Source organism: Camelimonas abortus, assembly GCF_042432745.1.
Taxonomy (GTDB): Bacteria; Pseudomonadota; Alphaproteobacteria; order Rhizobiales; family Beijerinckiaceae; genus Camelimonas; species Camelimonas abortus.
The window spans coordinates 1,737,470-1,852,481 of sequence record NZ_JBHLWR010000006.1 but is presented as its reverse complement, the minus strand read 5'-3'; the positions used below and the strand labels follow the sequence as shown (position 1 = coordinate 1,852,481).

Here is a 115,012-nt window from a genome sequence, read left to right as displayed (position 1 = left end):
AGCGCCAGTCGTGGCCGGGCGTGCGGCTGAAGGCCACGGTGGCGGCGGAGGAGGAGCCTTCCTCCTGCAGCTGCATCACGTCCTCGTCCCGGGCGCGCATGCGCTCCAGTAGGCCGGGCGGCCCCATGGCGTTGGCGAACAGTGCCCCCTCCTGGGTGCGCGCCAGCACCATGCCGTCGGGAGCGACCACCGCGCCGATCCAGTCGCGGTCGCCGGGAGCGCCGTCGGCCGCGAGGCGCCGGGCGAGCAGCGGGGTCACGTCCACGGTCAGCAGCAGCTGCCGGCCGTCATGCTCCGGGAACGGGGAGTCGATCAGGATGAGCGGCTCGCCGACGTCGCCGGCGAGAAAGGCGGAGATCTCCGGCGCGCCGCTGTGCAGCGCCCGGCGCAGCGGCGCGCGCCGGCGCGGATGGGCGTTGAGCGTGGCCGGCAGGTCGCCGCTGGTCGCCGCCACGGCGCCGGTCGGCAGGCTGATGATGAAGGAGGCTCCCTCCAGAACCCCGCGCCGGTGCAGCCGCTCGCGCACCACGGCGACGATGTCCTCGTCCTCGGGCGTCGTGGCGGTGGCCGCTCCCGCCGCCTCCAGCAGCTTGGCGAACTCCAGGTCGAGATGGCCGGCCAGGGTGCGGGTGGCGCGCAGCAGCAGCTCCTCGGTGGCGCTTTTCTCTGCGTCATAGGCCGAATAGAGGCCGCCGGCGGCGATCAGCGTGGCGGGTATGATGATTGACAGCACCAGCCACAGCAGCCGGGTGGCGAACGGAAGGCTCCGGCGGTCGGCGGCCTGTCCCGGCGAAAGGATGCGGGGCTGGTCGTCCGTCACGCCACGGGTCCTCCTGTTGCGGTTGCGCCCTGCGCGGCGGTCCGCCGGACGGGAGGCGAAAGCGCCGCGGGTCAGCCGATTGGTAACAGGCGGCCAGGCGCGCCGGCAAGCGGCAGGGCGGCGCGGCTGCGGGAATTCCGGGCCGTGGGGCCGGCGGGTGCCGGTCAGGCGCCGGCGACCGGGGGCGCTCCGGCGGGCGCCGGCGGCCGTCCGGCCAGGAGCAGCATCACGAAGCCGAGCGCCCCCAGCAGCGCGGCGCAGAAATAGGAGGCGCCGTAGCCGTGCAGCCAGTCATGCAGCAGGCCCAGCGCGATGGGGCCCCCGGCCACGCCCACCATGGTGACCAGGCTGTGCGCCGCGTAGATGCGGGCGTATTCGCGCGTGCCGAAGGCGTCCGCCATCAGCAGCGGCTGCATCATCAGCAGGTTGCCCACCGGCAGGCCGAACAGGGCCACAGCCGCCAGCAGCAGCAGCCGGTCGGCGGCGAGCGAGATGAGCAGCAGCGCCGCTCCCTGCACCGCCATGGCGACGAGCGTGAAGGGAATGGCCGGGGCGCGCAGCAGCACGACGCCCCCGGCGAGACGCCCGGTGATGCTGGACGCCGCCAGCACCGACACCGCCAGCGCCGCCGTCTCCACGTCCACCCGCGACGACACCATGTTGTACAGGTGCGAGATGCCGCCCACCTGCGCCGCCATGGTGAACACATAGGCGACGGACACCAGCCAGAAGAAGCGCGTGACGCGGGCCTCCGCCCAGGTGCGGCCGCTGCGCGCGGGACCGGCCTTCTGGCCCGGCGTCGCCGGGGCGCCGTCCGGGTTGAGGCCCATGCTTTCCGGCGAGGGGCGGATGACCAGCACCGTCAGCGGCGCCACGCCGAGGAAAAACGCCGCGCCCAGCCATGGCCCGGCGCCGGCGAGGCCGACGGCGTTGACCAGCTGCGCCGTGAGCGGGGTGATCACCGCCCCGCCCACTGACAGGCCGGTCATGGCGATGGACAGGGCGGTGGCGCGCCTGGCGTCGAACCAGCGGGTCAGCACCGTCATGGCCGGCACCAGGCCGCAGCCGCCATAGGCGACGCCGAACAGGGCGTAGAACAGGTACAGCCGCCAGGCGGTGCGCACCAGGTCCAGCGAGGCGAGGCAGCAGGCGCTGAGAATGGCCGAGCCGACGATGAAGTAGCGCACGTCGTGCCGGTCGATGAACCGGCCGGCGAACATGCCGGCGAAGCCGGAGGTGACGAAAAACAGCGCCGTGGCGCTGCTGGCCATGGACACCGGGAAATTGCGCTCCGACACGAAGGCCTTCAGCAAGACCGAGAGGTTGTAGAAGGCGAGGCCGCCGGTGGTGAACAGGATGACGGTCATCGCCGCCACGATCCACCAGCCGTAGAAGATGCGCGATTGACGGACGGAGGCGTCGGCCGGCGACATGGGTTCTCCCGCGACAGTTTCACCTGGACCTGCTCAGGCCCTCCTGCATACACGGGCGGCGGCCGCCGCCGCCAGTGACGCAGACGCAACGCCGGCGGGCGCGGCGCGCATTGCGGACATGGCCGGCCTGGCCGCGTCTGGCGCGCCATGCGCCCGCTGCGGCGGCCGCGACGGGGCTTTCCCCGGAAAGCGCGCGACGGGCTTCCGGAACAGGCGCGCATGAACATGAAAAGGGGAGCCGTGCGGGCTCCCCTTCCGCTGTCTGGCGACGGCCTGCGGGCCGGCCATGCCCGGCCGGCCAGGCCGCGCCCGGTCAGAAGTCGCGCTGGATGCGCAGGCGCCCCTGCCAGGCGTAGTCCGTGCTGGCGGTCCTGGCGTAGGTCACGCCGTTGACGCGGTAGGAGATGTTCTTGTTGGCGTCTTTCACCCGGCCGTCGACGCGCACCTGGGCGAACGCCACCTCGGCGCCGATGTCGAGGCCCTTCACCGGCGACCACACCAGGTTGGTCCCGGCGATGAGCAGGCCGGAATCGCGCAGCACCGCCGATTCGGCATAGGTCACCGCCTGCTGGGGGCTGAACTGCAGGCCGGCCGGGATCAGCGAGCCGCCGACGCCGGCGTAAAGCGGGCCGAGCGCGCCGCGGGCGCCGGAGCCGTATTCGATCTTCGAATAGCTGGCGAACACCGCCTGGCGCACGGTGGGCGTCCAGTAGTGCAGGAAGGCGCCGAGCACCGACCAGCTCTGGCCAAGCTTCAGGTCGCCGTAGGCGTTCACATAGGCGTCGACGGTGTTGACGGTGAAGCGGCCGAAGCTCTGGCCGGTGAGGCTGTCGCCGCCGAACATGGCGGTGGCGCCGGTGTAGGCCATGGCGCCGCGGCCCCAGGCGCCCTGCAGCCACAGCTGGTCGCCCTTCGCCAGGAACGGCAGGTTGACCTTCACGCCGCCCTGCACGGCGTAGCCCCAGGCGGCGTCCGGCCGCTTCGGCGCGATATAGGTTCCGGCGTCGCCGGTGGAGACGTAATTGCCGACGGAAATCTGGTGCAGCGCGGCCGACAGCTGCGCCGAACCCCAGTCGCCGTCCTGGCGCAGGGCGAGGATGAAGTCCGGCGTGTTCAGGCGCTGGGCCACGTCCACCGAGGCGTAACTGAGCGGCAGGCCTGTGGCCGGGTCGAAGGTCACGCCGACGTTGCCGTAATACTTGCCGCCCACGACCACCGGGCCGGTGTTGCCGGAGTAGTACACCGGCGTGCGGCGGAAGGTGGGATCCTCCATCGACACCGTGGCGGTGAAGCCATTGCCGAGCTTCGCCGTATAGGCGAGGCCATTGGTGCTCAGCACGTCGGAGGAGGAGGTGGCCCCGATCAGCTCCAGGGTGTGGCCGTAGAAGTCGAAGAACGAGCCGAAGCGGCCGGCGGTGAGTCCGGCGAACTGGATGAAGGCCTTGTCCGCCTCCACCGACTTCTGGGCGCGGTTGAAGGTGTCGACGCCGGTGGCGCCGAAGGCCTGGGCCATGCGCTCCGCGGTGCCGGAGCGCAGCGACCAGCCGCCGGTGCGGCTGGCGATCTCGAAGCTCACGAAGGTGCGCAGCACGCCCCATTCGGTGTTGGTGCGGGCGTCGACCTGCAGGCGGCCGAGGCCGCGGAACGACGAGCGGTCGGGATTGCCCACCTTCAGCGGGCCGGAGAGGTTGTACTCGAAGCGGGCGCGGCCGCCGATGCGGATGCAGGTGTCCGTGCCCGGGATGTAGAAGAAGCCGGCGCCCTGCGCGCTGCACACCTTTACGTGTTCGACCGGCGCGGCCTTGCTCGCCGGAAGGTCGGCGGCGAGAGCGCCGGACGCAGCGCCGAACGTCGCGGCGGAACCCAGCAGGAAAGCCCTGATTTTGCTCACGTCAGTTCTCCAGAAATGGGAAGGCCCGCAGGCCCGCGCCGGCGGCGGCGCGTGACGGCGCGCCGGCTGTTCGCGCAGTAACCGCGCCATATGACAGTAATGCTACAGACCGGACCGGAGTTCAAAGGCTGGAGTCTGTTCATGTTCGCCCGGAAAAACTGGTTCATTCCTGAAAAACTGTTCTGTTCTGTGTGCATCCTGTAAAAAACTATTCTGTTCTGACTGTGAATTCCCGGAGATTCCAGTTCATGTTGCGGGAATTTTCTGCATGTTTCCGGTCATTGACTGCGCAGGGCGGGCGTTGCGCCGCCGTTCGCCGCGCCGCTGGCGGGGAAATGCTTGCGCAGGCGCGGGCGCAGCAGCGGGCGCGGGCGGCGTATGCTTGCGCGCGCCGGTCCGTGACCAGGCCTGAATGCGGCGCTCCGGCGGCGGATTTGCGGGCGAATGTGGCGGGCGGGCCACAGTGGGCCGTGTCGGCGCCGCGTCGCCGGCATGGCAGGGCGGCGGCGCGGCCGCCTTGCCGCGGCGCGCCGGTTGCGGGCAACATCTCTCGCAGAAAAACCACGACGACGAGGAAACGCCATGGCAGCAGACACCACCGCAACGCCTGAAGGCTTCGCCATGTCCGCTGCGGAGGCCGAGCGCCTGCTGACGGCGCCGGACGCGCAGTTCGCATGGGAGACCATCGACATCCGCGGCGTGCCCACGCGGGTGTGGAAGAACGCCCCGCCCAACCTGCGCGTGGTCCTTGAGGCAACGGAGGCGTTCGGCGACCTGCCCTGCATCGTCTTCGAGGACGAGCGCCTGACCTATGCCGGGCATCTCAACGCCGTGCGCTCGCTGGCCACGGCGCTGGTCCAGCGCTTCGGCGTGAAGAAGGGCGACCGCGTCGCCATCGCCATGCGCAACTATCCGGAATGGGTCATCACGTTCTGGGCGGCGGTGGCCATCGGCGCCATCGCCACGCCGCTCAACGCCTGGATGACCGCCGACGAGCTGGTTTACTGCCTGAAGGATTCCGGCGCGGCGGTGCTGGCAGCGGACGGCGAGCGCATCGACCGCATCCGCGACCGGCTGGGCGAGATCCCGGCGCGGGCGGTCATCGGCACGCGGCCGGAGCAGCCGTTCCCGCCGGGCGTCATTCCCTGGGACGCGGTGGTGACGGCGACGCCGGGCGCGACGCTGCCGCCGGCCGACATCGCCCCGGATGACGACGCCACCATTTTCTACACCTCCGGCACCACCGGCATGCCCAAGGGCGTGCTCGGCACGCACCGCAACATCTGCTCCAATCTGGTGACGCTGGCCTATGGCCGCACCAGGGCGCTGATGATGGCGGGCCAGCCGGTTCCCGATCCGGCCACGGCGCCGAAGAAGTCGTTCCTGCTGCCGGTGCCGCTGTTCCACGTCACCGGCTGCCATTCCGCGCTGGTCCCCACCTTCCTCGCAGGCAACAAGCTGGTGCTGATGTACAAGTGGGACGCCCGGCGCGGCCTGGAGCTGATCGAGCGGGAGAAGGTCAACGGCTTCACCGGCGTGCCGGCCATCGCCTGGCAGGTCATCGAACATCCGGACTTCGGCAAGTTTGACCTCTCCAGCCTCGAGGCGGTGTCCTATGGCGGCGCGCCGGCTCCGGCGGAGTTGCCGAAGCTGGTCAAGGCGACCTTCCCGCTGGCCTCGGCCGGCAACGGCTACGGCCTCACCGAAACCTCCTCGGTCACGGCCCAGAACCAGGGGCTGGAGTATCTGCGCAAGCCGGACAGCGTCGGCCGCCCGGTGCCGGTGTGCGAGATCCGCGTGGTCGACCACGACGGCCGGGACGTGCCCGCCGGCGAGATCGGCGAACTGTGGATCAGGGGGCCGAACGTGGTGAAGGGATACTGGAACAGGCCGGAGGAGACGGCGAAGACCTTCACCGGCGGCTGGCTGCACTCCGGCGACCTGGTGCGGGTGGACGAGGAGGGGTTCATCTACATCCTCGACCGCGCCAAGGACATGGTGATCCGCGGCGGCGAGAACATTTACTGCACCGAGGTGGAGAACGCGCTCTATTCCCATCCGGCGGTGATGGACGCGGCGGTGTTCGGCCTGCCGCACCGGGTGCTGGGCGAGGAGGTGGCGGCGGTGGTGCAGCTGAAGCCGGGCCACTCGGCCACCGAACAGGAGCTGATCGCCCACGCGGCGCAGCGCCTCGCCGCCTACAAGACCCCGGTGCGGATCGACGTGCGCACGGAGCCCCTGCCGCGCAACGCCAACGGCAAGGTGCTGAAACGGGAGCTGAAGGCGCAGCTCGCCGGCTGACCCCCGCGCGCTTCCGGGGCGCGCTGGGCAGGGGCGGACGGCGGCCTGTCCGGTCGCCGCCCCTTGGTCCGTGGCGCGGCGGAGCGGCCGACGCCGGCGGCGCAGGCCCCCGCCCCCGCAGCGCCATCTCCGGTCTGCCTGACGGTGCGTCCGCCGGGCATGGCGGGGCGCGCCGGATCACCCAGGGCCCTGTCCGGACATGTTGTTCTGCTGGCGCTCCTGCCCGCGCAGGGCGCGGGCGTTCGCATGCGCGCCCGCGCCGGACATGACGACGTTTCTTCCCGGGGCAGAGGGCGACGTCCCGGGCGTGCGCGCGCCGGGGGGCGTCCGTCGCCCCACGCTTCGCCGGCCACGCGCTGTGTGCGCCGTCCCTGATTTTCGATGTCTCCCGCCGTCGTGCGGCCGTCCTGCGACGTCAGGCGCGGCCGGTTCCGCCGCGTGTTATGCTTGGGAGGCGGCGCGCGCCGGCGACGTTTCGCGCGCGGTCCGCAATGTTGGAGAACAGTATTTTGCGGAGAAAGTCATGGATCCAGTCAAGGTCACAATCGGCACAGTTGAGAACGGCGTGATTTATTATCTGCAGAATGGCGCCGGGCAGCTTAATTTCGTGGCGGCTGAGGAGACGACGCCGCAACGCATGACCTGGTTTCTGGACAAGGTCCCGTCGTTCGACGATCTGGAGAACAGCCCGCCGATGGTCGTGCGCAGCGCCCTGGACAACCGGTATCTGGACCTCGCCGGGAGCTTCATGTCCGCCGGGGGCGGCCTTTACATTCCCGGGATTCTCTCAGTCCAGCCGCGGGGCCTGCGGTTCGCGGCGGCAGGGCAGGTGGTGAACGGGGCTGCGATCGCGGGCGGCATCATCACGGATGACGTCAACCCCACCATGACGGTGGGCGTCCGGGCGCTGGCGCTGCCGCCTGACAACCAGCGCCAGCTTGCGTGGCGCGGGTTCGACAACGGCATGCCCGACGACGCCCTGCGTGCGTTCATCGTCAGCGCGCTGCCGTAAGTCGCGTCCCCTGCGGCTGGCGGAGCGCGCCAGCCGTCTCCTGCGCCGCGCCATGAATTGCGGACCGGCCGCGCGCCGCGCAGGGCGGCGGACAGGCGGGCTGCCGCGGGGCGGCGGCCGGACGTCCCGCCGTTCATGTCCCTGTCTGCGGGCGGCCTTCCTTCCCCTGGGGAAGCAGGGGCCGCCGCAGGAGCCGGCGACGTGGCGCGCGATCAGCGCCGGCCGGGCCCCGCAGGACGCGGCGCAGGCGCGTCCGGACGCGAGCGGCGCGGCGCCGGGCAAAACGTCGTGCGGGCGCCTTACGGATCCCCGGGGCTGGCTGCGTCGCGCATGCTATGTGTTGTGTATTGCGTGGCGGTCCGGGCGCAGATGCTCGCAGGTCGCATGCTGTGCGTCCCACGAATTATTATAACATTGTTTCAGGGGACACTATTATGGATTCATTTTATGCAGTCATTATGTGTAATGACAAGGACGAAACATATTATTTACAGTGTAATGATACTGGTTCTGAGATTTATTTCGGGCCGAAACGGTCAGGCGGCTGGAGCGTCTACTGGGAGATTGGCGGCGTATCGTCGCTTGCTCTCCTGGGGCTTTCGCCGCAGGTGTCCCTGCGCCCTGTCCTCTTCGGGGGGTATCTTTCGATCAGGGCGGGAGGCGTCGACATTGACGGCTACCGTTACGGCTATGCCGGGCTGACGTATGTGAGGAGCACCTTCCGGTTTACGGCGCTGGGGCCCGTGGTCGGCGGTTACGCGGTCGGCGATCTCGAGGAGCCGCAGATGTCCGGCGACGTCGTGGTGCGGAGCGTAATGGGTCCGGAAACCTTTAACCGGCGGCTGCTCTGGTCGGCCGTTCCCTGGGACCAGGCGCCGGCCATCCTGAACAGCCATCTCGTTATGGCGGCTGCCTGACGGCCGCGGCGCGGCCAGCCGCCCGTCTGGCCTCCGGGCCGGCGCGCGGGCGCCGGCCGCCGCGGCGCCAAAGACCGGCCTCCGCTCCGGGGGGCCATGGACGCGGGGCGCGGAACTGGCGTGCGTCATGCGCCCTGGACGTCGCCTGTTCAATCCATCGGGGGGGCGGACATGAAGGTCGCCATACTGTCCAGCATAGGTTCCACAAGGTATGCGCTGACAAACTTTAACATGGGGGTGCGTTTCGCGCCTGATCCGGGTCCAGAAAGACCGGATACGGCCGTATGGCTCATTGAAGAGGCGCAGCAGATTTCAGGAATCGGCGACGGCCGGGTCATTACGGTGCGGAGTCTCAGTGACGGCCGCTATCTCGGGATGACGGACAGCACGACGACGTATGGCGGCGCGGCGTGTTGCGAGAGCGTGCTCGCCGAAACAGCGGCGCAGTTCGTCGGCAGGACGCGCAGTCTCGGCTCCGGCGAGACGGCCTTCCAGCTGCTTGGCTGGCGGAGCAAGGCGCAGTCCTTCGCGTTCGGGGCCCTGTGGCAAACCAGCCCCCTGCCGCTGGTCTGGGTGGTGCCGGCCAGCTATCCGCAGAGACTGGTTCCGCCATCCGGCTTCGGAGCCCTGCTGCTTGAGGCCGCGTAAGGGCGATTGGGGCGGCGCGTCTCCGGCCGGTTCGCCCCTCGGCGTCATCGCCGCGGCGGGCTGGCTTTCCGCGGGGACGCGCCGGCCAGGGCAGGGCGGACCGCCTGCGCCGCCCGGGGCGCAGGCGCGGCGGGCGGTTTTCGTGCGTTTGCCGGGGGCTGACCCGCGCGCCGCCCCGCCGCGCGTCGCGTTCCTGATGCGTTTCGCCTGCGCCGGCCGCCGGCGGGCGTGCATGCCGCTGGCCGTTATCCGGAAATATATTTGAATGGATGGGACCGGATCATGACGACATATTATGCTTTCACGGCGTATAATACCAAGGGAACAAGATACGCGCTTTATTACAATTACGCCGCGGCGTCGCTGGTCGCCCAGCGTTTCGACCAGGTGCTGCGGCAGATCGAATGGACCGTCGGAGATGTTCAGGGTTTTGGAGACGGCGTGCTGACCGAAATCGAACAGAACGTTCTCGAATACCTGAAAGTGGCCGGCCGCTCCAGCGCATATCAGGGATGGGAGGTTTACGACGGCGCGATCGCCTCCGCCAAAGTGCCGTTCGTCATCTGGTACAACAGCCAGGACAAGCCGCAGACCTCCATAAACGCTGCGGACAAAAGCGTCACGGTGATCGGCGCCGTCAACGGCGTTTTCGTGCAGCTGGTGATGTGGGACAAGGGCGACGGCTCCGCCACCCAGCCCGTATTCTGGGCGGCCATGCCGACCAGGGAGGGGCAGGCCCTGCCTCCTGCGTTCAGGCCGCTTTACTTCACGCAGGTCGAATAGCCGGCGCGCGCCGGCCGGCCCGCGCGGGGGAACGGGAGGTCAGCCGTTCAGCCGCGGCTCCGGCATGCGGTACACCAGCCAGGCCGCGATGAACGCCATCGCCGCCGCCATGGCGATGGGCAGGGCGTAGCTGCCGGTGACGTCGAAGGCGTAGCCCGCCAGCGGCGGCCCCAGCAGCGAGCCCACCGCCCCGGCCGTGTAGCTCACGCCAATGACGCCGCTGGCGTTGCGCGGGCCGAACACGTCCACCAGCAGCGCCGGCGCCAGCGCCACATAGCCGCCGTAACACAGCCCGAACGCCAGCGCGAAAATGGCGAGGCCCACCGCGTCCCGCGCCACGATCCACCACGCCATCATCACCCCAAGCCCCAGGAACATCAGCGTCAGCGACAGACGCCGCCCCAGCCGGTCGGCCACGCCGCCGATGAGAAACCGTCCGGCGGTGGAGCCGATGCCGATCAGCGCGAACAGCGTAACCGCCGTGGAGGGATCGACGCCCCGGTCCTGGGCTGAAGGCGCCAGATGCACGAAGGGGATGAACAGCCCCACCGCCGCCAGCACCGAGGCGACGTAAAAGGCGCGGAACTGCGGCGAACGAACCGTTTCGCCAAGGCTCATGCCGGGCAGTTCGCCGCGCGCCGGCGGCGGGCCCGCCAGCAGCTTGCCGTCCGGGGCCATGCCGCGCTTCTCCGGCTCGCTGTCCAGGAACAGCGCCGCCAGCCCGCCGGCGACCACCACGAACAGCCCCAGCGCCACATAGGCGCCGCGCCAGCCGAGGCCGTTCACCAGATGCTCCGCCACCTTGGGCATCACCAGCGTGCCGAGGCCGATGCCCGAAACCGCGATGCCCGAGGCGAAGCCGCGCCGCAGCAGGAACCAGCGCTGCACCGCGCTCACCGACGGCACGTAGGAAAAGCCGATGCCGAAGCCCATGCCGATCCCGACCGCGACCGCCACGGACTGCACCGAGCCGGCGTAGCTGGCGCCGATCAGGCTCAGGCCGGTGAGCGTCACCCCGCCCAGCGTCACCGGGCGCGAGCCGAACCGGTCTGCGAGGGGGCCGCCCACCACGCCCATGACGAAATAGATCGCCACCGCCGCCGCGAACACCCAGGAGAGCGCGGCGCGGCTGGCGGAAAACTCCTGCTGCAGCGCGTTGAAAAAGGCCGGGAACGCGTAAAGCGATCCCAGGGTGCAGAACATCACCGCAAAGGCGGCGGCGACGACGGTCCAGCCCCGCCGCGCCGATTCCTTCAGCAGCGCGTGCTCCATTACGGCGTTCATCAGGCGTTTCTCCCCTTGCGCGCCCGTTTTCCGGCGCCTGTGGCGGCGGCGTCCGGCGGGTCGCCGCCGCAAGAAAGCCCGTCGGCGGCCTGCGGATGCGGCGGGCGCGCCCGACTATTGGCCTGGTCGACAGGCGCGCCGCCGTGCTGCTACATAACGGTAACCGAATAACAAATAACAAATATATCGAGGAGGAGACGATGCGCCAGGGGTTGCTGCCTTCCTCACGACGTTCGCGCGGCGGACGCGTGCTTTCCGTCGCCGCCGGCGCGCTGGCCGTCCTGCTCGGCGCCGGCGTCGCCGCCGGCCCGGCGCGCGCGGAGGGGGCCGGCCAGAAGCCGGCGTCCGACATCCGGCTGCCGCCCGCCCTGACCTTCACCGCCTATGACACCGGATCCTCCGGCTTCAACATCGCCGTGGCGGTGGGCCAGATGCTCAAGAAAAATTACGGCGTCGACCTGCGCGTGCTGCCGGCGGGCAACGACGTGGCCCGCTTCGCTCCCATGAAGGCGGGCCGCGCCCAGATGGCGGCCGGCGGCATCGGCTCGTATTTCGCCCAGGAGGGCGTGCTGGAGTTCGCGGTGAAGGAGTGGGGGCCGCAGCCGCTGCGCGTGGCGCTGGCGGTGATCGACTGCAACGCGCTCTCCATTGGCGTGGCCGCCGACGCCGGCGTGAAGCAGCTGGCGGACCTGCGCGGCAAGCGCGTGGGCGTGGTGGTGGGCGCGCCGGCGCTCAACCAGGGCACCTTCTCCATCATGGCGTTCGCCGGGCTCACCCCGCAGGACGTGAAGCTGGTGGAGTTCTCCGGCTATGGCGCCATGTGGAAGGGCGTGGTCAACAACGAGATCGACGCGGCCTTCGCCTCCACCATCTCCGGCCAGGCGCGCGAGGCGGAGAGCTCGCCGCGCGGGCTGGTGTGGCCGCCGGCGCCGGCGTCCGACGCCGCCGGCTGGGAGCGCCTGCGCAGGATCGCCCCCTATTTCTACCCGCACAAGACCACATGCGGCGCCGGCATCGCCAGGGGCGAGACCATCGAGCTGCCGGCCTATCCCTATCCGATCTTCCTCGCCTACGCCTCGCAGCCGAAAGAGCTGGTGGAGGGCGTGACCGCCGCCATGATCCGCCACTTCGACGAGTACAGGGACGCCGCGCCCGGCGCGGCCGGCCTCGACCTGAAGCGGCAGAAGCTCACCTGGGTGCTGCCCTACCACGACGGGGCGGTGGCCGCCTTCCGCGCCGCCGGCGTGTGGACCGACGAACATGAGCGTCACAACCAGCGGCTGGTCGCCCGCCAGGAGACGCTGGCCAGGGCGTGGAAGGCTTTCCTGGACAGTTCGCCGCCGGACGACCGCGAGGTCTTCCGCAAGGCGTGGATGCAGGCGCGGGCGAAAGCGCTGGCCGAGGCCGGCATGGACGTGGTGTTCACTGACTGACGCCGGCGGGCAAGCCGGGCGGCGCCGGCGGCCGCGCCGCGCTCCCGGCTTCGCCGCGCGCCCGCAAGGCCGCGCCCCCAGGGCCGCGCCGCCGGCGCGGGGCCAGGGGATCCCGCCGGGCCGCGCGACCGACACGCCGCGCCATGCGATCCGCAGCAGGGAGACGTCATGGATACGCCAGCCAGGACCGACCGGGCGACGTCTGACCGGATGACCGCGCGCCGCAGCGTCCGCTACGCCGCTCCCCACGTCCCGGCGGCCCGCGGCGTCGCCGGCGACGAAACGGAGGGCATGGCGGGCCTCGCCGGCGCAGGCGCGCCGCTGGAGGCGGAGACGTTGCGGCTGCGCCGCCCTGGCGGCCTGTGGCGGGGGCTGCTCGTCGCCGTGGCGGCGCTGGCCATCCTGCTGTGCGTCAACCAGCAGTTCGCGCTGCGCTTCTTCGTCGGCTTCACGCCGCTCAACACCGAATATTACTACCTGCTCGTCACCCTGCTGCTGCCGTTCACCTTCGTGATCTTTCCCGGGTCGCGCGCGGCGCCGCTGGACCGCGTGCCCTGGTACGACGTCGCGCTGTTCCTCGCCGCCGTGGGCGCCGGCGTGTGGCTGATGCTGCACATGCGGCGCGCGGCGGAGCTGGGCTGGGAGTTCGCCGGCGCGCCGGACCACGTGCTGGCCGCCGGCGCGGTGATGTGGGCGCTGCTGATGGAGGCGCTGCGCCGCGCCGGCGGGCTCAGCCTGATGCTGTGCGTCGCCCCCTTCACCTTCTATCCGCTGTTCGCCGGCGCCGGCTGGCTGGGGCCGCTGCGCGGCTCGCAGTCCACCGCCGGCCAGGCCATCGCCTATCACATGCTGTCGGCGGAGAGCGTGCTGGGCATTCCCATGCAGGCCTTCGCCGAAACGGTGATCGGCTTCCTGGTGTTCGGCGCGGCGCTGATGACCACCGGCGCCGGCCGGTTCTTCATCAACCTGGCCTTCGCCCTGTGCGGCGCCTTCCGCGGCGGCGCGGCCAAGGTGTGCATTTTCGCCAGCGCGCTGCTGGGCATGATGTCCGGCTCGGTGATCTCCAACGTGCTCACCGCCGGGGCGATGACCATTCCGGTGATGAAGCGCAGCGGCTTCCGCGCCCATTATGCGGGGGCGATCGAGGCCTGCGCCTCCACCGGCGCGGTGCTGGCCCCGCCGGTGATGGGCGCCACCGCCTTCGTCATGGCCCAGTTCCTCAATGTCTCCTACGCCGAGGTGGCGCTGGCGGCGGTGATCCCCTCGCTGCTCTATTACGCCGGCCTGTTCCTGCAGGTGGACGCCTACGCCGCCCGCCACGGGCTGGTGGGCATCCGCCGCGAGGAGCTGCCGTCGCTGCGCGAGACCTTTCGCGAGGGCTGGTATTACGCCTTCGTCATCGCCCTGCTGGTGGTGATGCTGCTGTATTTCAAGCGCGAGAGCCACGCGCCGTTCTGGGCCACGGCGCTGCTGCTGGTTCTCAACCAGATCTTCAACCGTGAGGGCCGATGGACGCTGGCGTCAGTGACCGGCTTCCTCGAGACCAACGGCCGCACCTTCGTGGAGCTGACGGCGATCCTGGCCGGCTGCGGCCTGCTGATCGGCGCCTTCTCCATGACCGGCGTCATCTCCAGCCTCGCCGGCGACCTGGTGGCGCTGGCCGGGCAGAACGTTTTCCTGCTGCTGGCGATGGCCGCCGTCACCAGCATGATCCTCGGGCTGGGGCTCACCACCACCGCCTGTTACATCTTCCTCGCCATTCTGGTGGGGCCGGCGCTGGAGCGCATGGGCCTCAACGCCATGGCGACGCACATGTTCATCTTCTACTGGGGCATGCTGTCGGCGATCACGCCGCCGGTGGCCATCGCCTCCTTCGCCGCGGCGGGCATCGCCGGCTCGCCGCCGATGAAGACCGGCTGGGAGTCCATGCGCGTCGGCTCCATCATCTATTTCCTGCCGTTCTTCTTCGTGCTCAATCCGGCTTTCGTCTTCCAGGGGCCGGGCCTCGAGACGGCGGTTCTCACCGCGCGGGCGCTGGCGGGGGCGCTGTTCATCTGCGGCGGCATGCAGGGCTATCAGGCGGGGCTGGGCGACCTGCGCGCCGCCGGGGCGCTGGAGTGGCCGGCGCGGGCGCTGCTGATGCTGGGCGGAATCGCGCTCGCCACGCCCGGCGACGCGCTGATGCCGCTCGGCACCATGACCATGACGCTGGCGGCGTTGGCCATCCTGGCGCTGGCTGCGGCGCTTTATCTCGCCGGCCGCGGGGTCCGGGCCAGCGGGCGCGCCGGAGCGTGAGGTCCGCCGCCCCGCGCGGGAGCGGTCGCGCGCCCCCCTGCGGCGAAAAAGGCCGGGGCGGGCCGCCGTTTCTGCACGGAAAACGCCCCCGTGCCTTGCAGGCGGAGGGCGCGGGGGATAGATAGGCCCCAGATCCCTTAATCCCATTCAGCGTCATTTGGCGCGACAGACGCCCGTTACGGGTGGAGCAGTTGATGTCACGTCAGTTCATCTATCACATGCGGGGCCTGACCAAGGCTTACTCGAACGGCAAGAAGGTGTTGGACAACATCAACCTGTCGTTCTACCCCGACGCCAAGATCGGCGTGCTCGGCGTCAACGGCGCCGGCAAGTCGACCCTGCTGCGGATCATGGCCGGGCTCGACAAGGACTGGACTGGCGAGGCGTGGGTGGCCGAAGGCGCCCGCGTCGGCTACCTGCCGCAGGAGCCGCAGCTGGATCCCGACAAGACCGTGCGCGAGAACGTGCTCGACGGCGTCGCCGAAAAGAAGGCGATCCTGGACCGCTACAACGAGCTGGCGATGAACTATTCTGAAGACACGGTCGATGAAATGACCGAGCTTCAGGACCGCATCGAGGCGCTCGGCCTGTGGGACCTGGACAGCCAGGTGGACCAGGCCATGGAGGCGCTCGGCTGCCCGCCGGACGACTGGAGCGTGGAGCGGCTCTCGGGCGGCGAGCGTCGCCGCGTCGCCCTGTGCCGCCTGCTGCTGGAGCAGCCCGACCTGCTGCTGCTGGACGAGCCCACCAACCACCTTGACGCCGAGACGGTGAACTGGCTGGAAGGCCACCTGCGCAACTATCCGGGCGCCATCCTGATCGTCACCCACGACCGCTACTTCCTCGACAACGTCACCGGCTGGATTCTCGAGCTGGATCGCGGTCGCGGCATCCCCTACGAGGGCAACTACTCCTCCTGGCTGGAGCAGAAGCACAAGCGCCTGCAGCAGGAGAACCGCGAGGAGGAGTCGCGCCGGCGCGCCCTCGAGCGCGAGCGCGAATGGATCAGCGCCTCGCCGAAGGCCCGCCAGAGCAAGAGCAAGGCGCGCATCCAGCGTTATGAGGAGCTGCTGGCGAAGCAGGACGAGAAGGCGCCCTCCACGGCCCAGATCATCATTCCGGTGGCCGAGCGCCTCGGCAACAAGGTCATCGAGTTCGAAGGCGTCACCAAGGGCTTCGGCGACAAGCTGCTGATCGACAACCTGTCGTTCAGGCTGCCGCCGGGCGGCATCGTCGGCGTCATTGGCCCCAACGGCGCCGGCAAGACCACGCTGTTCCGCATGATCGCCGGGCAGGAGCAGCCTGACGCCGGCGTCATCACCATCGCCGATTCGGTGAAGCTCGGTTACGTCGACCAGTCGCGCGACGCCCTCGATCCCAACAAGACCGTGTGGGAGGAGATCTCCGAGGGCAATGAGGTGATCTACCTCGGCAAGAAGGAGATCAACTCGCGCGCCTACTGCGGCGCCTTCAACTTCAAGGGCGGCGACCAGCAGAAGAAGGTGGGCGTGCTCTCCGGCGGCGAGCGCAACCGCGTGCACCTGGCCCGCATCCTGAAGTCCGGCGCCAACGTGCTGCTGCTCGACGAGCCGACCAACGACCTCGACATCGACACGCTGCGCGCGCTCGAGGAGGCGCTGGAGGATTACGCCGGCTGCGCCGTGGTGATCAGCCACGACCGCATGTTCCTGGACCGCATCGCCACCCACATTCTCGCCTTCGAGGGCGACAGCCATGTGGAGTGGTTTGAGGGCAACTTCCAGGAATATGAGGCCGACAAGAAGCGCCGCCTCGGCATCGACTCGCTGATCCCGAAGCGCATCCAGTACAAGAAGTTCTCCCGCTGACCTGCGGCGGGAGCACGGCGGGGTTCCGGCGGGGCGCGAAAGCGCCCCGCCTTTTTTGCGCCCGCCTCCGGCGCGGGCGGGGGAGGGGGAGACGGCCGCGCCGCGGCGCGTCCTTCCGTCGCCGGTCCCTGTCTGGTGATTGCCTGACGGCGCCGCCGCGCGGGTAGGCTCTTGTCCGGGATTTCCGGGCCGGGGGCGACAGCGGCGAACCGGGCGGCGCGCGCCGGCGCGCCGTCCCGCCGCAGGGAGACGTGATGTCGCGACAACAGACCACCGCGCCGGCGCCGGCCGGCGACACGGCGTTTTTTGGCCACCCGCGCGGACTTTCCACCCTGTTCTTCACCGAGATCTGGGAGCGGGCCTCCTACTACGGCATCCGGCCGCTGCTGCTGCTGTTCATGACTGACGCGGTCACGCGCGGCGGCTATGGCTTCAGCGCCGCGGAGGCCTCGGCCATCGTGGGCATCTACGCCGGCTCGGTGTTTCTGCTGGCGCTGCCGGGGGGCTGGCTCGCCGACCGCTGGCTGGGCGCGCGCCGCGCCGTGCTCGCCGGCGCGGTGCTGATCATGTCCGGCCACCTGGCCATCGGCCTGTCGGCGCTGCTGTCGCGGCCGGCCTTTTTCGCCGGTCTTGTGCTCATCCCCCTGGGCAGCGGCCTGATGAAGCCCTCGATCAGCTCCATGGTCGGCGCGCTCTACGCGCGCGACGACATCCGGCGCGACAGCGGCTTCTCCATTTTTTACATGTCGGTGAACATCGGCGCCTTCTTCGGCTATGTCGTCACCGGCCTGCTGGGCGAGCGCGTCGGCTGGCACTGGGGCTTCGGGGCGGCCGGCGCCGGCATGTTCATCGGCCTCGTCACCTACTGGCTGCGCGCGCCGCGCACCCTGGCCCATGTGGAGCCGCCGCCGCCCATATCGCCGGCGCTGCGCCGGCGCATCATCGCCGCCCTCGCCGTGATCGCGGCGCTGGTCGCCGGCGTGTTCGCGGCCGCCGCCGCCGGGCTGCTGGTCATTGACGCGCAGAAAACCGCCGGGGCGATGGGCGTGGCGCTCGCCGCCATCGGCGCGCTCTATCTGCTGCAGCTGTTCGTGGCCGGCGGCCTCACCGCCGCCGAGCGGCGGCGCGTGGCGGTCATCACGGCGCTGTTCCTGTTCGCCGCCCTGTTCTGGGCGGGGCTGGAGCAGGCGCCGACCTCGATGAACCTGTTCGCCCGCGACCTCACCGACCGCGTCATCTTCGGCTTCGAGATTCCCGCCAGCTGGCTGCAGACGCTGAATCCGCTGTTCATCGTGCTGCTGACCCCGGCCATGGCGGCGCTGTGGACGGGCCTGCGCCGGCGCGGGGTCGGCGTCAGCAGTCCGGCGCAGTTCGCGGCGGCGCTGGCGCTGGCGGGCGGCTCCTTCATGGTGCTGTATCTGGGCGTCCAGGCGGCGCGCTCGGGGCTGGTCTCGCCGCTGTGGCTGGCCGGCTGCGTGCTGCTGCAGGTGGTGGCGGAGCTGAGTCTCAGCCCGGTGGGCCTCTCCGCCATCAGCGGCCTCGCGCCGGAGGGCAGGACCTCGCAGATGCTGGGGCTGTGGTTTCTGGCCAGCGCCATCGGCAATCTGATGGCGGGGCTGCTGGGCGGCGCCGTCGACGCCAGCGATCTCGACCGCGCCGGCGCCATGTTCATGGGCATGGCGGCGGCGCTGTTCGGCGCCGCCGTCGTGCTGGCGCTGCTGGCGCGTCCGCTGCGGCTGCTGCTGCTGCGCACGGACTGAGCGCGCGCCGCTAGCGCCTCTCGAGCGCAATGTCGACGACCTTTTCCGCGGCGCCGATCTGGCAGCGCAGGGTGATGTTCTCCCATGCGCCGTCCTTGCGCCGCCTTGCGGCTCCCGCGACGCTGACGCCGGTCAGCGGCCCTGTCGCGCCGGCCTCCGACTGCGGCGCCGGCGCGCGTTTCGCGGCGACGATTTCACTGGCGGTGAATCCGAGCCGGTCATAGTCGCCGTGGAGCGTGAGGTCATGGCCGGTGGCGATGCAGGCGGCCACGTCCGGGGCGGCGTGGGAGTCGCGCACCAGCGTCATGTAATTGCGGGCCCGGTTTTTCGAGGGGGGCGGCGGCTGCATGGCGACGGCCGGAGCCGCGGCGGCGAGCGCCAGCGCGACGCCGGCGGCGGAGGCGCGTGAAAACCGTGAAAACATGGCCATGGCTTTCCTGTCCTGTGGGTTGCTGGGGCCGGCGGCGCGTCGTTCGCGCCGGCGTCGCAATATTTCCCGGGAAAGGAAGCAAAGGCGCGACGGCCATGCGTTATAAATTTGCAAAAATGGCGTCGCCGTCAGTAATTTCCTGACGCACCGTCACGGAGACGTCCGCGCGCCGCGCCCCCGTCAGGGGCCGGCGCCGGTCCCGTCGGTCGCCCGCCAGTATTCGGCCACGAAACCGCGGCGGTCGACGCTGCGCGCCTGGCCGGCGATCGCCGGTTTTCCGTTCCGGCAGCGCCATGCGAAAATGTTGTCGCGGCCGGTGGCCCAGCGCGGAATCACGTCGGCGTCCGGATGCTGGCGGCAGAACTCCTGCGCCTCCGGCGAGGGGGTGACATGGGTGTCGGCGCGGCCGCAGTGGCGCTCGCCGCCGGGGATGCACACCATCACCCGGCCGTCCATGCAGCGCCACACGCCGCGCAGCCTGCCGTCTGGCGGCGGCGTCACCCCCAGCAGCGCCGCCGCTTTGGGCAGCAGGGCGTCCGGTATGGCGTGGATGCGGTTGTCGTCGCCGGCCCGGCGGCAGTACGCCGCCGCCTCCGCGGCTTCATCCGCGCGGGCGGCGCTGGCGGCGGCGAGCGCCGCGAGCGCGATCAGGCCAGAAGTGACGGTACGGGTCATGATGTGCGCCATGTCCATGTTCCGCCCGCTTATAGTCGCATGCGCCGGCGCGGTCACCGCCGGCGACGGGAAAGCCTCCGGCAGGGTGAACGGATGATGCGCATGAAGACATGTCGCGGGCGCGCGGCGCCGCTGGCGGCGGGGCTGGCGCTGGCGTGGCTGGCCGCCCTTGCGCCGGCCGCGCCGGCCCCGGCCGCTCCGGCCGCTTCCGCGGCGCAGGCGCCGCCGGCGGAGGCGGCCGCTTTCGCCGCCTTTCTCGCCGGCCTGCGCGGGGAGGCGCTGGCCATGGGCGTCTCCGCGGCGACCTGGCGACGCGAAACCGCGGGGCTCACGCCGGATTTGTCCCTGCCGGGCCTTGCCCGCGGCGGGGAGACGCCGTCCCATGCCGGCCAGCGCGAGTTCAGCGCCACGCCGGCCCGGTATCTGGCGGAGCAGGCCATCGCCGCCGCGGCGGCCCGCGGGCGGCGGCTGAAGGCGCGTTACGCCGCCGAACTCGCCGCCATTGAACGGCGCTTCGGCGTTCCGGGGGAGGTGGCGCTGGCGGTCTTCGGCCGCGAGAGCGGCTATGGCGCCGACACCGGCCGCCATGACGCCCTGCGGGCGCTGGCCACCCAGGCCTGGGCCGGGCGCCGGCGGGAGGCATACCGCCGGGAATTTCTCCATGCCCTGAAGATGCTGGATGACGGCGTGGTCTCCCGCAGCGCCATGAAGTCGTCCTGGGCCGGGGCCATGGGCCTGCCGCAGATCCTGCCGTCGCAGTTCTACCGCTACGGCCAGGACCTCGACGGCGACGGGCGGGCGGACATTTTCGGCTCGGTTCCGGACGCGCTGGCCACCATCGCGGCCCACCTGCGCGGCGAGGGCTGGCGGCCGGGCGGACGCTGGGCGCATGAGACGGCGGTTCCGGCCGGCTTCGACTGCACCCTGGCGGACCCGGACGCGCCGCGTCCCTGGCGCGAGTGGCGGGCGCTGGGGCTGCGCGCCGTCAACGGCCCGCCGCCGGAGCCGGAGGAGCGTCTCGCCCTCATCCTGCCCGCCGGCGCCTACGGGCCGGGTTTCCTCATCGGCGACAGCTACTTCGCCCTCAAGGCCTACAATTACTCCGACCTCTACGTCCTCTATGTCGGCCATCTCGCCGACCGCATCGCCGGCGGCGGGCCGTTCGCCACGCCCTGGGGGCGGGTGGTCCAGCCTTCCGCCGCGCAGATCGCTGCCGTGCAGCGGGCGCTGGCCCGCCTCGGTCTCTATGCGGACAGGATTGACGGCTTCGCCGGCATGAAGACCCGGCTCGCCGTCGGCCGCTTCCAGAAAGCGCGCGGGCTGAAGACCGACTGCTGGCCCGGCCCTGGGACGCTGGCGGCGATCGCCGCCGCGGCGCCGTGAACGCGGCCGGGCCCCGCCAGCCGGAGGGGCCCGGAGCGGCGCGGCTCAGCCGCGCGCGCCGGCGACGCCTGCGGCGCCGGCCGACAGTTTCGCCTCGATCTGCTCCAGCGAGGCGCCGGCCGTCTCCGGCACGTACAGGCGGGTGAACGCCAGCCCCGCCGCGCAGCATGCGGCGAAGAAGGCGAAGGTGAGGGCCAGCCCGAACGCCGACAGCGCCATGGGGAACAGCATCACCACCAGGGCGTTGAGCGTCCAGTTGGAGATGGCGGCGAGCCCCATGCCCAGCGGCCGCACGTCCAGCGGGAAGATCTCCGACATCATCAGCCATGGCAGCGGCCCGAGCGAAATGGCGAAGCCGGCGATGTAGGCGAACAGCCCGGCCAGCGCCACGGCGTTGAGCCAGGCCGCGCCGGAGGCCGCCGCCACGGCGATGACCGCAAGGCTCGCCGCCGTGACCGAGAAGCCCAGATACAGCATCCGCCGCCGGCCGATGCGGTCGATCAGCGCCATCGCCAGCACCGTCACCGCCACATTCACGGCGCCGACGCCGATGGTGGCCATGAGCTGCGCGGCGTGGGTGTCGAAGCCAGAGGCGGCGAACACCATGGGCGCGTAATAGATCACCGCGTTGATGCCGCTGAGCTGCTGCAGCGCGAACAGGCCGACGCCGACGATGGTGGCCGGCAGCACGCGGCGCGAGAACAGCGCCGTCCAGGCGGCGGCGTTCTGGTGCGGCGCGCGGGCGGCGTCGCGGATCTCCTGCAGCTGCGCCTCCAGCTCCTCCGCCGTGGCGCCGGGGGCGGAGCGGGCGAGCACGGCGCGGGCTTCCCCGTCGCGGCCGCGCAGCACCAGCCAGCGCGGCGTGTCGCGCATCGCCAGCATGGCCAGCGCCAGCGCCGCGCCGGGCAGGGCGCCGATGGCGAACATGGTCCGCCAGCCCTCGCCGAGGGCGAAGCCCGCCGTGTAGGAGCCGAGAATGCCGAGGGTGATGGCCAGCTGGTAAAACGACACCAGCATGCCGCGGTGCGCCGGCGGGGCGTTTTCGGCGATGTACAGTGGCGCCGCCACCGCGGCGAAGCCGATGGCGAGCCCCAGGGTCAGCCGCGCGGCGCACAGCACGGCCGCGCCGTCCGCCAGCGCCGACAGCGCCGCGCCGGCGGCGAACAGCGTCCCTGCCGTGACCAGCGCCCCGCGCCGGCCGAGGCTGTCGGCGAGACGACCGCCCGCCAGCGAGCCGAACAGCGCGCCGAACGGCACCGCCGCGGTGATCAGCCCCTCCACCAGCGGCGCCAGGCTGAAACGGGCGTGCAGCGCCGCGAGGGCGCCGGCGATGACGCCTTCGTCGTAACCGAACAGGAAGCCGGACAGGCCGGCGATTATCGCGATGACATAGGGCATGGGCGGCCTCGCAGTCTGGGCGCGCGGCCATGGGGACGCGCCGGCCCGCGCGTCGCCCCGATGAAGGCGACGCGGGAAAGCGGCGTCCGGCCGGCGCCGGGCTGTGACAGGGACCCGGTGACGGATCAGCTGCGGCGGGACATTGACCTCAACAGCCGCAGCAGGCATGCCTCCAGACGGGGACAGACAGCTCCGTCGCCCCGGGGAAACGCACGCAGGGACAGGAAATTTCCGTGACCGAGCAAGAGATTATCGCCGCGTTCCGGGCGAACGCGAACCCGTGTTTGCAGACACTGGGCGGGGGAATCGTCGCTTTTGACTCGCGGACTGACACCGCCACCATGGAATGGACCGCCACCACGGCGCACTGCCACTCGGTCGCCGGTCATCCGAAAGGCGGCGTCGTGCAGGGCGGCATCGTCACCGGCTGGATCGACGCCGCCATGGCGCACGCCTGCATCGCGAAGTCACGGTTCACGGTGGCCGTGCCGAGTCTCGAGATCAAGGTGAGCTTCCTGCTCTCCGCCCATCCCGGCAAATACCGCTCCATGGGCTGGATCACCCGCTGGGGCCGCTCCGTCGCCTTCCTCGAGGGCGAGCTGCGCGACATGGACGGCGCGCTCATCGCCCGCGCCAGCTCCACGGCGGCGCTGCGGCCGCTGCGCGCGGACGCCTGAACCGTCTCCCGTTCCGGCGGAGGTCCGGCGCGGGACCGCCCCGCCCGACCTTCGTCGCAGGAATTCAGGGTGTTCGCGCCGCCGCCGGGGGGGCTTATAACCGCCCCATGCAGCCGATTCTCAGCATCAGGAACCTGTCGAAGACCTACCGGGGCGGCTTCGCGGCCCTGCATCCGCTCGATCTCGACATCATGCCGGGGGAGATCTTCGCCCTGCTGGGGCCGAACGGCGCCGGCAAGACGACGCTCATTTCCATCATCTGCGGCCTCGCCACTCCCACCACCGGCACGGTGACGGTGGGCGGGCATGACTCGCGGCGCGATTTCCGCAAGGCGCGCGCGATGATCGGCCTCGTGCCCCAGGAGCTGGCCACCGAATCCTTCGAGACGGTGTGGAACACCGTCACCTTCACCCGCGGCCTGTTCGGCCGGCCGCGCGATCCGGCGCTGGTCGGGCGGATCCTGCGCGACCTGTCGCTGTGGGACAGGAAGGACAGCCGCATGCTCACGCTGAGCGGCGGCATGAAGCGGCGGGTGATGATCGCCAAGGCGATGTCGCATGAGCCGCGCATCCTCTTTCTGGACGAGCCCACCGCCGGCGTCGACGTGGACCTGCGCCGCGACATGTGGCGGCTGGTGCGGCGGCTGAAGGAGGCCGGCGTCACCATCATCCTCACCACCCATTACATCGAGGAGGCGGAGGAGATGGCCGACCGCGTCGGCGTCATCAACCGCGGCCGGCTGATGCTGGTGGAGGACAAGGCGACGCTGATGCGCCGCATGGGCCGCAAGGAGGTGACCGTCACCCTCGCGCAGCCGCTGGGGGCGCTGCCTGCGGGCCTCGCCCGGCGCGGCGCCGCGCTTTCGGACGACGGCCGCGAACTGCGCTGGACCCACGGCGCCGGCGATGATCCCGGCGCCATGTCGGCCATGCTGGCGGAGATGTCGGCCGCCGGGCTGGCCATCGCCGACATCGACACCCGCCGCTCCTCGCTTGAGGACATTTTCGTCGACCTGCTGAGGGGGCGCCAATGAACCTGCGCGCGATCGCCGCCATCTACCTGTACGAGATGGACCGCACCCGCCGCACCGTGCTGCAGAGCGTGGTGGCGCCGGTGCTCTCCACGGCGCTGTATTTCGTGGTGTTCGGCGCGGCCATCGGCGGCCACATGGGCGCGGTGGGCGGCGTGCCTTACGGCGCCTTCATCGTTCCGGGCCTGATCATGATGTCGCTGCTCACCCAGAGCATCTCCAACGCGGCGTTCGGCATCTATTTCCCGCGTTTCGTGGGCACGTTTTACGAGCACCTCTCGGCGCCGGTGTCGATGGTGGAGATCGTCGCCGGCTTCGTCGGCGCGGCGGCGACGAAGAGCATCCTGCTGGGGCTGATCATTCTGGCCACCGCGGCGGTCTTCACGCCGCTCACCATCCTGCATCCGTTCTGGATGCTGGCGTTTCTGGTCGCGACCTCGCTCACCTTCAGCCTGTTCGGCTTCGCCATCGGCGTCTGGGCCGACAATTTCGAGAAACTGCAGCTGATGCCGATGCTGGTGGTGACGCCGCTGGCCTTTCTGGGCGGCAGCTTCTACTCCATCGACATGCTGCCGCCGTTCTGGCGCACGGCGTCGCTGTTCAATCCGGTGGTCTATCTGATCAGCGGCTTCCGCTGGAGCTTCTTCGGAACCTCCGACGTGAACGCCGCGGTGAGCTTCGTCATGACGCTGGCGTTCATGGCGGCGTGCCTTGCGGTGATCGCCTGGATGTTCCGCACCGGCTACAGGCTGCGCAACTGAGCGGGCGGCCGGCGTCAGCCCGGCGGGGCCGCCTCCATCGCCTCGATCATGCGGCGGAAGTGTTTCTGGGTGAGGGCGCGCGCGCCCTCCTCGTCGCCGGCCAGCACCAGGCGGCCGATCTCGGCGTAGTCGGCGTGGCGCAGCCGGTCATAGGCCGCCACCTGGGCGCGGAACTGGATGCGCAGCAGGTGCGTCTGCACCCGCGGCGTCACCCGCGCCAGCTCGGCGTTGCCGGCAAGGCGCGTCATCTCCCGGTAGAAGCGGTCGCGAGCGAGGGCGTATTCCGGCGTCACCTGGCCGGGGTCAAACTGCGCCAGCGCCGCCACGGCGGCGCCGAACCGCGCCGCGCCTTCCCCGTCGCCGGCGGCGTTGCGGGCGGCGCGGGCGGCGGCGAGGCCCACCAGCACCTCCAGCACCTCCAGCAGGTCGATGGCCTCGCGCCAGTCCAGCCGGCGGATCGCGGCGCCGCGCCCTGGCGACAGGGTGACGATGCCCTCCGCCGCCATGCGGCTCAGGGTTTCGCGCACCGTGCCGCGGCTGACGCCATATTCGGCCGTGAGGTCAGCCTCCACCAGCCGCTGGCCGGGGGCGTAGCGACCTTCGTAAAGGCCGCGCACGATGGCGCGGAACAGGCTGTCGCGCGAGGCGCCGCTCATGGGGGATTCTCCGCGGCGGAAGCTGGCCCGCCGGCCGCCGTTTCGTCAAGGAGCCGCTGCAACGCGCCCCGCACGGGGCGGGCGCTCCGGGCGGGGCGGGGAGGGGCTGTCGTCGCGCGTCTTACTCGGTCCAGTCGGCCGGGCGGGCCCACAGGCTGTTCTGCGCGTGGGCCAGCGCCTCCTCGCGGGTGAAGCCGGCGCCGCGTCCGCCGGTGAAGGCCGGATCCGTGCCCTGGTGCCGCTTCAGCTCGAGGCGGGCGATCTGGTTGCGGTGCACCTCGTCGGGACCGTCGGCCAGGCGCAGGGCGCGGGCCAGCGAATAGCAGACGGTGAGGTAGTGGTCGTTGTTGGTGCCGCCGCCGCCGAAGGCCTGGATGGCCCAGTCAATGATCTTGCAGGCCATGTTGGGGGCCGCCACCTTGATCATGGCGATCTCCTGTCGGGCCTCCTTGTTGCCGACGGTGTCCATCATGTACGCCGCCTTCATGGTGAGCAGGCGGCACTGCTCGATCATGATGCGCGCCTCGGCGATGCGCTCCAGCGTCACCGTCTGCTCGGCCACCGGGCGGCCGAAGGCCACGCGCGCCTCAACGCGGCGGCACATGCGCTCCAGGATGCGCTCGCTCATGCCGATGAGGCGCATGCAGTGGTGGATGCGGCCCGGCCCAAGCCGGCCCTGGGCGATCTCGAAGCCGCGGCCTTCCCCGAGCAGGATGTTGGACGCCGGCACGCGCACGTTGTCGAACCACACCTCCGAGGCACGGTCCGGCACGCCATAGAAGCCGAACACCGGCAGCGAGCGGACGACGCGCACGCCGGGCGTGTCCTTCGGCACCAGGATCTGCGACTGGGTGCGGTAGGGACTGGCGTCGGGGTCGAAATTGCTGCGCCCCATCACGATCATGATCTTGCAGCGCGGATCGGTGGCGCCGGTGGTGTACCACTTGCGGCCGTTGAGCACGTATTCGTCGCCGTCGCGGCGGATCTCGAGCTGCACGTTGGTGGCGTCGGATGAGGCGACGTCCGCCTCGGTCATGGCGAAGGCCGAGCGGATTTCGCCCGCCAGCAGCGGCTCCAGCCACTGCTTCTGCTGCTCGGGCGTGCCGTAACGGACCAGCACCTCCATGTTGCCGGTGTCGGGGGCGTTACAGTTGAACACCTCCGGGGCCATGATCGAGCGGCCCATGATCTCGCACAGCGTCGCGTACTGCTGGTTGTTGAGGCCGGCGCCGCGCGGATCGTCCGGCAGGAACAGGTTCCACAGCCCTTCCGCCTTCGCGATCTTCTTCAGCTCCTCGATGACCGGGATGACCCGCCAGGGGCCGAGCTTCTCGGCCTCGGCGTAGTAGCGCGGCTCGTTGGGATAGATGTGTTTCGCCATGAAGTCCTTCAGGCGGGCCTGCAGGTCGGCGAGCTGGGATTCTGAAACAGCCACGGCGTGCTCCTCTGGTTGCCGGACTGTTTTGTGCGCCAAAATTGTCGGACAATAAAGACTGACAATATGTCGCTGCCGCGCTGGCGGCCGGGCGCCGGGAGGTTTGCGGGCCAGCAGGAGCTGGAGGAGGGCGCGGGCCGGAACGCCGGAGACCCGTCGTCGCGGGGACTGGCCGTCTCACAAAAATGTCATCGCCTGCGGCCGCCCGCGGGCGCAGGCCGGCGCTGCAGGGAGCGCGGCTGAAATAATTCACGCGCAGGCGGAGCGTTAACGGGAAGTAAATTTGCCGGCGCGACCGCCCTGGCGATGATGTCGGCAGGCAGACGGGCGCGGACCCTGACGCAGCGCGGGCGCCCTTGACCGTCCGGACGGGCGCGCCCGGCGGCGACAGCGGACGCAAGATGCAAAATGATTGTCCGCGACTGCGGAAGGGGTGTGGCTGAAAAAGTATTTTTTTTGTCCAGGAAAAGGAATTACCATGCGTCTTGCATTGTGGGCCATGCCGCTCCGGCGGCGCTGATTCGTATGCGCCCGGCGAAAACGCATGGATTGACAGGCGACAGCTAATGTCGTTTTGCAGTTGGTTGTCCTGAACATCTGGAACGGGGAAGCGCATGTCGTCAGTTCGTTGGTCTCTCGTCGCCGTCGCCGGCATCGCCGCCGCCATGCTGGCCGGCTGCCAGAGCGCCCAGGAATCCGCCATTACCGCCGAAATGACCTGCCGCCAGGCCGGCCTGCGTCCGGGCACCGCCACCTACGACCGTTGCGTGGCCGCCGCCTATGACCAGAGCCGTCGCCAGGCTGACCAGGCCGCCACCGCCGTGGCCGTCGGCACGGCGGCGGGCGTCGTCGGCGGCGCCATCATCGGCGCCAACAGCCGCCCCTATTACGGCTGGCGTCGCTGCAACGCCTGGGGCTGCTGGTAAGCGTCCCCCGCCCGGCTTGCGCCGGGCCGCAGCCGCCGCTCCCGCTACGGGGCGGCCCGGCGAAGTTCCGGAAGGCCCGGGTTCATGCCCGGGCCTTTTTGCGCGCCGGAGAGGGGCGTGCGCCGGCCGGCCCGGGCAGGCGTCGTCGTCATCCCCTCCCTGGTCCGCCGCCGGCCATAACGACGGCCTTCACCACGACGCTTTGACCGGCCCGGCCGCCAGCGCCATCTCCGTCATTGCCGGCGCCTCCGCCCGGCCGCCGCTCCCGCTCCGCCGTCAGGCCCGGGCAGAGCCGGGCGTTCATGGCGCGTCGCCCGCCCTCCGCCGGCGGGGAAGTGAGGCGCGCAGGCGACGGCCTGTCCATCCGTAACGCCCCCCGGCCGGGTTCATGGATGGCCGGGTCCGGCCGGGCATGACGTGACGGGCGGCGCGGCGCCTTGCGCAGGACCACCCGCCGCGGGCGCCGGCCGGACACGAAAAAGGCGGCCCTGCGGGGCCGCCTTTCCCGGGAGCCAGGCAGGGCGGCGGGGATCACGCCCCGCCGCGGCCTGGCGGTCAGCGGCGCTGGCGCGCCTCGGCGGCGGCTTTCGCCTTCGCCTGATCGTCCATCAGCTCGAACCACATGGCGTTCAGCACCGCGAGGGCCGCCGCCAGAGGCAGGCCGAGCATCCAGGAAAAATACCACATGCCGTCGTCTCCTCAGTAAGCGTGGCTGTTCTCGCCGGTGATGTCCTTCTCCTCCACCTTGCCCCACAGCACCCGGTACACGAAGGCCGTGTAGGCGAGCACGACCGGCAGGAAGATCACGGTGCACACCAGCATGATGAACAGCGTCAGATGGCTGGACGAGGAGTCCCACACCGTCAGCGACACGTTCGGATCTTCCGACGAAGGCAGGATGAACGGGAACATCGACACGCCGACCGTCGAGATGATGCCGAAGATCGCCAGCTTGCTGGCCAGCAGCGCCGTGATCTCCCCGCGCAGGCGCAGGGCGATGAAGGTCAGCAGCGCGCCAATGACGCCCGCAGCCGGGGCGACCAGCGTCCATGGCGCGGCCTGGTAGTTGTCGAACCAGGCTCCGGCCGCTCGCACCACCTCCTTGGCGTGCGGGTTGGAGGCGCCGTTGCGCGCCGCTTCGCTGGCGAAGCGGTAGCCGTCGACGCCGCCATGGTAGAGCCACGCGCCCGCGAGCACGAACAGCGCCAGCGTCAGCAGCGCCGTCACCGAGCCGATGGCGCGGGCCCGCGCATGCACGGGGCCGTCGGTTTTCACAGCCAGCCAGGCGGCGCCGTGGGTCACCAGCATGCACACCGACAGCACGCCGCACAGCAGCGCGAACGGGTTGAGCAGGCCGAAGAACGTGCCGTCGTAGAAAATGCGCATGTCCTGGTCGAGCCGGAACGGCACGCCCTGCAGCACGTTGCCCACGGCCACGCCGAAGATCAGCGACGGCACGGCGCCGCCGATGAACAGCGCCCAGTCCCAGGCGTTGCGCCAGGCCGGATTTTCAAGCTTCGAGCGATACTTGAAGCCCACCGGACGCAGGATGAGCGCCATCAGGATGGCGAACATCGCCAGGTAAAAGCCGGAGAACGACACGGCGTAAAGCTGCGGCCAGGCGGCGAAGATCGCGCCGCCGCCCAGGATCAGCCACACCTGGTTGCCTTCCCACGTGGGGGCGACGCTGTTGATGGCGATGCGCCTCTCCACGTCGGTGCGGCCCACGAAGGGCGTGAGCGCGCCCACGCCGAGGTCGAAGCCGTCGGTCCATGCGAAGCCGATGAGGAGGACGCCGAGCAGCGCCCACCAGATCAGCCGCAGGTGTTCATATGAAATGAGGTCATGCAGGATCATGGCTTACTCCGCAGGCGCGAGAACGGCGGGAACGAGCTCGGTCTCGGGCTGGTGATCCGGCTCCGGTCCCTTGCGGATGGCGCGCAGCATCAGCTTCATCTCGATGACGATCAGCGCCGAGTAGAGCAGCGTGAAGCCGATGATGGTCATCAGCACCGTCGAGGCGCCGAGGCTGGAGACCGCCAGCGCCGTCGGCAGCACGCCTTCGATCACCCACGGCTGGCGACCCAGTTCGGCCACCATCCAGCCGCACTCCGCCGCCACCCACGGCAGCGGAATCGACCACACCGCCACCCACAGCAGCCAGCGCGGCGTCTCCAGGTTGCGGCGGGCCGACTTGTAGAAAAACACCGCCGTCAGCAGGATGAAGAAGAAGCCGCAGGCCACCATGATGCGGAACATCCAGAAGATGGGGCCGACCATGGGCACGGTGTCGTTGGCCGCCTTCGTGATCTGCTCCGGCGTCGCCTCGCGCGGATCGTCCACATAGCGCTTCAGCAGCAGGGCGTAGCCCAGCTCGCGGCCGTTCTCCTCAAACTGCTGCTTCAGCTCGTCCGGGATCTTCGCGCCGCGCGGCAGGGCGCGGATCTTCTGCAGGGCGTCGTAGGCGACGACGCCCTTGCGGATCCAGCCTTCGGCGCGCTGCGTCAGCTCGTTGATGCCCATGATCGGCGTGTCGAGCGAGCGCGTGCCGATGAGGCCCATCACCCACGGAATGTGCACCGCGTAATGGGTCCCGCGCTCCTTTGTGTCCGGGAAGCCGAACAGGGTGAAGGAGGCCGGCGGCGGCTCCGTCTCCCACATGGCCTCGATGGCGGCCAGCTTCATCTTCTGGTGCTCGGTGGTGAGATAGCCGCTCTCGTCGCCCAGCACCACGACCGACAGGGCCGAGGCGAGGCCGAAGGAGGCGGCGACCGCCATGGAGCGCCGCGCCAGCTCGAGGTGACGCCCCTTCAGCAGGTACCAGGCCGACACGCCCAGCACGAAGATGGCGCCGCAGGTGTAGCCCGCCGAAACCGTGTGCACGAACTTGGCCTGCGCCACCGGATTCATGATCACGTCGTAGAAGCTCGTGATCTCCATGCGCATGGTTTCGGGATTGAAGGCCGAGCCGACCGGATTCTGCATCCAGCCGTTGGCCACCAGGATCCACAGCGCCGAGAAGTTCGTGCCCAGCGCCATCAGCCAGGTGATGATCATGTGGCCGAGGCGGGACATGCGCTCCCAGCCGAAGAAGAACAGGCCGACAAAGGTGGCCTCAAGGAAGAAGGCCATCAGGCCCTCAATGGCCAGCGGGGCGCCGAAGATGTCGCCGACGTAATGGCTGTAATAGCTCCAGTTCATGCCGAACTGGAACTCCATCACGATGCCGGTGGACACGCCGAGCACGAAGTTGATGCCGAAGAGCGTGCCCCAGAATTTCGTCATCTGCCGCCAGATGGGACGGCCGGTCATCACATAGACCGTCTCCATGATGGCGACGAGGATCGAAAGGCCGAGCGTCAGCGGCACAAACAGGAAGTGATAGAGCGCCGTCAGCGCGAACTGGAGGCGCGATAGCGCGACAATGTCGAGTTCCATGCGTCACGTCAGGCCGGCTGGCCCAACCCCCTTGTGAATGCTGTCCGCCGTCGCCGGCGGACCAGGGCCCGGCGGGTCGCCCCGTCCGGGGTGGGCGCCGCTGGCCCGTCCGGCGTCGCCGCCGCGACGGGCTCCCCCTCGCGCCCGGCGCGGGGCGGCCGCGCACCGGCCGTCCCGCGCGGGGCCGGGCCTTGGGGCCCGGCGTCCGTCTCCCCTTTCGGGGAGCGCATTCAGTCTGGCCGCAGTCCGGCCAGCAGCGCGTCGAAGGCCGGTTCGCCCCGGCGCGCCTGAAACACGATCCGCCCGCCCTCCATCACCGCCAGCCGGTCGGCCAGCTCCGCCTCCCGGCGCAGGTGGGTGGCGATGACGAGGGCGCGGCCGGCGGCGAGGCTGTCGACGCACGCCAGCGTCGCGCGGGCGGCGCCGGCGTCCAGCGCCTCGGTCGGTTCGTCCAGCAGCCACAGCGGCGCGTCGCGCAGCAGCAGCCGCGCCAGCGCCAGCCGTCGCGCCTGGCCGCCGGAAAGGCCGGCGCCGCCTTCCCCCAGCATGGCGTCCAGCCCCCCGGGCAGCCGGCGCACGACCGCGCCAAGGCCGGCCGCCTCCAGCGCCTGCATCAGCCGGGCGTCGTCCGCCTCCGGCGCCGCGAGGCGCAGGTTGTCGCGCAGCGTGTCCTGGAACAGCTCGGTGCGCTGGGTGAGCAGGCCGGAGGGCAGGCGGCGCGCCACGCCCGCGGCGGGGGAAAGCTCGCCGGCCAGCAGCGCCAGCAGCGTCGACTTGCCGGCGCCGCTCGGGCCGGTGAGCGCCACGCGCTCGCCGGCGGCGACGGCGAAGGTCACGTCCCGCAGCGTCGGCCGCGCCGCGCCGGCATGGCGCAGGCTCACTCCCTCCAGCTGCACGGCGAAGCCGGGCTCCGGCGCCGGAGGCTCCTGCGTCTCCTGCTCCTGCGCGCCGGCGAGGCGCGGGGCGAGGCGGCCCAGCGCCAGCAGCGTGCGGCCCAGCTCCATGGCGCCGCGCCGCAGCGCGGCGAAGGGCTCCAGCGCCGCAAGGGCGACCAGGGCGCACATGGCGGCCACCGGCGCGCCGATGGCGCCGTGCTCCGCCAGCAGGGCGGCGGCGAGCAGCACGCCGGAGAGCAGCACGGCGCCCGCCACGCCAAACACGGCGGTGAGACCGGCCTCGGCGCGGTTGATGGCGTCGTCGGCGCGGGCGAGACGGGCGTCCGCCGCGGCCACCGCCCTGGCGGCGGCCTCCAGTCGCCCGGTCATGACGAGGTCAGTCTGGCCGGCGGCGAGATCAATCACCCGCTGGCGCAGGGTCTCGAGGCCGCTGGCGCGCCGCCGGGCCGGGGCGAGCGCCCTCCGCGCGGCGAGCGTGGGCGCGCCAAGGCCGGCCAGCAGCAGCCACGCCGTGGCGGCGAGGCCGAGCCACGGACTGACCAGCCCCAGCGTCACCCCGGTGACGAGGCCGGCGCCGGTCGCGGCGGCGGCGGGAACCAGGATGCGCAGGTACAGCGAATCGAGCGCGTCGATGTCGCCGGTGAGGCGGAACAGCAGCCGCGCCGGCCGCAGCAGCAGCAGGCGCGCCGCGCCCGGCCGCGCCCAGCCGCGGAAGGCGCGCTCGCGCAGCTCCGCCAGCACGGCGAAGGTGGCGTCATGGGTGGCGAGCCGCTCGCCGTAACGGGCGGCGGTGCGGCCCAGCGCCAGCAGGCGGATGCCCGCCGAGGGCGTGAACACGTCGAACGCCAGCGCCGAGGCCGCCGAGAGCCCGGCGATGGCGGCGGCGGCGATGAACCAGCCCGAGAGCCCGAGCAGGGCGATGCCGGCGATCACCGTGACCGTGGCCAGCGCCGCGCCCAGCGCGAGGCGGCGGCGCTGGCTGCGCCAGTACAGGCCCAGCACGGCGCGCAGGCTCCGCCGCAGGGTGGGACGCGCGCCGCTCATGCCGCCTCCTCCAGCGTTGGCCCCGCCTGCGGACGCGGGGCGAGGGGAATGATCCGGTCCATGCGCGCCGCCAGCTCCGGATCATGGGTGGCGACGATCAGGGTGCGGTCGCGGGCGAGATCCAGCAGGGCGGCGGCGACGGCGCGGGCGGTGGCGCGGTCGAGATGGGCGGTGGGTTCGTCGGCCAGCACGAGGCCGGCCCCGGTGTTGAAGGCGGCGCGGGCCAGGGCGATGCGCAGCGCCTCGCCGCCGGACAGGCCGACGCCGTTCTCGCCGATGATGGCGCCGCCGCGGGCTTCATGGAGGCTGTCGAGGCTCGCCCAGGCGATGGCGGCGCGGGCGCGCGCGGCGGATCCGGCCGGATCGGCGCCGCGGCCCATGGCGACGTTGCCGTCAATGGAGCCGGCGAAAATGTGCGGCTTCTGGCTCACCCAGGCGATGCGCCGGCGCAGCGCGGCGGCGGAGCCGTCGTCCATGCGCGCGCCGCCGATGCGGATCTCGCCGGATTCCGGCCGGGCGAGGCCGGCGACCAGCGCCAGCAGGGTGGACTTGCCGCAGCCGCTCGGCCCCAGCAGCGCCACCCGTTCGCCTGGCTGGACCTCGAAGGAGACCGAACCGTCCAGCGCCGGGGTCTCCGCGCCCGGATAGCGGAACGCCGGCGCCTGCACGCTGACGCCGAGGGGGCCCGTGGCGGGGACGGCGGCGGCGGCCTCCGCCGCAGGGACGGCCGCGCCCGGCAGGCTGGCCCGCGCCGCGGCGGCCGACAGCCTGTCGAGCGCGGCGATGGCCGCCTCGCCCGCGGCGCGGTCGTGCCACACCGCGGAGAGCTCGCGCAGCGGGTCGAAGAAGGCGGGCGACAGCATCAGGATGAACAGGCCCTCGGCCAGGGTGAGCCTGCCGCCCCAGGCGCCGAAGGGCATCTCGCCCAGCAGGTGGAAGCCGACGTAAACCGCCGCCAGCGCCACGCCGAGGGCCGAGAACAGCTCCAGCACCGCCGAGGAGAGAAAGGCGATGCGCAGCACCGCCATGGTCTTGCGCCGCAGCCCCTCCGCATTGGCGCGCAGGCGACGGGCCGTGAGGTCCACCGCGCCAAGGGAGCGGATGGTGGCGAGGCCGCGCAGCCGGTCGAGCAGGAAGGCGTTCATGGAGCCCATCTCCACCAGCTGCTCCTCGCTGGCCGCCTTCGCCCGCCAGCCGATGAGCGCCATGAAGACGGGAATGAGCGGGGCCGCGACCAGCAGGATCAGCGCCGCCAGCCAGGAGAAGGGCAGTATGCACGCGAGGATGGCCAGCGGCGCCGCCGCCGCCTTGAAGCGCGCCGGCAGGAAGCGGGCGTAATAGGTCTGCACGGCCTCCGCCTGCTCGCCGATCACCGAAGCCGCCTCGCCCGAGGCGGGCCGGCGCGCGTCCAGCGGCGACAGGGCGGCGAGGGCGGCGCAGGCGGCGGCGCGGCGCGCGGAGAGCGCGGCGCGGGCGCCGGCGAAGGCGCGGCGCACGCCCCGCGCCTCAAGCCCGGCGCGCAGCACGCCGAGCAGCAGCACCCCGAGCGCCGGAGCCACGGCGGCCGAGGCGGGCGCGCCGTCGGCGACGGCGCCGATGGTCCAGGCGATGAGCGCGGCCTGGGGCAGCCACAGCAGCGCGGCGACGGTGTGGATGACGGCGGCGGCCCGGGCGGCGCATCTGCCGTCGCCGGCGGCCGCGGCCGGCGGCTCCGGCGCGCGGGCCGGGGCCGGCGACTCCCCTTCCGGCGCGACGCCTGCCGCCGCGCCGCAGCTGACCGCATCAGCGGGCCATGCGCCGTTTCTCATGGCGTCATTCCTTCGCCGGGGGGCGCCGTTTCCGGCCGATCGAAACGATCCGGTCGGTCGTTTCAAGCAGCTTGGTCACACGGGACCCGAGCGTCAACAGCGAAGCCAGCCTTTCCTGGTCGAGCTGTTTCACATCATCGTACCAGGTGGTCAGCCGTTCGATCATGTTGTGCATCTCGGCCATGCGCCGCTGGGCGTGGCGTTCGGCCTCGCTGGCCGGTTGCTGCATCAGGATTTCGCGCAGCACCGAGAGGGTGGGGTCCACCTCGCGTTTCTTGCGCTCCTCGGCCAGGGTGCGCAGGATCGTCCAGATGTCGTCGGGGGTGGTGTAGTAGTCGCGCCGGTCGCCTGGCAGGTGTTTCATCAGCACCAGGTTCCACGCCTGCAGCTCGCGCAGGCCCATGGAGACGTTGGAGCGCGACATGCCCAGCGCGGTCACGATCTGGTCGGCGCACAGCGGCTCCGGCGAGACGTAAAGCAGGGCGTAGATCTGGCCGACGGTGCGGTTGATGCCCCAGCGGCTGCCCATCTCGCCGAAATGGAGCACGAAGGACTGCACCAGGGGGGGCAGATTCATCGACATCGGTCGGGGTCCGTCGGTCCGATCTGAAATTTCAGAAATTTCTGAAACTTCCATACATCCTGTCGCCACAGAAGAAAAGGGGGGCGGCGCCGGCCAGGACACGCCGCCGCAGGGGCGGCCGTCGCGCCGGCAGCGGCAGGACGCAAGGGAAGGTCAGGCGCCGCCGCGCTTTCGCCACGCCTGGACCGTTGTATTGCGGCGGGCGTCGTGTATCCGCTTGTCACAGGCGCGGCCGCACGTCGCCGCTCATCACCCGGGAGCATGCATGTCGAACGCAGTCAGTCCGCTGGCGGGCAAGCCGGCAGATCCTGGCCAGCTCATCAACGTGCCGAGGCTGGTCACTGACTATTTCGTGCTGAAGCCCGATGCGGAGAACCCCGCGCAGCAGGTGTCCTTCGGCACGTCGGGGCACCGCGGCTCGGCTTTCGCCTGCGCCTTCAACGAGGCGCACATCCTGGCCATATCCCAGGCCATCGCCGAGCACCGGGCCGCGGCCGGGATCACCGGGCCGCTGTTCATCGGCAAGGACACCCACGCCCTGTCCGAGCCCGCCTTCGCCAGCGCGGTGGAGGTGTTCGCCGCCCATGGAATCGACGTGCAGGTGGACGCCGGTCTCGCCTGGACGCCGACGCCCGTGATCTCCCACGCCATCCTGTGCTGGAACCGCGGCCGCGACGGCGGCCTCGCCGACGGCGTGGTCATCACCCCCTCGCACAATCCGCCGGAGGACGGCGGCTTCAAGTACAATCCGCCCCATGGCGGGCCGGCCGGCGCCGACGTCACCGACCGGATCCAGAAACGCGCCAACGACATCATCCGCGGCGGCCTCCGGGAGGTGAAGCGCATTCCCTTCGCCCGGGCCATGGCCGGCGGCCAGGTGACGCGGCGCGATTTCATCACCCCCTATGTGGACGATCTCGGCGCGATCATCGATCTCGACGTGGTGCGCGCGGCCGGGCTGCGCATCGGCGTCGATCCGCTGGGCGGCGCGGCGGTGCGCTACTGGGAGCGGGTGTTCGAGCGCTATGGCCTGAACGGCGAGGTGACCAACGACGCGGTCGACCCCACCTTCCGCTTCATGACCGCGGACCATGACGGCAAGCTGCGCATGGACTGCTCCTCGCCCTACGCCATGGCCCGGCTCATCAGCCTGCGCGACCGTTTTGACGTCGCCTTCGCCAATGACACGGACGCGGACCGCCACGGCATTGTCGCCCCCTCGGCCGGCCTGCTGAACCCCAACCACTATCTCACCGTGGCCATCGCCTACCTGTTCGCCAACCGGCCGCAGTGGGGGGCGCATGTGGGCGTGGGCAAGACGGTGGTGTCCAGCAGCGCCATCGACCGGGTGGCGGCGCGCCTCGGCCGGCGCCTGGTGGAGACGCCGGTGGGCTTCAAATGGTTCGTGGAGGGGCTGATCGACGGCGCGCTCGGCTTCGTCGGCGAGGAGAGCGCCGGCGCCTCCTTCCTGCGCCGCGACGGCAGCGTGTGGGCCACCGACAAGGACGGCGTCATCGCCGGCCTGCTGGCGGCGGAGATGACCGCCCGCACCGGCCGGGATCCGGGCGAGCTCTACGGCGACCTGACCCGCGAGATCGGCGCGCCGGTTTACGCGCGCATCGACGCCCCCGCCAGCGCCGCGCAGAAAAAGGTGCTCAAGGCCATCCGCCCGGAGGACATCGCGCAGGCCACGCTGGCCGGCGAGCCCGTCCTGGCGCGGCTGTCGCACGCTCCGGGCAACAATGAGGCCATCGGCGGCGTCAAGGTGACGGCGCGGAACGGCTGGTTCGCCGCCCGGCCTTCGGGCACGGAGGACGTCTACAAGATCTACGCCGAGAGCTTCATCGGCGAGGACCATCTGCGGCGCATCCAGCAGGAGGCGCAGGAGATCGTCGCCGCCTGTTTCCGCGCCGCCGGCGTGGGCGACGCCTGATCCCCGCCGCGCCGGCGGCGGATCCGGACCAGAAAAAACCGGCGCGGGCGCCGCGCCGGTTTTTCGTTTTCCCGCTTTTGTTTTCCCGCTTTTCGCTTTCCTGTTCCCGTGCTCCCGCCCCGCGCCTGCGGCCGGGCGCGGCGCGTGCGCGCCAGCGCGCCCCCGGAGGCGCCCGCCGTTCCGTCGCCGCGCCTATTCGGCGGCGATGGAGGAGCGGTCGTTGGCTGCGGAGCCGGGCGCGGCGTTCCCGGCGGACGCGCCCGCGGCCGGGGCTGTCGCGGCCGCGGCGGCGGAGGTGGCCGCCGCGCCTGACGCCGCCGCGGGCGCGGGCTCCTGCGCGGGCGTTTTCTCCGGCTCCTTCTGCGGTTCCCTGTGCGGCTCCGGGGCCGGCGCGGCCGCAGGAACCTCGGGCAGCGGCGCAGGGCGCGGCCTGGCGACGCCCTCCGGGAACAGCGGCAGGCGCTTCTCCGCCTCGAACATGTAGTCGCGGGTCAGCGGAACCGTGTCCACCTTCCTGGCCATCTGGATCTGGAACACCATGTGGCCGCCATAGCGGAAGGTGACCTCGGAGCCGGCGAGGTAGAACTCCCACATCCGGCAGAACTTCTCGTCATAGAGGGCGCGGATGCGGTCGCGGTTCTCGTTGAAGCGCCGGCGCCACGCGCGCAGCGTCTCGGCGTAGTGCAGGCGCAGGATCTCCACGTCAGTGACAATCAGCCCGGCGCGCTCGATGGCCGGCAGCACCTCCGACAGCGCCGGCGAATAGCCGCCGGGGAAGATGTATTTCTGGATCCAGGAATTGGTGGCGCCGGGGCCGTCCGACCGGCCGATGGAGTGCAGCACCGCCACGCCGTCGTCGGTGAGCAGGTCGCGCACCTTGCGGAAGAACGCGTCGTAATGGTTGATGCCCACGTGCTCGAACATGCCCACCGAGACGATGCGGTCATAGCGGCCGCGCTCGTTGCGGTAGTCGCAGTGGCGGAAGCGCACCTTGTCGGCGAGACCGCTCTCCTGCGCCCGCTCGCGCGCCACCACCAGCTGCTCGTCCGAGAGGGTGATGCCCTCCACCGAAACGTCCGCTGCGCGTGACAGGTAGAGCGCGAGGCCGCCCCAGCCGCAGCCGATGTCCAGCACCTTCTGGCCCGGCTCCAGCAGCAGCTTGGCGGCGAGATGGCGCTTCTTCTGCGCCTGGGCGAGGGCGATGTCGTCGTCTTCCCTGAGGAAGTAAGCGCAGGAATACTGCCGGTCCGGATCCAGGAAATTGTCGAACAGCGCCGCCGAGAGGTCGTAGTGGTGCGCCACCTGGCGGCGCGAGGCTCCGACCGGATTGAACTGCTGCACGCGGCGGATGGCGCGCCGCCACGTCTTCGCCAGCAGCTCGGTGGGCGGCGTGCGGCCGCTGGCCCACAGGTTCTTCGCTCCCAGCTCCAGCAGGTCGTAGACGTCGCCCTCGACGATGTCGATGTCGCCGTTCATGTAGCCTTCGCCGATCATCAGGTCGGCGTCGACAAGCAGCGACGGGCGCGACATCGACTCGCTGACGCGCAAGGTCACCGGAGCGCCCTGACCGTCGCCCCATTTCGTCTGCGCGCCGTCATCCCTGATGATGGTCAGGTTGCCGGTCTTCACAAGCGACTTGAGCAGTAGCGTGAGATAATCCATGACAGAGCCGCTCCATCCCCTGGGCCGGCGACGCTGTTTGCTTGCATGACTGTACCTTGTCGTCGCGTCGCGGCGTCGCGACAGCCTAAGTCCGGTTGATGCCGGGAGCAATCCTGACGGCCGGTCCAATCTGGGGGCTATCTGCCTGACGTTGCGTCATTTAACGCGCCGTTTTCAGGCGGCGGTCGCAAAAAAGGTCCCGCCAGGTCCCGCCATGCGCCGGGGCGGTTGCGGGGGCCATGCATCCGGCGCATGATCCGGCCGCTGGCCGCCCCGGCGCTTTCATATCTATAAATCGGCGAACGACTGGTGCGGTTCCGGGCCGGCGCGACGCGCGCCCGCGACGGACGCCGCCGTTTGGAGGGCAGGAACAGATGACGCCGTTTTCCAGGCTGATGGCCGGAATGACCGAGGCCGGCGACGCCTTGAAGGTTTTCGTGAGCGACGACTGGCTGCAGGGCCGCACCACCTATGGCGGGCTCTCCGCCGCGCTGTGCGCCCGGGCGGCGGAGGTCGCCGTTCCGGACCTGCCGCCGCTGCGTTCGGCCCAGTTCAGCTTCATCGGCCCGGCCAGCGGCTGGCTGGAGGCGCGTCCGGCCGTGCTGCGCCGGGGCAAGTCGGCGGTGTGCGTCGGCGTCGACCTGACCAGCGACGGCGCCGTCGCCACCCGCGCCGTGCTCACCTATGGCGCGGCGCGCGAGTCGCGCCTCAGCTACCAGGGCAAGCCTTTCCCCAGGGCGGCGGACGTCGACGATTCGCCGGACTTCTTCGGCGGCCGGCAGGGGCCGACCTTCTCGCAGCATTTTGAGCTGCGCGCCGCCGGCGGCGTGCTGCCCATGTCCGGCTCCTCCGAGCCGGAATACGTCATCTGGGTGCGCCACCGCGACGGGGCCGCAGGCTCGGGGCCGGTATCGCTTCTGGCGCTGGCCGACGCGCCGCCGCCAACCGCCATGGCGCTGCTGAAGGAGTTCGGCCCGATCAGCACCATGACCTGGATGGTGGACTTCACCCCCGAGGCCCATCGCGGCGTCACCGGCTGGACGCTGCTGCGCATGCACGCCGAGGACATCGGCGAGGGCTACTCCACCCAGGAGACGGCGGTGTGGTCCGGGACCGGCAGGCTGCTGGCGCTGTCCCGCCAGACCATCGCGCTGTTCGTCTGAGCGGCGCCGGCGCCGTCCGGAAGCGCTGGCGCGGAGCGGCGCGGACGGCTATGCCTGCTCCGGCCGCGCCCTGAGTCCGGCCGCACACAGCACGCGGGTGAAACGGTGTGGCGCTGCGAACTCCAAGCTGATCCCGAACGCGCCGGCTGGCTGGCGGAGGCCGCCGGCCTGCTGGCGGCGCGCGGCGTCCGCGGCTTCGCGCTGCTGGACTCCGCCCTGCCTGCCCCGGCGGCCGGGCGCTTCGCCACCGGCCGCTGGTCGTTCCTCACCCTGGCGCCGTTCGGCCTCTGCCGCGTCCGCGAGGGGCGCGCCTTCTGGAACGGAACGCCGCTCGCCGGCCCGCCGCTGGCGGCGCTGCGACGGCTGTGCGCGCGCTGGCGCCTGCCGGCGGCGGAGGCGCCGGACGTCGCGCCGTTCCGCGGCGGCGCCGCCGGCTATGTGGCCTATGATTTCGGCGCGCGCCTCGAGCGGGCGTCGCAGCCGCGCCTGCCGGGGGGCGTCGACGACATGGCGTTCGGCTTCCACGACGTGGTCGCCGCCCACGATCATCTCACCGGCCGGGTCACGGTGTTTTCCTCGGGCTTTCCCGAAACCGGCGCCGCCGGCGCGGCGCGGGCGGCGCGGCGCGGGGCGCAGATGCAGGCGCTTCTGCAGGCGGCGGCCGCCGCCGCGCCCGCCGCGCCGGGCCGGGGCCCGGCCCTCCGCTTTTCCGCCAGCCACGACCGCCCGGCATGGGAGGCGGCCGTGGAGCGGGTGAAGGACTACATCCGCGCCGGCGACATCTACCAGGCCAATGTGGCGCGCCGCTTCAGCGCGCCGTCGCCGCCGGATTTCGACGCCTTCGCGCTTTACCGGGCGCTGCGCGCCGAGAACCCCGCGCCCTTCGCCGCCTTCATGGATTTCGGCGACGTCGCCATCGCCTCCAGCTCGCCGGAGCGCTTTCTCGCCCTGCGCGGCGGCGTGGTCGAGACAAGGCCGATCAAGGGCACGGCGCGGCGCAGCGACGATCCGCGCGAGGACGCAGCCATCGCCGCGGCCCTGCGCGCCTCGGAGAAAGACCGGGCCGAGAACGTGATGATCGTCGACCTGCTGCGCAACGATCTCTCGCGGGTGGCCCGGCCGCACGGCGTGCGCGTCACGGCGCTGTGCGCGCTGGAGACCTACGCCGGCGTCCACCACCTCACCTCGGCGGTGGAGGCGGAGCTGGCGGCGGGACGCGACGCCTTCGACCTCATCGCCGCCACGTTTCCGGGCGGCTCGATCACGGGGGCGCCCAAGATCCGCGCCATGGACATCATCGCGGAGATCGAGGGCAGGGGCCGCGGCGTCTATTGCGGCGCCATCGGCTACATCGGCTTCGACGGCGACATGGATCTCAACGTCGCCATCCGCACCGTGCAGGTCGCCGGCGGCGAGATCAGCCTTCACGCCGGCGGCGGCGTGACGCTGCTCTCCGACGCCGCGGCGGAGTTCGAGGAGACGGAGGCCAAGGCGGCGCGGCTGTTCGCGGCCTTCCGCCGGCTGGAGCGCGGCGCCCCATGCTGCTGATCATCGACAATTACGACAGCTTCGTCTTCAACATCGCCCGCTATTTCGGGGAGCTGGGGGCGCGGGTGGAGACGGCGCGCAACGACGCCGTCACCGTGGCGGAGGTTCTGGCCCGCGCCCGCGCCGGCGCGCTGCGGGCGGTGGTGATCTCGCCCGGGCCGTGCACGCCGCGGGAGGCGGGCGTTTCGCTCCCGCTGGCGCAGGCGCTGGCCGGCGTGGTTCCCCTGCTGGGGGTGTGTCTTGGCCACCAGTGCGTGGGCGCGGCCTTCGGCGGCGTGGTGCGCCGGGCGGTGGAGCCGGCGCACGGGCGGGCGACCGCCATTCGCCACAACGGCGCCGGCCTGTTCGCCGGCCTGCCCGATCCGCTCACCGTCGGGCGCTATCACTCGCTGGCGGTGGCCGAGACGCCGGCCATGGCGACCCATTTGCGGGTAGACGCCCGCAGCCCGGCCGGGGAAATCATGGCGCTGTCACATGTGGGCCTGCCGGTTTACGGGGTGCAGTTTCACCCCGAATCCGTGCTCACCGAGCATGGCCACCAGTTGCTGGCGAATTTTCTCGCCATCGCCGACGCATGGCGGGGCAACCCTTCCGGAGGCGCGGATGATCTGGGTGAACGGCGCGGCTGCGACAGGCGCCGCCGCCATTGACGCGGGCGACCGCGGCCTGCTGCTGGCCGACGGCGTGTTCGACACCGCTCTCGTCGTGAATGGCGGCGTGGTCTGGCGCGCCGCCCATGACGCGCGGCTGGTGGCGTTCTGCGCCGCCATCGGCATCGCCGCGGACGCCGACTGCGCCGGCCTGCCGCTGGCGCGGCGCATCGGCGAGGCCATGGACCTCGCCAGCGCCGGCATGGCGCTCGGTTCGGTGCGGGTGACGGTGACGCGCGGGCCGGGGCCGCGGGGCGTGGCCCCGCCGCAGACGCCGCGGCCGACGGTGATCGCCGCGCGCGCGCCGATGACGGAGCCGGCCGCCTTCCGGCCGCTCAGCCTGTGGGTTTCCGGCGTGCGGCGCAACGAGACGTCGCTGGCCTCGCGCATCAAGAGCCTCGCCTACATCGACAGCGTGCTGGAGACGGCGCACGCGCGCGCCGCCGGCTGCGACGAGCCGCTGTTTCTCAACACCCGCGGCGAGGTTGCCTGCAGCGGCGTCGGCAATGTCTTCATCCTGCGCGGGCGGCGGCTGCTGACCCCGCCGGTGGAGGCCGGCGCGCTGCCGGGCGTCGCCCGCTGCGCCGTCATGCAGCTGGCGCCGCGCATCGGGCTGGAGGCGACGGAGCACGGATTTACGCTGGAGGAGCTGGCCGGGGCCGACGCGGTCTACGTCACCAACAGCCTGCGGCTGCTTGCTCCCGTGACGCGCCTCGGCGGCGCGCCCCTGCGCGCGCGCAAGAACGTGTTCGCCGGCCTGCGCGCCCTGCTGGCCGCAGCCGCCGGCCTGCCCGATCCGGGCGAACGCTAGCGCTGTCCCGCCAGGGCGGGCGCTGTTGCCTGATTTCGACAGTATTTCCGGAATGACATGTCCGCCCCGGCAAGTATTGTTCTGGAACGCCGGTTTTTGATTTATGGTGGTTTCCGGAATTTCCTGACGCTAGCCTTTTCCTGCACGGCGCGCCGGCCTCTCCGGCGAGGCGCCGCGCATGACCGCCCGGCCCGGGGCAAGCCGGCCGGCGCCGCGCCCGCAAGGGGGGACATGCCGGGCGCGCCGGCGGAGACATGAATCGGGCCGGGCGGTCACCGGCGCCTGTCACCGGCGCCTGTCGCCGGCCGGCTGTAACTGCCCTCCCGTGGCCGGCCGTCTGTCGTTGTCCGCCCGCCGCCGGTCCGTCCGCCGGCGCCGCTCCTGACCGTCCTGTTCTGGCCGTGGCGCGCGCCGCGCCGGCGACGTGGGGCCGCGGTCTGCTGCGGTGGGATGCGCCGGCGGCGTGCGGCGGTGGCCTGCGGGTCCGGGGGGGCGCCTGGGGCGGCGGTCGTCCGGCGCCGCGCCGGTCAGGGCCAGCACGCCGAAACGCTGCGGAGTCGCGCATGAAGCTCACTGGTTACATCCTTGACGGACACCGTGTGACCATCCGCCCGGCGCCGCTGGAGCGTCCGTGGATGGACGCCACCCCCGCCCGGTTCGCCTATCGCTGCCTGCCGCTCAACATCGCCAACCGCCACGGCTGGGAGGTGCTGTGCCCCGGGCGGGTCTGCGCCATCTGGGACGGCGGCGACAGCGCGGCTTCCATCCGTGTTGACGGCGGCGGCGTCGCCGTCAGCCATTTCGGCTGCGGCGTGCTCACGTTTCACGTGCCGCTGCTGTTCCGCACCGAGCCGGGCTACGACCTGATGGTGTGCGGGCCGGTCAACCGGCCCAAGGACGGCATCGCGCCGCTCACCGGAGTGATCGAGACCGACTGGGCGCCTTACACCTTCACCATGAACTGGCTGTTCACCAGGCCCGGGCGCCGCGTCATCTTTGAGGAAGGCGAGCCGTTCTGCCATTTCTTTCCGGTGCGGCGCGGGCTGCTGGAGCAGGTGTCGCCGGCGCTGGAGCCGCTGGCGGCCGGAACGGAGCTGGCGGCCAGCTTCTCCGCCTGGTCGCGCAGCCGCAACGACTTCAACGCCGGCCTCGCCGCCCGCGCCAGGGAGGCCGTGGACCAGGGCTGGCAGAAGGCCTATTTCCGCGGCCTCATGCCGGACGGAGCCGCCGGCGCGCCCGACCACCGCAGCCGTCTGCGCCTGCAGCCGTTCGCCGCTCCCGGGGCGGCGGCCGCCCCGTCCCCGGCCGGTTCCGGACCGGCCGGCGCATAGTCCGCCGCCGCGCCCGCCCTCATCCCCCGCCGTTAGGGGAGCGCCAGCGTGTCCGGGGGGACGCGGCCGGGGCCGCGCCTGCGCTCACATGGCGTTGGCGCCGGCGCCGCTCCACGCCGCGCGCACGATCTCGTCCGCCAGCACCCGCGCCATGCAGGCGTAGCCGCGGTCGCTCATGTGAAAGCCGTCGGCGGCGAGCATGCTCCGCAGGGTCTCGGCCGAACCCTCGCCCCAGCGCTGCATCAGCGCGTAGCGGTTGAACACGCAGGCGCGCCGGCTCAGCCCGGCTTCCTCCACCAGCTTCACAAAGCGCTCGTACCGCGCCCGGCGGCGGATGGAGGGGAAGAACTGCTGGTTCATCAGGATCAGGTCGGCGCCGGAGACCGCGACGGCGCTGACGCCGCGGTCGAGCAGGGCGCGGAACGCGTCCTCGGCCACGTCGGAGAGGGCGTCATTGGTGCCCACCTGCCAGATCACCAGGTCCGGCCGGTGGCGCTCCAGCTCGCGCTCCAGCCGCGCCAGCGTCTGCGCCGCGGTTTCGCCGCCGACGCCGGAGACGCGCATCTCCACCTTCGCGTGCGGCAGCAGCCGCTCCAGCTCCTGCTCCAGGCGGGCGGGATAGCCGTGCGCCGGCGAGGTGGCCCCGACGCCCTCCGTGGTGGACGAGCCGATGGCGAGAATGCGCAGCGGCTGGCCGGCGGCGAGCCGTTCGCCGGTGCGGCGCAGCTCGCCGGTGGTGGCGAGGGCGGGGCGGGAGGAGACGCACTCCGGCGCCGCCAGGCGTCCGGTCTTCTGCGCCGGATCGGGCAGGGCGGCGGACGGCGGGGCCGCGCCCGGGACCGGGGTCGCGGGGAACGGCGCGCCGGGAGCGGGCGCGGCCGCTTCCGGCGGGGCGACGACGGCCTTGCCGGACAGGGGAGAGCCCGGCCAGTCGGCGCCGGCGCGGACCGGGCCGGCCAGCAGCGCCAGCGCGCAGGCGATCACTGGCGCGGCCCTCCGCCGCCCCGGGCGGCGACAGGCTGGCTGGCGGCTTTTCCGGCCCTGGCGGCGGTCGAACGGCATTCAAGCAGGCTCGCGAAGGCCACCAGACCGAAAATGCCGGCGACCACATAAACCACGCCAACAATGGGCGAACCGTGGCTGATCGCAAGCAGAATCTGCCCGCCGGCGCTGGCCAGCGAACCGGCGGCGAACACGGCGAGGCCGTGGCGGCCCATCAGCGTGAGCTTGTCCGCTCCCGGCAGGCGCAGCAGCGCCTCGCCGACGCGCATCTGCGACAGCACATAGGCGAGGGCGAGAAAATGGGTCAGGCGGCCAAGGCCGAGATCGGTCTTGCTGAGGTCGAGCCACGCGCGCGCGGCGTCATAAACGCCCGGCGCGAGGCCAAAGACATTGGTCACCATGACGGCGCCCGCCGCCAGCCACGCCACGCACAGCCAGAACAGCGCCCGCGAAAACGGCGCCTTGCCGCCCCGCCACATCACGCCGCAGACGATGCCGATGGTGAACAGCAGCTGCCAGCACAGCGGATCAAAGAACCAGCGCCCTTCCGCCGGCCAGGTGGGCAGGCCGAAACCGGTGACGCGCGACCAGGCGTAGACCGCCGCCGACAGCGCCAGCGCCAGCAGCGGCCGCACCCACGCCAGCGCCAGCAGCGGAATGGCCGCGAGCATCAGCACGACATACAGCGGCAGGATGTTGAAATAGCCGATCTGGTGGCTGAGCAGCAGCAGGCCCGCCAGCGCCCGGCCAGGCTCCATGAAGCTGATGTCGCGGCCGTGACTGGTGGCCAGTTCGGTGATGCCGGTGGCGAGAAACGCCTGCCCGAACATCACCAGCGCCGCAAATGTGAGCAGCAGGTGCACGCCGTAGAGCTTCACGGCGCGCTTCACGCAGCGGCGCGCCGTGCCGGGCCAGTCGCCGGCGCGCAGCTTCGGGAAGTAGGCCAGCGAGACGGCGAGGCCCGAGACGAAGACGAAAGCCTCCGCCGAATCAGAGAAGCCGAAATTGCGCATGGTCACGTGTTCGAGCAGGTTGCCGGGCACGTGATTGATGAAGATCACGACCAGCACGAGGCCGCGCCACAGGTCGATGGTGTCGATGCGTTTGCGTTCCATGCCAGTGGCCTGCTGCGGCTGTCCGTTCATGGCGGGCTCCCCCCTCGGCGCGCCGGTGCCTGCGTCGTCCGGCGCCGTCCTCTCATCCGTGAGCGTGGCGAAACCGGGACGCAGGCGCGGCGGCGCCGCGGCGTCCACATGATTGTGACCCGAAGTAACGCAAGGGCAGGTCGCGCAGGTTATGCAATATATGCATGAATGTCGCGCGCCGGATGCAAAATGGTCATGCCGGCGCGCCGCCCCATTGCGGCCACACCCCTGTGGCGTTACAGCCAGGCGCCCCTCCGGGCGACGCCGTTCTCCCCACAGCAAGGCAAGACAGGCGCCAGCTTCGCTCCTGGCGCCCGGCTTCTGCTGGCGGCCCTTCCGGACCGGGGCGCAGCCCGCCATGCGCGCGGCCGGCGCCGGCCGGCGCAGGGCTCACCGTCACGTGGCGTCGCGCGCCGGGCGGCAGCAGCTTCCTGCGCCGCCGCCGCGGCGCGTCCAGGGGCGCGTTGCGCGCAGGTCAGGTCATGAGCATTCGCGATTTCGTCATTCTGTTCCTGATTTGCGCGGCGTGGGCGTTCAGCACCGTTCTCAGCAAGGTGGTGATCTCGGACCTCAACGCGCCGCCGCTGTTTTATGCGGCGGCGCGCTTCAGCCTCGTGGCGCTGGTGTGCCTGCCGTGGCTGTTTCCGGTGCCGCGGCCGGTGTGGCGAATCGTGACCGTGGGCCTGTGCATGGGCGCCGGCAGCTTCGCCCTGGTGTTCATCGGCCTTCAGACCGCCACGCCGTCCGCCACCGCCATCGTCAGCCAGCTCGGCGTGCCGATCACCACGGTGCTGTCGGTGATCGTGCTGGGGGAGGTCATCGGCTGGCGCCGGCGGCTCGGCATCCTGCTGGCCTTCTCCGGCACCATGGTGGTGATGTGGGACCCGGAGGGCGTCAGCGCCTCCGTCGGCCTTGCCTATGTGGCGGCGTCGGCGGTGTGCGCTTCGGTGGGCGCCATCATGATGAAGCAGATGTCGTCGGTGCGGCCGCTGCAGTTCCAGGCCTGGGTGGGGCTGGTGAGCGCCTTTCCGCTCATTCTCGGCACGGCGCTGTTTGAGGAGGACGTGGTCGCCCGCGCGCTCTCCGGCGGCTGGACCCTGGTCTTCGCCGTGCTGTTCGCGGCGCTGGTGGTCTCGGTGTGCGCCCACACCATGTATTACGGCCTCATCAAGAAATATGAGGCCAACATGATCGCGCCGCTGACGCTGATGTGCCCGCTCATCACCATCGGCCTCGGCATGTGGATGACCGGCGACAGGCTGACGCCCGGCGCGGTCATCGGTTCGGCCGTCGCCCTCGCCGGCGTGCTGCTCATCGCCGTGCGCCGCAACGCCAGGCTGCCGATCTCCCGCGCCGCCATGGGCGGCAAATGAGCGGGCAGGCGCGGCGGCGCGTGAGGGGTTGCGGCGGGGCAGGCGAGGCGCGCAGGTGAGGCCGGGCGCGCGCCCCGGCGGCCGGACGGCGGCGGCGCAGGCGACTTGACGATATAAACATATCTTTATATGTGTCCCTGACAGGCGGCGGCGTCCGCCGCGGCGCGGCCGCCTCGCGCGGCGCCCGGGCCAGCGGCGCCCGGGCCAGCGGCGGCGCGCGGCGCCGTCAGGGAGACCAGCGCCAGTGTCGCAGACAGACGTCGCCTCGTTTGAACAGGTTCTGGCCGCGCTCAGGGCGGCGGCGGAGGAGACGCGCCTGCGCATCCTGAGGCTGCTGTCGCACGGCGAATTCAGCGTCTCCGACCTCACCGACATTCTCGGCCAGTCGCAGCCGCGCATATCGCGGCACCTGCGCCTGCTGTGCGACGCGGGCCTGGTGGAGCGCCGCCGGGAGGGGGCGTGGGCGTTTTTCCGCCTGGCGGACGGCGCCGGTTTTCCGGCTCCGCTGCGGGCGCTGGTGGAGGCGCTGCCGGCGGACGATCCGCTGCTCGCCCGCGACGCGGCGCGGCTGGTGGAGGCGCGCGCCGAGCGCGCCCGCGTCGCCAGCGCCTGGTTCGCGCGCCTGGCGCCGGAATGGGACCGGCTGCGCTCGCTGCACGCGCCCGAGGCGCTGGTGGAGGACGCCATCCTGGCGCTGCTCGGCCCGGCCCCGGTGCGGGCGCTGCTCGATCTGGGCGCCGGCACCGGCCGCATGCTGCAGCTGCTGGCGCCGCAGGCGCAGCGTCTGGTGGGGGTCGACGCCAGCCCGGCCATGCTGCAGGTGGCGCGGGCCAATCTGGAGCGGGCGGGAATCACCCGCGCCGAGCTGCGCCAGGGCGACATCAACGCCCTTGACGTGGAGCGCGGCGCCTTTGACCTGGTGACGATGCACCAGGTGCTGCACTTTCTTGACGATCCCGGACGCGCCGTGCGCGAGGCGGCGCAGGCGCTGGCGCCGGGCGGGCGCCTGCTGGTGGTGGACTTCGCCACCCATGAACACGAGTTCCTGCGCGACCGCCACCAGCACCGGCGCCTGGGATTCGACGACGCGCAGATGGCCGCCTGGTTCGCCGCCGCCGGCCTCGAGCCGGGGCCGACGCGGCGTCTGTCCACGGAGGATGCGCCCCGGGGCGGGGCGGCCGGCAGGGGCCTTACGGTGGTGCTGTGGCTCGCCCGGCGGCGCGCAATCACGGACGGGTCGCCAGACGGCCGGAATTCAGGGACTGCATGATGGTTTATCGGGCAAGCCGCGACAGCGTGCGCGCTCCGCGCGTGTCATTCGAGTTCTTCCCGCCGAAGACGCCGGCGATGGAGGAGCAGCTGTGGAGCGCCATCCGCCGCCTGGAGCCGATGCGGCCGCATTTCGTCTCCGTCACCTACGGCGCGGGCGGCTCGACGCGCGAGCGCACCCACGCCACGGTCAAGCGCATCGTCGAGGAGACCTCGCTGACGCCGGCGGCGCACCTGACCTGCGTGGCGGCCAGCCGCGCCGAGGTGGACGCCGTCATCCGCGGCTATTACGACGCCGGCGTGCGCCACATCGTGGCCCTGCGCGGCGACCCGGCGGAGGGGCCGGGCCATGCGTTCCGCGCCCATCCCGAGGGCTACCAGTCCTCGGCCGAGCTGGTGGCCGGCATCCGCGCCATCGGCGACATCGAGGTGTCGGTGTCCGCCTATCCGGAGAAGCACCCGGAAAGCCCTGACTTCGACGCCGACCTCGACATGATGAAGCGCAAGATTGACGCCGGGGCGACGCGGGCCATCACCCAGTTTTTCTTCGACAACGACGTCTATTTCCGCTTTCTCGACCGGGCGCGGGCGCGCGGCGTCAACATTCCCATCGTGCCTGGGCTGTTGCCGGTGCAGAATTTCGCCCAGGCGGCCAGCTTCGCCGCCCGCACCGGCGCCAGCATTCCGGCGTGGCTGGCGCACCGGTTCGAGGGGCTGGACGACGATCCGGAGACGCGCCGCCTCATCGCCTCGGCGGTGGTGAGCGAGCAGGCCGCCGACCTGATCGACCGCGGCGTCGACGAGCTGCATTTTTACACCATGAACCGCGCCGACCTCGTCTACGCCGTGTGCCACCTGCTCGGGCTGCGGCCCGCGCCGGCGCCGGAGGCGTCGTGAGGCGCATTCGCCGGGCGCCTGGCGCGCCCGCGGCCGGCCGCGCAGGGCCGGCGGAACATTGAGGGCGCCGGGGCGTCGCCCCGGCCGCGCAACCGGAACAGGCCATGACCCAGACCACGACCACCGCATCCGCCGCCCCGGCCGGCGCCCGTCCCGCCGACGGGGACGCCGTTCTCGCCGCCCTCGACGCCGCCGCGCGCGAGCGCATCCTGGTGCTGGACGGGGCCATGGGCACCATGATCCAGGGCCGCAACTTCACCGAGGCGGATTTCCGCGGCGAGCGCTTCCGCGACCATCCCCTCGACCTGAAGGGCAACAACGACGTCCTGGTCCTGACCCAGCCGGAAGCGATCCGCGACATTCACCTCGCGTATTTCATGGCCGGGGCGGACATCGTCGAGACCAACACCTTCTCGGGCACCGCCATCGCCCAGGCGGACTACGGCCTGCAGGACGTCGTCTACGAGCTGAACGTCGCCGGCGCCCGCGTCGCCCTGGAGGCGGCGGCGGAGGCGGAGCGGCGTGACGGTCGCCGGCGCTTCGTCGCCGGCGCGGTCGGCCCCACCAACCGCACCCTCTCGATCTCGCCGGACGTGAACAACCCCGGCTACCGCGCCGTGACCTTCGACGGGGTGCGCGACGCCTACGCCGGACAGATCCGCGGCCTGGTGGACGGCGGCGTCCACATCCTCCTTATCGAGACCATCTTCGACACGCTCAACGCCAAGGCGGCGGTGGCGGCGGCGGAGCAGGTCTTCGCGGAGCGGGGCGTGCGCCTGCCGGTGATGATCTCCGGCACCATCACCGACCTGTCGGGGCGCACGCTCTCCGGCCAGACGCCGGAGGCGTTCTGGATCTCGCTGGCGCACGCCAGGCCCTTCAGCATCGGCCTCAACTGCGCCCTCGGCGCCCGCGAGATGCGCGCGCACATCCAGGAGCTGTCGCGCGTCGCCGACACTTTCGTCTGCGCCTATCCCAACGCCGGCCTGCCCAACGAGTTCGGCCTCTATGACGAGAGCCCGGAGGCCATGGCGGCGCTGGTGGGCGAATTCGCCGGGGCGGGGCTGGTCAACATCGTCGGCGGCTGCTGCGGCACCACGCCGGCCCATATCGCCGCCATCGCCCGGGCGGTCGCCGGCAAGGCGCCGCGCCAGGTTCCGGCGATCGAGCGGCGGCTGCGCCTCTCCGGCCTCGAGCCGTTCACGCTCACCGACGACATTCCCTTCGTCAACGTGGGCGAGCGCACCAACGTCACCGGCTCGGCCAGGTTCCGCAAGCTGGTCACCGCCGGCGACTACGCCGCGGCGCTGGAGGTGGCCCGCGACCAGGTGGCCAGCGGCGCCCAGATCATCGACGTCAACATGGACGAGGGCCTGCTCGACTCGAAGCAGGCGATGACCGACTTCCTCAACCTGCTCGCCGCCGAGCCCGACATCGCCCGCGTGCCGGTGATGGTCGACTCCTCGAAATTCGAGGTGATCGAGGCCGGCCTCAAGTGCCTGCAGGGCAAGGGCGTGGTGAACTCCATCTCGCTGAAGGAGGGCGAGGAGAAGTTCGTCGAGGAGGCCCGCATCGTGCGCGCCTATGGCGCCGCCGTGGTGGTGATGGCCTTCGACGAGCAGGGCCAGGCGGACACGGCCGAACGCAAGGTCGCCATCGCCGCCCGCGCCTACCGCATCCTGACGGAGCAGGTGGGCTTTCCGCCCGAGGACATCATCTTCGATCCCAACATTTTCGCCGTGGCGACGGGCATCGAGGAGCACAACAATTATGGCGTCGACTTCATCGAGGCGACGCGCGCCATCCGCCAGACGCTGCCGTACGCCCATGTCTCCGGCGGCGTCTCCAACCTGTCGTTCTCGTTCCGCGGCAACGAGCCGGTGCGCGAGGCCATGCACGCGGTGTTCCTGTACCACGCCATCCGCGCCGGCATGGACATGGGCATCGTTAACGCCGGCCAGCTCGCCGTCTATGACGAGATCGACCCCGAGCTGCGCGAGGCCTGCGAGGACGTGGTGCTGAACCGCCGGCCGGACGCCACCGAGCGGCTGATGGACGTGGCCGAGCGCTACCGCGGCGGGGCCGGGCGCAAGGCGCGCGAGGCCGACCTCACCTGGCGGACCTGGCCGGTGGAGAAGCGGCTGGAGCACGCCCTGGTCAACGGCGTCGCCGAATATGTCGCGGAGGACGTGGAGGAGGCGCGCCTGAAGGCCGCCCGCCCGCTGGACGTGATCGAGGGGCCGCTGATGGCCGGCATGGGCGTGGTCGGCGACCTGTTCGGCTCCGGCCGCATGTTCCTGCCCCAGGTGGTGAAGTCGGCCCGGGTGATGAAGCAGGCGGTGGCCTGCCTGCTGCCCTACATGGAGGCCGGGAAGACCGACGCCCGCGGCAGCGCCGGCAAGGTGCTGCTCGCCACCGTCAAGGGCGACGTGCACGACATCGGCAAGAACATCGTCGGCGTCGTGCTGGCCTGCAACAATTATGAGGTCATTGACCTCGGCGTGATGGTTCCGGCGGCGAAAATCCTTGAGACGGCCCGCAAGGAGCAGGTGGACGTCATCGGCCTCTCCGGCCTCATCACCCCGTCGCTCGACGAGATGGCCCATGTGGCGGCGGAGATGGAGCGCGAGGGCTTCGACATTCCGCTGCTGATCGGCGGCGCCACCACCAGCCGCGTGCATACGGCGGTGAAGATCCATCCCAACTACCGCCGCGGCCAGGCGGTGTACGTGCCGGACGCCAGCCGCGCCGTCGGCGTGGTCTCCAGCCTGCTATCGGACGCGCAGGCGGCGGACTTCGTAGCGGCCGTGCGGGCGGAATATGAAAAGGTGGCCGGAGCCCACGCCAGCGCCGAGGCGGACAGGCGGCGCATGCCGCTGGCGAAGGCGCGCGAAAACGCGCTCCGGCTCGACTGGAGCGCGTGGACGCCGGTGAAGCCGGCCTTCCTCGGCGAGCGGGTGTTCTCCTCCTATGACCTCGCCGAACTGGCGCGCTACATCGACTGGACGCCGTTCTTCCAGACCTGGGAGCTGAAAGGACGCTTCCCGGCCATTCTCGAGGACGAAAAACAGGGCGCGGCGGCGCGCCAGCTGTATGCGGACGCCCAGGCCTTGCTGGAGCGGATCATCGGCGAGCGCTGGTTCACGCCGCGCGCGGTGATCGGCTTCTGGCCCGCCAACTCGGTCGGCGACGACATCCGCCTTTACGCCGGCGAGAGCCGCAACGAGACCCTGGCCACCTTCCACACCCTGCGCCAGCAGCTGGCGAAGCGCGACGGCCGCCCAAGCCTGGCGCTGGCTGATTTCGTCGCGCCGGAAGGCTCCGGCAAGGCGGACTATATCGGCGGTTTCGTGGTCACCGCCGGCCCGGAGGAAGACCGCATCGCTAGGCGCTTCGAGGGCGCCAACGACGACTATTCCTCCATCATGGTGAAGGCGCTGGCCGACCGCATCGCCGAGGCCTTCGCCGAGCGCATGCACGAGCGCGTGCGCAAGGAGTTCTGGGGCTACGCCCCGGACGAGAACTTCACCAATGACGAGCTGATCCAGGAGAAATACGCCGGCATCCGCCCGGCGCCGGGCTATCCGGCCCAGCCGGACCACACCGAGAAGGCGACGCTGTTCCGCCTGCTGCAGGCGGAGAAGCGCATCGGCGTGAAGCTCACCGAAAGCTACGCCATGTGGCCGGGAGCCTCGGTCTCCGGCCTCTACATCGCCCACCCGCAGAGCTACTATTTCGGCGTGGCGCGGGTGGAGCGCGACCAGGCGGAGGACTACGCCCGCCGCAAGGGCATGGACCTCGCCGAGGTGGAGCGCTGGCTGGCGCCGGTGCTCAACTACGACCCGGCGCGCCACCGCGGCGAGGGCTGAGCGGGGCGGACCCGGCCGGCAGCCGGGCGCGCCGCCGTCAGGCCGCCGGGGGCCGGCGGCCTTTTCGTTGCCCGCCCGCGCGCGGGTCCGGGCGTCTCTGCGCGGCGCAGCCGCCGGCTGGACGCGCCGGCCTGCGCGACCGGTCCCGCGCCAGCGCGGCGTGTTGCGGCCGTGCCGGCGTGTCTGCGGTCCGGTGGGGATGGCGGCGGGACGGGCGGCGCTGGCCGTCCGTTCCCGATCCGGCCGTCCGGGCCGGCGCGCCGGGGGCGGAGCCGCGCGCAGCGAAGGGACGCCCGGAACGCGGCGCCGGCCTGGCGGCTCCGCCCCGGCGAGGGGTAGGGAGACGGCGCGGTCAGCGCGCCCTGGCGTCCGCCGTGCGCACCAGCGGCGTCACCACCACATGGGCGAGGCCGTTCATGCCGAGCGCGCGGGCGGCAGCGCGCGACAGGTCGATCACCCGTCCGCGCCTGAACGGTCCGCGGTCATTGATGCGCACCACGATGGAGCGGCCCGTGCGCTTGTCCGTCACGCGCGCCAGCGAGCCGAAGGGAAGGGTGCGATGGGCGGCGGTGAGTCCGGCGCCCGTATAGCGTTCGCCGCTGGCGGTCTTGCGTCCGTAAAATCCGGGGCCATACCAGCTGGCGACGCCGTGTTGCTCAAATGTACGAGAATTTGCCTGTGCGTATCCCGTGGCCATGATGGTCGCGGCGCAGGCGACGCCGGCCGCGAAGATCTGTCCTCTGGAAATCAACTGTCCGTCCCTTGTTGTTGCGGATCGCGCCAACAAGATTCCGGTCATGGTGACAATGTGACCGAAAGGTGCGGACGAAACTGCCTGACGTGTCGCCGGCGCGGCCAGTTTTGATTTTTTTCCTCATCAGGCCGGCTGCGGTTACATGAATTGTTACTTTCCGGACGCGGCGGATGACTGGAGACGTCCGTATTCACGCCCGCTTGCGGCGGGGCCGGCATGTATCGGCGCAGTATTGGGCTGGCGCCGGCGTCCGGCCGCATTTCGCCCTGTGGCGGCGGCCCGTGCGACAATTTGCCAGGCAGCGGCGACCAGATTTTCCGGCCGTCGCCGCGCGGGCCGGCCGGGGCGACAGGCGCGCCGGCGACGCCGGACCGGGACGCCGCCGGCAGGGCGGCGCCGGCAGGGGCGGACGCGCGGGCAGGGGCCCGCGCCCGGGCCGGGGAGGTCAGGAACGCTGGCGGCGGTGTCAGGCGGCGGGGGGCGGCGCGTCACGCCGGGTCGCGTCGCGCCTGGCCGTGGGCCAGCGCCAGCCAGGCGCGCACGCGCGCGTCCGGGTCCGGATTCATGGTGACGTCGCTGACCACGGCGATGCTGTCGGCCCCGGCGGCGAACACGTCCGGCGCCCGCTCCAGGGTGATGCCGCCGATGGCGACGAGCGGCATGGCGCCGACGCGCCGTTTCCATTCACCGATGCGCGCCAGTCCCTGCGGGCCAAAACGCATCACTTTCAGCGTCGTCGGCCAGATGGGGCCGAGCGCCACATAGTCCGGGCGGGCGGCGAGGGCGCGCTCCAGCTCCTCCCCGTCATGGGTGGAGACGCCCAGCGTCAGGCCGGCGCGGCGGATGGCGGGGAGGTCGGCCTCCGCCAGGTCCTCCTGGCCGAGGTGCAGGTGCCCGGCCCCGGCGTCGATGGCCGCCCGCCAGTAGTCGTTGACGATGAGCTGCACGCCGGCCGGAACGGTGACGGCGAGGCAGGCGCGGATGGCGGCCGTCGCCTCCTCATGGCCGAGCCCCTTGGCCCGCAGCTGCACGGTGCGCACGCCGAGGCGCACGAGGCGCTCCACCCAGGCGACGCTGTCGACGATGGGATAAAACCTGTCAGGAGTCCGCAACATGCCAGAACGGCGTCCCTGGAACCGGGGTTGAAGGGGAAGCGAAGTCGCGCGGCGCCATCAGCCCCGCCTCAAAGGCCATGCGGCCGGCCTCCACGGCGAGGCCGAAGGCCCGGGCCATGGCGACGGGATCGCCCGCCCTTGCCACGGCGGTGTTGAGCAGCACCGCGTCATAGCCCAGCTCCATGGCCTGGGCGGCGTGGGAGGGGGCGCCGAGGCCGGCGTCGATGACGAGGGTGACCTCCGGGAAGCGGTTGCGCAGCAGCGTGAGCGGCCCCGGATTGACGATGCCCCTGGCGCTGCCGATGGGCGCCGCCCACGGCATCACCACCTGGCAGCCGGCGTCGACAAGGCGCGTGGCCACGGTGAGATCTTCGGTGCAGTAGGGGAACACCTGGAAGCCGTCGCGGATGAGGATCTCCGCCGCCTCCACCAGCGCCACCACGTCAGGCTGCAGCGTGTCGTCGTCGCCCACCACCTCCAGCTTGACCCAGGACGTGCCGAACAGTTCGCGCGCCAGCTGCGCCGTGGTCACCGCCTCGCGCACGGTGCGGCAGCCGGCGGTGTTGGGCAGGATCTTCACGTCCAGCTCACGGATCAGCGTCCAGAAGGCGGCTCCGGCGCCGGAGCCGGCGGTCTCGCGCCGCACCGACACGGTGACGACGCCGGCGCCGGAGGCGCGCACGGCCGCCTGCATCACCGCCGGGGAAGGGTAGAGCGCGGTTCCGATCATCAGGCGGGAGGAGACCTCCTCGCCGTAAAGCTTCAGCATGGGCGGGCTTCCATTGGCTGGCGGGGCGTCCGGGGGCTGCGCAGGGCGCGTCAGCCGCCCTGGCGGGGCGAGACGATCTCCACGTCGTCGCCGTCGCGCAGCAGGTCCTCGCCCCAGCGCGCGCGGGGAATGACCGTGTGGTTCACGGCCACGGCGATGAATTCGCTGTCATGGCCCAGGGCGTTGAGCAGGCCGCGGATGCTGGCGGCCTCCACCTCATGGCTTTCGCCATTGACCCGGATCCTGACCAGTTGCGCTTCGTTCAGGGACATGTTCAGGCCTCCTGGCTGGCCGGGGCGGCGCTGCGCCCCGGCGCGTGAAGGGGTTTCTCCCGGATGAGCTCGTCGTCGCGCACGCCCTCGACGATCCACGCCCGCACCGCCCAGGCGATGGCCGGCGAGATCAAGAAGCCGTGCCGGTAAAGGCCGTTGACGCGGATGATCCGGCCCTCCGCCTGCACCCGCGGCGCGTGGTCCGGGAAGGCGGGCCGCAGCCCCGCGCCCATCTCGACGATGCGCGCCTCGCCGAACGCCGGATGGATGGCGAAGGCGGCGCTCATCAGCTCCAGCGCCGAACGCACGGTGACGCGCTCGTCCTCGTTCTCGACGGTGGAGGCGCCGATGACGAACCGGCCGCCCGGCCGGGGAATGACGTAGATTGGCCAGCGCGGGTGCAGCAGCCGCACCGGGCGGCTGAACGAGATCTCCGGCGTCTCGATGGTCACCACCTCGCCGCGCACGCCGCGCAGGTCCGGCAGCGCGTCCTTCGCCCAGACGCCGCGGCAGTCGAGCACAAGGCCCTCAAGCGCTTCCGGATTCACCGCCACGCCGAAGCGCAGCTCCACCCCGAGGGCGCGCAGGCGCCGGTGCATGGCCGGGATCACCCGCCGCGGCTCCACATGGCCCTCCGCCGGATAGAACAGGCCGTCGCGGAAGCGCCCTTCCAGCGCCGGCTCCAGCTCGGCGATGCGCCGGGCGTCCACCCGCTCGTGGCCGGGGGTGACGCGGGCGAAACGTTCGAAATCGGCGCGGTCGCGCGGGTGGGCGACGATCAGCGAGCCGTTGAAGGCGATGTCCGGAAAGGCCTCGCGCCACAGGGTGAGCGAGCGCCGGCCAAGGCGCGTCACCAGCGGCTCCGACACCTCCGCCTCGCAGTCCGGGGCCAGCATGCCGCCGGCCCAGTAGCTGGTGGCGCCGACCAGCTCGCCGGGGCCGCGGTCATACAGCGTCACGGCGCAGCCCGCCTCCGCCAGGGCGAGGGCGCACCAGCTGCCGATGACGCCGGCGCCGACGACCGACACGGAGGGAAGGGAGGGGTTGCGTTCAGCGTGCGCGGGCCGGGCGACCATGGCCAATCCTTCGTAGCTGCCGGTTGCTTGCGGCGCCCGGCGACGCGGATGCGCGCCGCAGGCGCGGGCTGGCCCCGTCGCCGGCGCGCCGGATGCGCCCGGCGTCGTCTCCAGAGATACGCCCCGTGCCAGAGCGGCGCAAGGCGAAGGCGGGCCGCAGGCCGGGCTCCGTCATACGCCGGGCGCGGCCAGGCCCTGCGCCGCGCCGCCGCCGGCTCCGGCCGGCGCGTCGCCGCCGCGGCTGGCGATGAGGTTCCGCAGCGTGGCGATGGTGGAGAAATCGGCGATTCCGTCCACCAGCTCCTGGCGGAAATGGCGCTGGAAGGCGCGCACGGCCGCTTCGGTGAGCGCGTCATAGACGCCGCTGATCTCCACGCCATAGCCATAGAGCGCGAGCATGGCCTGCAGCGCCTCCACCGGCGGCCCCGCCTCGCCGGGGGAGAGGAAGCGCCCCCCGCCGGCGGGCGCGGGCGCCGTCCAGTGCCCCACGCCCTCGCGCGCCAGCCGCTCCCAGGGAAAATTCTCGCCAGGATCCTGCTTGCGCAGCGGCGCCACGTCGGAATGGGCCAGCACGTTGTGCGGCGGGATCGACCAGCGCCGCATGATGTCCTGGCACAGGCGGATGACGGCGGCGATCTGCGCCTCCGGCCACGGCGGCAGGCCGCCGTCATGGCCAGGATGGGCCAGCTCGACGCCGATGGAGGCGGAGTTGACGTCGGTGACGCCCGCCCAGCTGCTGGCGCCGGCGTGCCAGGCGCGCCGCGACTCCGGCACCAGCTGCAGCACGCGCCCGTCCTCGAACACGAAATAGTGCGCCGAGACCTCCGCCACCGGATTGCACAGCCGCTGCAGCGCCTCGCCGGCGTCAGCCATGCCTGTGTAGTGCAGGATGATCAGGCGCGGCGCCTGGCCGCCGGCGCGCTCGCCATGATTGGGCGAGGGAAACACCTTGCTGGCGACGGGACTGTCTGGCTCCAGACGGGTCATGGCGTGCTCCGGCGTCAGTCAGGAGGAAGATGCGACGCAACGGCGCCGGTTTGACGCATCCGGCGGCGAAGCTCAAGCGGCCGGCGGCGGCCGCCCGCCCGTGGCTCGCCACTGCGGCGGCTCACCACGCCGGCGCGGGCCCGGCGCGCATGGCGCGGATGCGGGCGAAGGCGGCGTTGATGGCGGCGGCGCGGGCGTTGGCCACGGCGACGGCCTCCTGCGGCAGGCCGGCGGCGATCAGCCGGTCGGGGTGGTGTTCGGCGATCTGGCGGCGGTAGCAGCGCTGCAGCTCGGCGTCGCTCATGTCCGGATGGGCGCCGAGAATGCGCCAGGGATCGTCCGGCTCCGCGAGATGGCTGGCGCGGACCAGCGCGAATTCCTCGGCGGTGAAGCCGAAAATGTCCGCCACCTGCTGCAGGAAGGCCAGCTCCGCCTCATGCACCGCGTGGTCGGCGCAGGCGATGCGGAACAGCGCGTCGAGCACGCTCTCCAGCAGCGGCCGGTCGCCGGCGAAAGTCCGGGCCAGCTGGCGGGCGTAGACGTCGAAGCCGACGGTGGTCTGGCGGGCGATGTCGAACAGCCGCTGCACCCGCGGCAGATCCTGCGGCGGCACGTCGATGATGCGGCGGAAGGCGGCGATCTCGTCTTCGGTGACGACGCCGTCGGCGCGCGCCATCTTGGCGCAAAGCGCCACGAGGCCGGTGGCGTAGATCACCTCGGGCGGAGGCGGGCCGAACACGCCGCCAGGCGCGAACAGCCCGGTGCTCTCCAGAAAACGCCCGGTGGCCGCCAGCGCCTGGGCGGCGGGACTGCCCGGCCGGTCGACCAGCGCGTGGCCGGCGGCGGCGCCGATGAGCGCCCCCAGCGGCCCGCCGGTGACGGCGCCGAGGCCAAGCCCGCCAAGTTTCCCCCAGACGCTCACCGGCGACTGCTCCCGCGTCGCGCCGCCGGGCGCGCGCCGGTCACGCGCCCGGCGGGCCGGCGCCCGCCAGCGGCGTGAAGGAGCGGTGGAGAGTGCGCGACGAATCCCATGCCCCAGTTGGAGCACGGGAAGGCGTTTTTTTCGAGATCGCGGCGGCTTTTCCACGGCGCCGTCCGCCGGGGCGGGCCGCCGTCTGGCCGGCGGGCGCCCGGGCGCCGCCTGGGGCGGCGACGCCGGCCGGCGTCGCCGTCAGCCGGTCAGTAGCACTCCTGGTAGCGGCGGCCGTAGTAATAGTAGCTGCGGCAGTTGGCGGTGCCGGCGCCGACGATCGCGCCCGCGCCTGCGCCAATGGCCGCGCCGGCCAGCGCGCCGCCGCCGGTGCCCGTGGCCGCTCCGCCGATGGCCGCGCCTGCGAGGCCGCCGATGGCGGCGCCGCCCACGGTCCGCTCGCCAGGAGTCTGGCACGCCGCGAGGCCAGCCGCCATGAGGCCGATCGCCAGATATTTCATCATGATGTCTCTCCCGATGACTGCCTTGCGCTCCGGTTCATCCGGGAATGCGCGCGGCGGACGTTTGGTTCCGCTTCCGTCACGATGTTCCGGTGATTGCGACGGTTCTGCGGCGCGCCGCGGCGGCGGCGCAACCGGCGCCATTGCGCGCGCGCCAGCATTAACGCTGGGTAAACGCTGGCGGAGCATATGTCCTGGCGGCGCCCGCGCCTCCGCCCGATCCGCGCCGCATTTGGCGGCGAACGTGCGCGGGCGCCGTTCCGCGATGTTCGCGGGCCGCGGGAGTGACGGCCCGGGCGGAGTGACGGCCCGCGACCGGCCCGGGCCTGCGCCGCCCGGGCGGAGAAGGAGACGCAGCGCCGCATGTCGCGGCGCGGGCGGCGCGCCGGCTCCCCGGGGGAGCAGGCCGGCGCCGCGGACAACCGCCAGGGGGTGTGACGGTTTGAAAACGGCAATGACGACAGTTCTGTCGCTGGCGTGCCTGATGGCGTGCGGCGGCCCGTCCCTGGCCCAGAACGCCGCCGCCCAGGCGGCGAAGCCGGCCGTCGCCGCGCTGTCGCCGCCAGGGGCGGGCGGCTCCGGCCCTGGCGCGGCGGCCGCCGCTGGCGCCCGCGCCAGCGCGCGCAAGGGCGAGAAGGGAGACAGCGCCGAGGCTGGCGGCGGCGGGAGCGCCGCCAGGGCCGCCCGGCCGAAGCGTCGCCCGGCGCCCGGCGGATCAGGAATGGCGACGGCCGCCGCAGGGGACGCTTCCGGCGCGGCGGCGCCCGCCGCCAGGGACCGCGCCGCGCCTGCGCCGGAGCCGGGCGCGACCGCTCCGGCCGCGGCGGCGCCCGCCCGGACGCGTTTCGCCGCCCGCGCGCCGCTGCCGCCGGCGCGGCCGGCTGCGCTTGACGCTCCGGCGACCGCCGGCGCCGTTGACGCGGCGCCTGCCGCGCACGCCGTCCGCGCCGCCCAGGCCGACGCGGCTCAGGCTGGGGCGGTCCAGGCGGAGGCTGCGCCGCAGCCCGCACCGGCCCCGGGCGGCTTTGACCTGTTCGGTTTCCTCGCCGGCAAGCCGCGCCGGCCGGCGGAGCAGCCGCAGGAGGCTGCGGCCCCGCCCGCCGGGGCGGAGGAGGAAGGTCGCGGCGGTCGCCATGCGCGCGGCGCCGCCCGCGACGCCCGGGCCCGCGCCCTCGTGGCGGCGCTCATCGAGCGGCACGCCCGCGCCAACGGCGTGCCGGTGGCTCTGGCGGACGCGGTGGTGCGGGTGGAGAGCCGCTACAACGCCGCCGCCCGCAACGGCCCCTACCTGGGCCTGATGCAGATCCACCTGAACACCGCCCGCGCCATGGGCTACGCCGGCGACGCCAGAGGGCTGCTCGATCCGGACGTCAACCTGCGCTACGGCATGAAATATCTGGGCGCCGCCTACCGCCTCGCCGGCGGCGACACCTGCGGCGCCATCATGAAATATCAGGGCGGCCACCGCGCCGTGCGCCTCACCCCCCACGCCGCCCGCTACTGCGCGCGCGTGCGCACCATGATGGCGGCGCGCTGACGCCTCCGCGCCGGGCAGGATCGCAGGGCCGTCCGCCGCCGCGCGCGGCGGGCGGCCTTTTCCGTGGCGCTTCCGGCGCGGCGCGGCGACGCTTCGTGGTTGACGGCGCGCCCGCGCGGCGCCACATCACCGGCGCCAGTCGGCCGGACGACCGCTGCCCTGCAGAGGAAAGTCCGGGCTCCACGGAAAAACGGCGCCGGATAACGTCCGGCGGGGGCGACCCCAGGGAAAGCGCCACAGAAAGCAGACCGCCTCCGGTCCGCCGGAGGCAAGGGTGAAAGGGTGCGGTAAGAGCGCACCGCGGATGCGGCGACGCAGACGGCACGGCAAGCCCCGCCGGGAGCAAGACCAAATAGGGACGACGTGCGCCGCAAGGCGCGGGGTGATTTTCCGGCCCTGGTCGTCCGGGTTGGTTGCATGAGGCGGCCGGCGACGGCCGCCCCAGATGAATGGTCGTCACGTCCCGCGCCGTGCGGCGCGGGGCCTTACAGAACCCGGCTTACAGGCCGACTGGCCCATTTTCCTCCGCTCCTTGCGTTCACATTGCCGCGCGCCTGTCCCCAGGCGCGCGCCCGGGCGGCCCCGCGCCTGTTCCCGGCCGGCCCGCGGCGGCCGCGCGCGGGCGGCGGGCGCATGGCGCCGGCGCGGCCAGATCCCTTGCTCCGTAACGAATTCATTAACCCTGCGGGAGCGACAATGCCGCTTCACCGGGCATGGCGCGCGATTCGGGCGCAGCGGACGGACGGCGCCTCCCGAACCTCCTGATTCCATTGACGCCCATAAATGCCCATGTTATCCCAAACCATCCCGTACGGGGCTCCGGCAGCGGCCGGAAGGCGCTGCCTTCCGGCGGCGCTGCGGACGTCCGGCGGGGCGATGTCCGGCGCCAGCTCCGGCGCGGCCGTCGGCGCGGCGTGGAGCGACAGGGTCAGGGCGGCTGGCGGCGATGGACCGGTTTGTGTCCAACTTCACCAACCGGCTCGACTCCAAGGGCCGGGTTTCGATCCCGGCGCCGTTCCGGGCGGTGCTGGCGCGCGACGGATTCGAGGGGCTGTACGTGCATCCGGGGCTGGACAGCCCGGCGCTGGATGCGGGCGGCAACGCGCTGCTGTCGGAGATCAATGGCTTGCTGGACGCCCTTTCGCCCTATTCGGAGGAGCGGGACCTGCTGTCGACCGCGCTTCTGGGCACGAGCGAGATCCTCAAGATCGATCCGGAGGGGCGCGTTGTCCTGCCGGAGCAGCTGAAGGCTCACGCCGGCATCACCGACGCGGTCACCTTCGTGGGCCACGGCCACAAGTTCCAGATGTGGGAGCCGGAGCGCTTCCGCCGGCATCTGGAGGAGGCGAAGGAGCGGGTGCGCGAGCTGAAAAAGAATTTGGGCCGGACAGGCTTCGCCGCCCGGTCCGCGTCGGCGCTCTCCCCAGGAGCGTCGGGAACATGACGGGTCACGGCGACGGCGGAGCCGGCGCCGGTGGCGGACCGGCCCGGCATGTGCCAGTGCTCCTGGGGGAGGTGCTGCAGGCGCTCGCGCCCCGGCGGGGCGGGCATTTTCTGGACGGCACCTTCGGGGCTGGCGGCTACGCGTCCGCCATTCTCGCGGCGCACCCGGACGTGCGCCTGCTGGCGCTCGACCGCGATCCCGCGGCCATCGCCGGCGGCCAGGCGCTGGCGGAGCGCTCCGGCGGCCGCCTGACCCTCGTGCGGAGCAATTTCGGCGACATGGAGGAGGCGGCGCGCGCCCTGGGCCTGCCGCCGCTGGACGGCGTCGTGCTGGACATCGGCGTCTCCTCCATGCAGCTCGACCAGGCGGAGCGCGGCTTCTCCTTCCGTTTCGACGGCCCCCTCGACATGCGCATGGCCGGCGAGGGGGCGAGCGCCGCCGACCTGGTCAATGAGGAGAGCAAGGAGCGGCTCGCCGACATCATCTACCATTTCGGCGAGGAGCGGCGCGCCCGCCAGGTTGCGCGCGCCATCGTCAGCGCCCGCCGCGAGGCGCCCATCCGCACCACCCGGGCGCTGGCCGACATCGTCAGCCGCGTGGTGCGCGCCGCCCCGGGCGCGGCGCATCCGGCCACGCGCACCTTCCAGGCGCTGCGCATCGCGGTGAACGACGAGCTGGGCGAGCTGGCGCGCGCCCTGCACGCCGCCGAGCGGCTGCTGGCGCCCGGCGGCCGGCTGGTGGTGGTGACCTTCCATTCGCTGGAAGACCGCATCGTCAAGCAGTTTTTCGCCAGCCGCCAGGGCAGGGGCGGGGGCGGCAGCCGCCACGCGCCGCTGGCGGAGGCGCCGCGGCCGGCCACGTTCGCCGACGTCATCCGCCCGGTGACTCCCTCGCAGGCGGAGCTGGCCGTCAATCCGCGGGCGCGCTCGGCGAAACTGCGCGCCGCCACCCGCACCGACGCGCCGCCCCGGGAGGAGGACCGCGAGGTCGCCAGCCTGGCCATGCTGCCGGAGCGCCCGGGCCGGAGGGGACGATGATCATCCGCATCTTTCATATCGTCGCCATCGTCGCCCTGCTGGCTTCGGCCGGCTACGCCTATTCGATCAAGTACGACACCGTGTACCTGGCCGAGCAGGTGGCCAAGCTGAAGGGCCAGATCCGGCGCGAGAAGGACCTGCACGCGGTGCTGGCCGCCGAGTGGCAGCGGCTGGTCCGCCCGGAGCGCCTGCAGGTGCTGGCCGAGCGCCACCTCGACCTGCAGCCGCTGGCGATCAGCCAGCTGGCCCGCTTCGGGGACCTGCCGCAGCGCCAGGAAAAAATTGACGCCATCGGCCGCAAGCTGGCCGACCTGGGGCTGGCCGAGCCGACCAACACGCCTTCGGTCGCCTCTGGCGCGACCGCCGCGCCCGCCGCGCGCGACGCCGCCCGCACGCCTGGGAGGTGAACTTGCCGGATTCTGACGTTCGCAAGGACAGGGGCCCGCGTCTGCCGACGCCGCCGGGCGTCGGCGCGCGCGTTTCGCCTGCGCCCGCCGCTCCCGCTGCTCCCGCCGCGCCCGTTCCAGCCGGCAGGGCCGCCGTCTCCGGCGCCGCCGCCCGCCGCGACGCCGCGCCTGCGCCGGAAGGAGCCGCGACGCCCGCCGCCCGGCCTGCGCCGGCCGCCTCCGCTGCGGCCGCCCCCACTGCCGCCGTCTCCGCCGGCGCGCGTGGCGACGGCGTTCCTTCGCCGGCCGGCTCCCGCAGCGACGCCGGAGGCGCCGCGCCCGCGGCCCGCGCCGCCGCGCCGGCCGCCGGCCCGCAGGAGCCGGAGCGGAGGCCGGAAGGCAGGGCCGCGGCGAAACCGCGCCCGCCGCGCCGCTCGCTGTGGGCGGCGACGCGCGCCCTGGTCGGCGACATGTTCCGCATGCGCGCCGACAAGGCCAACGGCCGCATCATGCTGGTGGGGGCCGGGTTCGTGTGCGTGTTCGGCGCGGTGATCGCCCGGCTCGCCACCTTCGCCGCCTTCCCGCCGCCGGCCTCGGAGCGGTACGTGGCGGGCAACACCGTCGGCATCGCCCGGCCGGACATCGTCGACCGCAACGGCCTGCTGCTGGCCACCGACATCAAGACCTATTCGGCCTTCGCCGAGCCGCGCAACATTCTCGATCCGGACGAGGCCACCGAGCTGCTCACCGCGGTGCTGCCGGACCTCAACGCCCGCGAACTGCGCGAAAAGCTCAGCACGAAGAAGGGCTTCGTGTGGATCAAGCGCGAGCTGACGCCGAAGCAGCGCGCCGAGGTGCACCGGCTCGGCATTCCCGGCGTCGGCTTCCTGCCGGAGAACAAGCGCGTCTATCCCAACGGGCCGCTGGCCGCGCACGTGCTCGGCTTCGTCAACGTCGACAACCAGGGCATCGCCGGCATCGAGAAATACATCGACAGCCAGGGGCTGCGCGATCTCGCCGGCCTCGGCTTCGCCAACAACGCCGCCGACCTGAAGCCGGTGCAGCTGTCGCTGGACCTGCGCGCCACCCACGCCCTGCGCGACGAGCTGCTCAAGGGCATGGCCCACTTCAGGGCCAAGGCCGCGGCGGCGATGATCCTCGACGTCAACACCGGCGAGGTCATCGCCATGGCGTCGCTGCCAGACTTTGACCCCAACAATCCGGTGGACGCGCTCGACAAGGACCGCATCAACCGCCTGATGGTGGGCGTCTACGAGATGGGCTCCACCTTCAAGGCCCTGACCACCGCCATGGCGCTGGATTCGGGCAAGGTGAACATCAACTCCAGCTTCGACGCCCGCGGCGCCCTGCGTTACGGCCGCTTCACCATCCGCGACTATCACGGCACCAACCGCGTGCTCACGGTGCCGGAGGTGTTCCTGCACTCGTCCAACATCGGCACCGCGCGCATGGCGCTGGCCGTCGGCGTGGAGGGCCACAAGGCGTTCCTGCGCAAGATGGGCCAGCTCACCCGCATGCGCACCGAACTGCCGGAGAGCGCCGAGCCGATCGTGCCCGCCCGCTGGGGCGAGCTCAACACCATGACCATCTCCTTCGGTCACGGCCTTGCGGTGGCGCCCATCCAGGCGACCGCCGCCGTGGCGGCGCTGATGAACGGCGGCCGGCTGATGACGCCCACCTTCCTGAAGCGTTCGGAAGAGGAAGCCGCCGCGCAGGCCAGGCAGGTGGTGTCGCCGCAGACCTCCGAGGCCATGCGCTACATCATGCGTCTCAACGGCGTGAAAGGGTCGGCGCGCAAGTCCGCGGTGCAGGGCTATTACGTGGGCGGCAAGACCGGCACCGCCGAGAAGGTGATCGGCGGCCGCTACGCCCGCAACCGGCTGTTCACCACCTTCATGGCCGTGGCTCCGGCCAACCGGCCCAGGTACCTGTTCCTCACCATCTATGACGAGCCGCAGGGCCTGCCCGAGACCCATGGCTACGCCACGGCGGCCTGGAACGCAGGCGTCACCACCGGCAAGATCATCGCCCGCGTGGCGCCGCTGCTCGGCCTGCCGCCGATGTTCGAGGAGCCGAAGAACCCGTTCCCCAACATGGTGCGGCTCGGCGCGTGGGGAACGCGCTAGCCGCCCGCCGGCGCGGCCGGCGCGACGTTGGGCCAGGGCGGCCTCCGTGGCATGATGCGCCGCGGGCGCGCCGCCGGCCGCCGCCCGGCGCCGCCGCGCCCCAACAGTCGCAGGAGCCTTGCTGACATGACCGATCCGTCCGCCGCCAGCGCGCCGCCGGCCCCTGTCGCCCTTGGCGACGCCTTTCCCGGCCTGTTCGCGGGCGCCGGGGCGGAGGCCGCCTTCAGCGTGCTGACGGCCGACAGCCGGCAGGTGGTCCCCGGGGCGGTGTTCGTGGCCGTGCAGGGCGCGAAGGCGGACGGCCGCGCCTTCGTCGCCGACGCCGCGGCGCGCGGCGCCCTCGCCGTGGTGGGCGCCGGACCGCGCCCGGCCGGCCTGCCGGCCGGGGTAGCCTGGGGCGAGACCGCCGATCCGCGCCGGGCGCTGGCCCTCGCCGCCGCGCGCCTCTATCCGCGCCAGCCGGAGCATGTGGTCGCCGTCACCGGCACCGCCGGCAAGAGTTCGGTCGCCGATTTCTCCCGCCAGCTGTTCGCCGCCTGCGGCCGCCGCGCCGCCTCGCTCGGCACCATCGGCGTCATCGGCCCGCAGGGCGTCCGCTATGGCTCGCTCACCACGCCTGACCCGTTGACGCTGCACCGCATCCTCGACGGGCTGGCCCGCGACGGCGTCACCCATCTGGCCATGGAGGCGTCCTCCCATGGCCTCGACCAGCGCCGGCTGGACGGCGTGCGTCTCGCCGCCGCGGCCTTCACCAATCTGGGGCGCGACCATCTCGACTATCACCCGGACGAAGAGTCCTATTTCGCCGCCAAGGCGCGGCTGTTCGCGGAGGTCGCTCCCACCACGGCGGTGGCGGTGGTCAACGCCGACACCAGCCATGGCCAGGAGATGCTGCTGATCGCCAGCGCCCGCGGCATGCGCACCCTCACCATCGGCCGCAGCGGCGACGACATCCAGCTGCTGGAGTGCGAGCCCGACGGCTTCGCCCAGAAGCTGGAGGTGACGGTGGAGGGCGCGACCTACCGCATCCGCCTGCCGCTGTGCGGCGCCTTCCAGGCCGACAACGCCCTCATGGCCGCCGGCCTGTGCCTCGCCGCCGGCGAGGAGCCGGACGTGGTGATGCCGGCGCTGGAGCGGCTGAAGGGCGTGCCCGGCCGCATGGAGCGCGTGGGGGAGGTGAACGGCGCCTTGGTGGTGATCGATTACGCCCACAAGCCGGACGCCCTGCGCGAGGTGCTGAAGGCGTTGCGCCCCTTCGCCAGCGGCCGGCTGTGGTGCCTGTTCGGCGCCGGCGGCGACCGCGACGCCGGCAAGCGCCCGCTCATGGGCGACGTCGCCAGCCGCTGCGCCGACCGGGTGATCGTCACCGACGACAATCCGCGCTCCGAGGATCCGGCGGCCATCCGCGCCGCGATTCTCGCCGCCGCGCCGCAGGCGAAGGAGATCGGCGACCGCGGGGAGGCCATCCGCTACGCCGTCGGCCGGCTGGAGCCGGGCGACGTGCTGGTGATCGCCGGCAAGGGTCATGAAACCGGCCAGATTGTTGGTGACCGCACGCTGCCCTTCTCCGATCATGAGGCGGCGCGCGCGGCCATTCTCGACGCCGGCGGCGCGGCCTAGGCGCCGCCGCGCCGGGCCGCCCCTGCGGCAAGCAGATTGGAAACCTTTTTGGTCCATGATGCCGCTCCGGCGTTTGGGCCAGTGGAGAAAGTCAGGCCATGACAATCGGGGCGTCGTCGCCGCTGTGGACCGGCGAAGAGCTGCTGCAGGCCATGGGGGCGCGCCCCGTCGGCCGTCTTCCGGAGGCGATCGGCGGGGTCTCCATTGACACGCGCACGCTGCAGCCGGGCGACGTGTTCTTCGCCATCGCCGGCCTTGCCCGCGACGGCCATGAATTCGTGCCCCAGGCGCTGGCCGCCGGCGCCGCCGCCGCGGTGGTGGACGAGGCGCACGCCGCGGCGCTGGCCCCGCTGGTGAAGGAGCGCGGCGCGCTGTTCGTGACGCCGGACGTGCTGCGCGCCCTGGAGGCCGCCGGCCGCGCCAGCCGCGCCCGCATGCGCGGCCGGGTGCTGGCGGTGACCGGCTCGGTGGGCAAGACCAGCACCAAGGAGGCGCTGCGCCTCGCCCTCTCCGGCCAGGGCCGCGTGCACGCCTCGGTCGCCAGCTACAACAACCACTGGGGCGTGCCGCTGACCGTGGCGCGCATGCCGCGCGAGACCGATTACGGCGTGTTCGAAATCGGCATGAGCGCGCCGGGCGAGATCCGCGCCCTCGTCGCCATGGTGCGGCCGCATGTGGCGGTGGTGACCGCCGTGGAGCCGGTGCACCTCGCGTATTTCCCCTCGGTGGAGGCCATCGCCGACGCCAAGGCGGAGATCTTTGAGGGGCTGGAGCCGGGCGGCGTGGCCGTCATCAACGCCGATGGCCCCCATGCGGCGCGCCTGCGCCAGCGCGCGCAGGCGGCGGGTGTGGCGCAGATCGTGACCTTCGGCGAATCGGAAGGCGCGGACGTGCGCCTGAAGCGGCTGGTGGAGCAGCCGGAGCTGAGCGTGATCGACGCCGACGTGATGGGCGCGCCGGCCGCCTGGCGGCTCGGCGCGCCGGGCCGGCACCTCGCCATGAACAGCCTTGCGGTGATCGCCGCCGTGCGCGCGGCGGGGGCGGACGTGGCCCTCGCCGCCCTGGCGCTGGCCGGCGTGCAGGCTCCGGAAGGGCGCGGGGCGCGCACGCGCCTCCAGGCCCCGGGCGGGAGTTTCCTGCTGGTGGACGAGAGCTACAACGCCAATCCGGCCTCCATGCGCGCCGCCATCCGCACCCTGGGCGCCACGCCGCCAGGGCCGCGCGGCCGGCGCATCGCCGTGCTGGGCGACATGCTGGAGCTGGGCCCGCAGGCGCCGGAGCTGCACGCGGCGCTGGCGGCGGAGCTGGAGGACGCCGGCGTCGATCTTGTGTTCGTCGCCGGCGCGATGATGCGCCATCTGTGGGACGCACTTCCCCAGGGGCTGCGGGCGCGCTATGGCGAGAGCCCCGCCGGGCTGGAGCCCCATGTCAAAGCCGCCATCCGCGATGGCGACGTGGTGATGGTGAAGGGCTCCAACGGATCGCGGATCTCCCGCGTCGTCGCCGCCCTGAAAAGCAGTTTCCCCGTCGCCGGCTCGCCAGGCGACTGAACAGGGAAAGAGAACCCCGATGTTATACTGGCTCGCCGATCTGTCGTCGTCGTTCAGCGCCCTCAACGTCTTCCGCTACATCACCTTTCGCACCGGCGGGGCCATTTTCACCGGCCTGTTCTTCGTGTTCATGTTCGGGCCGGCCATCATCGCGAGCCTGCGCATCCGCCAGGGCAAGGGCCAGCCGATCCGCGCCGACGGGCCGCTGTCGCACCTGGCCAAGAAGGGCACGCCCACCATGGGCGGGCTGATGATCCTCTCCGGCCTCATCGTCTCCACGCTGCTGTGGGCGAACCTGGCCAATCCCTATGTGTGGATCGTGCTGCTGGTGACGGTGGGCTTCGGCGCCATCGGCTTCTACGACGACTATCTCAAGGTGACGAAGCAGACCCACGCGGGCCTCTCCGGCAAGGCGCGCCTCGCCATCGAGTTCGTCATCGCCATGGCCGCCTGCTTCGCCATCGTCTCGGTGGAGCGCAGCGCCGGCGGCGGCGCGACGGCGCACATGGCCACCTCCGTCGCCATCCCGTTCTTCAAGGACGTGATGATCGACCTCGGCTGGTTCTTCCTGGTCTTCGGCGCCCTGGTGGTGGTGGCCGCCGGCAACGCCGTGAACCTCACCGACGGCCTCGACGGCCTCGCCATCGTGCCGGTGATGATCGCGGCCGCCGCCTTCGGCCTCATCGTCTATCTGGTTGGCAACGCCAAATTCGCCGACTATCTGCAGGTCATCTTCGTGCCGGGAACCGGCGAACTTGCGGTGATCTGCGGCGCGCTCATCGGCGCAGGCATCGGCTTCCTGTGGTTCAACGCCCCGCCGGCGCAGATCTTCATGGGCGACACCGGATCGCTCGCCCTTGGCGGCCTTCTGGGCGCCATGGCGGTGGCCGCCAAGCACGAGATCGTGCTGGCCATCATCGGCGGCCTGTTCGTGCTGGAGGCGCTGTCGGTGATCATCCAGGTGGCGTCGTTCAAACTTACCGGCAGGCGGGTGTTCAGGATGGCGCCCATCCACCATCACTTCGAGCAGCTGGGCTGGACCGAGCCGCAGGTGGTGATCCGTTTCTGGATCGTGGCCGTGGTGCTGGCGCTGGTCGGCCTGTCCACCCTGAAGCTGCGCTGAGGCGAGACCCATGACCGGCGCGCCCACCAACGCTCCCTCCGCCAGCGCCCCGTCCGCCGTCGCGGGCGCGGCCGGCACCCCCGTCGCCACTTTCGCCGGCCGTCGCGTGGCGCTGTTCGGGCTGGGCGGCTCCGGCCTCGCCACCGCCAGGGCGCTGCTGGCCGGCGGCGCCGACGTCGCCGCCTGGGACGACAGTCCGGCCTCGCGGGCCCGCGCCGCGGAGGCGGGCGTGCCGGTGGTTGACCTCGCCGGCGCCGACTGGTCCGCCTTCGCCGCCCTGCTGCTGTCGCCGGGCGTGCCGCTCACCCATCCGCAGCCGCACTGGACCGTGGAGCGGGCGAAGGCGGCCGGCGCGCCGGTGATCGGCGACATCGAGCTGTTCTGCCGCGAGCGCGCCGCGCGGGCGCCGGACGCCCCCTTCGTGGCCATCACCGGCACCAACGGCAAGTCCACCACCACGGCGCTCATCGCCCATCTGCTGGCCCACGCCGGCCGCGAGACGGCGCTGGGCGGCAACATCGGCACCGCCATCCTGTCGCTGCCGCCGCCCGCGCCGCAGCGGACCCATGTGGTGGAGTGCTCGTCCTACCAGATCGATCTCGCCCCCTCGCTCAACCCCACCGTCGGCGTGTTCCTGAACGTCACGCCCGACCACATCGACCGCCACGGCACCATCGCGCATTACGCGGCGGTGAAGGAGCGGCTCGTGGCCGGGGCGCAGACGGCGGTGATCGCGACGGACGACGCCTTCACCGCCGCCGCGGCCGCGCGCCTTGAGGCGGCGGGAAAGCCGGTGGAGCGCGTGCGTACCGACGGTCCCCATGGCGCGGGCTGGAGCTGCGACGGCGCGAGGCTGCTGCGCGACGGCGTGGCCTTCGCCGACCTGGCCGGCTCGTCGTCGCTGCGCGGGCGTCACAACGCCCAGAACGCCCTGTGCGCGAGCGCCGCCGTGGCGGCGCTGGGGGTGGACCTTGCGACCATCGCCGCCGGGCTCGCCACCTTCCCTGGCCTCGCCCACCGCATGGAGCAGGTGGCCCGGCGCGGCAACGTGCTGTTCATCAACGACTCCAAGGCCACCAACGCCGATTCGGCCGACAAGGCGCTGCGCGCCTTCCCGGGCGGCGTCTTCTGGATCCTGGGCGGCAGGCCGAAGGAGGGCGGCATCGCCTCCCTTAACGGTTTGTTTGCCAGGATCAGCAAAGCCTACCTCATCGGCGACGCGACCGAGTCGTTCGCCGCAACCCTCGAGGAAGGGAAGGTCGCTTACGAACGCTGCGGCACGCTGGACGTGGCCCTGCGCAGGGCCGCGGACGCGGCGGCCGCCTCGGGCCTGCCGGAAGCCGTGGTGCTGCTCTCGCCGGCCTGCGCGTCGTTCGACCAGTATCCCAGTTTCGAGGCGCGCGGCGAGGACTTCCGGAAGCAGGTCGCCATGTGGCTCGCCGCCCGTCCGCAATGACCGGCCGGGCGGTCGCGCCCGGGGCCGGCGCGTCGGCGGCGGACCCGTAACCTCACGCGTCCGCCCGCCGCGATCCGCCGGCGGCGGGCGCCGCAGCATCCGGAGCATCCGCGCATGGCGTCCCGCGCCGACCGTACGTATCTTGGGCAGTGGTGGTGGACCGTCGACCGGATGTTGCTGGTCGCCATCGGCGCGGTGATGGTCAGCGGCCTGGTGCTGCTGATGGCCGGCGGCCCGCCGGTGGCCGAGCGTCTGGGCCTGTCCACCTTCCATTTCGTCAACCGTCAGGTGGCCTTTCTGGTCCCGGCGCTGCTGGTGATGGCGGCGGCCTCGTTCCTGTCGCCGCGCTACGTGCGGCGCGTGTCTCTGGTCATCTATCTCGTGTCGATGCTGCTGGTGTTCGCGGCGCTGCAGTTCGGCCCCGAGGTCAAGGGCGCCCACCGCTGGCTGCAGTTCGGCCCGGTGACCATCCAGCCGTCGGAGTTCGTCAAGCCGGCCTTCGTGGTGCTGGCGGCCTGGGCGTTCTCCGAAGGCTCGCGCAAGGACGCGCCCGGCACCATGCTGGCCATCCTGATCCTGCCGGCCACCATCATCCCGCTGGTCATGCAGCCGGACTTCGGCCAGACCATGCTGATCACCACGGTGTGGGCGGTGCTGTTCTTCATCGCCGGCCTGCACCTGGCGTGGATGCTGGCGCTCGGCTGCATTGGCGCCGCCGGCCTCGCCGTGGCCTATGCGCTGGTGCCGCACGTGCGCTCGCGCGTGGAGCGCTTCCTCGACAAGTCGTCGGGCGACACCTTCCAGGTGGATACGGCACTGGAGTCGTTCTACCAGGGCGGCTGGTTCGGCAAGGGGCCGGGGGAGGGCACCGTGAAGCGCATCCTGCCGGACGCGCACACCGACTTCATTTTCGCCGTCACCGGCGAGGAGCTGGGCGTCATCGCCTGCATGGCGCTGGCGCTGCTGTTCCTGGCGGTGGTGCTGCGCGGCCTTGTGCTGGCGCGCCGCATCGACGACCCGTTCTGCAGCTACGCCTCCGTCGGCCTCGTCACCCTGTTCGGGGTGCAGGCGGGCATCAACATGGGCGTGAACGTCCATCTGCTGCCGGCCAAGGGCATGACCCTGCCGTTCATCAGCTATGGCGGCTCCTCGCTGCTGTCGCTGGCGCTCGGCATGGGATTTCTGGTCGCGCTGACGCGCAGGCGCCCCTCCGCCGGCCTCGCCGGCAGGCTGGCGCCGCTCCATGGGAACCACGCCTGACATGAGCGCCCCCCCCGTCATCCTGCTGGCCGCCGGCGGCACCGGCGGCCACCTGTTTCCCGCCGAAGCCCTGGCCCGCGAACTGGCGCGGCGCGGCCTGCGCGTGGCCCTCGCCACCGACGCGCGCGTCACCGGCCATGTGGCGAATTTCCCGGCGGAGAAAATTTACGAGATCCCCTCGGCGACGCCCTCGCGCAAGTCGCTGCCGGAGATGGCGAAGGCGGCGCTGACCCTGGCGCGCGGCTTCTGGAAGGCGCGCGGGCTGGTCCGCGGCGTGCTGCGCCCGGCGGTGGTGGTGGGCTTCGGCGGCTATCCCAGCGTGCCGCCGCTGGCGGCGGCCCAGGCGGCCGGCGCGCGCACCATCATCCATGAGCAGAACGCCGTGCTCGGCCGCGCCAACCGTTTTCTGGCGAAAGGCGCCACGGTCATCGCCACCGGCTTCGCCGACGTCGCCGGCGTGCCGGAACAGGCGCGCGGGCGCCTGCGCCATGTGGGCAATCCGGTGCGCCCGGCGGTGCTGGAGGCGGCGGCGCAGCCCATGCCGCCGCTGGGAGGGGACGACCCGCTGCGGCTGGTGGTGTTTGGCGGCAGCCAGGGCGCGCGGGTGATGAGCGACGTCGCCCCGGCCGCCATCGCCCTTCTGTCGCCGGAACAGCGGGCGCGCCTCGTGGTGACCCAGCAGGCCCGGCCGGAGGATCTGGAGCGGGTGCGCGCCCGCTACGCCGAAATGGGCGTGACGGCGGTGGTGGAGCCGTTCTTCTCCGACCTGCCGGCGCGCGTCGCCGGGGCGCATCTGGTGGTGGCGCGCTCCGGCGCCTCCACGGTGGCGGAGCTGGGCGTCATCGGCCGCGCCGCGATCCTGGTGCCGCTGCCGGGCGCGCTGGACCAGGACCAGGCCGCCAACGCCGCCGTGCTGGCGAAGGCGGGCGCGGCGCTGGTCATACCCCAGCCAGAATTCACCGCCACGCGCCTGCATGACGAGATCGCGGCGCGACTCGCCGCGCCGGAGCAGCTGCTGGCCGCGGCCGCGGCGGCGCGCGGCGCGGGCGTGCCAGACGCCGCCAGCCGCCTCGCCGACCTGGTGATGGAGACGGGCGGCCTCGCCGCGCCGGCCTGAGCCTGCGCCTCCGCGCCCGCCGTTCGAGACCCTGCGTACCGGGGAGAGGCGCCGCCTTCGCCCCGCTGATGGAGAAACCTGATGAAACTGCCGCGCGGCATTGGCCCCATCCACTTTATCGGCATCGGCGGCATCGGCATGTCCGGCATCGCCGAGGTGCTGCACAACCTTGGCTATACGGTGCAGGGGTCCGACGCCGCGGAGAACGCCAACGTGCGCCGCCTCGCCGCCCTGGGGGTGAAGACCTTCGCCGGCCATGACGGCGCCAATGTGGGCGAGGCCAGCGTGGTGGTGATCTCCACCGCCATCCGGCCGGACAATCCGGAGCTGAAGGCGGCGCGCGAGGCGCGCATTCCCGTGGTGCGCCGCGCCGAAATGCTGGCCGAGCTGATGCGGCTGAAGAGCTGCGTCGCCATCGCCGGCACCCACGGCAAGACCACCACCACCTCGCTGGTGGCGGCCATGCTCGACGCCGGCGGCTTCGACCCCACCGTCATCAACGGCGGCATCATCAACGCCTATGGCACCAACGCCCGCCTCGGGGCCGGCGACTGGATGGTGGTGGAGGCCGACGAGTCCGACGGCACCTTCCTCAAGCTGCCGGCAGACATCGCCGTGGTCACCAACATCGACCCGGAGCACCTCGACCACTTCAGGACCTATGACGCGGTGAAGCAGGCGTTCCACAGCTTCATCGACAACCTGCCGTTCTATGGCTTCGGCGTGATGTGCATCGACCATCCGGCCGTGCAGGACCTGGTGGGCCACGTGCTCGACCGGCGCGTCATCACCTATGGCGAGAACCCGCAGGCGGACGTGCGCCTCGTCGACGTGGACCTGCGCGGCGGCCGCTGCCGCTTCAGCGTCGTCGCCCGCTCGCCGCGCGGCGGGGCGGAGACGCGCATCGACGGCCTCGAGCTGCCCATGCCGGGCCTGCACAACGCCCTCAACGCCACCGCCGCCATCGCCGTGGCGCTGGAGCTTGAGGTGAGCCCGGATGTCATCCGCAAGGCGCTGGCCGGCTTCGGCGGCGTCAGCCGCCGCTTCACCCGCACCGGCGAGTGGAACGGCGTCGCCGTGTTCGACGATTACGGCCACCATCCGGTGGAGATCGCCGCGGTGCTGCGCGCCGCCCGCGCCTCCACCGAGGGGCAGGTGATCGCAGTGGTGCAGCCGCACCGCTACACGCGCCTGCACTCGCTGTTCAATGATTTCTGCACCTGCTTCAACGACGCCGACGTGGTGGCGGTGGCCCCGGTCTACGCCGCCGGCGAGCAGCCCATCGAAGGCGCCTCCCAGGCCGATCTGGTGGACGGCGTCAAGGCGCGCGGCCACCGCCGCGTGCTGGCGTTCAGCGGGCCGGAGGAGCTGCCTGCGCTGATCCGCGAACTGGCGAAGCCGGGCGATTATGTGGTGTGTCTCGGCGCCGGCAGCATCAGCCAGTGGGCGCACGCGCTGCCGGAGCAGCTGGCGCGGGGCGAGTGAGGCGGGGCCGTCGCCGGCGGGCGCCGCGCCGCCGCGGCGCGCCCCTGGCCCGTCTCCCGGGAGAATGCACATGAGCACGCTGAGCGCGGACGCGGTCGCCGGGATCGTCGCCGGCCTGAAGGACGTGCGCGGAACGGTGACCTTTGGCGCGCCGCTGGCGCCGCTGTCCTGGTTCCGGGCCGGCGGCCCGGCCGCGGCGCTGTTTGAGCCGGCGGACGAGGCCGATCTCGCCGCATTTCTCCGCCAGCTGCCGCCGGAGGTGGAGACCCTGGTCATCGGCCTCGGCTCCAACCTGCTGGTGCGCGACGGCGGCTATGACGGCGTCGTCATCCGGCTCGGCCGGGCGTTCGCCGCCGTCGAGGCGCTTGACGGCGCCCGCATCCGCGCCGGCGCCGCCGCGCCGGACGTCAAGGTGGCCAGCGCCGCGGCCAGGGCCGGAATCGACGGGTTCAGCTTCCTGCGCGGCATCCCCGGCTCCATCGGCGGGGCGCTGCGCATGAACGGCGGCGCCTATGGCGGCGAGACCGCCGACGTGCTCGTGGAGGCCCGCGGCGTCGACCGCGCCGGCCAGGTCCGCGTCTTCAGCCGCGCCGGCATGGGATTCTCCTACCGGCGCTGCGCCGTTCCCGAAGACGTGATCTTCACCGGGGCGCTGTTCCAGGGCCGCCCCGGCGACCCGCAGCAGATCGCCGCCGACATGGCGCGCATCACCGGGGCGCGCAGCGCCTCGCAGCCGGTCAGCGCCCGCACCGGCGGCTCCACCTTCAAGAACCCGCCCGGCCGCCGCGCCTGGGAGCTGGTGGACGCCGCCGGCTGCCGCGGCCTGCGCCGCGGCGCCGCGCAGGTGTCGGAAATGCACTGCAATTTCCTCATCAACCACGGCGGGGCCACGGCCGCGGACATTGAGGGGCTGGGGGAGGAGGTGCGCCGGCGGGTGCTGGAGGCCACCGGCGTGGAGCTGGAATGGGAGATCCGCCGCGTCGGCCGCCCGGCGGCGACGCCCTGAGGGCGGCCGGCCGCAGGCCGGCGTTTGCAAATCCGTAACGGAAACTGGCGTCTGCTTCAGGCGCCCGCGCCGGTTCCGGGACATGCCGCGCATGCATGATTCCCCGGGGGCGCAGTCATTCGCGCCGGCGCGCCGCGCCCGGCCGCAGGAGACAGATCATGACCACGCGGGAAAACAGGCATGTCGCGGTGCTGATGGGCGGCTGGGCGGCGGAGCGCGAGGTGTCGCTGCGCTCGGGCGCGGCCTGCGCCGCCGCGCTGCGCGAGGAGGGCTTCCGCGTCACCACCATCGACGTCGGGCCGGACGTGGCGCTGCGCCTGGCCGAGCTGAAGCCGGACGTGGCCTTCAACGCCCTGCACGGGCGCGGCGGCGAGGACGGCGTCATCCAGGGCGTGCTGGAGGCGCTGCGCATTCCCTACACCCACTCCGGCGTGCTGGCCTCGGCCCTGGCCATGGACAAGCAGCGCGCCAAGGCGGTGATGGCCGCCGCGGGCGTGCCGGTGGCCGAGGGCGTGGTCGTCACCCGCCAGGAGGCGGCGTCGCGCCACGTGCTGCCGCCGCCCTATGTGGTGAAGCCGGTGAACGAGGGCTCCTCCATCGGCGTCATCATCGTGCGCGAGGGCCGCGATCACCCGCCGCAGGAGCTGCTGCGCCGGGACTGGCCGCACGGCGAGCTGGTGATGGTGGAGAAATACGTGGCCGGGCGGGAGCTGACCTGCGCCGTCATGGGCGACCGGCCGCTGGACGTCATCGAGATCCGCACAGCCGGGCAAACCTTTTACGATTATGAATCCAAATACGCGAAAGGCGGCTCAACCCACATCCTTCCTGCGCCGCTTAAACCAAATGTTTACCGTCTTGTTCAAGAGTTGGCCCTGAAGGCGCACAGGGCGCTGGGATGCCGCGGAGTCAGCCGCGCGGACTTCCGCTGGGACGACAGCCAGGGTGAGGACGGCGAGCTGGTCTGCCTCGAGGTCAACACCCAGCCCGGCATGACCGGGACCTCCCTTGCGCCGGAAATGGCGGCTTACGCCGGATACTCTTTTGGCAGGTTCGTGCGATGGATGGTGGACGACGCCTCCTGCGACAGGTGACGCCGGGCATGGCCGGCGCCGGCGCGGCCGCGATGGCCGCCGGCTTCGCCGGTCACGGCCCGGTCCGGCGCCGGCGCGCGTGGTTCGCCCGCCGCGCCGCCGCCCGCCCGCTCGCCGACCGCATTCCGCCCCGGACCGGGACGGCGCTCGTTTTCTGCTTCATGGCGCTGGTGGGGATCACCGGCTACCATCTCGGCGGCCATGACGTCGCTTTCCGCGAGGCTTACGGCGAGCCGCGCGACGTGCTGGCGCGCGCCGCCGGTTTTGGCGTCAGCCGCATCGACATCTCCGGGCTGAAGGAGCTGCGCCGCGAGGAGGCGCTGAAGGCCACCGGCGTCACCGGCCGCAGCTCGCTGCTGTTTCTCGACGTCAACGAGGTGCGCGCGGCGCTCGAGCGCCTGCCGATGGTGAAGGAGGCCTCCGTCCGCAAGCTTTATCCGGACGCCCTCGCCATCTCCATCACCGAACGCCAGCCCGCGGCCCTGTGGCAGAAGAACGGCGAGCTGTTCGTGATCGCCGCCGACGGCGCGCCGCTGGGTCCGGTCACCGACATGCGCTTCGCCCGCCTGCCGTTCGTGGTGGGCGAGGGGGCCAACCTGCGCGCCGCCGAATATGCGGCGCTGCTGGAGCGGGCCGGGCCGCTGCGCGGACGCATCCGCGCCGGCTCGCTGGAGGCCGGCGCCAGCTGGACGCTGACCATGGACAACGGCGTGCGCGTGCGCCTGCCCGCGGGGGAAGGCGCCGCGGCCGCTCTGGAGCGGCTGGTGCGCCTGGAGCGCGAACACCGGCTGCTGGAAAAGGACATCCTGATGGTCGACCTGCGCATGCCCGACCGCGTGGTGGCGCGGCAGACCGTGGAGGCCGCGGCGGCGCGCGAGGAGATGCTGCGCAACCGCGCCAGACAGACCAAGGGGGCAGTGACGCTATGACTCACTTCCTTACCCCCCGCATGCGGCCGCTGTCGCCGCGCCGCAGCCTGACCCTGTCCGTGCTGGACGTGGGCTCGGCCAAGGTGGTGTGCCTCATCGCCCAGCTGAAGCCGGCGGGCGAGGGCGAGTCGCTGCCCGGCCGCACCCATGTGGCGCGCGTCATCGGCATCGGCCACGCCCGCTCGGCGGGGCTCAAGGGCGGCGCCGTGGTCAATCTGGACGAGGCCGAACGGGCCATCCGCAGCGCCGTGGACGCCGCAGAGCGCATGGCGCGCGTCGAGGTGCGCTCGGTGATCGTCAACCTCACCGGCGGCCGGCTCGGCTCGGTGCGCAGCAGCGCCGGGATCAGCGTGCGCGGCGGCGAGGTCACCGCCCGCGACGTGGACGCGGCCCTGGCGGCGGCGGCCAGCCAGGGCATGCAGCCCGGGCGCGCCGTGCTGCACACCCTGCCCACCGGCTTCACCCTCGACGGCCAGCGCGGCGTCACCGATCCGGAAGGACTGATCGGCCGCAGCCTCGGCGTCGACATGCATGTGGTCTCCGCCGACGCCGCCGCCACCCGCAACCTGATGCTGGCGGTGGAGCGGTGCCACCTCGACGTGGAGGCGGTGGTCTCCACGCCCTACGCCTCGGGCCTCGCCTGCCTTGTGGACGACGAGGCCGACATGGGCGTGGCGCTCATCGACATGGGCGCCTCCACCACCTCTTTCGCGGTGTTCGCCGGCGGGGCCCTGGCCCATGCCGACGCCATCGCCGTGGGCGGCTATCACGTCACCATGGACGTGGCGCGCGGCCTCTCCACCCGCATCGCCGCGGCCGAACGGCTGAAGACGCTTTACGGCTCGGCGGCGCTGACCCCGGCCGACGAGCGCGAGCTGATTTCGGTGCCGCTTGTGGACGAATTCGAGCGCGATATCCCCAATCACGCGCCCAAGTCGCAGCTGACCCGGATCATCCAGCCGCGCGTCGAGGAAATCCTCGAACTGGTGCGCGACCGCCTGCGTCACGCCGGTTTCGGCGCCGAGGCGTCGCGGCGCGTGGTGCTCACCGGCGGCGCCAGCCAGCTCAACGGCATGCAGGAGGCGGCCCGCCGCATCCTTTCCGCCGGCGCGGCGCCGGCCCGGGTGCGCGCCGGCCGGCCGCTGGGGGTGAAAGGCCTGCCGGAGGCCGCGAAAGGTCCGGCCTTCGCGGCGGCTGTCGGCCTGCTGGTCTATCCGCAGGTGGCCTTCGTCGAGCACTTCGAGACCCGGGCCGGATACAGCCACGCGCGCGCCGGTGCGGATAACTACCTTGCGCGCGTCGGACGGTGGATCAAAGACAGTTTCTGAAGCATGATTAGGGACACCAATCCTGCTTCGAAATTAAAAAATTAATGAAATCAAACGCTTGGCGGCAAATCACCTGATTCGTCGCCCGGTGTGGGAGCAAGACATGAGTCCGTGTTTTCGGTGCGGCGGCCGAAAACCAGTCACATTCCAAAGGGGCGCGCAGCCGGCGCCGTACTGGAAAAGAGGCAACTTCAAATGGCGATCCAGCTGCAGGTTCCGGACATCCGCGAACTGAAGCCTCACATCACGGTGTTCGGCGTCGGCGGCGCCGGCGGCAACGCCGTCAACAACATGATCGAAGCCGGGCTGGAAGGCGTGGAGTTCGTCTGCGCCAACACTGACGCCCAGGCGCTCGCCTCCAGCAAGGCCTCGCGCATCATCCAGATGGGCGTGCAGGCGACGGAAGGTCTCGGCGCCGGCTCCCAGCCCGAAGTCGGCCGCGCGGCCGCCGAAGAGGTGATCGACGAGATCCGCGACCAGCTCTCCGGCGCCCACATGGTGTTCATCACCGCCGGCATGGGCGGCGGCACCGGCACCGGCGCCGCGCCTGTGATCGCCCGCGCCGCCCGTGACCTCGGCATCCTTACCGTCGGCGTGGTCACCAAGCCATTCCACTTCGAGGGCGCCCGGCGCACCCGCGTGGCCGAGGCGGGCATCGCCGAGCTGCAGCAGGCGGTGGACACGCTGATCGTCATCCCCAACCAGAACCTGTTCCGCGTCGCCAACGAGCGCACCACCTTCGCCGACGCCTTCGCGATGGCCGACCAGGTGCTGTACTCCGGCGTGGCCTGCATCACCGACCTGATGGTGAAGGAAGGCCTCATCAACCTCGACTTCGCCGACGTGCGCTCGATCATGCGCGGCATGGGCAAGGCGATGATGGGCACCGGCGAGGCGTCCGGCGAGAAGCGCGCGCTCAACGCCGCCGAGGCGGCCATCGCCAACCCGCTCCTCGACGACGTGTCGATGAAAGGGGCGCGCGGCCTGCTCATCTCCATCACCGGCGGTCCCGACCTCACCCTCTATGAGGTGGACGAGGCCGCCACCCGCATCCGCGAGGAGGTGGACCCAGAGGCCAACATCATCCTCGGCGCCACCTTCGACAAGGCCATGGAAGGCATGATTCGCGTGTCGGTGGTGGCCACCGGCATCGAGCCGGCCGCCATCGCCGCCGACGCCGACATCCTCGCCACCGAGCGCAAGATCGCCGAGGTGGCCGAGCGCCTGCGCAGCGAGGCCCGCATGCGCGCCGGCCAGCCGGCGCCGTCGGCCCGCGCCGCCGTGACCGGTCCGGCCGGGCCGGTGGTGGCGCCCGAGGCCGGCGCCGCTTTCGCTCCGGTGCCGCCGGTGGCCGCCGACCCGGACGCCGAGGCTGCGGAGGCCGTGGAGACGGTCGCCGAGGCCGCCCCGCAGGTCGCGCCCCAGGCCGCCGCTTCCGCTGCGGTCCAGGCCGCGGCCGCGCCTGTCGCGCCGCAGGCCGCCCAGGTCGCGCCTCAGGTCGCCCAGGTCGCGCCTCATGTCGCGCCTCATGTCGCGCCTCATGTCGCGCCGCAGGCCTCCGCCTACGCCGCCGCGCCCGCCCCGCAGGCCGCGGCTCCCGCACAGGCTCCGGCGGCCGGGCCGGCGGAGACCCAGGACTATTTCATTCCGCCGCAGCCCGAGCGCGTGGTGCGCCCGGCCCGCATGCCGCGGGTGGACGAGCTGCCGCTGCCGGGACAGAACCAGCTGCGCGCCGCCCGTCCGGAATACGCCCCGGAGCATGAGACCCGCCGCATGTCGCTGATCCAGCGCATCGCCTCCGTGGGGCTCGGCCGTCGCGACGACAGCCACCACGCCGCCCAGCCGGCGCCGCGCCAGCCGGCGGCCGAGCAGCCGTCCCCGGTGCACGCCGAATACGGCCGCCGTCCGGCCCCGGCGCCGCAGCGTCCGGAGCAGCCGGCTCCGCAGGGTCGTGGTTTCGACGACGACCATCTCGAAATTCCGGCCTTCCTGCGTCGCCAGTCCAACTGACGCGCCGTCCCGCCGCCTCTCCCGCCGCCGCCGCGCGGCGGGTCGCTCCAGTGGGCGCAGGGGAGGGGAGCGCCGCGCCGGGCCATTCGCCGGCGCGTGCCGGATCCCTTGCGTAAGGGCGGGGTTTCCGGACATTGTGGAGGCATGTGGCCCCGCCCTTTCGGGCGGGGTCTTTGCGTGTTGAAAAGTGTTTTAAAAACATGTTGTTAACCGAAATTTTACTGCGCTGCGGCCGCGTAACAGAACGTAAGAAAGCGTGATTTGTCCGCCCTGCTGTCGCGGACTATGTTCCTTGCCATTCATGGGGCGGCAGGGTGGCGTTTCCGTCACGTTCCGTCGCTTCGCCGTCTGTCACGCGGGGCGCGTCCGCAAGGGCGCCGTCGCCGCCTGTCGCGCTGGCTGATGTCCTGTCTCCGGGGCTGACGGCGCGATCGCCCGAGGTCAGGAAGGCAAGATGAAAGCCAGCCGGCAAACCACGCTTCGCGCTCCCATTGTCATCACTGGCAGCGGCGTGCATGGGGGGCAGCCCGTCAGCATGACGCTGCATCCCGCTCCGGCGAACAGCGGCGTCACCTTTTTGCGCACCAATCTCCCCAATGGTCATGAGCGTCTGCTGGAGGCCCGGCATCTGGCGGTTTCCGCCACGGCGCTGTGCACGGTGATCGGCGATTCCGAATCCGGTTCGGTGGCCACCATCGAGCACCTGATGTCGGCGCTCGCCGGTCTGGGCGTGGACAATGTCTGCATCGAGATCGACGGTCCCGAGGTTCCGATCCTCGACGGCAGCGCCGCCGCCTATGTGGACGCCATCGCCGGCGTCGGCGTGGTGGAGCAGCAGGCATGGCGCCGCTACGTCAAGGTGCTGCGCCCGGTGCGGGTGGAGATGGGCAAGGCCCACGCCGAGATGCGCCCCTATGACCGCGGCTTCCGTCTCGACGTGGAGATTGATTTCGACACGCCGGTGATCGGCCGCCAGCGCATGGTGTTCGATCTCACCCCGGACGCCTACCGCCGCGACATCGCCCGCGCCCGCACCTTCGGCTTCATGAGCGACGTGGAGGCGCTGTGGAAGCAGGGCTTCGCCCGCGGCGCCTCGCTGGAGAACACCGTGGCCCTCGGCCCGGACGGCGTCATCAATCCTGAAGGCGTGCGCTGGCCGGACGAGTTCGTCCGCCACAAGATCCTCGACGCCATCGGCGACCTCTCCCTCGCCGGCGCGCCGATCGTCGGCATGTACCGCTCCTACTGCGGCGGTCACCGTCTCAACTACATGATGCTTGAGGCGCTGTTCGCCGACCGCGCCAATTACGCCATCGTCGACATGGCGCCGCGGCGCGAAACCGGCCACGCCGAAGCGCCGGCCGTCGCCGTCGCCGCCTTCTCTCCGCAGGTGCACTGATCCGGCCGCGCCTGTTTGCGGCGCGTTCCTGCGGCCGCCGCCGCCTTCGCCCGCGCGGGCGCGGCCGCCTGTCGCGGCCGCCGCCCGGCGCCGGGGCGCCATTGTCTGGCCACTGACAGTCCCCACAAGGGCCGGCCGGCGTCTTCGCGCGCAGGCCGCGCCGCCATGGATCCGCCTGCGGCTGCGGGCGCCGGGTGTGGACTTGGCGGGCCTGGGCGTTCACGCTACAAGCGATGCTGGTTTGGCGGCCGGCATGGCCGCATCGGGACGTCGGTGAGGGCGTCAGGCAGAAATTCGGGACGCCCTGCCCGGCGCGGCGGGGCGGTCTGCGCCGGGCGGCGCGGAAAAAACGGCTGAAGGGAACGTCGCGGCATGCGTCTGGGAAAATCGTTCAGGGCGGCTACCATGATGGGCGGTCGCCTCTTGCTCTCCGCCGTCGCGGTCTCGGCCCTTGTCGCGTGCAGCGAGGGGCTGGACAAGTTCAACCCGTTCGCTGAGGAAAAATACAAGCCGGAGAAGGTGGTCGATACGCCGCCGGAGGAGCTGTACAACGACGGCCTCGCCCGCGCCGCCAACGGCAACTTCATCGCCGCCGCGAAGAAGTTCGACGAGGTCATCAAGATCCATCCGCATTCGCCCTGGGCCAAGAAGGCGCTGCTGATGTCGGCCTACGCCAATTACGAGGGCGGCGCCTATGACGACGCCATCGCCTCGGCGAAGCGCTACGTCACCCTCTATCCCTCCGACAGGGACGCCGCTTACGCCCAGTACCTGCTGGCCATGTCGCACTATTCCATGGCGCCGGACGTCTCGCGCGACCAGGAGCAGGCGGAGAAGGCCGGCCAGGCCCTGCACGAGCTGGTCACCCGCTATCCCAACTCCGAGTACGTGAAGGACTCGAAGTGGAAGATCCAGGTGATCCGCGACCAGCTCGCCGGCAAGGAGATGGACGTCGGCCGCTACTACCTGAAGCGGCGCAACTATGGCGCGGCCATCAACCGTTTCCGCGTCGTGGTGAGCCAGTACCAGAACACCCGTCACGTCGAGGAGGCGCTGTACCGCCTGGTTGAGGCCTATCTGGCCATGGGCGTCCACAACGAGGCGCAGACCGCGGCGGCCGTGCTGGGCCACAACTTCCCGGACAGCCAGTGGTATCATGACGCCTACGCCCTGCTCACCCGCGGCGGCCTGCAGCCGCATGAGGACAGGGGCTCGTGGATCAGCCGCGCCTTCAGCAGCATCGCCGGACGCAACTGAGGCGCCATGCTCGCGCAGCTGTCGGTCCGTGACATTGTCCTGATCGACCGGCTTGACCTGGCTTTCGCGCCAGGCCTGAGCGTGCTGACGGGCGAGACCGGCGCCGGCAAGTCCATCCTGCTCGACGCTTTCGCGCTCGCCCTTGGCGGGCGCGGGGACGGCGGGCTGGTCCGCAACGGCCAGTCCCAGGGGCAGGTAACGGCGGCGTTCGACGTTCCGTCCGGGCATCCGGCGCGCGCCGCCGCCACGGCGCACGGCCTGGAGGTCGACGGCGATCTCATCCTCCGCCGCGTGCAGATGGCGGACGGGCGCACGCGCGCCTTCATCAACGACCAGCCGGTGAGCGTGCAGGCGCTGCGCGCCGTGGGCCGCGCGCTGGTCGAGATTCACGGACAGCACGACGACCGCGCGCTGATGGATCCGGCCTCGCACCGGGCCATTCTCGACGCCTTCGGCGGCCATGGCGCGCTGGCGGCGGAGGTGGCGGCGGCCGCGCGCCGGCTGCGCGACGCCCGGGAGGAGCTGGAGGCCCGCATCGCCGCCATCGAGGCCGCGCGCAGGGAGGCCGACTATCTGCGCCACGCCGTGGACGAGCTGTCCAGGCTCGCGCCGGAGGCCGGCGAGGAGGAGCAGCTCGCCGCCCGTCGCCAGGCGATGATGCAGGCGGAGAAAGTGGTGGCCGAGCTCAACGAGGCCCACCAGACCCTCTCCGGCCACGCCTCGCCCATTCCCTTCATCGCCAGCGCCATGCGCCGGCTGGAGCGGCGGCTGGACCAGGCCCCGCATCTGCTGGAGCCGGGCGTGCGCGCCCTGGATGCGGCGCTCAACGCCCTGGAGGAGGCGGCGGGCGTGCTGGAGCGCAGTCTCGCCGACGCCGAGTTCGACCCGCGCGAGCTGGAGACGGTGGAGGAGCGGCTGTTCGCCCTGCGCGGCGCCGCCCGCAAGCACGGCGTGACGCCGGACGAGCTGCCGCAGCTGCTGGAGAAATTCCAGGGGGAGCTGGAGAATCTTGACGCCGGCGAGAAGCATGTCGAGGCCCTGGGCCGCGCGGTGGCCGAGGCGGAGGCGGCCTATGTCGCCGCCGCGCGGCGGCTGTCGCAGGCGCGGCGCGAGGCGGCCGCCGCCCTTGACGCGGCGGTCGGCGCGGAGCTGCCGCCGCTGAAGCTGGAGCGGGCGCGCTTCATCACCGAAATCGACGCCGACGAATCCGCCCGCGGTCCGGAAGGCTTTGACCGGGTGGGCTTTGTGGTGCAGACCAATCCGGGGTCGCGGCCGGGGCCGATGATGAAGGTGGCCTCGGGCGGCGAGCTCTCGCGCTTCATGCTGGCGCTGAAGGTGGCGCTGGCGGACCGTGGCTCGGCCCCCACCCTGGTGTTCGACGAGATCGACACCGGCGTCGGCGGGGCGGTGGCGGACGCCATCGGCCAGCGTCTCGCCCGCCTGGCGCGGCGGGTGCAGGTGATCTGCGTCACCCACGCGCCGCAGGTGGCGGCCAGGGCGACCCATCACTTCCTCATCGCCAAGGAGCCGGTGGCCGCCACCGGCGCCATCGCCACCCGGGTGACAGGCCTCGCCAGCGACCGGCGCCGGGAGGAGATCGCCCGCATGCTCGCCGGCTCCACCATCACCGAGGAGGCGCGGGCCGCCGCCGCACGCCTGCTGGACGGCGCGGCGTAAGCCGCCATCCGCACGCGACGCCGGCGCGGCGGCGCGCGTTACCCGACAGGACAGGGGAGGGCGCGCCGTCCGCGCCGTTCTCCCGCCCCGCCGCAGACCAGGATCGCAGCCATGGCCACACGCCCCGCCGCCGCCAAGCCCGTGGAAGAGCTGGACCTCGTCGAGGCCAGCGAGGAGCATGCGGCCCTTGGCGCCGAGATCGCCCGCCACGACGCGCTCTATTACCAGCAGGACGCGCCGGAAATTTCCGACGCCGAATATGACGCCCTGCGCCGGCGCTATGAGGCCATCGAGGCGCGCTTTCCGTCGCTGCGCACGCCGGACAGCCTGTCGCTGAAGGTGGGCGCGGCGCCGGCGGCCGGCTTCCGCAAGGTGCGCCACGCCGTGCCAATGCTGTCGCTGGCCAACGCCTTCACCGACGCCGACGTGGAGGAGTTCGTCGCCCGGGTGACGCGCTTTCTCGGCCTGCCCGACGGGGCGCCGCTGGAGATCACCGCCGAGCCGAAGATCGACGGCCTGTCCATCAGCCTGCGTTACGAAAACGGCGTGCTGGTCGGCGGCGCCACCCGCGGCGACGGCGAGGAGGGCGAGGACGTCACCGCCAACGTGCAGGCGATCGCCGGCATTCCCCGGCGCATCGACGCGCCGGACGCGCCGGAGGTGCTGGAGGTGCGCGGCGAGATCTACATGAGCCACGAGGCCTTCGCCGCCGTCAACGCCGCCCAGCAGGCGGCGGGAAAGCCGCTGTTCGCCAATCCGCGCAACGCCGCCGCCGGTTCGCTGCGCCAGAAGGACGCCGCCGTCACCGCCCGCCGGCCGCTTGCCTTCTTCGCTTACGCCTGGGGCGAGGCCAGCGCCCTGCCGGCCGGCACCCAGATGGGCGTGATCGAGGCCTTCGCCCGCTGGGGCTTTCCCACCAACCCGCTCACCATCGTGGCGCGCAGCGCGGCCGGACTGCTGGCGCATTACCGGCGCATCGGCGAGATGAGGGCGACGCTGGGCTATGACATCGACGGCGTCGTCTACAAGGTGAACGACATCGCCCTGCAGCGGCGGCTCGGCTTTGTGGCCCGCTCGCCGCGCTGGGCCATCGCCCACAAGTTCCCGGCCGAGCGCGCCTTCACCATCCTGGAGGACATCGACGTCCAGGTGGGCCGCACCGGCGCGCTCACTCCGGTGGCGCGGCTGAAGCCGGTGACGGTGGGCGGCGTCGTCGTCTCCAACGCCACGCTGCACAATGAGGAGGAGATCGCCCGCAAGGACGTGCGCATCGGCGACACGGTGGAGGTGCAGCGCGCCGGCGACGTCATTCCCCAGGTGCTGGGCGTCGTGCCGGAAAAGCGCCCGCCGGACGCCCGGCCGTTCGTGTTCCCCGTCACCTGCCCGGCGTGCGGCGCCCATGCGGTGCGCGAGTTCAATCCGCGCGCCGGCCGCGAGGACGTGGTGCGGCGCTGCACCGGCGGCCTCACCTGTCCGGCCCAGGCGCGCGAACGGCTCAAACACTTCGTCTCGCGCAACGCCATGGACATCGAGGGGCTTGGCGAGAAGCAGATCGACATGCTGTTCGACGAGGGCCTGGTGACGTCGCCGGCCGACATTTTCCGCCTCGACGTGGAGGCGGTGAAAGCGGCCGAGTTCCGGCGCCGGCGCGAGCTTGCGGCGAAGCGCGCCGGAGGCGAAGGCGGAGCGGACGGGGACGGCGGCCTGGCGGAGACGGCGGAGGCCGCGCCGCAGCGGCCGGGCAGGGGCGCGCCGGAATACAGGTCGGTCGACAGGCTGATGGAGACCATCGACAGCCGGCGCGAGCCGCCGCTGGACCGCTTCCTGTTCGCGCTCGGCATCCGCCATGTCGGCGAGGCCACCAGCCGGGCGCTGGCCCGCCGCTACGGCACGATGGAGGCGCTGCTGAAGCGCGTGGACGAGGCCATCGCCGGCCGCCCGGGCGTGGCCCTGCACCGGCTGGAGGCGGTGGCGGGCGTCGGCCCCACCTCGCGCCGGAAGCTGCTGCAGCTGGCCGCGGAGGGCGGCCTCGCCCTGGAGACGCTGCGCCGCGCGCCGGCGGCGGGGCTGAAGGCGGCCGGTTTGAACCGGAAGGCGGTGGAGTCGCTGCTGGCCGCCTTCGGCGACGGCGAGACGCTGGCGGCGGCGCTGGTGGAGGCGGCGGCGCACCAGCCGGGCGAGGCTTGGCTGGAGATGGCCGGGCTGCAGGACGTGGGGCCGGTGGCGCTCGACGCCCTGCTGGATTTCTTCTCCGAGGAGCACAGCCGCGCCGCGGTGGAGGACCTGCTGACGCAGGTGCGGCCCAGGCCGCTGGAGGCGCCGGCGACGGCGGCGGAGTCGCCCATCGCCGGCAAGACCATCGTGTTCACCGGGACCCTGGAGCGCATGACCCGCTCCGAGGCCAAGGCGACGGCGACGCGCCTTGGCGCGCGCGTCGCCTCCTCGGTGAGCCGCAGCACCGATCTGGTGGTGGCGGGCCCGGGGGCCGGCTCCAAGCTGGCCGAGGCGCAGAAGCTGGGCGTGCCGGTGATCAGCGAGGAGGAGTGGCTGGCCGGCCTGCCCGGGGGAGCGCCGGACTGATGCGCGCCCTGGCCATTGACTTCGAGACAGCCAACGAGCGCCGCGACAGCGCCTGCGCCATCGGCCTCGCCTTCATCGACGACGGCGTGGTGACGCGGCGCGAATACCGGCTCATCCGTCCGCCGGAGCTGCGCTTTCATCCCGGAAACGTGCGCGTTCACGGCATCCTGCCCGCGCATGTGACGCACGAGCCGGAATTCCCGGAGGTGTGGCGGGAGTTCGCCGGCGCGGCGGCGGGGCGGGTGTTCGTCGCCCACAACGCCGCCTTCGACAGCGCGGTTCTGGCGGCGATGCTGGCGTTTTACCGGATGGAGGCGCCGCCGGTCACGTTCGCCTGTTCGCTGCAGCTGGCGCGGCGGGCGTGGCCGGACCTGCCGGGGCACCGGCTGAACCAGCTCGGGGCGTTTCTGGGGGTGCCGTTCCGGCACCATCACGCCGGCGAGGACGCCTACGCCTGCGCCCGCATCGCGCTCGCCGCCCTGGAGGCGCTGGGCGAGACCAGCTTCGCCGCGGCGCGGATGCGGGCGCCGCGCCGCGGCGGGGGCCGGGCGGTCACGCCGGGCCGCCGGGCGGCCAGCCGGTCTGGTCCGGTGATCATGGTGCGCGGCAGCCGCGGCGACGTCTGGCGGGTGCGGGTGAGCATGGACGTCGGCGGGCGCACCGCCTGCGACTGTCCTGCCGGACGGTTCGGCCGCGTGTGCCGTCATGTGAAGGCGCTGGCCGACGGCGTGGTGGACGACGTCATTTCCTGTGAGGAGGTGGAGCTGTCCGCCGCCCTGGCGCGCATTCGCCGCCAGCTGGCGTGAGGCGGGCGCCGTTCCTGAGCCCCGGGCGTCCCGCCCGGGGGCCCGCGCCGCCCGCTCCGCGCAGGACGGCCCGGGGAGCCAGCGCCGCCGGACGCCGTCCTCCGGCCGCCCGGCGCCAGTGACGGCGGGCGCGCGCCGGCGCCTGTCTCACGCCCCGGAGAGATGCAGCACGATCTCGCGCCGGTGCGGGGCGCGACGGTGCTCGAACAGGTAAATCCCCTGCCACGTCCCCAGCAGCATGCGGCCGTCCGCCACCGGAACCGACAGGTGGGTCTGGGTGAGGGCGGCGCGGATGTGCGCCGGCATGTCGTCCGGCCCCTCGCTGTCATGCACGTAAAGCCCGCGCCCTTCCGGCGCCACGTGGCGGAAGAAGGCGAGCAGGTCCGTCTGCACGTCCGGATCGGCGTTTTCCTGAATCAGCAGCGACGCCGAGGTGTGGCGGCAGAACACGGTGAGCAGCCCCACCGTCAGGCCATGCTGGCGCGACGCCCCGGCCACGAAGGCGGCGGCCTCGCGGGTGAATTCGTAAAACCCCTGGCCGCGGGTGCTCAGGGAAAGACGATGCTGCGCGTGCGGCATGGCGGCTCCGTGATGGGCCGGGCGAAACGGCGGCCGTCGCCTTTCGCGCGGCGCGAACGGTTCTCCGGCGGGGCTGCTCCCGGAAAGGGCGGCGCCCTGGCGGGCCGCCGCTCCGGTCCGCGCCCTAACCGGTGGCGATGATCACCCGGCGCACCCGCTCCACCAGGTCGGCGATGTCGCTCTCGCTGGCGATCAGCGGCGGCGACAGGGCGATGGTGTCGCCGCCCACGCGCAGCAGCACGTCGTGATCGTGGAAGCCCCTCTCGATGGCTGCGAGGCCGCGCCTGCCGGGAACCTCGCGCCCGTCATCATCCTTCGCCGGCGCAAGGTCAATGCCGGCGGCGAGGCCGATGTTGCGCACGTCCAGCACGCCGGGCAGCCCCTTCAGCGCGTGCACTGCGTCGGCCAGCGTCTCCTCCAGCCGGCGGGCGCGGGCGAACAGGTCCTCGTCGCGGTACAGGTCGAGCGCCGCCAGACCCGCGGCGCAGGCCAGCGGATGCGCCGAATAGGTGTAGCCGTGGAACAGCTCGATCATGTGCGCCGGACCCTGCATGAACGCCTCGAACACGCCCTCGCGCACGATGACGCCGCCCATGGGCGCGGCTCCGGAGGTGACGCCCTTGGCGAAGGTGAGCATGTCCGGAAGCACGCCGAAACGCTCCGCCGCGAAGGCCGCGCCCAGCCGGCCGAAGCCGGTGATCACCTCGTCGAAGACCAGCAGTATGTCGTGCCTGTCGCAGATGGCGCGCAGCCGCTCCAGATAGCCGCGCGGCGGCGGCAGCACGCCGGTGGAGCCGGCCATGGGCTCCACCATCACTGCGGCGATGGTGGAGGCGTCGTGCAGCGCCACCAGCCGCTCCAGCTCGTCGGCCAGATGCGCGCCCCATTCCGGCTGGCCGCGGCTGAACGCCTGGTGCTCGCGGCTGTAGGTGTGCGGCAGGTGGTCCACCCCCGGCAGCAGCGCGCCGAAGCTCTTGCGGTTGGCGGAGATGCCGCCCACCGAAACGCCGCCGAAGCCCACGCCGTGATAGCCGCGCTCGCGGCCGATCAGCCGGGTTTTCGTGGCCTTGCCCTTCGCCTGCCAGTAGGCGATGGCGATTTTCAGCGCCGTGTCCGCCGCCTCCGAGCCCGAATTGGTGAAGAACACCCGGTTGAGGTCGCCGGGCGCAAGATCGGCGAGGCGGCTGGCCAGGGCGAAGGCCGCCGGATGCCCATACTGGAAGGTGGGGGCGTAATCGAGCCGCGCCGCCTGCTCCTGGATGGCGCGCACGATGGGCGCGCGGCCGTGGCCGGCGTTGCAGCACCACAGGCCGGCGGCGCCGTCGAGAATGCGGCGGCCGTCCACGGTCACGTAATGCATCCCCTCCGCTGCGGCGATCAGGCGCGGGCGGCGGCGAAACGCCCGGTTGGCGGTGAACGGCATCCAGAACGCGTCCAGATCATTGGGCGCGGCGGGGGCGGCGGGCCGGTAGATGTCTGCAGTCATGTCACGCCTCGCGGCAGGAGGACCATGGGGCCGATGGTACATGCGCCGCGCCGCGGCGCCACCGTCTTGTTGTCGTCCGGCCGGAAGGCCATAAGAGGTCCCGGCCGGTCTGCGGTCCCGGACCATCAGGAAAGGATGACGATGAGCGCCACAGGAAATGCCCCCGCGCGCCGCGTGCGGCTGGTGAACGGCCTGTCCGCGGTGGCCGCGGGCAGGGAGCTGCTGATCTGCGACATCTGGGGCGTGATCCATAACGGCGTGCGGGCGTTCCAGGATTCCTGCGAGGCGCTGGCGCGCTTCCGCGCGGGCGGCGGCGCGGTGGTGCTGGTGTCCAACGCCCCGCGGCCGTCCGCTCTGGTCCGCGACATGCTCGACCGTCTCGGCGCCCCGCGCGAGGCCTATGACGGCATCGTCACCTCGGGCGACATCACCCGCAGCGCCATCGCCGAACGGGCCGGCCGGCCGGTGTTCATGATCGGCCCGGCCCGCGACCGGCCGGTGTTCGACGGGCTGGACGTCCGCTTCGCTCCCGCGGAGGAGGCGGACTATGTGGTGTGCACCGGCCTGTTCGACGACGAGAACGAAACCGCCGAGACCTACCGGCCGGTGCTGGAGGGGCTGCTGGCGCGCGACGTCGAGCTGGTCTGCGCCAATCCGGACCTGGTGGTGGAGCGCGGCGACCGGCTGATTCCCTGCGCCGGCGCCATCGCCGCGCTCTACGCCCGCATGGGCGGCCGGGTGATCTACGCCGGCAAGCCCCATGCGCCGGTCTATGAGGCCGCCTTCGCCTTTGGCGAGCGGCTGAAGAATGGCCCCATCCCGCGCCGCGCCATGCTCGCCATCGGCGATTCGATCCACACCGACGTGGCCGGCGCCGTGGGCATGGGCGTCGACGTGCTGTTCGTGGCCCGCGGCGTCCACGCTCACGAAGTGATGATCGGCGGGACGCTCGACCAGGCGGCCGTGGACGCCTGGGCGGCGGCGCAGAAGGTCGTCCCCACCGCGTTCATCGATCACCTGCGCTGGTAAGGGGCTCCGGCGGGCCGGCGCCGCCGCGGCGCCCGGCGCAGGCCGGCCCAGGACATTGGTCGGGTGACCAAAGTCCAATTGGCCGCGCGGCCCCGGGCCGGCACTCTTTTCCCTGCGCCGGGGAACGCCGGATAGGGCGGTTCCGCTCCGGCGTTCCCCGGCAGGAAACAGCAGGCCAGCCCCGCGGGCTGGGCGTGCGCGCGATGGGGGGCGGCGTTGCGAGCCTATCTGTTCGAGGAGTTGCGGCGCGGCATGCGGGCGACGCTCATGCGCACCGTCATGGACGCGCATATCAGCGAATTCGCGGCCATCACCGGCGATCTCAACCCGCTGCTGCTGGACGACGCCTTCGCCGGCAACACCCGGTTCGGCCAGCGCATCGTCCACGGCATGTTCACCGCCGGCCTGATCTCGGCCCTGATCGGCACGCGTCTGCCGGGGCCCGGCTCCATTTACCTCTCCCAGACCCTGCAGTTTCTGGCGCCGGTGCGCGTCGGCGACGTGGTCACCGCCGCCGTGGAGGTGGTGGAGCTGGTGCCGGCGCGCCAGCGCGTGCGGCTCTATTGCGAGTGCGTGGCCGACGGCCGCGGCGTGCTGGAAGGCGAGGCCTGGGTGGCGCTGCCCGCCCCGTCCACCGCCGCCGCCAGCGCCTGAGCGTCCGGCCCGCCGGCGCCGGCGCCGGCCGCGCCGCGCCTGGCGCGGGGAAGGCGCGGAGGCGAAGCCGGGAGGGGCGGGGAGCGGCGCCCCCTGCGCCGCGCCTGCGGCCGCGTCCCTGCGGGGCGCGCTTTCTTACCGCATGGCCGGGGGCGGCGGCGGCGCTGCGCGGGCGCGGCGCGCCCTTGACCTTCGCCGCCGGATGTTGGCAGGTTTCGCGCGCCGCGGTCCGTCCCGGGCCGGGCGTTTCCAGGCCGGGCGCCGTCCTGCGCCGCGCCTCGCAGGGGCGCCTGGACAACCCCACCGATCGCCCGCGGAGCCTTCGCTCCCGGACCAGCGCGCTGATGACGGGTTCATGACGCAGATGCCCACTCCCGGTTCGCGGCCGGTTCATGACAGCTTCCCCTTCACGGCGGAGGGGCGCGCCTTCATCGTGCAGCGTTGCGTGGAGGATGCGGCGGCGGCGGCCATGGCCGGCCGGCCGGTGCGCTGCGGCGAGGGCGCCCTCGCGCGGCCGGTGGTCGCCATCGGCAATTTCGACGGCGTGCACGCCGGCCACCGGGCGGTGATCGCCGAATGCCGGGCGCTGGCCGCCAGTCTCGGCCGTCCGGCGGCGGTGCTGACCTTCGCGCCCCACCCGCGCACCTATTTCAATCCGGATTCGCCGGTGTTCCGCCTCACCCCGGACGGGGTGGAGGCCACGCTGCTGGCCCGGCTCGGCCTCGACGGCATGATCGTGCTGCCGTTCAACGCCGGCCTCGCCGCCATGAGCGCCGAGGCGTTCTTTGACGACCTGCTGGCGCGAGCGCTCGGCGTTTCCGGCGTGGTGGTGGGGCACGACTTCCATTTCGGCAAGGGGCGGGCGGGCTCGCCCGATTTCCTGCGCGCCCGCGGCGCGGCCGCCGGCCTGCCGGTGCGCGTGACGCCCAAGGTGACGGCGGAAGGCGACGGGCCGGTGTCCTCCAGCCGCATCCGCGCCGCGCTCGAGGCGGGCGACGTGGCCGGCGCCAACGCGCTGCTCGGCTATCGCTGGTTCGTGCGCGGCGTGGTGAGCCACGGCCGCAAGGTGGGGCGCACCCTGAACTACCCCACCGCCAACATCCGCCTGGCGGACGACTGCCGCCTGGCGCATGGCGTCTATGCGACGCGCGTTCTGGTGGAGGGGCGGACGCATGACGGCGTCGCCAGCTTCGGCCGCCGGCCGATGTTCGACAATGGCGCGCCGCTGCTGGAGGTGCATCTGTTCGATTTCAGCGGCGACCTGTACGGGCGCGTCATCGACGTGGAGTTCGTCGCCTGGCTGCGCGGCGAAGAGACCTTCGACAGCCTCGACGCCCTCATCGCCCAGATGGACGCCGACAGCCGCAACGCCCGCCGCGTGCTGGCGGAAAATCCGCCGCCGCCCTCCGTGTTCCCTGGCTGAATTCCTGGCCGGGCTCCCTGGCCGCACTCCCGTGCCAGGCGCCGGCGGCCGCCGCGCCGCGGGGGCGGCGCGGCTTTCCTTTCAGGCCCCGGGGCGCGGCCTTTCCTTCCTGGCGGAATTCCACTATTCCGGAGCCATGTCGCCGCGCAGCTCCGCCGCCATGTTCCGAATTACCAGCCCGGCTTCCGCGTGACCGGAACGCGGAAGGCCGGGTTTTGCGCCAGTCGCGCGGCTGGGCGGCGGCCAGCCGGCGCTGGCGGGAGGCTGCGGGAGGGCGGCGCGCGGCCGCGCTCCCGGGCGCTCCGGAGTTCATCCGGCCGGATGCGCCGCGCAAGGCGCGGGGCGCGCGCAGGGCGCCCGGCCTGCGGGGCCTGACGCCGCGCGGCGTGCGACGGCCGGTTTTATCGCCAGATTTCCCGTCAGATCCGGCGGCGGCGCCCGCAGCCGCCGCGACGCCGGCAGAATGAGCCAGAAATGACCGACAGCAAGGCCGAAGCCCGCGACTACTCCAGCACCCTGTTCCTGCCCAAGACGGATTTTCCGATGCGCGCCGGCCTGCCCGAGCGCGAGCCGCATCTGCTGGAGCGCTGGAACCGCATCAATCTCTACCGGCGCCTGCGCGACCAGTCCAGGGACCGCCCGCGCTTCATCCTTCATGACGGCCCGCCCTACGCCAACGGCAACATCCACATCGGCCACGCGCTGAACAAGATCCTCAAGGACATCGTCACGCGCGCCGCCCAGATGTCCGGCTACGACAGCAACTACGTGCCGGGCTGGGACTGCCACGGCCTGCCGATCGAATGGAAGATCGAGGAGCAGTACCGGGCGAAGGGCCTCGACAAGGACCAGGTGCCGGTGCTGGAGTTCCGGGCCGAATGCCGCGCCTTCGCCGAAAAATGGGTGGACGTGCAGCGCGAGGAGTTCAGGCGGCTCGGCGTCACCGGCGACTGGGACAATCCCTATCTCACCATGTCGTTCGCGGCGGAGGCGCAGATCGCCCGCGAGCTGATGAAGTTCGCCATGAGCGGCCAGCTCTACCGCGGCTCCAAGCCGGTGATGTGGTCGGTGGTGGAGCGCACCGCCCTGGCCGAGGCCGAGGTGGAGTATCGCGAGCACGTCTCCACCACCATCTTCGTCAGGTTCCCGCTGGCGAAGGCGCCGCAGGGCCTTGAGGGCGCCTCGGTGGTGATCTGGACCACCACGCCCTGGACCATCCCCGCCAACCGCGCCATCGCCTATTCGCCGGACATCGCCTACGGCCTCTACGAAGTGACGGACGCGCCGGAGGACGCCTGGGCGAAGCCGGGCGACCGCTACCTGCTGGCCGACCCTCTGGCGGAGAAGGTGATGGGCGCGGCCAGGGTCAGCGGCTACCGCCGCCTCGCCGACGTCAGCGGCGCCCAGCTGGCCAGCGCCATGGCGCGCCACCCGCTGCACGGCCAGGGCTATGAGTTCGGCGTGCCGCTGCTGCCGGCCGACTACGTCACCGCCGACGCCGGCACGGGCTTCGTGCACACCGCCCCCGGCCATGGCGCCGACGACTACGCCACTTTCGTGCGCCACCGCGCCGCCTTCGCCGCCGCCGGCACCGATGAGGTGCCGCACACCGTGCAGCCGGACGGCCGCTATTTCGACCACGTGCCGCTGTTCGCCGGCGCCAGGGTGTTCGACGACAACGGCAAGGAAGGCGACGCCAACGCCCGCGTCATCGAGGCGCTGGTCGCGGCCGGGGCGCTCATCGCCCGCGGCCGGCTGCGTCACAGCTATCCGCACTCCTGGCGCTCGCGCGCGCCGCTGATCTTCCGCAACACGCCCCAGTGGTTCATCGCCATGGACCGCGACATCGACGGCGCCGGCGACACGCTGCGCGGCCGGGCGCTGGCGGCCATCGCCGAAACCCGCTGGGTGCCGCCGCAGGGCGAGAACCGCATCACCGCCATGGTGTCGGGCCGTCCGGACTGGGTGATCTCGCGCCAGCGCGCCTGGGGCGTGCCGATCACCGTGTTCGTCGACCGCCAGACCGGCGAGATCCTGCGCGACGAAAAGGTGAACGAGCGCATCGCCGCGGCTTTCGAGAAGGAGGGCGCCGACGCCTGGTTCGCCGACGCCGACGGCGCCCGCTTCCTCGCCCCGGATCATGATCCGGCCCGCTTCGAGAAGGTCATGGACGTGCTCGACGTGTGGTTCGACTCCGGTTCGACCCACAGCTTCACGCTCGAGACGCGCGAGGACCTGCGCCAGCGCCGCCGTCGCCCGGCCGGCCGCGACGCCGCCATCCCGGACCCGGCCTATGACACGGTGATGTATCTGGAGGGCTCGGACCAGCACCGCGGCTTCTTCCAGTCGTCGCTGCTGGAGGCCTGCGGCACCCGCGGCCGCGCCCCTTATGACGTGGTGGTGACCCACGGCTTCACGCTCGACGAGCAGGGCCGCAAGATGTCCAAGTCGCTGGGCAACACGCTGGCCCCGCAGGACGTCATCCGCCAGTCCGGCGCGGACATCCTGCGCCTGTGGACCGCCTCCACCGATTACTGGGACGACCAGCGCATCGGCCCGGAGGTGCTCAGGGGCGTCACCGACCTCTACCGCAAGATCCGCAACACCCTGCGCTGGATGCTCGGCTCGCTGCACCACTTCGACGGCGCCGCCCTGGTGGCTTGCGGCGACATGCCGGAGCTGGAGCGCTACATGCTGCACCGCCTGCACGAGGTGGGCGAGGCGGTGCGCCAGGCCTATGACGCCTTCGACTACAAGCGCGTGCTGGCGGCGCTGGCCCCGTTCATGACCACCGATCTGTCGGCCTTCTACTTCGACATCCGCAAGGACACGCTGTACTGCGACCCCATCTCCAGCACGGCGCGGCGCGCCGCGCTGACGGTGATCGACCAGATCTTCCGCTGCGTGACGCTGTGGCTCGCCCCCATCCTCGCCTTCACCGCCGAGGAGGCCTGGCTGAGCCGATTCCCCTCCGACGACGACTCCGTGCACCTGCAGCCGTTCCCGGAGCTGCCGGCCAGCTGGCGCGACGCGGAGCTGGCCGGGCGCTGGAGCCGCATCCGCAAGGTGCGGCGCGTGGTCACCGGCGCGCTGGAGCTGGCCCGCGCCGAGAAGAAGATCGGCTCCAGCCTCGAGGCCGCGCCCGTGGTGCATGTGGCCGACCCGGAGCTGCTGGCGGCGCTGGAGGGCGTGGACTTCGCCAGCGTGTGCATCACCTCGGCGATCACCGTTCTCGCCGGCGAAGGCGGAGCGGACGCCTTCCGCCTCGAGGAGGCGCCGGGAGTGGCCGTGACCTTCGCCCGGGCCGAAGGGCGCAAATGCGCCCGCTCGTGGAAGATCCTGCCCGAGGTGGGCTCTGATCCGGACTACCCGGACCTGTCGCTGCGCGACGCCGCCGCCATGCGCGAGCTGGAGCGGGCCCGCGCCGCCGGAGGCGCGGCGTGAGGCGCGGCGCGGCGCCTCCGGCGGCGCCGGCCGGCGCCGCCGCCGCCAGGCGCCGGCCGCTGCGCCTTGGCGTCGCGCTCGCCCTGCTGACACTGGTTCTCGACCAGGCCAGCAAGCTCTGGGTGCTGTTCGGCGCGCGCCTCGGCGAGGCGCCGCCCGTCGCCGTCACGCCCTTCCTCGATCTCACCCTGGTGTGGAACCGGGGCATCTCCTACGGCCTCTTCCAGATGTCTGACGCGGCCGGGCGCTGGCTGCTGGTAGGGCTCACCGCCCTCGCCACCCTAGCCATGGGCGTGTGGCTGGCGCGCACCCGCGACCTTATGACCGCGGCCGGCCTCGGCCTCATCGTCGGCGGCGCCGCCGGCAATCTCATCGACCGCGTCTGGTGGGGCGCGGTGGTCGACTTCGTGCATTTTCACGTGGGCGACTTCAGCTGGTACGTGTTCAACGTGGCGGACGCCGCCATCGTCGCCGGCGTGTTGCTGCTGTTGCCCGATTCCTTCCGCCGGCCCGGCGGGGAGGGCGCGGCGCCACACTGACGCCGCATCCGCCTGCTGCTGTGGGAAATCGCTCCGGAATGACGGCGGGGGCGCGCCGCGTCGCGCTCCCGCCGCCGTTCGGACCTCCGGCGGCGGGCGTATGGTCCGTTCCGGACGTCCCCAGGGGGTGGCGCCGCGCTGGCGGCCCGGCTAAAGTCGGGCCCGTCCGGCGACGGGACAGCCCGGCGACGGGGACGCACAAGGTCACACAGTTTGGCGCAAGGCAGGACGCCGGACGCCGAGAGGGAACAGCAAGCATGGCGCCCAGGCATTTCATGTCTCCCCATTCTGGCCGTCAGGGCGCGGCGCGCGTCGCCGTCGCAGCCGCCGTCCCCGCCGCGCGCGGCGTTCTCGCCCTGGCGCTTGCCGCCGCCGCCAGCCTCGCCGTGACGCTGGCCGCCGCGCCGGCGCGCGCGGAGGAGGGCGAGCTGGCCAAGAACCTGCTCGGCAAGCTCGGCGTGATCGATGAAGACCGCGAGCCCATCAGCTATCACGAGCGCCCGCCGCTGGCGCTGCCGCCCGCCTCGCTGAAAAACCTGCCGCCGCCGCGCCAGCCGGCGGCCAGGCGCGCCGGGCAGTGGCCGGACGACGCCGACCTGCAGCGCCGCCGCCGCGAGGCGGCCGAGCGCCAGAAGCCGGTGCCGTTCCCCAGCGACAACCAGGTGCGCGAGGGCGCCCGCCTGAGCGTCTACGAGCTGGAGCGGATCTCGCGCAAGCCGCGCCACTCGGCCGAGAACAGCGAGCCGCGCAAGGTGCTCGGCGACGGCCGTGAGGCCACCTGGGTCGATCCCGACAAGCTGCGGGCCACCGCCTCCAGCGGCGACGGCAGGAAGCTGGATCCCGGTTACGAGCCCGAGCGCCGCAGCCTGGTGGAGCCGCCAGGCGGCTATCGCAAGCCGGCCGCCGGCGCGCCGCTGCGCGCCACGCCCACCGCGCCGCTTCCCATCAAGCGGGACAACGCGCCCGAGCGCGATTTCCTGCAGCGCCAGGAAGACTGACGCGCCCGCCCCCGCGGGGGCGAACCGCCAGCAGCGAGTTTCCGCCTTGCCCGGCGCCCCGCGGAGCGCCGGGCAAGGCGCGTTCAGGGCCGGCCGTCCGCCGGGACCGCGGAGCGGGGATCGCCCGCCGCCTGGAGGCCTGCGGCGGTTTGAAAGCGGCCGGGCGATCGCTATGTTCTGCCTGAAAGGGCAGTCGCCGCGTCGCCGGCGCGCGACGGCGGCGCGGACATCACAGGGGCCGGCCTGCGGTCAGGCCGGCCAGTCAGGAGATTCCATGAGCAGTGGAGCAGCGCTCCGCATTGAAGGCGCGCCGGCGGCCGCCGGCGAGGGGCCCGCGGTTTACGCCAGCACGCTGGACAATGGCCTCGACGTCGTGGTCATTCCCGACCGCCGGGCGCCGGTGGTCACCCACATGGTGTGGTATCGCAACGGTTCGGCTGACGATCCGCCCGGCAAGTCGGGCATCGCCCACTTCCTTGAGCACCTGATGTTCAAGGGCACGCGGCTGCATCCGGAGGGCGAGTTCTCCGACGTCGTCGCCGCCATCGGCGGCCAGGAGAACGCCTTCACCTCCTATGATTACACCGCCTATTTCCAGCGGGTGGCGAAGGAGCATCTCGGCCGGATGATGCATTTCGAGGCCGACCGCATGCACAATCTCGCCTTCGACGAGGCGGTGGTCGGCCCCGAGCGCGAGGTGGTGATCGAGGAGCGGCGCATGCGCACCGACTCCGATCCCGAGCAGCGCCTGGCCGAGGCCATGGACGCGGCGCTGTTCACCCACCATCCCTACGGCACGCCCATCATCGGCTGGATGCACGAGATCGAGGGCCTGACCCGCGACGACGCCTTCAGCTACTACCAGCGCTTCTACACCCCCTCCAACGCCATCCTCGTGGTGGCGGGCGACGTGGAGCCGGAGGAGGCGAACGCCCTCGCCGCGGAGCATTATGGCGTCATCCCCGCCGCGCCGCGGCCGCAGCGGCGCCGGGTGCAGGAGCCGCCGCCCCAGGCGGCGCGTCGCGTCACCGTCGCCGACGCGCGCGTCGAACAGCCGCTGCTGCGCCGGCTGTATCTGGCGCCGTCCGCGCTCACCGGCGGCGCGCAGCTGGCCTGCGCCCTCGACGTGCTGGCCGAGCTGCTCGGCGGCGGCCCCACCTCCGTGCTCTACCGCCGCCTGGTGCTGGAGCAGGGGAAGGCGGTCTCGGCCGGCGCCTGGTATTTCGGCTCGGCCGTGGACATGACCCGCTTCGGCTTCTACGTCACGCCCGCCGCGGGCGTCAGCCTCGACGACATGGAGCAGATGCTTGACGCGGCGATCGCCGATTTCCTGGCGAAGGGCGTCAGCGAGGCGGATTTCCGCCGCGCCGTCACCCGGCTGGTGGCGGACATGACCTACGCCCGCGACAGCCAGGCGACGCTGGCGCGCGTCTTCGGCTCGGCGCTGGCCATCGGCGAGACGATCGAGGACGTGCGCGCCTGGCCGGCCCGCATCGCCGCCGTGACGCCGCAGGAGGTGATGGACGCCGCCCGCCGGTGGCTCGACGCCCGCGCCGCCGTCACCGGCCGGCTGGAGCCGGCGTGACCGCGCCGTTCGCCGTCGCGCCCGCGCGACGCTCCGGAACATTCGCCAGGGAATGTGGCGCCGGCGCTGCGACGCGCCGGCCCCACGTCTGACGGGAGCCCCATGACTGACCATGACGCAGCGCCTGCCGCCGGGGCAGGCCATTCCGATCCGCAGCGCGCCGCGGTGCCTGAGGCCCGCCGGTCGCCCGCCCACGTCCAGGAGGTGGTCTCGCCCGGCGGCGTGCGCGCCTGGCTGGTGGAGGAGCACGCCGTGCCCCTGCTGGCGCTGGAGTTCGCCTTCGTCGGCGGCTCGTCGCAGGATCCGGCCCGTCGCCCCGGCGTCGCCAACATGCTCTCCGGCCTGCTGGACGAGGGCGCCGGCCCCTATGACTCCGACGCCTTCCAGGAGCAGCTGGCCGACTACGCCGTCGAGCTGCGCTTCAGCGCCGACCGCGACGCTTTCCGCGGCTCTCTGAAGACCCTCGCCGCCAACCTGCCGAAGGCGGCGGAGCTGCTGCGCCTCGCCCTCGCCGAGGCCCGGCTCGACGCCGACGCCATCGAGCGCGTGCGCGGCCAGATCATCGCCGGCCTGCGCCATGACGCGTCCAATCCGGAAGTGATGGCCATGCGCGCCTTCAACGCCATGGCCTTCGGCGACCATCCCTACGGCCGCCCCGCCCGCGGCGATCCGGACAGCGTCGCCGCCATCACCCGCGACGACCTTTCGGCCTATCGCGCCGGCGTGCTGGCCCGCAGCAACCTGCATGTGGCGGCGGTGGGCGCCATCGACGCCGCCGGCCTCGCCGCCCTGCTGGACGTCGTGTTCGGCGACCTGCCGCAGGCCGCCGACCTCGTCGGGACGCCGCAGGTGACGGTGGGCGCGCCAGGGGCGGTGCGCGTCATCGACCTGGACACGCCGCAGACGGTGGTGCGCTTCGGCGCGCCGGGCCTGGCGCGGCTCGACCCCGACTACATGGCGGCCTATGTCGCGAACCACATCCTCGGCGGCGGCGTATTCTCCTCGCGGCTGTTCCGCGAGGTGCGCGAGAAGCGCGGCCTCGCCTATGGCGTCTCCAGCGGCCTGTATCCCATGCGCCATTCGGCGATGTTCTTCGGCGGCGTCGCCACCCAGAACGCCCGCGTGGCCGAATCGGTGGCGGTGATCGCCGGCGAGATCGCCCGCATGGGCGCCGAAGGGCCGACGGAAGAGGAGGTGCGGCTGGCCAAACAGTTTCTGATCGGCTCCTACGCGCTGCATTTCGACACCTCCTCGAAGATCGCCGGCCAGCTGCTGCAGCTCTCGCTGGACGGGCTCGACTCCGGCTATATCGACCGGCGCAACGCCCTGGTGGCGGCTGTGACGCTGGAGGACGTGCGCCGGGCCGCCGCCCGTTTCCTTGATCCTGCGCGGCTGCTGGTGGTGGCGGTGGGGCGTCCGGAAGGTCTGGCGGAACGGCCGGCGACGGCCTGAAGGCGGCGCGCGGCCCCTGCGGAGACGGCGGCGCGCCGGGCGATGGGGCGCGCAAGGGAGGCGGCGATGGCGGTGCGGCGGCTCGATCCGGTGCTGGTGGACCAGATTGCGGCGGGCGAGGTGGTGGAGCGGCCGGCCTCCGCGGTCAAGGAGCTGGTGGAGAACGCCCTTGACGCCGGGGCCACGGCCATCGAGGTGGTGGTGGAGGCGGGCGGACGCCGCCTGATCCGCGTCACGGACGATGGCTGCGGCATGACGCCGGAAGACCTGGAGCTGGCGGTGGAGCGCCACGCCACCTCCAAGATCCCGGACGGCGACCTGTTCGCCATCGCCACCCTCGGCTTCCGCGGCGAGGCCCTGCCGTCCATCGGCGCCGTCTCGCGCCTCACCATCACCACCCGCACGCGCGACGCCGCCGCCGCCAGCCGGATCACCGTGGAGAGCGGCCGCAAGGGGCCGGTGCGGCCCGCCTCGGGCGTGCCGGGCACGCGGGTGGAGATCGCCGACCTGTTCATGGCCACGCCGGCCCGGCTCAAGTTCCTGAAAACCGATCGCGCCGAGGCTCAGGCCGTGGCCGACGTGGTCAAGCGCCTCGCCATGGCCCATCCGGAGGTGGCCTTCGTCCTCGCCGGCGACCACCTCAGCCCCATCAACCTGCCGCGCGAGACCGGCGACGACGCCCTGCTGGCGCGCCTTGCGCGCCTGCTGGGACCGGATTTCGCCCCCAACTCCATCGCGATCGACGCCGAACGCGAGGGCGTGAGCCTCGCCGGCTACGCGGGCCTGCCCACCTGGCACCGCGGCAGCCCGGCGCACATCCACGTCATGGTCAACGGCCGGCCGGTGCGCGACCGGCTGTTCCAGGGCGCTGTGCGCGCCGCCTACATGGACGTGCTGCCCGCCGGGCGCCATCCGGCGCTGGCGCTGATGGTGCGCTGCGGTCCGCGCCATGTGGACGTCAACGTGCATCCGGCCAAGACCGAGGTGCGCTTTCGCGATCCCGGCCTGGTGCGCGGCCTCGTCGTCGGCGCGCTGAAGGAGGCGCTGCACCGCGCCGGCAGCCGCTCAGCCACCACCGGCGCCTCGCGCGCCCTGGCGGCGCTGCAGGCGGCGCGCGGCGAGGCGGGCGCGGCGCCCGCGCGCGCGCCTTCCGCCTAGGACAGCCGCTGGCGTCTGGCCCGGCCGCGCCACGCGCCGCCGCCGTCCGGCTGGCAGGCGCCGCTGGCGCCCGCCGCCCCGGCCGCAGGCGCCTTCGCCGAGGCACCTGAGCCGCGCCAGCAGGAATTCGCCGGACTGGTCGCGCCCTCCGCCGACGCGCGCGCGGCCATGCCGGGCGGCGACGCCGAAGGTCCGGCGCTGCAGGCGGCGCTGGACGAGGACGCCGCCCGCCAGGCCCGTCCGCTCGGCGCCGCCCGCGCCCAGATTCACGGGACCTACATCATCGCCCAGACTACGGACGGCATCGTCATCGTCGACCAGCACGCCGCCCACGAGCGGCTGGTCTATGAGCGGCTCAAGGCCCAGCGCAAGGGGCAGGGCGTGGCGCGGCAGCTGCTGCTGGCGCCGGAGATCGTCGAGCTGGATCCGGTGGACGCCGACCGGGTGCTCGCCGCGGCCGCGCAGCTGGAGAAGCTGGGCCTCGTGGTGGAGAGTTTCGGCCCCGGGGCGCTGTGCGTGCGCGAGACGCCGGCCCTGCTCGGCAATTGCGACCTGCGCCGGCTGGTGCGCGACGTGGCCGACGCCCTCGCCGAATGGGATCACCCCGGCGCGCTGGAGGAGAAGATCGACCACGTGCTGGCCACCATGGCCTGCCACGGCTCGATCCGCGCCGGCCGCCGCCTGCGGCCGGAGGAAATGAACGCTCTGCTGCGTGAAATGGAGGCGACGCCGCTATCCGGCCAGTGCAACCACGGCCGGCCGACCTCCATCGAGCTGAAGCTCTCCGATATTGAAAAGCTGTTCGGGCGCCGCTGAGACGGCGCGCCGTGAGGCCGGACCCGGCGGGCGGGGCCTGACGCGCCGCCCGCCGCGGCGGGGCCGTCCGTCAGGCGTCCGCGCCGCCGTCTCCCTGCGTCATGGCGCCGAAATACACCGTGGTCTCGCCGTAGGTCCGCCGCTCGTATTCGCGGAAGCCTTCCGGCCAGGCGAAGGCGGCGCCGGTCGCCTCCTCCACCACCACCAGCGCCTGCTCCTGCAGCCAGCCGCCGGCGCGTGCGCTGGCCAGCGCCTGCCCGGCCAGGCCGCGGCCATAGGGCGGATCGCAGAACGCCAGCGAAAACGGCGCCATGCCGCTGATCTGGCCGAGCCGCGTGGCGTCGCGCCGGAACAGCCGGCTGCAGCCGCCGAGGCCGAGGGCGTCCATGTTGGCGCGGATCAGCCCGCGCGCCTCCGCCGATTCATCGACGAACAGCGCCCAGGCGGCGCCGCGGGAGAGGGCCTCGATGCCCAGCGCGCCGGTGCCGGCGAACAGGTCGAGCACGCGCGCCCCCGGAACCGGATCGTCATAGGCGTGGGCGAGCACGTTGAACACCGCCTCGCGCAGGCGGTCGGAGGTGGGGCGCACCGCGTTGGTTCTGGGCGAGGCGAGGGGGCGTCCCCGGAATTTGCCGGCGATGATCCGCATCAGCAGCGCTCCATCCAGCAATGGCCAGCAGATGTCGTGACGGTTGGCGGCGGCCGCGCCGCCGTCCGCGCCCGGCGGGGGCGCGGCGGCGCGCAGGCGCGGGCCGGACCGGCGGCGCGCGGCTAGCGGCGGCCGCGCGGCTTGCCCGCGGGCTTGCCGGGGCGCGCGTTCTTGCCGCGGGGCGCGCCGGCGGCCGTATTGGCCCCCCTGGGCAGGCGGCCGGGCGCGGCCTTCAGCGCGCCGCCCCGGGCGGGCGGCTTCGCGGCGGGCGCCGGCCGGATCACGGCCGGGCGCGGCTCCGGCGCCACCTTCTCCACCAGCACGCGCCGCCCCTCCGGGCTGGTGACCACGCCGGCGCGCACATGGGCGCGGCGGGCGGCTTCAGCGCGGGCGGCCGCCGGATCGGCGCCGCGGCGCGGCTTGCGCGATCCCGCGGCGGCGCGGGCGGCTTCGGTTTCGGCGTCGCGCCAGGTGCTGCGCTTCAGCCCGACGCGCGAGCCCACCGGCTTCGGCGGCGGCGGATCGTTCTCGCCGGGGCGCCACGGGTCTGGCGTCGGCCGGGGCGCGCGGGGCGCCGCGGCGCCGGGCGCGAACCAGCCGTCACCGGCCGCGCCGCGCGCCTCCCGCGCGACGGGAAGCTTCCACGCCTTGCCCTTCAGCGCCTCGCGGAACTCCTCCTCCACGCCGGCGTCGAAGGCGGGATCGACGTTCTCGTCCTCCTGCGGCCTGCGGCGCGGCAGGCGCAGCGGCTGCGCCGGCGCCAGGCGGCCGCCGGCGGCGTCGCCGTCGCGCAGCGGCGATTCGAAATCGGCGCCGGCGCGGCGGGCGAGCTCCTCGCCCAGCTGGTCGCGCAGCACCGACAGCCGCACCTCCTCGGCGTGCCCCTCGGGCAGCTCGCCGAGCTGGAACGGGCCGAAGGAAATGCGGATCAGCCGGTTAACCCGGAGGCCGAGGTGTTCCAGAATGCGTTTGACCTCGCGGTTCTTGCCTTCGCGCAGGCCCACCATGAGCCACATGTTGTGGCCCTGCTGGCGCTGGATGGCCGCCTGCACCGGCCCGTAACGCACGCCGTCGATGGTGACGCCGTCCGCCAGCGCGTCGAGCGCGTCCTGGGTCACCGAGCCGAAGGCGCGCACCCGGTAGCGGCGCAGCCAGCCGGTTTCCGGATGGGCCAGCACCCGGGCGAGGCCGCCGTCATTGGTGAGCAGCAGCAGGCCCTCGGTGTTGATGTCGAGGCGGCCGATGGAAATGACGTGGGGCAGGCCTTCCGGCAGGTATTCGAACACCGTCGGCCGCCCTTCCGGGTCGGAGCGGGTGGTCACCAGGCCGGCGGGCTTGTGATACAGCCACAGCCGGGTGCGCTCGCGCTGCGGCAGGGGCTCGCCGTCGATGAAAATGCGGTCCGCCGGGCCGACGTTGAGCGCCGGGGAGAGGATTTTCTCGCCGTTCACGCTGACGCGCCCGTCGAGGATCATCTGCTCGGCCTCGCGGCGGGAGGCCACGCCGGCGCGGGCCATCACCCGGGCGATGCGCTCGCGGCCGTCCGGCCGCGCCACCGGCTGGGTTTTCGCGGTTTTCGCGCGCGGCCGGTCGCGCCCGGGGCGCGCGGGCCGCGCCGCTTTCGCCGCCGGCGCTTTCGCTCCGGCCGGCTTGCCCGGCCTGCCTTTCGCGGGGGCGGCCCTGGCGTTGCGCGCGGACGCGCCGCGTGCGGCGGCGCCACGCGCGTTCTTCCTGCGGCTTGCGTCGCCGCCATGCCCGTCGCCGCCGCGTCCGGGGCGGGAGGGGCGCCTGTCGTCCGTTTTGTCCGTCATCGCGGCGTGATAGCAGAGGACAGGCCGTCAGGCGAGGACAACCATGCGGTGGAACGATACTGACAATGCGCCCCAACGCCGCGCCGGCGCCTCGATGATGGAGGCGGCGCTGGCGGAGGCGCGCGCCGCCGGCGACCGCGGCGAAATTCCGGTGGGGGCGGTGATCGTGCGTCGCGGCGAAATCATCGCCCGCGCCGGCAACCGGCCGCGGGAGCTGAAAGACCCGTCCGCCCACGCCGAAATGCTGGCCATCCGCCAGGCGGCGCAGGTTCTGGGCAACGAGCGGCTGCTGGACTGCGACCTCTACGTGACGCTGGAGCCGTGCGCGATGTGCGCCGCGGCCATCTCCTTCGCGCGCATACGCCGGCTGTATTACGGCGCCGCCGATTCCAAGGGCGGGGCGGTGGACAATGGCGTGCGGTTCTACGCTTCCCCCACCTGCCACCATGCGCCGGAGGTTTACGGCGGCCTCGCCGAATCAGAGGCGGCGGCGCTGCTGCGCGCGTTTTTCGCCGGGCGGCGCTGAGGGGGGCTGCGGCGCGGGCGGAGCGCGTCGCCCGGCCGCCGGCCGCGGGTTGCGCGCGCCAGGGCTCCGCGCCCCAGGTTTCGTGCGTCAGGTCCGGCGGGCCGGGTTTCGCGCCCGGCGGGGGGCGGCGACATCCGGCGCGCGGGCCCGGCGACGGGGGCGCGCGCCATATTCGCCGGTCATGACCCGGCGACGGGGCTGCCGGCCATGGTGCGCCTGCTGCGCCGGCGCCCCTGCAGCCGGCCTCACGCGCGGCTCGCCAGCACCTTGTCCACGCGCAGCCCGTCCATGTCCATCACCTCGAAGCGCCAGCCGGCCAGCTCCACGCTGTCGCCGGGCTGCGGCAGGCGGCGCATGACGTCGATCACCAGCCCCGCCACCGTGTCATAGTCCCGCTCCTCCGGCAGGTCGATGCGCAACAGCTCCGCCATCTCGTCCACATGCATGGCGCCGGAGAGCAGCCAGGAGCCGTCGGCGCGGCGCACCGCCTCCTCCGCCTCGTCCTCCTCGCCCGCGTCAAAGGCGCCCGCGATGGCCTCCAGCACGTCCGCCGGCGTGACGACGCCCTCAAAGTGGCCGTACTCGTCGTGAACCAGCGCCATGGGCGTGGCCGCGTGCTGCAGCGTGCGGATGACGTCCAGGGCGCTGACCGTGTCCGGAACCACCGGCGCCGGGCGCAGCAGGTCGCGCAGGTCCGGCTCCTCGCCCCGCTGGGCCGCGCGCAGCAGGTCGCGCGCCGCCAGCACGCCGATGACATTGTCCGGCTGCCCGTCCGTCACCGGAAAGCGCGAGTGGACGCTGGCGGCGATGCGGGCGATGGCCTCCCGCGCCGGCGTGGCCACGTCGATGCTCTCCACGTCGAGGCGGGGCGTCATCACGCCCCGGGCGGTGCGGTCGCCAAGACGCAGCACGCCGCCGATCATCTGCTGCTCCTCGGCGGCGATCACCCCGGCGCGGCGCGCCTCCCGCACGATGTCGCGGATTTCCGCGTCGCTGATGTCCGGCCCGGCGTCGCCGCGCGCGCCCAGCAGCCGCATCGCCGCCCGGGTGCCGGCGTCCAGCAGCCACACCAGCGGCGCCGCCAGCCGCGACAGCGCCGCCAGCGGCGGCGCCGTCAGGCAGGCCAGCCGCTCCGGATCGCGCAGCGCCAGCTGCTTCGGAACCAGCTCGCCGATGATCACCGACAGCACGGTGATGAGCGTCACCACCGCGCCATAGCCCAGCGAACCGGCGAGGCGCGGCGGCAGCCCCGCCTCCGCCAGCAGCGCCGACAGCCGCTCGCCCAGGGCCGCGCCTGAAACCGCGCCCGCCAGAATGCCGATGAGCGTGATGCCGACCTGCACCGTCGGCAGGAAGCGGCCGGGGGCGCCGGACAGGGCGAGCGCCGTCTGCGCGCCGCGCGCGCCCCGCTCCGCCATGGCCCGCAGCCGCGCCGGCCGCGCCGACACGATGGCCAGTTCGGACAGCGCGAACAGCCCGTTGAGGACGGTCAGCAGGAGCACCACCACTATTTCCAGCACCGTCGCCTCCGGCCGTCCGGCCGCCTGTTTCCCCGCCGCAGGGCAGCATGCGTGTTGCCGGCGGCCAGATCAACGCCGTCGCCATATCCGGCGCATGTGCGCTTGCGGGCGCCTTCCGGCCGCGGGCTGTGGTAAAGGCCGTCGCGGCTGCATTATGCTGGACGCCAGGCTGGCGTCCGGCGCGGGCGGCCGGTCCCGTTCCGGAAGCGGCCGGCGCGCCGGCGCCAGCCGCGCAGATGTCAACGCAGGTTCCCGCCTGATGATCGTGTCACCGCCACAGGGGCGCCGCTGGCTCCCCAACGTCTGGGACGTGGCTGCGTTCGCGCTGGTCGTGGCGCTGATGGCGGCGATCGCCGCGGGCGCGCGCGACATCAACGCCCCGCTGGAGGCGCTGCGCTCGCCGCCGGTGAGCACGGATCCCGCCCATCTGCCCTATTACGCCCTGCGCACCACGCTGCGCATGCTGGCGGCCATGGTCGCCTCGCTGGCCTTCACCTTCGCCTTCGGCGCGCTGTGCCTGCGCAGCCGGCGCGCGGCGCAGCTGCTGGAGCCGGCGGTGGACATCCTGCAGTCGGTGCCGGTGCTGGGCTTCCTCACCTTCACCGTCGCCTTTTTCCTCGGGCTGTTTCCCGGCCAGGTCGCGGGAGCGGAGATCGCCGCCATCTTCGCCATCTTCACCAGCCAGGCCTGGAACATGGCGCTCGGTTTCCTGCACGCGGCGCGGGCGACCCCGCGCGATCTTGAGGAGGCGGCGCGCTCCCTGCAGCTCTCCCGCTGGCAGTTCTTCTGGCGGCTCACCGCCCCGTTCTCCATGCCGGCGCTGGTGTGGAACATGATGATGTCCATGTCAGGCGGCTGGTTCTTCATCGTCGCCTCGGAGGCGCTCACCGTCGGCGACCAGCACATCCTGCTGCCGGGCGTGGGCTCCTATCTCGCCATGGCCATCGACGCCCGCGACCTGAGGGCGGTGGGCTACGCCGCCCTCACCATGGCGGTGGTGGTGCTGGTCTATGACCAGGCGCTGTTTCGGCCGCTGCTGGCCTGGTCCCACAAGTTCCGCATGAGCGGCGACGTCGACGACAGCCCGGCGCCGGAGGCGTGGCTGCTGGCGCTGTTCCGGCGCACGCGCGCGCTGCGGGCGCTGGTGGCGCCGGTGAGCCAGGGGCTGCGCCGGCTCGGCCAGCTGCGGCTGGATTTCGGTCCGCCGCGCCGGCGCCGGCGGCGGACGCCGCCCTGGCTCGCCCGCGCCGCGGACGTCGCCTGGGGCGCGCTGCTGCTGGCCTGCGTCGCCGGCTCCTGCTGGCACGTGGCCGTTTACGTGCGCGCCGCCCTCGGGCCGGAGGACTTCATCGAGGCGCTGCGCCTTGGCTTCATCACCTTCCTGCGCGTGGCGGCGACCGTCGTGCTGGCCAGCCTGGTGTGGACGCCGGTGGGGGTGTGGATCGGCATGCGGCCGCGGCTGGCGGCGCGCATCCAGCCGCTGGTGCAGTTCGCGGCGGCGTTCCCTGCCAACCTGCTGTTTCCGCTGGTGGTGGCGGCGATCGTGCGCCTGAACGGCGACCCCAATATCTGGCTCACGGCGCTGATGGCGCTGGGCGCGCAGTGGTACATCCTGTTCAACGTCATCGGCGGGGCCACGGCCATCCCCGGCGACCTGCGCGAGGCCGGGCGCAGCCTGCGCCTCGCCGGGCTGCTGCGCTGGCGCCGGCTGATCCTGCCGGCGGTCGCTCCCTATTATGTCACCGGGGCGATGACCGCGGCGGGCGGCGCCTGGAACGCCAGCATCGTCGCCGAGGTGGCGCAGTGGGGCGACGTCACCCTGTCGGCCAGCGGTCTCGGCGCCTACATCGCCGTCGCCTCCGCGGCCGGCGACATGGCCCGGGTGACGCTGGGCGTCACGGTGATGTCGCTGTTCGTGCTGGCGCTGAACCGGGCGGTGTGGCTGCCGCTGCGCGACTGGTGCGAGCGGCGCTTCAGGCTATGACGGAACGGGGCGGCGCCGCCGGCGCCGGCCCCAGGCGGAACCGCGCCTCCGGGCGCGGACAGGCGGAGAAGATCGCATGACGCGCGAAAGCCCCGGTCGGCAGGCGGAGCGGAACGGCAGGCCGGTCCTGCTGGAGGTGCGCAACGTCCGGCGTGATTTCGCCAAGGCGAGCGGCGAGGCGCTGACCGTGCTCGACGGCGTCAACCTTGAGGTGCGCCAGGGCGAGATCATCGGCCTGCTCGGCCGGTCGGGCTCGGGCAAGTCCACGCTGCTGCGCATCGCCGCCGGCCTCCTGGCGCCCACCTCGGGCGAGGTGCTGTTCCGCGGCGAGCCGGTGGAGGGGCCGCCGCGCGGGGTCTCCATGGTGTTCCAGAGTTTCGCTCTGTTCCCCTGGCTCACGGTGCAGGAGAACGTGGAGCTCGGCCTCGAGGCGCTGGGGCTGGACACGCCCGAGCGCCGCCGCCGGGCGCTGCAGGCCATCGACCTCATTGGCCTGGACGGCTTCGAGAACGCCTATCCGCGCGAGCTCTCCGGCGGCATGCGCCAGCGCGTCGGCTTCGCCCGCGCCCTGGTGATGCACCCGGACGTGCTGCTGATGGACGAGCCGTTCTCGGCCCTGGACGTGCTTACCGCCGAGACGCTGCGCACCGACCTCATCGACCTGTGGATGGACGAGCGCCTGCCCATCGGCGCGGCGCTGATCGTCACCCACAACATCGAGGAGGCGGTGCTGCTGTGCGACCGCATCCTCGTGTTCTCCTCCAACCCCGGCCGGGTGGCGGCCCAGGTGCGCATCACCCTGCCGCATCCGCGCAACCGGCAGGATCCGCGCTTCCACAAGGTGGTGGATGACGTCTACGCCCGCATGACCCGCCGCAGCCGCGCCGGCGCCGACGTGGCGGCGGACATGACGCTCGCCCTGCAGCCGGTCTCCACCAACATCATGGCCGGCCTGATGGAGGCGCTGGCCGACGAGCCCTGGAACGGCCGCGCCGACCTGCCCGAGCTGGCCCGGGACCACCAGCTGGAGGCCGACGAAATGGTGCAGCTGGGCGAGGCGCTGCAGCTGCTGGGCTTCGCCGACATGCGCGACGGCGACCTGCACCTCACCGACGCCGGCTTCGCCTTCGCCGAAATGGAGACCGACGCGCGCAAGGAGCTGTTCGCCGAACAGCTGATGCGCCACGTGCCGCTGGTGCGCGGCATCGTCGAGGAGCTGGAGCAGCGCCCCGGCCACCGCGCCCCCGCCGCCCGCTTCCGCGAGCGCCTGGAAGGGGCGATGTCGGAAAGTTACGCCGAGCAGACGCTCAACACCGCCATTGCCTGGGGGCGCTACGCCGAGCTGTTCACCTATGACGAACAGACCGAGCTCTTCAGTCTCGACGAAGGCGAATAAAGGAAAACGCCGCTTTCTTGCATGGCGGTTCGCCGGCGGGCGCGGACTTTGCTTTTTGCAGTGTTGACAATAATATCACGCGCAAGTAATTTTTACGTCATCTTTTGATGGCGGTTCCGGGGGGCGTCAGGCGCCATGGCGCGCGGAGGCCCCCGGGGCGACGGTGCGCGAAGGGAGCACGCCCGGGGCCGGCGGCTCCCGCTGCCGAGGCTGACGTCACAGGGGGGGCGATCGCGCCGGCGGGCATCCCGCCAGCGCGAACCGTCCCCTTTTTCGTGCGCCGCCGTTGCGGCCGCCGGAGCCGGAGGGCGTGCGGACGTCGCCGCGGCCGCCGCCGCCCGCACGCCGGTGGTTGCGCGAGAAACCGCTCGCCAAAGGGCGGCCTGAAGGTTCTAATATCGGGGAGAAACGTTGCGGGAGGTCGCTCCGGAGCGGAATGCGCCAGCCGGCGGCCCCTGCGGTCCGTCCCGGCGGCGTCCGCGAACGGGAACGCCGCCGCAGCCCATGGCGGCTGGACCCGGTGATGACCCGAACGGGAACAGGAGACCTGACTGATGACGTATGCACGTAACGAAGTCGCCCTGTCAGACGCCCGCCGGCGCGCCGCGCGCGCCATCGCCGCGACGCCGCCGGACCGGCGCCGGACGCTGCTGCTCGCCGGCCTCGCCGCCGGCGCGGCGCTGGCCGCGGCGTGGTTCGCCGTCTCGCCGGCCATGGCGCTGTCCATGCATGAGTGCAGCGCCCGCTACAAGGCGGCGCAAAGCGCCGGCACGCTCGGCGGCATGACGTGGAACGAATTCCGCAAGACCCGCTGCGCCGACGCCGTCGCGACCGCCGCGCCCGCGGCTCAGGCTCCTGCGCCCGCCGCCGCTGCGCCTGCGGCTCCGGCTCCTGCGCCCGCCGCCGCGCCGGCGGCCCGCTCGCAGACCGCGCCGGTCCGCGCCGGCGGGCCCGTGTTCCCCACCGCGGTCTCGCCGAAATACGCCAGTGAAAAGCCCGCCCGGCAGCGCATGAAGACATGCCTGGACCAGTACAACGCCAACAAGGCGACCAACGCCAACGGCGGGATGAAGTGGATCCAGAAGGGCGGCGG

The 115,012-nt window shown here is 72.3% G+C and carries 89 protein-coding genes, 1 other RNA gene and 1 pseudogene (2 of these 91 cut by a window edge); 60 read left to right on the top strand and 31 right to left on the bottom strand.

Going from position 1 to position 115,012, the window contains the following annotated elements:
* The 3 genes from ACFFJB_RS10305 to ACFFJB_RS10295 form a co-directional block, all read right to left on the bottom strand.
* Positions 1-820 carry the 5' portion of a sensor histidine kinase gene (locus ACFFJB_RS10305; RefSeq protein ID WP_376831255.1) on the bottom strand. The gene continues 1,286 nt to the left of window position 1, outside the view, so the window shows 820 of its 2,106 coding nt (coding positions 1-820); the start codon lies at positions 818-820; its stop codon lies off the left edge, out of view.
* Positions 821-984: 164 nt separating this feature from the next.
* Positions 985-2,253 carry an MFS transporter gene (locus ACFFJB_RS10300; protein WP_376831254.1) on the bottom strand — a complete coding sequence of 423 codons (1,269 nt, stop codon included), beginning with the start codon at positions 2,251-2,253 and terminating at the stop codon, positions 985-987.
* Between the two features lie 313 nt (positions 2,254-2,566).
* Positions 2,567-4,144, bottom strand: a complete 1,578-nt coding sequence (locus ACFFJB_RS10295) for a porin (protein WP_376831253.1) — start codon at positions 4,142-4,144, stop codon at positions 2,567-2,569.
* Between the two features lie 582 nt (positions 4,145-4,726).
* On the opposite strand from ACFFJB_RS10295, the gene ACFFJB_RS10290 reads away from it, so the two are divergent.
* The 5 genes from ACFFJB_RS10290 (at position 4,727) to ACFFJB_RS10270 (ending at position 9,805) form a co-directional block, all read left to right on the top strand.
* Complete coding sequence (locus ACFFJB_RS10290; protein ID WP_376831252.1) at positions 4,727-6,445, top strand: class I adenylate-forming enzyme family protein; 1,719 nt, start codon at positions 4,727-4,729, stop codon at positions 6,443-6,445.
* 523 nt (positions 6,446-6,968) lie between these two features.
* Complete coding sequence (locus ACFFJB_RS10285; protein ID WP_376831251.1) at positions 6,969-7,457, top strand: hypothetical protein; 489 nt, start codon at positions 6,969-6,971, stop codon at positions 7,455-7,457.
* A 434-nt stretch (positions 7,458-7,891) separates the two neighbouring features.
* The gene (locus ACFFJB_RS10280) at positions 7,892-8,374 is read left to right on the top strand and encodes a hypothetical protein (protein WP_376831249.1); all 483 of its coding nucleotides are present in this window, start codon (positions 7,892-7,894) and stop codon (positions 8,372-8,374) included.
* A gap of 342 nt (positions 8,375-8,716) precedes the next feature.
* Positions 8,717-9,022 (top strand): hypothetical protein, encoded by a 306-nt coding sequence (locus tag ACFFJB_RS10275; protein ID WP_376831247.1) that lies wholly within the window; start codon positions 8,717-8,719, stop codon positions 9,020-9,022.
* Positions 9,023-9,304: 282 nt separating this feature from the next.
* The gene (locus tag ACFFJB_RS10270) at positions 9,305-9,805 is read left to right on the top strand and encodes a hypothetical protein (RefSeq protein WP_376831245.1); all 501 of its coding nucleotides are present in this window, start codon (positions 9,305-9,307) and stop codon (positions 9,803-9,805) included.
* 39 nt (positions 9,806-9,844) lie between these two features.
* Here the strand turns inward: ACFFJB_RS10270 and ACFFJB_RS10265 are convergent, their stop codons facing one another.
* Entirely contained in the window at positions 9,845-11,089 is a 1,245-nt protein-coding gene (locus ACFFJB_RS10265) for an MFS transporter (RefSeq protein ID WP_376831243.1), read from the bottom strand.
* A gap of 200 nt (positions 11,090-11,289) precedes the next feature.
* Between ACFFJB_RS10265 and ACFFJB_RS10260 the strand changes: the two genes are divergently transcribed.
* The 4 genes from ACFFJB_RS10260 to ACFFJB_RS10245 all read left to right on the top strand — a co-directional run bounded on the left by ACFFJB_RS10260 (position 11,290) and on the right by ACFFJB_RS10245 (position 18,424).
* Complete coding sequence (locus tag ACFFJB_RS10260; protein WP_376831241.1) at positions 11,290-12,522, top strand: TAXI family TRAP transporter solute-binding subunit; 1,233 nt, start codon at positions 11,290-11,292, stop codon at positions 12,520-12,522.
* A gap of 291 nt (positions 12,523-12,813) precedes the next feature.
* Entirely contained in the window at positions 12,814-14,817 is a 2,004-nt protein-coding gene (locus tag ACFFJB_RS10255) for a TRAP transporter permease (RefSeq protein WP_376832642.1), read from the top strand.
* Between the two features lie 194 nt (positions 14,818-15,011).
* Complete coding sequence (gene ettA, locus ACFFJB_RS10250; protein ID WP_376831239.1) at positions 15,012-16,664, top strand: energy-dependent translational throttle protein EttA; 1,653 nt, start codon at positions 15,012-15,014, stop codon at positions 16,662-16,664.
* Between the two features lie 254 nt (positions 16,665-16,918).
* The gene (locus tag ACFFJB_RS10245; protein WP_376831237.1) at positions 16,919-18,424 is read left to right on the top strand and encodes a peptide MFS transporter; all 1,506 of its coding nucleotides are present in this window, start codon (positions 16,919-16,921) and stop codon (positions 18,422-18,424) included.
* 10 nt (positions 18,425-18,434) lie between these two features.
* Here ACFFJB_RS10245 and ACFFJB_RS10240 read toward each other — a convergent pair whose 3' ends face one another.
* Together ACFFJB_RS10240 and ACFFJB_RS10235 are read right to left on the bottom strand one after the other, a co-directional pair.
* Entirely contained in the window at positions 18,435-18,854 is a 420-nt protein-coding gene (locus tag ACFFJB_RS10240) for a BspC domain-containing protein (protein ID WP_376831235.1), read from the bottom strand.
* A gap of 180 nt (positions 18,855-19,034) precedes the next feature.
* Complete coding sequence (locus ACFFJB_RS10235) at positions 19,035-19,541, bottom strand: hypothetical protein (protein ID WP_376831233.1); 507 nt, start codon at positions 19,539-19,541, stop codon at positions 19,035-19,037.
* 90 nt (positions 19,542-19,631) lie between these two features.
* Here ACFFJB_RS10235 and ACFFJB_RS10230 point away from each other — a divergent pair, with 90 nt between their 5' ends.
* Entirely contained in the window at positions 19,632-20,912 is a 1,281-nt protein-coding gene (locus ACFFJB_RS10230) for a lytic murein transglycosylase (protein ID WP_376831231.1), read from the top strand.
* A 45-nt stretch (positions 20,913-20,957) separates the two neighbouring features.
* Here the strand turns inward: ACFFJB_RS10230 and ACFFJB_RS10225 are convergent, their stop codons facing one another.
* Positions 20,958-22,310, bottom strand: coding sequence for a sugar porter family MFS transporter (locus tag ACFFJB_RS10225; RefSeq protein ID WP_376831229.1), 1,353 nt, complete (start codon positions 22,308-22,310; stop codon positions 20,958-20,960).
* Between the two features lie 233 nt (positions 22,311-22,543).
* On the opposite strand from ACFFJB_RS10225, the gene ACFFJB_RS10220 reads away from it, so the two are divergent.
* The 3 genes from ACFFJB_RS10220 to ACFFJB_RS10210 all read left to right on the top strand — a co-directional run bounded on the left by ACFFJB_RS10220 (position 22,544) and on the right by ACFFJB_RS10210 (position 24,779).
* Complete coding sequence (locus tag ACFFJB_RS10220; protein WP_376831227.1) at positions 22,544-22,987, top strand: PaaI family thioesterase; 444 nt, start codon at positions 22,544-22,546, stop codon at positions 22,985-22,987.
* Between the two features lie 107 nt (positions 22,988-23,094).
* Positions 23,095-24,021, top strand: coding sequence for an ABC transporter ATP-binding protein (locus tag ACFFJB_RS10215; protein ID WP_376831225.1), 927 nt, complete (start codon positions 23,095-23,097; stop codon positions 24,019-24,021).
* Complete coding sequence (locus ACFFJB_RS10210; RefSeq protein WP_376831223.1) at positions 24,018-24,779, top strand: ABC transporter permease; 762 nt, start codon at positions 24,018-24,020, stop codon at positions 24,777-24,779. The genes ACFFJB_RS10215 and ACFFJB_RS10210 overlap by 4 nt, the downstream gene beginning before the upstream one ends.
* Before the next feature lie 14 nt (positions 24,780-24,793).
* Here ACFFJB_RS10210 and ACFFJB_RS10205 read toward each other — a convergent pair whose 3' ends face one another.
* Together ACFFJB_RS10205 and ACFFJB_RS10200 are read right to left on the bottom strand one after the other, a co-directional pair.
* Positions 24,794-25,435, bottom strand: a complete 642-nt coding sequence (locus ACFFJB_RS10205; protein WP_376831221.1) for a GntR family transcriptional regulator — start codon at positions 25,433-25,435, stop codon at positions 24,794-24,796.
* Positions 25,436-25,556: 121 nt separating this feature from the next.
* Positions 25,557-26,870, bottom strand: coding sequence for an acyl-CoA dehydrogenase family protein (locus ACFFJB_RS10200; protein WP_376831219.1), 1,314 nt, complete (start codon positions 26,868-26,870; stop codon positions 25,557-25,559).
* Positions 26,871-27,484: 614 nt separating this feature from the next.
* Between ACFFJB_RS10200 and ACFFJB_RS10195 the strand changes: the two genes are divergently transcribed.
* The gene (locus ACFFJB_RS10195; RefSeq protein ID WP_376831217.1) at positions 27,485-27,796 is read left to right on the top strand and encodes a hypothetical protein; all 312 of its coding nucleotides are present in this window, start codon (positions 27,485-27,487) and stop codon (positions 27,794-27,796) included.
* 555 nt (positions 27,797-28,351) lie between these two features.
* Here the strand turns inward: ACFFJB_RS10195 and cydX are convergent.
* From cydX to ACFFJB_RS10165, 6 genes are all read right to left on the bottom strand, one after another.
* Positions 28,352-28,483: a cytochrome bd-I oxidase subunit CydX gene (gene cydX, locus ACFFJB_RS10190; RefSeq protein ID WP_376831215.1), complete on the bottom strand. Its 132-nt coding sequence runs from the start codon at positions 28,481-28,483 to the stop codon at positions 28,352-28,354.
* A 12-nt stretch (positions 28,484-28,495) separates the two neighbouring features.
* Positions 28,496-29,653, bottom strand: a complete 1,158-nt coding sequence (gene cydB / locus ACFFJB_RS10185) for a cytochrome d ubiquinol oxidase subunit II (RefSeq protein WP_376831213.1) — start codon at positions 29,651-29,653, stop codon at positions 28,496-28,498.
* A gap of 3 nt (positions 29,654-29,656) precedes the next feature.
* Entirely contained in the window at positions 29,657-31,234 is a 1,578-nt protein-coding gene (locus ACFFJB_RS10180) for a cytochrome ubiquinol oxidase subunit I (RefSeq protein ID WP_376831212.1), read from the bottom strand.
* Positions 31,235-31,464: 230 nt separating this feature from the next.
* Positions 31,465-33,174: a thiol reductant ABC exporter subunit CydC gene (gene cydC / locus ACFFJB_RS10175; RefSeq protein WP_376831210.1), complete on the bottom strand. Its 1,710-nt coding sequence runs from the start codon at positions 33,172-33,174 to the stop codon at positions 31,465-31,467.
* Positions 33,171-34,982 (bottom strand): thiol reductant ABC exporter subunit CydD, encoded by a 1,812-nt coding sequence (cydD, locus tag ACFFJB_RS10170; protein ID WP_376831208.1) that lies wholly within the window; start codon positions 34,980-34,982, stop codon positions 33,171-33,173. Before cydD ends, cydC begins: the two co-directional genes overlap by 4 nt.
* Positions 34,983-34,986: 4 nt before the next feature.
* Positions 34,987-35,559 (bottom strand): GbsR/MarR family transcriptional regulator, encoded by a 573-nt coding sequence (locus ACFFJB_RS10165; RefSeq protein WP_376832641.1) that lies wholly within the window; start codon positions 35,557-35,559, stop codon positions 34,987-34,989.
* Positions 35,560-35,830: 271 nt separating this feature from the next.
* Here ACFFJB_RS10165 and pgm point away from each other — a divergent pair, with 271 nt between their 5' ends.
* Positions 35,831-37,498, top strand: coding sequence for a phosphoglucomutase (alpha-D-glucose-1,6-bisphosphate-dependent) (gene pgm / locus ACFFJB_RS10160; protein ID WP_376831206.1), 1,668 nt, complete (start codon positions 35,831-35,833; stop codon positions 37,496-37,498).
* Between the two features lie 192 nt (positions 37,499-37,690).
* Here the strand turns inward: pgm and ACFFJB_RS10155 are convergent, their stop codons facing one another.
* Entirely contained in the window at positions 37,691-39,160 is a 1,470-nt protein-coding gene (locus tag ACFFJB_RS10155) for a cyclopropane fatty acid synthase (protein ID WP_376831204.1), read from the bottom strand.
* A 374-nt stretch (positions 39,161-39,534) separates the two neighbouring features.
* Here ACFFJB_RS10155 and ACFFJB_RS10150 point away from each other — a divergent pair, with 374 nt between their 5' ends.
* The 5 genes from ACFFJB_RS10150 (at position 39,535) to ACFFJB_RS10130 (ending at position 44,663) form a co-directional block, all read left to right on the top strand.
* A complete protein-coding gene (locus ACFFJB_RS10150; protein ID WP_376831202.1) occupies positions 39,535-40,323 on the top strand; it encodes a thioesterase family protein in 789 nt (262 codons plus the stop codon).
* 150 nt (positions 40,324-40,473) lie between these two features.
* Entirely contained in the window at positions 40,474-41,871 is a 1,398-nt protein-coding gene (gene pabB / locus ACFFJB_RS10145) for an aminodeoxychorismate synthase component I (RefSeq protein ID WP_376832639.1), read from the top strand.
* Entirely contained in the window at positions 41,862-42,521 is a 660-nt protein-coding gene (locus ACFFJB_RS10140) for an anthranilate synthase component II (protein WP_376831200.1), read from the top strand. Before pabB ends, ACFFJB_RS10140 begins: the two co-directional genes overlap by 10 nt.
* On the top strand, positions 42,475-43,332 hold the full coding sequence (locus ACFFJB_RS10135; protein WP_376831198.1) for an aminotransferase class IV: 858 nt from the start codon (positions 42,475-42,477) through the stop codon (positions 43,330-43,332). The genes ACFFJB_RS10140 and ACFFJB_RS10135 overlap by 47 nt, the downstream gene beginning before the upstream one ends.
* A gap of 563 nt (positions 43,333-43,895) precedes the next feature.
* Positions 43,896-44,663 (top strand): DUF6065 family protein, encoded by a 768-nt coding sequence (locus ACFFJB_RS10130; RefSeq protein WP_376831196.1) that lies wholly within the window; start codon positions 43,896-43,898, stop codon positions 44,661-44,663.
* 84 nt (positions 44,664-44,747) lie between these two features.
* Here the strand turns inward: ACFFJB_RS10130 and ACFFJB_RS10125 are convergent, their stop codons facing one another.
* Together ACFFJB_RS10125 and ACFFJB_RS10120 are read right to left on the bottom strand one after the other, a co-directional pair.
* A complete protein-coding gene (locus ACFFJB_RS10125; protein WP_376831194.1) occupies positions 44,748-45,647 on the bottom strand; it encodes an SGNH/GDSL hydrolase family protein in 900 nt (299 codons plus the stop codon).
* Positions 45,644-46,810 carry an OpgC family protein gene (locus ACFFJB_RS10120; RefSeq protein ID WP_376831192.1) on the bottom strand — a complete coding sequence of 389 codons (1,167 nt, stop codon included), beginning with the start codon at positions 46,808-46,810 and terminating at the stop codon, positions 45,644-45,646. Before ACFFJB_RS10120 ends, ACFFJB_RS10125 begins: the two co-directional genes overlap by 4 nt.
* Before the next feature lie 482 nt (positions 46,811-47,292).
* Here ACFFJB_RS10120 and ACFFJB_RS10115 point away from each other — a divergent pair, with 482 nt between their 5' ends.
* From ACFFJB_RS10115 to metH, 4 genes are all read left to right on the top strand, one after another.
* Positions 47,293-48,183: a DMT family transporter gene (locus ACFFJB_RS10115; RefSeq protein ID WP_376831190.1), complete on the top strand. Its 891-nt coding sequence runs from the start codon at positions 47,293-47,295 to the stop codon at positions 48,181-48,183.
* A gap of 244 nt (positions 48,184-48,427) precedes the next feature.
* The gene (locus tag ACFFJB_RS10110) at positions 48,428-49,453 is read left to right on the top strand and encodes an ArsR/SmtB family transcription factor (protein ID WP_376831188.1); all 1,026 of its coding nucleotides are present in this window, start codon (positions 48,428-48,430) and stop codon (positions 49,451-49,453) included.
* Entirely contained in the window at positions 49,450-50,349 is a 900-nt protein-coding gene (gene metF / locus ACFFJB_RS10105) for a methylenetetrahydrofolate reductase [NAD(P)H] (RefSeq protein WP_376831186.1), read from the top strand. Before ACFFJB_RS10110 ends, metF begins: the two co-directional genes overlap by 4 nt.
* A 104-nt stretch (positions 50,350-50,453) precedes the next feature.
* Positions 50,454-54,218 carry a methionine synthase gene (metH, locus tag ACFFJB_RS10100; RefSeq protein WP_376831184.1) on the top strand — a complete coding sequence of 1,255 codons (3,765 nt, stop codon included), beginning with the start codon at positions 50,454-50,456 and terminating at the stop codon, positions 54,216-54,218.
* Positions 54,219-54,570: 352 nt separating this feature from the next.
* Here metH and ACFFJB_RS10095 read toward each other — a convergent pair whose 3' ends face one another.
* The 8 genes from ACFFJB_RS10095 to ACFFJB_RS10060 all read right to left on the bottom strand — a co-directional run bounded on the left by ACFFJB_RS10095 (position 54,571) and on the right by ACFFJB_RS10060 (position 60,625).
* Complete coding sequence (locus tag ACFFJB_RS10095) at positions 54,571-54,915, bottom strand: septal ring lytic transglycosylase RlpA family protein (RefSeq protein WP_376832637.1); 345 nt, start codon at positions 54,913-54,915, stop codon at positions 54,571-54,573.
* A gap of 545 nt (positions 54,916-55,460) precedes the next feature.
* Positions 55,461-56,087: a thiamine phosphate synthase gene (locus tag ACFFJB_RS10090; protein ID WP_376831182.1), complete on the bottom strand. Its 627-nt coding sequence runs from the start codon at positions 56,085-56,087 to the stop codon at positions 55,461-55,463.
* Positions 56,071-56,856, bottom strand: coding sequence for a thiazole synthase (locus tag ACFFJB_RS10085; RefSeq protein ID WP_376831180.1), 786 nt, complete (start codon positions 56,854-56,856; stop codon positions 56,071-56,073). Before ACFFJB_RS10085 ends, ACFFJB_RS10090 begins: the two co-directional genes overlap by 17 nt.
* A 50-nt stretch (positions 56,857-56,906) precedes the next feature.
* The gene (gene thiS, locus ACFFJB_RS10080) at positions 56,907-57,128 is read right to left on the bottom strand and encodes a sulfur carrier protein ThiS (RefSeq protein ID WP_376831178.1); all 222 of its coding nucleotides are present in this window, start codon (positions 57,126-57,128) and stop codon (positions 56,907-56,909) included.
* 2 nt (positions 57,129-57,130) lie between these two features.
* Positions 57,131-58,204 carry an FAD-dependent oxidoreductase gene (locus tag ACFFJB_RS10075; protein WP_376831176.1) on the bottom strand — a complete coding sequence of 358 codons (1,074 nt, stop codon included), beginning with the start codon at positions 58,202-58,204 and terminating at the stop codon, positions 57,131-57,133.
* 171 nt (positions 58,205-58,375) lie between these two features.
* Positions 58,376-59,191 (bottom strand): N-acetylmuramoyl-L-alanine amidase, encoded by an 816-nt coding sequence (locus ACFFJB_RS10070; protein WP_376831174.1) that lies wholly within the window; start codon positions 59,189-59,191, stop codon positions 58,376-58,378.
* 121 nt (positions 59,192-59,312) lie between these two features.
* Positions 59,313-60,113 (bottom strand): TerB family tellurite resistance protein, encoded by an 801-nt coding sequence (locus tag ACFFJB_RS10065; RefSeq protein WP_376831172.1) that lies wholly within the window; start codon positions 60,111-60,113, stop codon positions 59,313-59,315.
* Between the two features lie 257 nt (positions 60,114-60,370).
* Positions 60,371-60,625 (bottom strand): YMGG-like glycine zipper-containing protein, encoded by a 255-nt coding sequence (locus ACFFJB_RS10060; RefSeq protein WP_376831170.1) that lies wholly within the window; start codon positions 60,623-60,625, stop codon positions 60,371-60,373.
* Between the two features lie 451 nt (positions 60,626-61,076).
* Here ACFFJB_RS10060 and ACFFJB_RS10055 point away from each other — a divergent pair, with 451 nt between their 5' ends.
* The 23 genes from ACFFJB_RS10055 (at position 61,077) to ACFFJB_RS09945 (ending at position 90,870) form a co-directional block, all read left to right on the top strand.
* Positions 61,077-62,159, top strand: a complete 1,083-nt coding sequence (locus ACFFJB_RS10055) for a lytic transglycosylase domain-containing protein (RefSeq protein ID WP_376831168.1) — start codon at positions 61,077-61,079, stop codon at positions 62,157-62,159.
* 135 nt (positions 62,160-62,294) lie between these two features.
* An RNA gene (gene rnpB / locus ACFFJB_RS10050) (RNase P RNA component class A) lies at positions 62,295-62,677 on the top strand.
* A 428-nt stretch (positions 62,678-63,105) separates the two neighbouring features.
* Positions 63,106-63,603, top strand: coding sequence for a division/cell wall cluster transcriptional repressor MraZ (locus ACFFJB_RS10045; protein WP_376831166.1), 498 nt, complete (start codon positions 63,106-63,108; stop codon positions 63,601-63,603).
* The gene (rsmH, locus tag ACFFJB_RS10040) at positions 63,600-64,640 is read left to right on the top strand and encodes a 16S rRNA (cytosine(1402)-N(4))-methyltransferase RsmH (RefSeq protein WP_376831164.1); all 1,041 of its coding nucleotides are present in this window, start codon (positions 63,600-63,602) and stop codon (positions 64,638-64,640) included. Before ACFFJB_RS10045 ends, rsmH begins: the two co-directional genes overlap by 4 nt.
* The gene (gene ftsL, locus ACFFJB_RS10035; protein WP_376831162.1) at positions 64,637-65,047 is read left to right on the top strand and encodes a cell division protein FtsL; all 411 of its coding nucleotides are present in this window, start codon (positions 64,637-64,639) and stop codon (positions 65,045-65,047) included. The genes rsmH and ftsL overlap by 4 nt, the downstream gene beginning before the upstream one ends.
* Positions 65,048-65,496: 449 nt before the next feature.
* Positions 65,497-67,173, top strand: coding sequence for a peptidoglycan D,D-transpeptidase FtsI family protein (locus tag ACFFJB_RS10030; RefSeq protein ID WP_376832634.1), 1,677 nt, complete (start codon positions 65,497-65,499; stop codon positions 67,171-67,173).
* Between the two features lie 126 nt (positions 67,174-67,299).
* Positions 67,300-68,793 carry a UDP-N-acetylmuramoyl-L-alanyl-D-glutamate--2,6-diaminopimelate ligase gene (locus ACFFJB_RS10025; protein ID WP_376831160.1) on the top strand — a complete coding sequence of 498 codons (1,494 nt, stop codon included), beginning with the start codon at positions 67,300-67,302 and terminating at the stop codon, positions 68,791-68,793.
* 98 nt (positions 68,794-68,891) lie between these two features.
* Entirely contained in the window at positions 68,892-70,343 is a 1,452-nt protein-coding gene (locus ACFFJB_RS10020) for a UDP-N-acetylmuramoylalanyl-D-glutamyl-2,6-diaminopimelate--D-alanyl-D-alanine ligase (RefSeq protein WP_376831158.1), read from the top strand.
* Between the two features lie 19 nt (positions 70,344-70,362).
* On the top strand, positions 70,363-71,466 hold the full coding sequence (mraY, locus tag ACFFJB_RS10015; protein ID WP_376831156.1) for a phospho-N-acetylmuramoyl-pentapeptide-transferase: 1,104 nt from the start codon (positions 70,363-70,365) through the stop codon (positions 71,464-71,466).
* A gap of 10 nt (positions 71,467-71,476) precedes the next feature.
* The gene (gene murD / locus ACFFJB_RS10010) at positions 71,477-72,922 is read left to right on the top strand and encodes a UDP-N-acetylmuramoyl-L-alanine--D-glutamate ligase (RefSeq protein WP_376831154.1); all 1,446 of its coding nucleotides are present in this window, start codon (positions 71,477-71,479) and stop codon (positions 72,920-72,922) included.
* Between the two features lie 114 nt (positions 72,923-73,036).
* Positions 73,037-74,182, top strand: coding sequence for an FtsW/RodA/SpoVE family cell cycle protein (locus tag ACFFJB_RS10005; protein ID WP_376831152.1), 1,146 nt, complete (start codon positions 73,037-73,039; stop codon positions 74,180-74,182).
* Position 74,183: 1 nt separating this feature from the next.
* Entirely contained in the window at positions 74,184-75,299 is a 1,116-nt protein-coding gene (murG, locus tag ACFFJB_RS10000; RefSeq protein ID WP_376831150.1) for an undecaprenyldiphospho-muramoylpentapeptide beta-N-acetylglucosaminyltransferase, read from the top strand.
* An 81-nt stretch (positions 75,300-75,380) separates the two neighbouring features.
* Entirely contained in the window at positions 75,381-76,784 is a 1,404-nt protein-coding gene (gene murC / locus ACFFJB_RS09995; protein ID WP_376831148.1) for a UDP-N-acetylmuramate--L-alanine ligase, read from the top strand.
* A gap of 64 nt (positions 76,785-76,848) precedes the next feature.
* A complete protein-coding gene (gene murB / locus ACFFJB_RS09990; protein WP_376831146.1) occupies positions 76,849-77,790 on the top strand; it encodes a UDP-N-acetylmuramate dehydrogenase in 942 nt (313 codons plus the stop codon).
* A gap of 158 nt (positions 77,791-77,948) precedes the next feature.
* Positions 77,949-78,884: a D-alanine--D-alanine ligase gene (locus tag ACFFJB_RS09985; RefSeq protein WP_376831144.1), complete on the top strand. Its 936-nt coding sequence runs from the start codon at positions 77,949-77,951 to the stop codon at positions 78,882-78,884.
* Positions 78,885-78,892: 8 nt separating this feature from the next.
* A complete protein-coding gene (locus ACFFJB_RS09980; protein ID WP_376831142.1) occupies positions 78,893-79,813 on the top strand; it encodes a cell division protein FtsQ/DivIB in 921 nt (306 codons plus the stop codon).
* Positions 79,810-81,141 (top strand): cell division protein FtsA, encoded by a 1,332-nt coding sequence (gene ftsA, locus ACFFJB_RS09975; protein ID WP_376831140.1) that lies wholly within the window; start codon positions 79,810-79,812, stop codon positions 81,139-81,141. Before ACFFJB_RS09980 ends, ftsA begins: the two co-directional genes overlap by 4 nt.
* Before the next feature lie 195 nt (positions 81,142-81,336).
* Positions 81,337-83,151, top strand: a complete 1,815-nt coding sequence (ftsZ, locus tag ACFFJB_RS09970; protein ID WP_376831138.1) for a cell division protein FtsZ — start codon at positions 81,337-81,339, stop codon at positions 83,149-83,151.
* A 454-nt stretch (positions 83,152-83,605) separates the two neighbouring features.
* Entirely contained in the window at positions 83,606-84,550 is a 945-nt protein-coding gene (gene lpxC / locus ACFFJB_RS09965) for a UDP-3-O-acyl-N-acetylglucosamine deacetylase (protein WP_376831136.1), read from the top strand.
* Between the two features lie 372 nt (positions 84,551-84,922).
* Positions 84,923-85,807 (top strand): outer membrane protein assembly factor BamD, encoded by an 885-nt coding sequence (locus ACFFJB_RS09960; protein WP_376831134.1) that lies wholly within the window; start codon positions 84,923-84,925, stop codon positions 85,805-85,807.
* 6 nt (positions 85,808-85,813) lie between these two features.
* Positions 85,814-87,484, top strand: a complete 1,671-nt coding sequence (gene recN, locus ACFFJB_RS09955) for a DNA repair protein RecN (RefSeq protein ID WP_376831132.1) — start codon at positions 85,814-85,816, stop codon at positions 87,482-87,484.
* A 111-nt stretch (positions 87,485-87,595) separates the two neighbouring features.
* Positions 87,596-90,064 (top strand): NAD-dependent DNA ligase LigA, encoded by a 2,469-nt coding sequence (gene ligA, locus ACFFJB_RS09950; RefSeq protein WP_376831130.1) that lies wholly within the window; start codon positions 87,596-87,598, stop codon positions 90,062-90,064.
* Complete coding sequence (locus ACFFJB_RS09945; RefSeq protein ID WP_376831128.1) at positions 90,064-90,870, top strand: 3'-5' exonuclease; 807 nt, start codon at positions 90,064-90,066, stop codon at positions 90,868-90,870. The genes ligA and ACFFJB_RS09945 overlap by 1 nt, the downstream gene beginning before the upstream one ends.
* Positions 90,871-91,017: 147 nt before the next feature.
* Here the strand turns inward: ACFFJB_RS09945 and ACFFJB_RS09940 are convergent, their stop codons facing one another.
* Positions 91,018-91,449 carry a secondary thiamine-phosphate synthase enzyme YjbQ gene (locus tag ACFFJB_RS09940; protein ID WP_376831126.1) on the bottom strand — a complete coding sequence of 144 codons (432 nt, stop codon included), beginning with the start codon at positions 91,447-91,449 and terminating at the stop codon, positions 91,018-91,020.
* A 124-nt stretch (positions 91,450-91,573) separates the two neighbouring features.
* Positions 91,574-92,935 (bottom strand): omega-aminotransferase AptA, encoded by a 1,362-nt coding sequence (gene aptA, locus ACFFJB_RS09935; RefSeq protein WP_376831124.1) that lies wholly within the window; start codon positions 92,933-92,935, stop codon positions 91,574-91,576.
* A 141-nt stretch (positions 92,936-93,076) separates the two neighbouring features.
* Here aptA and ACFFJB_RS09930 point away from each other — a divergent pair, with 141 nt between their 5' ends.
* The 9 genes and pseudogenes from ACFFJB_RS09930 (at position 93,077) to mutL (ending at position 106,033) form a co-directional block, all read left to right on the top strand.
* A complete protein-coding gene (locus ACFFJB_RS09930; RefSeq protein WP_376831122.1) occupies positions 93,077-93,964 on the top strand; it encodes a TIGR01459 family HAD-type hydrolase in 888 nt (295 codons plus the stop codon).
* 216 nt (positions 93,965-94,180) lie between these two features.
* Positions 94,181-94,618 carry a MaoC family dehydratase gene (locus ACFFJB_RS09925; RefSeq protein ID WP_376831120.1) on the top strand — a complete coding sequence of 146 codons (438 nt, stop codon included), beginning with the start codon at positions 94,181-94,183 and terminating at the stop codon, positions 94,616-94,618.
* A 469-nt stretch (positions 94,619-95,087) separates the two neighbouring features.
* Positions 95,088-96,041 (top strand): bifunctional riboflavin kinase/FAD synthetase, encoded by a 954-nt coding sequence (locus ACFFJB_RS09920; protein ID WP_376832633.1) that lies wholly within the window; start codon positions 95,088-95,090, stop codon positions 96,039-96,041.
* Positions 96,042-96,515: 474 nt separating this feature from the next.
* Complete coding sequence (gene ileS / locus ACFFJB_RS09915) at positions 96,516-99,485, top strand: isoleucine--tRNA ligase (RefSeq protein WP_376831118.1); 2,970 nt, start codon at positions 96,516-96,518, stop codon at positions 99,483-99,485.
* Positions 99,482-100,024 carry a signal peptidase II gene (lspA, locus tag ACFFJB_RS09910; protein WP_376831116.1) on the top strand — a complete coding sequence of 181 codons (543 nt, stop codon included), beginning with the start codon at positions 99,482-99,484 and terminating at the stop codon, positions 100,022-100,024. The genes ileS and lspA overlap by 4 nt, the downstream gene beginning before the upstream one ends.
* Positions 100,025-100,281: 257 nt before the next feature.
* The gene (locus ACFFJB_RS09905) at positions 100,282-101,022 is read left to right on the top strand and encodes a hypothetical protein (protein ID WP_376831114.1); all 741 of its coding nucleotides are present in this window, start codon (positions 100,282-100,284) and stop codon (positions 101,020-101,022) included.
* Between the two features lie 274 nt (positions 101,023-101,296).
* Complete coding sequence (locus ACFFJB_RS09900) at positions 101,297-102,607, top strand: M16 family metallopeptidase (protein ID WP_376831112.1); 1,311 nt, start codon at positions 101,297-101,299, stop codon at positions 102,605-102,607.
* A 102-nt stretch (positions 102,608-102,709) separates the two neighbouring features.
* Entirely contained in the window at positions 102,710-104,059 is a 1,350-nt protein-coding gene (locus ACFFJB_RS09895; protein ID WP_376831111.1) for a M16 family metallopeptidase, read from the top strand.
* Positions 104,060-104,125: 66 nt separating this feature from the next.
* Positions 104,126-106,033: pseudogene (mutL, locus tag ACFFJB_RS09890) on the top strand (DNA mismatch repair endonuclease MutL).
* A gap of 70 nt (positions 106,034-106,103) precedes the next feature.
* Here mutL and rsmD read toward each other — a convergent pair.
* Positions 106,104-106,682 (bottom strand): 16S rRNA (guanine(966)-N(2))-methyltransferase RsmD, encoded by a 579-nt coding sequence (gene rsmD / locus ACFFJB_RS09885; protein ID WP_376831109.1) that lies wholly within the window; start codon positions 106,680-106,682, stop codon positions 106,104-106,106.
* Between the two features lie 122 nt (positions 106,683-106,804).
* Complete coding sequence (locus ACFFJB_RS09880) at positions 106,805-108,238, bottom strand: pseudouridine synthase (RefSeq protein ID WP_376831107.1); 1,434 nt, start codon at positions 108,236-108,238, stop codon at positions 106,805-106,807.
* 298 nt (positions 108,239-108,536) lie between these two features.
* On the opposite strand from ACFFJB_RS09880, the gene ACFFJB_RS09875 reads away from it, so the two are divergent.
* A complete protein-coding gene (locus ACFFJB_RS09875; RefSeq protein WP_376831105.1) occupies positions 108,537-109,019 on the top strand; it encodes a nucleoside deaminase in 483 nt (160 codons plus the stop codon).
* A gap of 245 nt (positions 109,020-109,264) precedes the next feature.
* Here ACFFJB_RS09875 and ACFFJB_RS09870 read toward each other — a convergent pair whose 3' ends face one another.
* Positions 109,265-110,539 (bottom strand): hemolysin family protein, encoded by a 1,275-nt coding sequence (locus ACFFJB_RS09870; RefSeq protein ID WP_376831103.1) that lies wholly within the window; start codon positions 110,537-110,539, stop codon positions 109,265-109,267.
* A 259-nt stretch (positions 110,540-110,798) separates the two neighbouring features.
* Between ACFFJB_RS09870 and ACFFJB_RS09865 the strand changes: the two genes are divergently transcribed.
* The 3 genes from ACFFJB_RS09865 to ACFFJB_RS09855 all read left to right on the top strand — a co-directional run.
* Positions 110,799-112,523, top strand: coding sequence for an ABC transporter permease (locus ACFFJB_RS09865; RefSeq protein WP_376831101.1), 1,725 nt, complete (start codon positions 110,799-110,801; stop codon positions 112,521-112,523).
* Positions 112,524-112,599: 76 nt separating this feature from the next.
* The gene (locus tag ACFFJB_RS09860; protein WP_376831099.1) at positions 112,600-113,919 is read left to right on the top strand and encodes an ABC transporter ATP-binding protein; all 1,320 of its coding nucleotides are present in this window, start codon (positions 112,600-112,602) and stop codon (positions 113,917-113,919) included.
* A gap of 554 nt (positions 113,920-114,473) precedes the next feature.
* On the top strand, positions 114,474-115,012 hold the 5' portion of the coding sequence (locus ACFFJB_RS09855) for a hypothetical protein (RefSeq protein ID WP_376831097.1). Its footprint extends 37 nt past the window's final position; 539 of the gene's 576 nt are visible here — the first part of the coding sequence; it begins with the start codon at positions 114,474-114,476; the stop codon falls past the right edge of the window.

What these genes read in the sequence shown, in the direction of transcription:
- cydX (WP_376831215.1), bottom strand. Translation starts at nt 28,483, where the DNA reads ATGTGGTATTTTTCCTGGATGCTCGGCCTGCCTCTGGCGGCGGCCCTC.
- ACFFJB_RS10060 (WP_376831170.1), bottom strand. Translation starts at nt 60,625, where the DNA reads ATGATGAAATATCTGGCGATCGGCCTCATGGCGGCTGGCCTCGCGGCG.
- ACFFJB_RS10005 (WP_376831152.1), top strand. Translation starts at nt 73,037, where the DNA reads ATGGCGTCCCGCGCCGACCGTACGTATCTTGGGCAGTGGTGGTGGACC.
- ACFFJB_RS09960 (WP_376831134.1), top strand. Translation starts at nt 84,923, where the DNA reads ATGCGTCTGGGAAAATCGTTCAGGGCGGCTACCATGATGGGCGGTCGC.
- ACFFJB_RS10165 (WP_376832641.1), bottom strand. Translation starts at nt 35,559, where the DNA reads ATGAATCTGCCCCCCCTGGTGCAGTCCTTCGTGCTCCATTTCGGCGAG.
- ACFFJB_RS10290 (WP_376831252.1), top strand. Translation starts at nt 4,727, where the DNA reads ATGGCAGCAGACACCACCGCAACGCCTGAAGGCTTCGCCATGTCCGCT.
- ACFFJB_RS10285 (WP_376831251.1), top strand. Translation starts at nt 6,969, where the DNA reads ATGGATCCAGTCAAGGTCACAATCGGCACAGTTGAGAACGGCGTGATT.
- ACFFJB_RS09905 (WP_376831114.1), top strand. Translation starts at nt 100,282, where the DNA reads ATGGCGCCCAGGCATTTCATGTCTCCCCATTCTGGCCGTCAGGGCGCG.
- cydD (WP_376831208.1), bottom strand. Translation starts at nt 34,982, where the DNA reads ATGAGAAACGGCGCATGGCCCGCTGATGCGGTCAGCTGCGGCGCGGCG.
- ACFFJB_RS10225 (WP_376831229.1), bottom strand. Translation starts at nt 22,310, where the DNA reads ATGCCCTATGTCATCGCGATAATCGCCGGCCTGTCCGGCTTCCTGTTC.
- ACFFJB_RS10205 (WP_376831221.1), bottom strand. Translation starts at nt 25,435, where the DNA reads ATGAGCGGCGCCTCGCGCGACAGCCTGTTCCGCGCCATCGTGCGCGGC.
- ACFFJB_RS10255 (WP_376832642.1), top strand. Translation starts at nt 12,814, where the DNA reads ATGGCGGGCCTCGCCGGCGCAGGCGCGCCGCTGGAGGCGGAGACGTTG.
- ACFFJB_RS10120 (WP_376831192.1), bottom strand. Translation starts at nt 46,810, where the DNA reads ATGAACGGACAGCCGCAGCAGGCCACTGGCATGGAACGCAAACGCATC.
- ettA (WP_376831239.1), top strand. Translation starts at nt 15,012, where the DNA reads ATGTCACGTCAGTTCATCTATCACATGCGGGGCCTGACCAAGGCTTAC.
- ACFFJB_RS09930 (WP_376831122.1), top strand. Translation starts at nt 93,077, where the DNA reads ATGAGCGCCACAGGAAATGCCCCCGCGCGCCGCGTGCGGCTGGTGAAC.
- ACFFJB_RS09875 (WP_376831105.1), top strand. Translation starts at nt 108,537, where the DNA reads ATGCGGTGGAACGATACTGACAATGCGCCCCAACGCCGCGCCGGCGCC.
- ACFFJB_RS10260 (WP_376831241.1), top strand. Translation starts at nt 11,290, where the DNA reads ATGCGCCAGGGGTTGCTGCCTTCCTCACGACGTTCGCGCGGCGGACGC.
- ACFFJB_RS10300 (WP_376831254.1), bottom strand. Translation starts at nt 2,253, where the DNA reads ATGTCGCCGGCCGACGCCTCCGTCCGTCAATCGCGCATCTTCTACGGC.
- murC (WP_376831148.1), top strand. Translation starts at nt 75,381, where the DNA reads ATGAAACTGCCGCGCGGCATTGGCCCCATCCACTTTATCGGCATCGGC.
- ACFFJB_RS10245 (WP_376831237.1), top strand. Translation starts at nt 16,919, where the DNA reads ATGTCGCGACAACAGACCACCGCGCCGGCGCCGGCCGGCGACACGGCG.
- murB (WP_376831146.1), top strand. Translation starts at nt 76,849, where the DNA reads ATGCACATGAGCACGCTGAGCGCGGACGCGGTCGCCGGGATCGTCGCC.
- rsmD (WP_376831109.1), bottom strand. Translation starts at nt 106,682, where the DNA reads ATGCGGATCATCGCCGGCAAATTCCGGGGACGCCCCCTCGCCTCGCCC.
- ACFFJB_RS10215 (WP_376831225.1), top strand. Translation starts at nt 23,095, where the DNA reads ATGCAGCCGATTCTCAGCATCAGGAACCTGTCGAAGACCTACCGGGGC.
- ACFFJB_RS10025 (WP_376831160.1), top strand. Translation starts at nt 67,300, where the DNA reads ATGACCGATCCGTCCGCCGCCAGCGCGCCGCCGGCCCCTGTCGCCCTT.
- ACFFJB_RS09945 (WP_376831128.1), top strand. Translation starts at nt 90,064, where the DNA reads ATGCGCGCCCTGGCCATTGACTTCGAGACAGCCAACGAGCGCCGCGAC.
- ligA (WP_376831130.1), top strand. Translation starts at nt 87,596, where the DNA reads ATGGCCACACGCCCCGCCGCCGCCAAGCCCGTGGAAGAGCTGGACCTC.
- ACFFJB_RS10210 (WP_376831223.1), top strand. Translation starts at nt 24,018, where the DNA reads ATGAACCTGCGCGCGATCGCCGCCATCTACCTGTACGAGATGGACCGC.
- rsmH (WP_376831164.1), top strand. Translation starts at nt 63,600, where the DNA reads ATGACGGGTCACGGCGACGGCGGAGCCGGCGCCGGTGGCGGACCGGCC.
- lpxC (WP_376831136.1), top strand. Translation starts at nt 83,606, where the DNA reads ATGAAAGCCAGCCGGCAAACCACGCTTCGCGCTCCCATTGTCATCACT.
- thiS (WP_376831178.1), bottom strand. Translation starts at nt 57,128, where the DNA reads ATGTCCCTGAACGAAGCGCAACTGGTCAGGATCCGGGTCAATGGCGAA.
- aptA (WP_376831124.1), bottom strand. Translation starts at nt 92,935, where the DNA reads ATGACTGCAGACATCTACCGGCCCGCCGCCCCCGCCGCGCCCAATGAT.
- ACFFJB_RS10180 (WP_376831212.1), bottom strand. Translation starts at nt 31,234, where the DNA reads ATGGAACTCGACATTGTCGCGCTATCGCGCCTCCAGTTCGCGCTGACG.
- ileS (WP_376831118.1), top strand. Translation starts at nt 96,516, where the DNA reads ATGACCGACAGCAAGGCCGAAGCCCGCGACTACTCCAGCACCCTGTTC.
- ACFFJB_RS10195 (WP_376831217.1), top strand. Translation starts at nt 27,485, where the DNA reads ATGTCGTCAGTTCGTTGGTCTCTCGTCGCCGTCGCCGGCATCGCCGCC.
- ACFFJB_RS10230 (WP_376831231.1), top strand. Translation starts at nt 19,632, where the DNA reads ATGAAGACATGTCGCGGGCGCGCGGCGCCGCTGGCGGCGGGGCTGGCG.
- ACFFJB_RS10155 (WP_376831204.1), bottom strand. Translation starts at nt 39,160, where the DNA reads ATGGATTATCTCACGCTACTGCTCAAGTCGCTTGTGAAGACCGGCAAC.
- murD (WP_376831154.1), top strand. Translation starts at nt 71,477, where the DNA reads ATGACCGGCGCGCCCACCAACGCTCCCTCCGCCAGCGCCCCGTCCGCC.
- mraY (WP_376831156.1), top strand. Translation starts at nt 70,363, where the DNA reads ATGTTATACTGGCTCGCCGATCTGTCGTCGTCGTTCAGCGCCCTCAAC.
- metH (WP_376831184.1), top strand. Translation starts at nt 50,454, where the DNA reads ATGACCCAGACCACGACCACCGCATCCGCCGCCCCGGCCGGCGCCCGT.
- ACFFJB_RS10265 (WP_376831243.1), bottom strand. Translation starts at nt 11,089, where the DNA reads ATGAACGCCGTAATGGAGCACGCGCTGCTGAAGGAATCGGCGCGGCGG.
- ACFFJB_RS10130 (WP_376831196.1), top strand. Translation starts at nt 43,896, where the DNA reads ATGAAGCTCACTGGTTACATCCTTGACGGACACCGTGTGACCATCCGC.
- ACFFJB_RS10280 (WP_376831249.1), top strand. Translation starts at nt 7,892, where the DNA reads ATGGATTCATTTTATGCAGTCATTATGTGTAATGACAAGGACGAAACA.
- ACFFJB_RS09985 (WP_376831144.1), top strand. Translation starts at nt 77,949, where the DNA reads ATGACCACGCGGGAAAACAGGCATGTCGCGGTGCTGATGGGCGGCTGG.
- ACFFJB_RS10090 (WP_376831182.1), bottom strand. Translation starts at nt 56,087, where the DNA reads ATGTTGCGGACTCCTGACAGGTTTTATCCCATCGTCGACAGCGTCGCC.
- pgm (WP_376831206.1), top strand. Translation starts at nt 35,831, where the DNA reads ATGTCGAACGCAGTCAGTCCGCTGGCGGGCAAGCCGGCAGATCCTGGC.
- ACFFJB_RS09940 (WP_376831126.1), bottom strand. Translation starts at nt 91,449, where the DNA reads ATGCCGCACGCGCAGCATCGTCTTTCCCTGAGCACCCGCGGCCAGGGG.
- ACFFJB_RS09980 (WP_376831142.1), top strand. Translation starts at nt 78,893, where the DNA reads ATGGCCGGCGCCGGCGCGGCCGCGATGGCCGCCGGCTTCGCCGGTCAC.
- ACFFJB_RS10095 (WP_376832637.1), bottom strand. Translation starts at nt 54,915, where the DNA reads ATGGCCACGGGATACGCACAGGCAAATTCTCGTACATTTGAGCAACAC.
- ACFFJB_RS10140 (WP_376831200.1), top strand. Translation starts at nt 41,862, where the DNA reads ATGCTGCTGATCATCGACAATTACGACAGCTTCGTCTTCAACATCGCC.
- ftsA (WP_376831140.1), top strand. Translation starts at nt 79,810, where the DNA reads ATGACTCACTTCCTTACCCCCCGCATGCGGCCGCTGTCGCCGCGCCGC.
- ACFFJB_RS10070 (WP_376831174.1), bottom strand. Translation starts at nt 59,191, where the DNA reads ATGACCCGTCTGGAGCCAGACAGTCCCGTCGCCAGCAAGGTGTTTCCC.
- ACFFJB_RS09865 (WP_376831101.1), top strand. Translation starts at nt 110,799, where the DNA reads ATGATCGTGTCACCGCCACAGGGGCGCCGCTGGCTCCCCAACGTCTGG.
- ACFFJB_RS10150 (WP_376831202.1), top strand. Translation starts at nt 39,535, where the DNA reads ATGACGCCGTTTTCCAGGCTGATGGCCGGAATGACCGAGGCCGGCGAC.
- recN (WP_376831132.1), top strand. Translation starts at nt 85,814, where the DNA reads ATGCTCGCGCAGCTGTCGGTCCGTGACATTGTCCTGATCGACCGGCTT.
- metF (WP_376831186.1), top strand. Translation starts at nt 49,450, where the DNA reads ATGATGGTTTATCGGGCAAGCCGCGACAGCGTGCGCGCTCCGCGCGTG.
- ACFFJB_RS10030 (WP_376832634.1), top strand. Translation starts at nt 65,497, where the DNA reads ATGTTCCGCATGCGCGCCGACAAGGCCAACGGCCGCATCATGCTGGTG.
- murG (WP_376831150.1), top strand. Translation starts at nt 74,184, where the DNA reads ATGAGCGCCCCCCCCGTCATCCTGCTGGCCGCCGGCGGCACCGGCGGC.
- cydC (WP_376831210.1), bottom strand. Translation starts at nt 33,174, where the DNA reads ATGAGCGGCGCGCGTCCCACCCTGCGGCGGAGCCTGCGCGCCGTGCTG.
- ACFFJB_RS10020 (WP_376831158.1), top strand. Translation starts at nt 68,892, where the DNA reads ATGACAATCGGGGCGTCGTCGCCGCTGTGGACCGGCGAAGAGCTGCTG.
- ACFFJB_RS10270 (WP_376831245.1), top strand. Translation starts at nt 9,305, where the DNA reads ATGACGACATATTATGCTTTCACGGCGTATAATACCAAGGGAACAAGA.
- ACFFJB_RS10085 (WP_376831180.1), bottom strand. Translation starts at nt 56,856, where the DNA reads ATGCTGAAGCTTTACGGCGAGGAGGTCTCCTCCCGCCTGATGATCGGA.
- ACFFJB_RS10135 (WP_376831198.1), top strand. Translation starts at nt 42,475, where the DNA reads ATGATCTGGGTGAACGGCGCGGCTGCGACAGGCGCCGCCGCCATTGAC.
- ACFFJB_RS10235 (WP_376831233.1), bottom strand. Translation starts at nt 19,541, where the DNA reads ATGGCGCACATCATGACCCGTACCGTCACTTCTGGCCTGATCGCGCTC.
- ACFFJB_RS10075 (WP_376831176.1), bottom strand. Translation starts at nt 58,204, where the DNA reads ATGGTCGCCCGGCCCGCGCACGCTGAACGCAACCCCTCCCTTCCCTCC.
- cydB (WP_376831213.1), bottom strand. Translation starts at nt 29,653, where the DNA reads ATGATCCTGCATGACCTCATTTCATATGAACACCTGCGGCTGATCTGG.
- ACFFJB_RS10045 (WP_376831166.1), top strand. Translation starts at nt 63,106, where the DNA reads ATGGACCGGTTTGTGTCCAACTTCACCAACCGGCTCGACTCCAAGGGC.
- ACFFJB_RS09900 (WP_376831112.1), top strand. Translation starts at nt 101,297, where the DNA reads ATGAGCAGTGGAGCAGCGCTCCGCATTGAAGGCGCGCCGGCGGCCGCC.
- ACFFJB_RS09895 (WP_376831111.1), top strand. Translation starts at nt 102,710, where the DNA reads ATGACTGACCATGACGCAGCGCCTGCCGCCGGGGCAGGCCATTCCGAT.
- ACFFJB_RS10240 (WP_376831235.1), bottom strand. Translation starts at nt 18,854, where the DNA reads ATGGCCATGTTTTCACGGTTTTCACGCGCCTCCGCCGCCGGCGTCGCG.
- ACFFJB_RS09860 (WP_376831099.1), top strand. Translation starts at nt 112,600, where the DNA reads ATGACGCGCGAAAGCCCCGGTCGGCAGGCGGAGCGGAACGGCAGGCCG.
- ACFFJB_RS10115 (WP_376831190.1), top strand. Translation starts at nt 47,293, where the DNA reads ATGAGCATTCGCGATTTCGTCATTCTGTTCCTGATTTGCGCGGCGTGG.
- ftsL (WP_376831162.1), top strand. Translation starts at nt 64,637, where the DNA reads ATGATCATCCGCATCTTTCATATCGTCGCCATCGTCGCCCTGCTGGCT.
- ACFFJB_RS10055 (WP_376831168.1), top strand. Translation starts at nt 61,077, where the DNA reads ATGACGACAGTTCTGTCGCTGGCGTGCCTGATGGCGTGCGGCGGCCCG.
- ACFFJB_RS09920 (WP_376832633.1), top strand. Translation starts at nt 95,088, where the DNA reads ATGGCCGGCCGGCCGGTGCGCTGCGGCGAGGGCGCCCTCGCGCGGCCG.
- ftsZ (WP_376831138.1), top strand. Translation starts at nt 81,337, where the DNA reads ATGGCGATCCAGCTGCAGGTTCCGGACATCCGCGAACTGAAGCCTCAC.